Raw genomic sequence first — 81,471 nt, forward strand, 5'->3', positions numbered from 1 at the left:
CCCCCGGCCGGGCCGCGGGGGGGGGGGGGGGGGCCGCGGGCGGCCGGGCGGGGGGGGGGGCGCGGCCGGGCCCCGGGCGTCCTCAGGCGTTGTCTTCCTGGAACCGCTCGTGGGCGGCGTTCATGATGTCCACGAAGGCCTGCATGTTCTGGCCCTCGAGCTCGGAGACGTACGCGTCCCACTCGGACAGGTCACGCTGGCCGGTGATGAAGGCCAGGGTGTTCTGCGTGACGTAGTCCGCGAGGGCCGTCTGGTAGAGGCTGGCCTGCTCGCGCTCGATCTCGTCGAGCGGGGCCGGCGGGTCGAGCGGTGCCTGCTCCTTGCTCGACATGGCCTCCTGCCACTCGACCTCCTCCTCGCTGATGTGCGTGCGCACCAGGTCGGTGGTCGAGCCGTGAGCCAGCGAGAAGACGCCGTTGAAGAACCCGTAGTCGGTCTGCAGGTTGGTGGTGCCCTCGGGGTTCTGGCCCAGGAAGTCGACGTCGTCGGCCAGCACGCGGGTGCCGTCGGCATCCCGCTCGAAGGTCTCGCCCTCGACGCCCCAGCGGGCGAACTCGAGGCCCTCGTCGGAGTAGAACAGCCAGTCCAGGAACTGCAGGGTCGCGACGAAGTTCTCCTTCTCCGCGGCCCCCGAGGAGATCATGAAGCCGTTCTCGATCCGCAGGCCGCCCATGACGTCCCCCGCGGGCCCCTCGGGCGCGCGGATCTTCATGAGCTCGTAGGTGCCCTCACCGAGGGTCTCGTCCATGCTGGTCCGGTGGCCGATGAGCTCCTGGGAGTTCGTCGTGATCGCGAAGGACTGCTCGTTGATGAGCTTGGCGATGGCCTGGTCGTCGTCCTGGGTGAAGCTCTCGGGGTCGAGCAGCCCGTCCTCGACGAGCCCGGTGAAGTACTCCACCAGGTCGCGGTACTCGTCCGTCGCCCCGGCGTACACGTACTCACCGGCGTCGTGGTCGAAGACCGTGCCGTCCCCGTAGCCCCAGCCCGCGACGGTCCCGAAGGAGGCCGAGGCGAAGTTCATCAGAGCCTGCCCCTCCCACCGGTCGGACATCGCGTACTGCGTGCCCTCGTGGTCCTTGACTGCCGCGAGGGTGTCGGCGAACTCGTCCCAGGTCTGCGGCTCCTCGAGGCCCAGCTCGTCGAGGACGTCGGTCCGCATCCCGATCGTGTAGTCGTAGCGCAGCTCCTCGTACACCCCGGGCAGCAGGTAGTACTTGCCGTCCTCCTGGCGCAGGGTGTCGATCTCCTCCTCCAGGCCCCACTGCTCGACCCGGTCCTGGTAGTGCGGCATGAGCTCGACGTAGTCGCTGATCGGCAGGATCGCGCCCGAGGCGACGAACTGCGCCTCCTGCCCCGGATAGGTCACCGAGATGACGTCGGGGGCGTCACCTGCGCCGATGAGGACGCTCTTGCGCTGGTCCCAGTCCGACAGCGGCGCGGTCGTCAGGTCGAAGGTGACGTTGTTGGTCTCGGCGAGGTGCTCGAAGAAGAGCCACTGCTCGTCGAGCGGGTAGTTCGGGTGGTCGCGGTAGAGCACCTCGATCTCGATCGGCTCCGTCGCGACGAAGGTGTCGCCGACGCCGAACTCCTCCATCGCGCCCACGTCGCGGCCGTCGAGCTCCTCAGCATCGGGGCCGTCGACCGGCCCGTCGTCCTCGCTCGTGCACGCCACGAGGCCGAGGGCGAGAACTCCGGCGGTCGCACCTCCGACGAGGCGCCTGCGTGTGGTGGTCATGACTGTCCCTTCCGTCGAGCATCAGTGGTCGTAGCAGGGAGTGCAGGTCGTGGCTCCTCGATCACCCCTTCACCGACCCGAGCATCACGCCCGAGACGAAGTACTTCTGGATGAAGGGGTAGAGGCAGATGATCGGCAGGACGGTCAGCACCATCGTCACCGACTGGATGTTGGAGGCGACCTGCGTCATGCCGTCCGAGGAGCCGCCGGCCACCGAGGTGGCCGTCGTCGCCCCCGCGATGAGGTTCCGCAGGTAGACCGTGACCGGGTACAGGCGGGCGTCGTCGAGGTACAGGAACGCCTGGAACCACGAGTTCCAGAAGGACACCGCGTAGAAGAGCACCATCGTCGCGATGACGGCCTTGCTGAGCGGCAGCACGATCCGCAGCAGCGTCCGGTAGGTCCCCAGGCCGTCGATCGCGGCGGCCTCCTCGAGCTCGTCAGGCATGTTCTCGAAGAAGGCCTTCATGACGAGCAGGTTGAACACGCTGATGGCGTTCGGGATGACGATCGCCCAGATCGTGTTGGTGAACCCGATCGCGTTGATGAGGACGTAGTTGGGGATCAGGCCGCCGTTGAAGAACATCGTGAAGACCGCGACCATGATGAAGAAGTTGCGTCCCCGCAGGTTCTTCTTCGAGATCGCGTAGGCGTAGGTCGTGGTGAGGACCATCGCGATCGTGGTCGCCACCACCGTGTAGACGACCGTGTTCCGGTAGTTGATCCAGAACATGTTGTCCGCCATGACGGTCCGGTACGTCTCGACGTTGAACCCCCGCGGGACGAGGTTGACCTGCCCCGCGTTGATGAACCCCTCGCTGCTGAAGGACTGCGCGATGATGTTCGCGAAGGGGTACAGGGTGATCGCCATGACCCCGGTGAGCACCAGCACGTTGATGACGGTGAACACCTTGTAGCCGCGGCTGTCCTTGACGGTCGTGGGCGTGGGCCGCTCGAGCCGGCGGGCCAGCCTGGTCGGGTCCGGGGCGCCGGCCTGGTCCTTGAGTGCGCTGTCGGTCACCACAGGCTCGTCCCCACTAGTCGTCGCGAGATCGCGTTCGCGGACAGGATCAGCGTCAGCCCGATGAGGGACTCGAAGAGCCCGATGGCCGTCGCATAGCTGAAGTTGCTCGAGAGGATCCCCACGCGGTACAGGTACGTCGAGATGACGTCGGCCGTCGGGTACGTGAGCGGGTTGTAGAGCAGCAGGACCTTCTCGAAGCCGACGGCCATGAAGGTGCCGATGTTGAGCACGAGCAGGGTGACCATGGTCGGCCGGATGCCCGGCAGCGTGATGTGCCAGGTCTGCTTCCAGCGGTTCGCCCCGTCGATGCGGGAGGCCTCGTAGAGCTGCTGGTCGATCGTCGTCAGGGCAGCCAGGTAGAGGATGGTTCCCCAGCCGACGGTCTGCCACACCTCGGAGCTGATGTAGATGGTGCGGAACCAGTCGGCCCGCTGCATGAAGTTGACCGCGTCACCGCCCACGGCCGTGATGACCTGGTTGATCGTCCCCTGCACGGAGAAGATCTGGAACACCATGCCCGCGACGATCACGATCGACATGAAGTGCGGCAGGTAGCTGATGGTCTGCACGAGCCGCTTGAACCAGATCCGCCGGACCTCGTTGAGCAGCAGGGCCAGGATGATCGGCAGCGGGAACACGATGAGCAGCCCGAGCGCCCCGAGGATCAGTGTGTTCTGGAAGACCTCCCAGAACTTGGCGTCGTTGATGAAGAGCTCGACGTAGCGCAGCCCCACCCACTCGTCACCGAAGATGGAGCTCCCCGGCCGGAACCGCCGGAAGGCGATGACGTTCCCGGCCATCGGCATGTACCGGAAGATCAGCAGGAAGATCAGCGGCAGCACCAGCAGCGAGTACAGCTGCCAGTCGCGCCGCAGGGTCTTGCGCCAGCTGCGCTGGGGGTAGGCGCCCCGGGAGGTCCGGGCGATCGCGACGGCGGCCGCTCCGTCGGAGAGGGTGCCGGTCGCCTGCCCTCCCGCGGGGGAGGAGGCCTCGAGGTTCTGCGGGGTGCTCATGCCGACGCCCCGCCCCGGGCAAGCAGCGCGGGCTCGTCGTGGCTGGGCTCGTCGTGGGCGTGGACCTCGACCCGGGTGGAGGCCCTGACGTGCCCGACCGCCCGCTCGGCTCCGACCATCTCCAGGGTCACGACCTCCTCGACCTGCTCGCTCGACCGCGCCACGCGCAGCTCGACCACCCCGGGCTCGACCACCCGTCGGCCGCGCAGCCCGGTGAAGGAGGCGACGTCGGCCGGGACGGTGAAGCGGACCCGCGCCGCCGCCCCGGGCTCGAGCTCGACGCGGGCGAAGCCCACCAGCCGCACCACCGGCTGGACGACCTGGGCCGCGACGTCGTGCAGGTAGAGCTGGACGACCTCGGCCCCGGCACGGTCCCCCGTGTTGCGCACCGTCACCTCGACGGTGGCCTCACCGTCGACCGCCCACCGGTCTGAGCCCGCGACGCTGCCCTCGCCGTGGACCTCCGACCAGGCGAAGGAGGTGTAGCCGAGACCGTGACCGAAGGGGTAGAGCGGGGTCGGGTCCACCTTCGAGACGCCGCTGCGCCGCGCGAGCGGGGCCGCGATGTAGGTGCCGGGCTGGCCCGAGACCTCGCGCGGGAGGCTGACCGGCAGCCGCCCCGAGGGGTTGATCTGCCCGGTGAGGATCTCGGCGACCGCCTGGCCGCCCCGCTGCCCGGGGAAGAACCCCTGCACCACCGCCGCGGACCTCTCGGCCAGGTCCCCCAGGGCGTAGGGCCGTCCCGTGAGCAGGACGAGGACCACCGGGGTCCCGGCGTCGAGCACCGCGCGGACCAGGTCCTCCTGGACACCGGGCAGTCGCAGGTCGGTCGCGTCGCACCCCTCCCCCGAGGTCCCGCGTCCGAAGAGGCCCGCCTGGTCCCCCACCACGACGACAGCGACCTCGGCCGCGCGGGCCGCGGAGACGGCCTCCTCGATGCCGGACCGGTCGTCCCCGGTGATCGCGCAGCCCCGGACGTGGTCCGCGGTGGCATCGTCACCGGCGTGGAGCTCGACGAGCTGCCCGAGGACCGAGGGGATGTCGATGCCCATCGCGTGGTCCGGGTGGCGCACCCCGACATGGGCCGGGAAGGAGTAGCACCCGAGCATGCCCATCGGGTCGTCCGCGAGGGGGCCGAGGACGGCCAGGCGTGCCCCGGGCCGCAGCGGCAGGGTCCCGTCGTTCTCGACCAGGACGACGGCGCGTCGCGCGATCTCCAGGGCGACCGTCTGCCGCTCGACGTCGTCGAGCCGGGCGTCAGCGGCCCCGTCGGGCACGGGCTCCCAGCCGGCGTCCAGGAGGCCGAGCTCGCCCTTCTGGGTCAGGACCCGGCGCAGCGCGCGGTCGACGAGCTCGAGCGGGACGCGCCCCTCCTCGACCCCCGTGCGGAGGAACCCTCCGTAGGCGTGCACGCTGGGCAGCTCCACGTCGACCCCCGCCCGCAGGGCCAGGTGCGCGGCCTGCTCGAGGTCGGCGGCGACGGCGTGCAGGGTGTGGAGGAAGGCCACGCCGTAGTAGTCGGCGACCACCGTGCCCGCGAATCCCCACTCCTCGCGCAGCAGCTCGGTCAGGAGGCGCTCGTCGGCCGCCGCCGGGACCCCGTCGACGTCGGCGTAGGAGTGCATGACCGAGCGGGCCCCACCCTCACGCAGGGCCGCCTCGAAGGGCGGCAGGATCACGTCTGCCATCTCGCGCGGGCCCATCGGGACGGGGGCGAGGTTGCGGCCTGCCCGGGAGGCCGAGTAGCCGGCGAAGTGCTTGAGGGTCGCGACGACCCCTGCCCCCTCGAGGCCGCGGACGTAGGCCGCGCCGATGGTCCCCACCAGGTGGGGGTCCTCGCCGATGGTCTCCTCGGTGCGCCCCCACCGGTAGTCGCGGGTCACGTCGAGCACGGGGGCCAGGCCCTGGTGCACGCCCACGGACCGCATGGACTCCCCGATCTGACGGGCCATCTGCTCCACCAGGCCGGGGGAGAACGACGCCCCCCAGGAGAGGGGCACGGGGTAGGCCGTGGCCTGCCAGGCCGCGAAGCCGGCGAGGCACTCGTCGTGCACCTGGGCCGGGATGCCGAACCGGCTCGCGGCGACGACCTGACGCTGGGAGCGGGCGAGGGACTCCGCACCGAGCACCGGGTCGACCGGGGCGGTGCCGAAGGGGCGGGTCAGCTGGCCGAGGCCGTGGCGGATGACCTGGTCCCAGGCGGGGACCTGACCGGTCATGTCCCCCTGGTGCGGAGCGACGTCACCTCCCTCGGCGTCGGCGCCGACCCACAGCCCCACCAGCTGGGCGAGCTTCTCGTCGAGGGTCATCGCGGACACCAGGTACTCGACCCGGTCGGCGAGGGACCGCGACGGGTCCTGCCCGGGGTGCGAGGGGGGTCGAGCGGTCATCTGCGTCCTCCGCCACATCGTTGTGTCGCAACTATCGACATCTGTGTCGACAACTTCGACCGACCGTAAGCCGCTCGATGACTGCCGTCAAGCCCTCGGATTCCGCTTTCCCGCGACTTGATGGTGAGCCAGGTCACGCGCAGCAGAGGTTCGGGCAGCAGGATCTCGCCGCGGGGCCCTCCGCGCTGCTACCGTGATCGGCAGAACTTTCGACGTAGTTTCGACGAGACGGTCTGCTCGTCGCCCTGCCGTCGCCCACCGAGTGAGGACCGTGCATGCCCGCAGCCACCCGGACGACCATCGCCGGCATCGCCGCCGAGGTGGGCGTCTCCGTGCCTACTGTCTCCAAGGTCCTCAACGGCCGACCCGACGTCGCCCCGGCGACCCGTGCCCTGGTCGAGGAGAGCATCGCCCGCCACGGCTACCAGCGCCGCGAGGCCAAGGGGAAGCGCCGCTCCGCGCCGCGTCTCGTCGAGCTCGTCTTCCACGAGTACGGCGCGCCCTGGGCGGTCGAGATCATCCGCGGGGTCGAGGCCGTCGCGGGCCCGGCCCGCGTGGGCGTGGTGCTGTCCGAGCTCGGCGGTGAGCACCGCCCCCGCCAGGAGTGGCTCGACGACGTCCTCGCCCGTCGACCCCTGGGCGTCATCCTCGTGCTGTCCGACCTCGGCGCGGAGCAACGACGCCAGCTCGAGACGCGCTCGATCCCGTTCGTCGTCGTCGACACCGCCGGCGAGCCGCCCCCCGGGGTGCCGACCGTCGGCTCGGCCAACTGGAACGGCGGCCTCGTCGCCACGCGGCACCTGCTGGGGCTCGGGCACCGCCGGGTCGCGGTCATCTCCGGGCCCTCGGACGTGATGTGCAGCCGCGCGCGCATCGACGGGTACCGCAGCGCCTTCGACGAGGCCGGGGTGCCCTTCGACCCCGAGCTGGTCCGGTACGGCGACTTCTTCGTCGGCGGCGGGTACCGGCACGGACGCGAGCTGCTCACCCGCCCCGACCGCCCCACCGCGATCTTCGCAGGCAGCGACTTCCAGGCCCTCGGCGTGCTCCGCGCCGCCCGCGAGCTGGGCCTGCGCGTCCCCGAGGACCTCTCGGTCGTCGGCTACGACGACCTGCCCATGACCGAGTGGATCGGCCCCGCGCTCACCACCGTGCGCCAGCCCCTGCTCGAGATGGCCAGCACCGCGACCCGCATCGTGCTGAGCCTGGCCGAGGGCGAGCAGCCCTCCAACCTGCGGATCGACCTGGCCACCGAGCTCATCGTGCGCGAGAGCACGTCGGCTCCCCCCTCCATCTGACCGGCGCCCGGCGGCGCTCACCCCTCACGCGACGGAGCATGATGGCCCTCTTCGACCTGCCCCTCGACCAGCTCGAGCAGTACCGGCCTCCGGTCGAGGAGCCCGACGACCTCGACGCCTTCTGGGCCCGGCACCTCGACGCTGGACGGACGCGGCCCGTGCTGCTCGCGGCCGAGCGGGTGGACACTGCCCTGACCGGGGTCGAGACCTGGGACGTGACCTTCGCCGGGGACGCCGGCCATCCGATCAAGGCCTGGTTCACCCGCCCCGCCGGCACCGACGACGTCGTGCTGCCCGCAGTGGTCGAGTACCTGGGCTACGGGCGAGGGCGGGGCTTCCCGCAGGAGCGCCTCACCTGGGCGACGGCGGGGTACGCGCACCTCCTCATGGATACCCGTGGCCAGGGCGGCCAGCACGGCTCGGGCGGCTCGACCCCGGACCCCGTGGGCTCCGCGCCGAGTGCGCCGGGCTTCCTCACCCGTGACGTGCACGACCCCGAGACGTACTACTACCGACGTCTCGTCATCGACGCGGTACGGGCCGTGGATGCGGTGCGGGCCCTGCCAGGGGTCGACCGCGAGCGGGTCAGCGTGGTGGGCAACAGCCAGGGCGGCGGGCTGGCCCTGGCCGTCTCGGGCCTGGTGCCTGACCTCGCCGCCGTCGTGGCGAGCGCGCCCTTCCTGTGCCACGTGCGCCGAGCCCTGGCGATCACCGACGCCGAGCCCTACGCCGAGCTCACGCAGCACCTCGCGGTGCACCGCGAGGCCGAGGAGCAGGCCCTGCGCACCGTGGCCTACGTGGACGGCATGCACCTGGTGCGGCGGGCACGAGCAGACGTCCTCGTCGCGACGGGGCTGCGCGACACGGTCTGCCCACCGTCGACCGTCTTCGCCGCGTACAACCACTACGGAGACCTGGCTCGGGACGCCGGCGAGGCCGGGCCAGACCGTGAGATCGCCGTCTACCCCTACAACCACCACGAGGGCGGCGAGGGATTCCACCTCGACCGTCAGCTGCGGTGGCTCCGGGCGCGGGTCCTGGGCTGATCACGGCGGGCCCGGCGGGCTCGGCGACCTCTCAGCCCAGCCGTGACTCGATCCACAGCTCCTCGGGCGGGACGAGGGCCTCGAGCTCGGGCCACAGGCCCTCAGGCAGCCGGCTGGTCGCGGCCTCGACCGTGACCCCGACCCGCTCGGGGCGGCTCATCCCGACCACGGTGGTGTCGACCCGCTCGTCGCGGACCGAGAACTGCAGGGCCGCCGTCGCGAGGTCGGTCCCGTGGGCGGCGCACACCTCGCGCATCGCCTCGACCGTCCTGAGCAGAGGCTCGGGGGCGGGGCGGTAGGCGTAGGTGCTGCGCTCGCCCGGGGCCCCGGCGAGCAGCCCACCGCCGTAGACCGCCGCGTTCATGATGCCCATGCCGCGCTCGGCAGCCGCGGCCACCAGGGCACCAGCGCTCCGGTCGACGAGGGTCCAGCGGTTGTGGACCAGCAGCACGTCGAAGACGTCGAGCTCGAGGTAGCGCGTGATCTCCGCGACCCGGCCCCCCGCGAGGCCCACGGACTCGATGGTCCCCTCCTCGCGCATGGCGAGCAGGGCCTCGAGGGCGCCTCCCGTGCCGGTGACCTCGCCGAACTCGAAGTGGTCCGGGTCGTGCAGGTGCACCAGGGGCAGGCTGTCCAGGCTCAGCCGCTCGAGGCTCTCCTCGAGGGAGGCGCGCACCCGGTCCCCCGAGAAGTCGCGGTCTCGCGGGTCGACCTTGCTGATCACGAGCTGTCCCGGGCCTAGGCCGCCCGCGGCACGCAGGGCCTCACCGATGCGCCGTTCGCTCCACCCGTCGGCGTACCCGTTCGAGGTGTCGATCGTGATGATGGGGCTGTCCAGCACGGCGCGGATCGTCGCGACGTCGCGAGGGCCGCTGCCCGGGTCCTCCCCCGTCGCGGTGCCTCGGCCGACCGCGCTGGTCCCTGCGGTCACTGCCGAGACGACCAGGCCGGTCCCCCCGAGCTCGCGGTTCCACCCGGGCACGGGCTCCTGCTGCTGTGCCATGTGCGACCTCCTCGACGAAGGTCGCCAGCCTAGGCGGCGAGGGCTGCGGCTGCAGAAGAGCAGATCAGGCAGCTGCCTGCCAGAGGTGCATCGCCGCGTACGACCGCCAGGGCGCCCAGGTGGCGGCGCGGTCGGCGAGGGCCCGGTGCCCGGGCCCCCTCGGCAGGTCGCGCGGGATCGCCCCGACGGCCTGCGCCCCCGCGAGGAGGGCGACGTCGCCCAGGAGCCACGCGTCCGGGTCACCGAGCACTCGCATGGCGACGTAGGAGGCGGTCCACGGCCCGATCCCGCGACGCTCGACGAGCCTGGCCCGCAGGGCACCGGGGTCTGGGGACGCCGCAGGGTCGGACGCCGCCGCGGTCTCGGAGCCCCCCGCGCGGGCGGGACCGCCTCCGGCAGCGAGGTCCAGGCTGCCGTCCGCGAGCGCCCCGCAGGTCGCGACCAGGGACCGCACCCCCTGCCCGGGCAGCCGCAGCGGTCGGTCGGGGTCGAGGGGTTCGCCCGGGACGGGCGCCGGGACAGCCCGGACGATCTGCGCGGCGGTCGGGAAGAGCCTGTCCAGGCCCGGGATCTGCGAGGCGTGACGGGAGCCCGCCTCCGTGGTCAGGCGGGCGAGGTGCGTGGTCGCGGCGGCCACCGAGATCTGCTGACCGACCATGGCCCGGACGAGGATCTCGTGGGCGTCCACGGCCCCGGGCACCCGGATCCCCCGGGTGCGCTCGACGAGCGGGGCGAGCACCGGGTCCGCGGCGAGCGCGGTGTCGACGGTGACCGGGTCCGCGTCGAGGTCCAGCAGGTGACGTACCCGGGCCACGGCCGGGTCGAGGTCCGCGGCTGAGGTGAGCTCGAGGTCCACGTGCACCTGCCAGCTGCCCGCCGCGGGGCTCGCGACCAGGTCGATCGTCCCCGGACCGTGCGGGAGGACGAGGGTGCGCGCGTACCGCAGGCGGTCGCCGGTCAGGTCCGCGTGCTCGACGCCCGCGACGGCGCGCGCCGCGAGGAACCCGAAGACCCCGGGGGCGTCGAAGGGCTGCTGCACGGGCAGGTCGACCCCGCGGCTCACCGGGGCGCGGGTCGGGACGGTGCTGGGGCTCACCTGGCCATCATCACGGCTGCCGCCGCTCGGGTGGCAGGATCGTCGGGTGCTGCACCTCATGTTCTTCGAGCCTCGGATCGCCGGGAACACCGGATCCGCGATCCGCACCTCGGCGGCGACCGGTGCGGCCCTGCACCTGGTCGAGCCGCTGGGCTTCGACCTGTCCGAGCCCAAGCTGCGCCGGGCCGGTCTGGACTACCACGACCTCGCCCACGTCGTCGTGCACGCAGACCTCGCCGCGGCCCTCGACGCCCTGCCGACCTCGCGGGTCCTGGCCTTCACCACGGCCGCGACCACCCGCTACACCGACGTCACCTATCGGCCCGACGACGTGCTGCTCTTCGGACCAGAGCCCACCGGCTTGCCCGCCGAGGTGCTCGACCACCCCCGCGTGACGGACCAGGTGCGCATCCCGATGCTGCCCGGGCGCCGGTCCCTCAACCTCTCCAACACCGCCGCCATCGCCGTGTACGAGGCCTGGCGGCAGATGGGGTTCGACGGCGGGGCCTGACCTCGCCGGCGGGCCCTAGGAGGCAGGCGACGTCGTCACGATCTCGTCGAGCAGGCTGATCGGGCCCCAGGCCGCGTCCTCGCTGCTGGCGACCACCGCGAGGGTCACGTCCTGGGCGGGGTAGTACCGCAGGATCGCGCTCGACCCCGTGTTGATGCCGTCCTTGTAGATCGAGCGCACCGACCCCTGCGCGGTGACCTCGACCTCGAGCCCCCAGGCGTGGTGCACCTCGGTCGTGGCCCCCGGGCCCGGCTCGGGCTCGCTCACCGCATGGTGCAGCACCTGCGGGGTGAGGAACCCCGCGGTGAGCTCGGGAGGCAGGAGCTCGCCCCGGCGCACCGCGGTGAGGAAACGGACCAGGTCCGCCGCGGTGCAGTGCGCGCCGCCGTCGGGGGAGCCGATCGGGGGATAGCTGAAGATGTTCTGCCGCCAGGAGACGATCACGCTGCCCTCGGGATCCGCCTCGTCCTCGGGGTCGGCGCGCACCGGCTCCCAGCCCTCGGCGACGTCGGGCTCGGAGTCACGCCTGTCGAAGAAGCCGGAGCGATCCATCCCGGACCGGGCGAACACGTCGGTGCGGACCACGTCACGGTAGGTCCGTCCCGTGACCCGCTCGAGGGCCAGGCCGAGCAGCACGTACCCGACGTTGCAGTAGCGGCACCCCTCCCCGGGCGCGAAGTTCGGCTCCTTGTGCACGAACTGCGGCAGGAAGTCCGCCGTCTCCGTGACCGCGTAGACGGGCTTGTCGACCCACAGGGCCTCGTAGGACTCCCCGGCCTCCTCGTCGGCGTCGTCCCCGATGCCCGAGGTGTGCGTCAGCAGGTGACGCAGCGTGACCGCGGGGCTGATCGTGGTGCCCGCGAGGTCGACGTAGCTGTGGATGGACTCGTCCAGCCCCAACCGGCCCAGCCCGACCTGCTGCAGGACGGCGACCGCCGTGAACAGCTTGGTCACCGAGGCGACGTCGAACCGGGTCGAGGTGCGGACCGGAACCTCCCAGCGACGGCTCGCCCGGCCGTGGGCTGTCGAGAGCAGCACCTCGCCGCCCTGCGCGAGGTCGCCCCGCACGACGTGCACCACCCCCGAGAAGAGATCCTGGGAGGCGAGCTCCTCGAGCCGGTCGGGGACCGCGCTGAGGCCGTCGGCGAGAGGGCTGGTCATGGTGAGGCTCCTGGTCCGGGGGAGGGCTGGACGACCACCGGAGCCTAGGAGGAGCGCCCGCGGGACGTCAGCCTCAATACGTGCCGAGGCCCGGACCCCCGCGTGCGGGGCCCGGGCCTCGGGTGGTGCGGAGGGGGTCAGCCCTCGGCGAGGGCCACGCGCGTGTTCGGCACGCAGTGCGTCATGACGAGTCCGCTGACGTCGCGCGGGCCGTTCTTGCCGAGGTTGGCGAGGCGGTCGAGCTCCTCCTCGTTCAGAGTCTGGCTGGCGAGCGGCGGCAGGTCACGCACGTCGTCGGCGGTGATGCCCAGGCCCTCGCCCACGCGGGCGCCGAGCTCGTCGTCGCACAGCAGGAAGTGCCAGACCATGCGCTGCTGGACCTCGGGGATCGCCTCGCTGATGAGGGTCACGAGGTTGCCGACCAGGTCGTCCTTCTCCCACTGCTCCATGAGCTGGTAGCGCTGGCCGGCCTGGGTGTAGTCGTTGGTCCGCGGCAGACGGGCACGGGTCAGACGACCGACGAGGTCAGGGCCCTGCTCGTCCTTGGTCGGGTAGTCGGCCTCACGCAGGCCACCGGTGATCGACGGCTCGTAGTTGACGTGCGGGTTCTCCCCCGCGCCGTCCACGTGGTACGTCATCTGCCCGTCGCGCTGGTTGGTGCGCACGTCGGCGTTCTTGGCCTGGTTGACCGGCAGCTGCAGGTAGTTCGGGCCCACCCGGTAGCGCTGGGTGTCGGAGTAGCTGAACGTGCGACCCACGAGCATCTTGTCGTCGGAGAAGTCCAGCCCGTCGACCAGCACACCGGTCCCGAAGGAGAGCTGCTCGTTCTCGGCGAAGAAGTTGCTCACGTTCCGGTTGAGCACCATCTTCCCGACGGTCTTGGGCGGGAACTCGTTCTCGGGCCACACCTTGGTGTCGTCGAGCGGGTCGAAGTCCAGCTCGGGGTGCTCGTCGTCGCTCATCAGCTGCACCCGCAGCTCCCACTCGGGGTACTCGCCGCGCTCGATGGCCTCGTAGAGGTCCTTCGAGGCGTGCCCCAGGTCACCGCCCTGGATGACGGCGGCATCGGCCTCGGTCAGGCTCTCGACCCCTGCGGTGGGGATCCAGTGGTACTTCACCAGGTGGGTCACGCCCTCGGCGTTGACCCACTTGTAGGTGTTGACGCCGAAGCCCTGCTGGGTCCGGTAGTTGGCCGGGATGCCGCGCGGGGAGAACAGGTTGACCAGCATGTGCATCGACTCGGGGGTCTGGGACATGAAGTCGAAGATCCGCGCGGGCTCCTGGCGGAAGGTCACCGGGTCCGGCTTGAGGGAGTGGATGACGTCGGGGAACTTGATCGCGTCACGGATGAAGAAGACACCCAGGTTGTTGCCGACCAGGTCCCAGTTGCCGTCCTCGGTGTAGAACTTGACCGCGAAGCCGCGCGGGTCGCGCGCCGCCTCGGAGGAGTCCCGGCCGCCGATCACGGTGGAGAACCGGATCGCGAGGTCGGTGCGCTTGCCCGCCTCGGCGAAGAGCTTGGCGCGGGTGTACCTCGCGATGGGCTCGTCGCCCCACTGCCCGGTCGCCTCGAAGTAGCCGAAGGCCACCGCGCCACGGGCGTGGACCACCCGCTCGGGGATCCGCTCACGGTCGAAGTGGCTGATCTTCTCGAGGAACTGGTAGTTCTCCAGCGTCGCGGGGCCGCGGGCCCCGACGGTGCGCTGGTTCTGGTTGTCGTGGACCGGGTGGCCCTGGCGGGTGGTCAGGACGGGGCGGTCGTCGCCCTCGGGGTGGTGCGTCGCGTCGGTCATGGTGTCCTCTCGGTCGGGGTCGGACGGTGTCTGTCGGCGCGTGCTGATGGATGCTGGGTGGGGGCTGGAGGTGCTCGGTGAGTGCCGAGGGGTGCAGGGTCAGTGCAAGGGGGCGACGGCGCCGACGGGCCCGCGCCGTGGGCGGCCCGAGGTCGCGAGGTCGGCCTGGTCCTGCTGCTCGGGGCGTCCCGCGGCCGCGGCGGCGCAGCCCGCGCACAGGCCCCAGAAGATGACCTCGGCCTCGTCGACCACGAAGCCGAGGTCGTCCGAGGGCGTCAGGCAGGGCGCGGAGCCGTGCGTGCAGTCGACGTCGGCCGTGGCCCCGCAGGACCGGCACACCAGGTGGTGGTGGTTGTCCCCCACGCGGGACTCGTAGAGGGCAGGGTGCCCCGCGGGCTCGATCCGCCGGACGAGGGCGGCGCCACCCAGGGCGTCGAGGCAGTCGTAGATCGCCTGGGTCGAGACCGCACCGATCTGCCCCCGGACCTGCTCGGCGACCTCGGCGGCGGTGAGGTGGCGACCCGCGAGCCGGGCTGCCTCGAGGGCGCCGTAGACCGCGACGCGCGGGCTCGTGACGCGCAGCCCTGCGGCGCGGAGCCGGGTGGGGACGTCGTCTGCCATCGACCCATGCTGGCACGTCTTCTGGGATCGGTCGACTTCAGGAGCAGATCCAGGCTGCCTGCGCTGGTCGCGAGGAGCCGCTGGCGGGCCACCACGTCCCGCGTCAGCCAGCGCCGACCCGTTCGACCTCCGGGGCCCGGGACCGTGCCCGGTCCTGCCGGACCAGGGTCACCACGCTCACCGTGCTGACCGCGAGCACCAGGCCGCCGACGAGCACGAAGGAGCCGGTCAGGGAGAGCACCACGGCCGAGGCGCCGAAGACCGCAGGGTTGGCGAACTGGGCCGCGCGGTTCGCCGTCGAGCGCAGTCCCGAGGCCAGCCCTCGCTGGTCCTCCGGGGTGTGGTCGGCCATCAGCGCCAGGGTCAGCGGCTGGGCGAAGCCGAGGGCGAACCCGTTGACCACCGCGAGCACGCCGAGCATCGCGACGTCCCCGGGGAAGAGCACGACTGCGACCACCGAGGTCGTGCTGATCACCAGCACCAGACCGACCATGACCTGCGGTCGCAGGTGGACCATCGCGAGCGGGAAGAAGGGCCGGGAGGCGAAGCTCGCCGCCGCGGCGACGCTCAGCAGCACGCCGATCTGCCAGGTCGAGACCCCCGCGCCGGAGAACAGCAGCGGGTGGTACGCGGTCCGGATGTCGAGGACCACGAGGGCCGTGAAGCTCACGACCACCGTGACGGCCACCGTGGGGTTGCGCATCAGGGCCATGGCGTCCGGGAAGGCTCGGCGCAGCGCGGGCCGCGTCGTCGGGTCGGTGCCAGGAGCCCCGGCGGTCGCGCCAGACCCGGCGGGGGCCGCCCGCGGGACCGAGCGCACCGCGAGGGCCAGCAGGATGAGCAGGGCCGAGAGGCCCGTGTAGGCGCCGAAGGCGAGGGAGTAGCCCCCGGCCTCGGCCAGCAGGCCACCGAGGGCCGGCCCGATGGCCTGGCCCGCGGCGAGGAAGAGGGAGAAGGTCGCCAGGCGGGCGTTGCGCACCCGGGGCGGCTCGTCCTCCCCCCGGGAGAGGGTCGCGACGGTCTGCAGCGAGACCCACACCGCGAGGGTGCCCACCCCGATCAGCGCCTGGCTGACCATCACCCCGGCGAGCCCTGCGGGGACGAAGAGCACCCCACCCCCGAGGGTCATCACCGCACCACCGCCGACGAGCAGGGTGCGGACCCCCCACCGGTCGGTCATCGCCCCCAGGGGGATGGCCAGGAGGGTCGGCAGGACGGCGAAGGACGCCAGCGCCAGGCTGGCCTCCGTCGCCGTCCCGCCGTCGTCGAGCACGTAGGGGCCGATCAGGGGCCGGAGCATGGTGTGCGCCGACCAGTAGAGGACCCCCAGGACCGCCAGCAGGGCGGTCTGCGAGGTACCCCTCGTCACGCGACCTTGGACAGTGCCGACCATGTCGAGCTGATCTCCTTGCTGCTCGCCACCACGCCGAAGTACGTCTCCACGGTCTCGACCGTGGTGCGGTGGTGCTCGGCCTCGTAGCTGGCCGCGCAGTCCTCGACGAGGGTCACGTGGTAGTCGAGGAACAGCCCGTCGCGCAGGGTCGACTCGACGCACACGTTGGTCGCGACGCCGGTGAACATCAGCGACTCGATGCCCGCCACCCGCAGCACGAGGTCCAGGTCCGTCCCGGCGAAGGCCGAGTAACGGTGCTTGATGACCACGGGCTCCCCGGGCGCCGGGGCGACCTGGTAGAACTCCGCGCCCCAGCTGCCGGTGTAGCAGGTCGAGACCGCGGGCGGTGCGCCGGCCTCGGGGTCGCCCCGGCGGGCCAGCCAGGCCGGGGAGTCGGTCAGCTCGTCGTGGGTGGTCTGGATGAAGACCACCATGACGCCGGCCGCACGTGCGTCCTCGATGAGGGCCTGGAGGCGGGGCACCATCTCGACCGCGGCCGAGGTGTCCGAGCCGCGCTGGCCGCAGACCCCTTCCGGGTCGCAGAAGTCGTTCTGGACGTCGACCACCACGAGGGCGGCGCGGCCCGGGGCGAAGCGGGTGGGTGAGTAGGAGGGCATGGGCAGGTCCTTTCGTCGGGTGCTGCTGGGAGAGCTGCTGGACTGGGTGCTGCTGGGTGCGTCGTGCGGGGATGCTGCTCGCGCCAGGACCGTCAGGGAGCGCTCGAGACGAACTGGTTGTCGGCGATCTGGTCGAAGCTCTGCGGCGTCCCCGAGTCGTCGAGGATGTTCCCCGAGCGGGCCACCTCGAGGGCCGTCTCGACGGCCTCCTCGGTCAGGTGGGTGCCGCCCCACAGCTCGTCGGCATAGGCGCGGGCCAGGGTCGAGTCGATGACCTCGGGGTCCATGGTCGGGAACTCGACAGCGGTGAGCTCGGCGGCGTACTCGGGGTCGCTCTCGATGAGCTCCTGGCCCTGCTCGAGGGCCGTGACGAAGGCCTGCACCAGGTCGGGGTCGTTCTCGACGGTCTCGCGCGGCACGACGATCGAGGAGTACGCGTACGGCCCGAGGAGCTGCAGCGGGTTGAGGAAGGGCTCGCCCCACAGGCCTTCGGCCATCCCCAGGCCCAGCTGGGGCTCGGCGACGACGGCGACATCCGCCTGGCCCTGTGCGATGACCGAGGGGATCGCGCTCGAGTCCTCGACCTCGATGAGCGTGACGTCGCTCTCCGGGTCCAGCCCCTCGAGGGCCAGGATGTGCCGCAGGATCGCGTTCGGGGTACCGCCGTAGCGGCCGCCCACGATGGTCTTGCCGGTCAGGTACTCACCGATGTCCTCGCCCTCGGCGGGCTCGGTGCCCTCGGCGGCGACCACGTAGACGTTGCCGCGGTTTACGACGTTGGCGATGGTCACCAAATCGGCGCCCTTGACGTTGGCCACGGCCCCCGACTCGGGCCCGCCGATGAACCCGAAGGTCTCCCCGGCGAGGGTCGCGTTGACGTGGCCGCCGCCGGTCAGCGTCGTGACCTCGACCTCGAGGCCCTCCTCGGCGAAGAAGCCCTCGGCCTGGGCCGCATACAGGGGCAGGTAGCCGACGCCGTGCACGGGCTCGGCGACGGTGATGGTCGTCATCTCGGTCGAGGCGGCCTCGGCCGCGGGCTCGGCGGTGCCCGGATCGGCGTCGGCCGCACCACCGCACGCGGCGAGGGTGAGGGCCGAGACCGTGGCCAGGGCCAGGAGGGAGGTCTTCTTCACGGGAGGTGTCCTTCGTGGGTGGGGACGGGGGGACGGCATGCAGGGGTGCAGGCGTGCAGGGTCAGGACGACGGCGGGTGCCGTCGTCGGGAGGGGACGGGGAAGGCGCGGGCGGGCTGTCGAGCGATCGGGCTACCGGGTGTGTGTGATGTTGGAGAGCAGGCGCTTCTCGAACCAGGAGACGACGAGGTAGAGGGCCATCGACAGCGCGGCCAGGGTGAACACGCCGACCCAGATCAGGGCGATGTCGTACGTGGACCCGGCGTACTGGATCATCCGGCCGAGGCCGGCGTTGGACCCGATGTACTCCCCGACGATCGCGCCGGTCAGGGCCAGGCCGATCGCGACCCGCAGGCTCGAGGCCACCCACGGGAGTATCGAGGGGACCACCACCTTGACGAAGACCTGCCAGCGCGACGCCCCGAGGGAGTACATGAGGGTGGTCAGGTCCTTGTCGACCGCCTTGACCGCCGAGTAGGTGTTGAGGATCTGGATGACGATCACCAGGGCGGTGGCCATCGCGACCTTGGAGGTCATGCCCAGTCCCAGCACGAGCACGACGATGGGGGCGAGGGCGAGCTTGGGCATCGCCTCGAAGGCGATGACGAGGGGCTCGGCGGTCAGCGCGTAGGCCCGCGACCACCAGAAGGACAGCCCGATCGCCACACCTCCCAGCACCCCGATGATGAACCCGAGCACGGTCGAGGTGAAGGTGAACCGGGCGTTGGCCAGGATGTCCCCCGACCGGAAGGCGATCACCCCGGTCTCCCAGATGCTCGAGGGCTGGCTCCAGAAGAACGGGTCCACCAGGCCCGCGCGGACGCCGAGCTCCCACCCGACGAGGGCGATGACCACGACACCCAGGCGCAGGGCCGCGACGACCCAGCCGCGCGGCTCCTTCTCCGACCGGCGGCGTCGCATCGGTGGGGTGGTGGTCCGGCGCAGGGTCGCGAGCTCCTGGAGACTGCCCTCCGAGGTGGGCTGCCCCTCGGCGGTCGGCGGCTTGACGAGGGTAGCCATCAGGCCACCGTCCCTTCCTGGGAGCTGAGACTGCTGGTGGTGTGGGTGGTGTGGGTGGTGTGGGCCCCGTTGAGCAGCTCCCGGGCGTCAGCCTTGAGCGCGACGAACTCGGGGCTCGTGACCACCGAGGGCTTGCGGGGCCGGGAGAGCGGGACCTCGAACTCGGCGATGATCCGCCCGGGCCGGGCGGACATGACGAAGACCCGGTCGGAGAGGTAGATCGCCTCGTCGATGTCGTGGGTCACGAACAGGACGGTCTTGTGGAAGTCGTCCCACAGGTCGAGGAGCCACTCCTGCATCTGCTCGCGGGTCTGGGCGTCGAGGGCTCCGAAGGGCTCGTCGAGCAGGATGATGTCGCGGTTGAACAGGATGGTGCGGAGCAGGGCGACCCGCTGCTTCATCCCGCCCGAGAGCTGGTGGGGGTAGCGGTTCTCGAAGCCAGCGAGGCCGTACGTGGTGAGCAGGGGCCGGGCGATCGCCTGGGCGGCCTTCTTGCGGACGCCACTGATCTCGAGGCCCAGGACGACGTTCTCGACCACGGTGCGCCACGGCAGCAGCAGGTCCTTCTGCAGCATGTAGCCGACGAGCCCCTGCTGGCCCGCACGGTCCACGCCGTCGATCACGATGCGCCCGCTGCTCGGGGCGTCGAGCCCCGCGATGAGGTTGAACAGGGTGCTCTTGCCGCACCCGCTCGGCCCGATGAGGGAGATGAACTCCCCCGGTCGGACGCTGAGGTTGGCGTCGACGAGGGCGTCGACGGTGCCCCCCTCGGGGTTCGGGAAGCTGCGGTGGACCTGGTCGATCACCAGCTGCGGGGGTGCCGCCGAGGTGTCGACGTCAGGGCGAGGACTCGTCAGGGTGGATGCCACGGCCATCTCCTCGGTGGGTTCTATAATCTATAGAGCATGTCTACGGGGAGGCCGTTTCTCGCGCATGTGTCGTGTGTAAAGAGGGTGTAACGCGTCACGGGAGACCGGCCGGCGACCTGCAGGCGTCGTCGCGCCGACCCTGTCCCGTGGCACGATGACGGATCGGAGACCTGGCGCCGGGGCGCGGTCGAGGGACGAGGAGCGGCGAGTGCCGGGACACAGAGCGCAGGACGGCCGACCGGCCCGCACCACCCACGAGTGGGTGCGCACACGCCTCCGGTCGGCGATCTTCGCCGGGGACTACCCACCCGGGTCCAAGCTGGTCCAGACCGAGATCGCCGAGCAGCTCGGCATCAGCGTCACCCCGGTGCGAGAGGCGATGCGCGACCTCATCAACGAGGGCCTCGTCGACTTCGACCCGCACCGCGCCGCGACCGTGCGGCGCATCGACATCGCCGACGCGATCGAGGTCAACGAGCTGCGCCTCGTCCTCGAGCCGCTCGCCGTCCGCCAGGCCGCCGAGCACATCACCCCCGAGGAGCTCGACCACCTGCGCGACCTCGAAACGGTCATGGAGGCCACCGAGACCCACCAGGACTGGCTCGAGGCGAACCGCGAGTTCCACCTCGCCGTCATCGAGGCCGCGCGCGCGCCGCGCCTGGCGGGGATCCTCACCCACCTGCGGCAGATCAGCAGCTACTACCTCGCGGCCTTCGCCCGGGTGGGCGGCGTCGACCACGCCAAGAGCGCCCGCGAGCACCGGGACCTCATCGCCGCCCTCGCCGAGGGGGACGGGGACCGCGCCTCCGCGATCATGGCCAACCACCTGGCCCAGACCGACCAGCTCACCGCGGGCCTCAGCGCCTCGACCCCGACGGCGGGGGCCGACCAGGCGGGGTAGGCAGCGCCTGGAGCAGCACGTGCCTGGAGGCGGTGCGCGCCGCAGGCCCTGGGGACGACGAAGCGCCCGGGGCCGGTGGTCTCCCACCTGCCCCGGGCGCTCCCGGTGCTCAGCCCCACCCGGTCAGGGTGGGGGTCCTGCGCTCAGTCCTCGCTCGACCCGTCGTCGGTCGTGGTGAGCGGCGGCATGGCCGACACCGCGACGCCGACCGGCTCGCCACCCTCGCCCTCGGCGGGGGCGTCCTTGCCGATGCCCCGGAAGATGAACTCCCCGAGCAGGCCCTCGCCCTCGGCGTCGACCTGGACGGTCTGACCGGTGCGGAGCTCGCCGAAGAGGATCTTCTCCGAGAGCTGGTCCTCGATCTCGCGCTGGATGGCGCGGCGCAGCGGCCGGGCCCCCAGCACGGGGTCGTACCCCTTGTCGGCGAGCAGCTGCTTGGCCGCGGGCGTGAGCTCGATGCCCATGCCCTTGTCCTTGAGCCGCGTCTCGAGCTTGGCGATCATCAGGTCGACGATCTGGATGATCTCGGTCTGCGTGAGCTGCGGGAACACGACCGTGTCGTCGACACGGTTGAGGAACTCGGGCCGGAAGTGCTGCTTGAGCTCGTCCCCGACCTTCGCCTTCATCCGCTCGTAGGAGGTCGACAGGTCGCCACCGGCCTGGAAGCCGGTCTGGACGCCCTTGGCGATGTCCCGCGTGCCGAGGTTCGTGGTCATGATGATCACGGTGTTCTTGAAGTCGACCACCCGGCCCTGCGAGTCGGTCAGGCGACCGTCCTCGAGGATCTGCAGCAGCGAGTTGAAGATGTCCGCGTGGGCCTTCTCGACCTCGTCGAAGAGGACCACCGAGAACGGACGACGACGCACCTTCTCGGTGAGCTGCCCGCCCTCGTCGTACCCGACGTACCCGGGGGGCGAGCCGAAGAGCCGCGAGACGGTGTGCTTCTCGGAGAACTCGCTCATGTCGAGCTGGATGAGCGCGTCCTCGTCACCGAAGAGGAACTCCGCGAGGGCCTTGGCGAGCTCGGTCTTCCCGACGCCCGTGGGGCCGGCGAAGATGAACGAGCCACCGGGGCGCTTCGGGTCCTTGAGCCCGGCCCGCGTGCGGCGGATGGCCTGCGAGAGCGCCTTGATGGCGTCCTCCTGGCCGACGACGCGCTTGTGCAGCTCGTCCTCCATGTGGAGCAGCCGGCTGGACTCCTCCTCGGTGAGCTTGAACACCGGGATGCCGGTGGACATCGCCAGCACCTCGGCGATGAGCTCCTCGTCGACCTCGGCGACCGTGTCCAGGTCGCCCGACTTCCAGGCCTTCTCCTTCTCGGCACGCTGGAGGCCGAGCTGCTTCTCGGTGTCCCGCAGCCGCGCGGCCTTCTCGAAGTCCTGCTCGTCGATCGCGGACTCCTTGTCGCGACGCGCCTCGGCGATCTGCTCGTCGAGGTCACGCAGCTCGGGCGGGGCCGTCATGCGACGGATCCGCAGGCGCGCGCCGGCCTCGTCGATCAGGTCGATCGCCTTGTCCGGCAGGAACCGGTCGTTGACGTAGCGGTCGGCCAGGGTGGCCGCCGCGATGAGGGCGCTGTCCGTGATGGACACGCGGTGGTGCGCCTCGTAGCGGTCCCGCAGGCCCTTGAGGATCTCGATGGCGTGCTTGAGGTTCGGCTCGGCCACCTGGATCGGCTGGAAGCGCCGCTCGAGGGCGGCGTCCTTCTCGACGTGCTTGCGGTACTCCTCGAGGGTGGTCGCCCCGATGGTCTGCAGCTCGCCGCGCGCCAGCATCGGCTTGAGGATGCTGGCGGCGTCGATCGCGCCCTCGGCGGCCCCGGCCCCGACGAGGGTGTGGATCTCGTCGATGAACAGGATGATGTCGCCGCGGGTGCGGATCTCCTTGAGGACCTTCTTGAGGCGCTCCTCGAAGTCACCGCGGTAGCGCGAGCCGGCCACGAGGGCACCCAGGTCGAGCGTGTAGAGCTGCTTGTCCTTGAGGGTCTCGGGCACGTCGCCGCGCACGATGTCCTGCGCGAGGCCCTCGACGACGGCGGTCTTGCCGACGCCGGGCTCCCCGATGAGGACCGGGTTGTTCTTGGTGCGGCGAGACAGGACCTGCATCACGCGCTCGATCTCCTGCGCGCGGCCGATCACCGGGTCGAGCTTGCCCTCGCGGGCCGCCTGGGTGAGGTTCCGGCCGAACTGGTCGAGCACGGCCGAGCCCGAGGGCTGACCCTCGGCCGGGCCGCCCGCCGCGACGGGCTCCTTGCCCTGGTAGCCCGAGAGCAGCTGGATGACCTGCTGGCGGACCCGGTTGAGGTCGGCTCCCAGCTTGTTCAGCACCTGGGCGGCCACGCCCTCGCCCTCGCGGATGAGGCCGAGGAGGATGTGCTCGGTGCCGATGTAGTTGTGGCCGAGCTGCAGCGCCTCGCGCAGGGACAGCTCGAGCACCTTCTTGGCGCGCGGGGTGAAGGGGATGTGACCCGAGGGGGCCTGCTGGCCCTCGCCGATGATCTCCTGGACCTGCTGGCGCACGGCGTCCAGGGAGATCCCGAGCGACTCGAGCGCCTTCGCTGCGACGCCCTCACCCTCGTGGATGAGCCCGAGCAGGATGTGCTCGGTCCCGATGTAGTTGTGGTTGAGCATCCGCGCCTCTTCTTGGGCGAGGACGACCACCCGGCGGGCCCGGTCGGTGAATCTCTCGAACATCTGCGCTCCTTGCGGGCGGCGTTCACCCTGCCTGGCGCAGGGTCTGGACGTCGTTCGTCAAGGCTAACCGCGGGTACCCCCCAGCACTGCCCGTGTTCGCCGCAGGCGTGATCCGATCGTGAGGTCACGGGGAGCCACGGGGAGAGGGGAGGATGGTCCGCGTGCCCGAGACGACTGCCCTGACCTCCGCCGAGCTTCCCGCCGGCCTCGACCCCGCAGCCCTCGACATCCGCCTCGTCGCGGTCGACATGGACGGGACCCTGCTCGACGCCGACCACCAGGTGCACCCGACCCTGTGGCCCCTGCTCGACGAGCTCGACCGACGCGGAGTGGTCTTCTGCCCCGCGAGCGGCCGCCAGCACGCGACCCTCGTCGAGCAGTTCGCCGGCCGGCCGCAGGAGCTCGCGTACATCGCCGAGAACGGCGCCTACGTCTCGCGGGACGGCGCCGAGCTCAGCTCGCGGGCCCTGGACCGGCCCCTCGTCGAGGAGGTCGTCGCGACGGTGCGGGAGCTCGCGGCGTCGGGCCCGGACGTGGGGGCCGTGGTCTGCGGCAAGCGCTCGGCCTACGTCGAGCGCGCCGACCGGCCGTTCCTCGACGAGGCCGAGCGGTACTACGCGCGGCTCACCGTGGTCGAGGACCTCCTCGCGGTCGAGGACGACGTGCTCAAGGTCGCCGTCTTCGACTTCGGCGCCGCGCACCGCACCACGGCCCCCGCCCTGCAGCGCTTCACCGCGACCCACCAGGTGGTGGTCTCGGGCCAGCACTGGACCGACGTCATGGACCGGCGCACCCACAAGGGCGCTGCGCTCGCGACGCTGCAGGAGGCGCTCGGCGTGACCCCGGCCCAGACCGTCGTCTTCGGCGACTACCTCAACGACGTGCAGATGATCGAGGCCGCCGACCTCTCCTTCGCGATGGCCAACGCCCACCCCGAGGTCCGCGAGCGCGCCCGCTACGAGGCTCCCGCCAACACCGAGAACGGCGTGGTCCGCACCCTCGCGGCGCTGCTCGGGATCCCGATGGCCGAGCTCGAGGCTAGGAGCCGGCCGGCCGGGTGAGGTGCTCGACGACGGCCGCGACCACGCCGTCGTCCGCGAGGATGCGCTGGTGGCCCAGGCCCGAGGTGGCCAGGAACCTGGCGTCGGGCCACGAGCCGGCGATGCGGGCGCCGACGGCGTACGGGGTCTCCTTGTCCTGACGGTCGTGGATGACCACGGGGTCGGGGAGGCCGCCGTCGGCCCCGAGCGGGCCGAGGTCGAAGCCCTCGACCGGGCGCTCGCAGAGCTCCTCGAGGCGGGCCTGGAGCCGGCTGCGGGTGCGCTCGGTCACGCCGATGGCCTGCGCGAACCCGTAGGAGATCCGCGCGAAGTCCTCGTTGGGGGCGATCAGCGCGAGACGCCCGACGGCGAGGTGCTCGCGCGCCACGACGACCGCCGCGGTGCACCCCATCGAGTGGGCGACCATGCCCGCGGCGGGCCCGAAGGCCCGACCGACCGCGGCGAGACCCTCGACGGCGTCGAGCACGTTGCCCTGGCCCGGGCCCATGAGCCCCGGCTCAGACTCCCCGTGGCCGGGGGCGTCGAAGGCCACGACCCGGTACCCGGCCGCGACCAGAGGGGCGACGAAGGCGCCCAGCTGACCGCGCCAGCCACCCCAGCCGTGCACGAGGTAGATCACCGGGCCCTCGCCCCAGCTCTCCACGACGAGCTCGGCCCCGCGCTCGGTCCGGACGCGGTCGATCTGCCCGGGGTGGGGGCGGAAGTCCTTGCGACGGCCGGGGTTGCCGGGCGGGGTGCACCACAGGCGGACGGCCCGCTCGGCCGCGAGGTCCGGGGCGAGCCGGTCGAGGACCGCGAAGGTGGCCCGGAGGGCGTGGGCCCGCGCCCCCCGGACCTGGGGGGCCACCGGGGCGGCCAGGGCGGGGTCGACGCCGGCGCTGGGGGCGGCGGGGGCTGTGGTCTCGGTCGGAGCCGGGATCGGGGGCATGGGGATCACTCCTCGTCGTGCGGCGCGCGGCTGGGCGCGTCCTCGTCGGGCGCACGGACGGCGCCCTGGTGGTGGGGACTGCGCGCCGCGGCCAGCAGGGCGGCCACCGCGGTCCGGGCGCGCGCCTCGGCCCGCGGGTCCCGCAGCAGACGGTGCGCGTGGTAGTAGGCGAGCATCACGCCGTAGAGGTCGGCGGCGAACTGGTCGGGGGCGACGTCGACGCGGAACTGGCCGTCCGCCACCCCCCCGGCGACGATGCGCGCGATCGTCCGGACCAGCTCACGGTGCTGCTCCTCGAGGAGGTCGCGGACGGCCCCCTCCTGGTCGTCGAGCTCGACGCTGGCCTTGACGATCAGCACCCCGCCCGGGGCGAAGGTCCGCCCGCAGGCCAGCCAGCGGTCGACCAGGGCGTGCACCCGTGGCTCCCCCCGCGGGGCCTGGAGGGCTGGCCGTACGACAGCCGCGGCGAACTGCTCGGCCGCCGTCTCGAGGACCGCGAGCTGCAGCGCCTCCTTCGAGCGGACGTGCGCGTAGAGCCCGCTCTTGGACAGCCCCGCCTCGGCCGCGAGCTGCCCCACGGTCAGGCCGCCGAGGCCCACCCGGCAGGCCACCTCGACGGCCCGCTCGAGGATCGCGGCACGGGTCCGCTGCCCCTTGCTCTCCTCGCTCGCCCCCGCATCCACTCGAGCAAATTAGCACGATCGTGCTTTTCTCGTGTCAGAAGCCCAGGTCGCCAGAGGTATCCCACCGTCTGACACGAGACCAGACCACGCTCGTGTCAGACGGTGGGGGTGCCAGGGGTATCCCAGGTTCTGACACGAGAGGGGGTGGGGAGGGAGGGGGGTCAGGCCTCGAGGAGGATCGTGGTCGGGCCGTCGTTGACGAGCTCGACGGCCATGTCCGCGCCGAAGGCCCCGGTCTCCACGCGCAGGCCGCGAGCGCGCAGGTCGGCGACGACGGCGTCGACGAGGGGCTCGGCCACGGGGCCGGGGGCTGCTGCGTTCCAGGTCGGACGGCGACCCTTGCGGGTGTCGGCGTAGAGCGTGAACTGGCTGACCACGAGCACCGGGGCCCCGGCGTCGACCGCCGAGCGCTCCTCACGCAGGATGCGCAGCTCTGCCACCTTGCGCGCGATGAGCGCCACCTGGTCGGCGCCGTCCTCGTGGGTCACCCCGACGAGCACCACCAGGCCGGGCTCGTCGATCTGCCCGACCACCTCGCCGTCCACGGTGACCGAGGCGCGGCTCACGCGCTGCACGACGGCCCTCACGACGCACCCCCGCGCGCAGCTCCCGCGTCCAGCACGGCACGGACCTCACCGACGGGGACGCCGTGACCCAGGACCGGGGTGCGACCGACCTCGCGCAGCGCCGTCAGCACCTCCTGCATCCGGGCACCATCGCCGCGCGCCAGCACCGACTCGCGGGTCCTCGCCCCGTCGAGGGCACGCTCGAGGGCACCCGCCACGACGACGGCGCAGGGCCGCATCGACCCGTCGCGCACCTTGAGGGCCAGGCCGGTCCCGTCGGGCAGACCCGCCGCGTAGACGCCGTCCGCCCCGTCCTTGACGACCAGGCCCGGGACCGCACGCATGAGGCGGGTGACCTCGCGGCCGGGGCCCCCGACCAGCTCGGGGTGGCGGACCATCACCCGGGCGACCCGCGCCTCGGGGGTCTCCGGGGCGTCGAGGGGCAGCTCGTCGCCCGCGCCCGCGGCAGCGCTCGCGATCCGCCCGAAGGCCCGGGCCAGGCCCCGTGACGTCGTCGAGAGCAGCGGGGCCCCGCACCCGTCGACCGTGGTCAGCTCGACCGGGACCCCGGTGAGCTCGGTGAGGGTCGCACGGATGGCCTGCTGCAGCGGGTGCTCGGGGTCGAGGTACGTGGCGGTGTCCCACCCGAGCTGGGCGCAGGTGCGCACCATGGCCGCGTGCTTGCCCGAGCAGTTCTGCGTGACCGAGGAGGCGGTGCCGCCCTCGGCCCGCCAGAGGGCGGCTGCCTCGGGGTCCGAGGGGAGTGTCGGGGTGTTGAGCAGGGCGTCGACCCCGAGACCAGCCCCCTCGAGGACGGCCCTCACCACCGCGAGGTGCTCGGCCGAGCCGTCGTGGCTCGCACAGGCCAGCGCCAGCCCGCGGTCGTCGATCTCGAGACCGGCGCGCAGCATCGCCACGGCCTGCAGGGGCTTGACCGTGGACCGGGGCCAGATCGTCGCGTCGGGGTCACCGACGGTGAGCTCGGACGAGGCCCCCTCGGGCCGACCGGGGACGAGCACGAGGTGCCCGTGGTGCTCGGACTCGACGAGGCCCCCTCGCACCACCTCGGCGAGGAGCCCGGTCACCATCCGCCGCGCGACCCGCCCGGGCGTCCACCTCGCCCCGAGTACGGGGCGATCGCGGGCTTGACGTCGACGAGGTACACGATCGAGGCCACCGCGCTGCCCAGGGCCAAGAACCTCAGGGCCCCGATGCCCAGCGGCGGCGGGATCGCGACGAAGGCCACGGCGAGGGCGACCCCGAGCAGCACGCCCCAGAACGTCTTGGTCCGCTTGCCCCCCGAGACGAAGGCGGCCGCAGGGCGGCGGGCGAGGTCGGCGATCGCGACCACGCACAGCACGAAGACGAGGAGGTACAGCGCCAGGAAGACGAAGAGCTGCGCCGAGTAGAGGTTGGACACGCCTGAAGCCTACGAGACCGCGGGGCTCGCGGCGTCGGCGGGGCTGCCGACCGACGGGCGCGCGAGGCCGTCGACGGGCGGTCGCGCAGTCCCCTCGGCGTGGTCCGCGGGCACGCTCACGACCTCGACCCGGTCCCGCCCCTCCCGCTTGGCGCGGTAGAGCGCGGCGTCGGCGGCGCGGTACAGGACCTCGAGACGCCGAGGCCCTCGCCCCTCCCCCTGCTCGGCGTGCCCGGCCACGCCCTCGGGCGGCACCAGGCCTCGCGGTCCGCCCACCATCGGGGCTGGGGCGTCGCCCCGCCCGGGCATGACGTGCGCTCCGCCCGCACTGAGCGAGAGGGGCACCGCCGCCCCGTCCCAGACCATGGGCTCGGCCTGGACCGCGTGGCGCAGGGCCTCGGCCCGGTGGCCCAGGGCGTCACCGTCGACCTCGGGGAGGAGGACCGCGAGCTCGTCACCCCCGAGCCGCGCGACGAGGTCCTGGGGCCGTACGTGACCACGCAGCACCTGCGCGACGTGGACGAGGGCGGCGTCCCCCGCAGGGTGCCCGTACGCGTCGTTGAGGTCCTTGAAGCGGTCGAGGTCGATCACCAGCAGCCCCGTGCCCCGCCCCTGGTCCGGGGAGTCGAGGAGCTCACGGGCCGCCTGCTCGAAGGCGCGTCGGCTGGCGAGGCCCGTCAGCGAGTCCGTCGTCGCCCACCTGTTCAGCTCGGCGACGAGGACGTCGTTGCGTCGCCCTGCGCTGACGAGCACCCCGGTGAGGGCGCCGAAGGCCACCGACGCGATCACCAGCTCGGAGGCCACGGCGCTGGGCGGCAGGACCGCGAGGACGACGACGGCGTCGCACGCCGTCGCGACCGCCATGACGAACCAGGCCGCGGGGGCTCGGAGGTACCCGCCCGCGTAGACCACGGCGAAGGTCAGGCTGAACCGCGCCGCGGTGCTCGCGTCCTGCGTGCCGACGTTGAAGGCGGTCACCACCAGGGTCGCGACCACGGGCAGCGCGACGAAGGACACCCGCGGCATCCGCATCGGTCGACGACGGAACGAGACCGCCACGAGGACCAGCAGGAGGGCGACCACGACGGCCAGGGCGAAGGAGGTGACGGTGGTCCCGGGGCGGTCGATCACGACGTTGTAGCCCTCGTACGCGACGAGCACGACCGAGCCGATCGCGGTGAGGGTCGCTGCGACCCGTCCGGCGACCACCCGGTCCCGGGGTTCCAGCGCGTCGACAAGGGTCACCCTGACAGGATCGGGCCGGACAAGCCCGGACATGAGGGACAGACGGTGCCGGTCTCAGATGTCGGGCAGCAGCCCTCGCGCGACCCCCGGCTCGGTGCCCGCGACCTCGAGCAGGTCCACCACGAGGGAGCGCAGCAGGAGGACCACGCCCTGCACCTGCCAGTCATCCCGGGAGACCTCCCACGGGTCGCTGGCCCGCGCGACGGCGGCGAGCCGCTCGCGGGCCTGGGTGGGCACCGCGCCGGCCCCGCGCGCATCGCTCAGCTCGTGGCAGGCCGTCGAGAGCTCAAGGGCCAGCTCGGCCAGCCGGTCGACCTCGTGGCCGTCACGGACGAGCATCGCGCAGCGGCGCGCCAGCACCCGCGCGTTGCGCATGGCACGGTCGGCCCGCACCGCGGCGGTCTCGAGGTCGCCCAGCTCACCCCGGTGCCGGCGGTTGGCGGGAGAGACGCGAGCGTTCTGCCGCGCGTTGGCGGCCTCGGAGCGCCACTGGTCGAGCACGGGCTGCGAGGCGCGGCCCCGCACGAGCGCCTCCTCGACGTCCTCCTCGTCGCCACGGGTCAGACCGCGCCCGAGCAGGCTCACGACCTCGGTGATCTCGTGGATGCCCTCCTCGGCGAGGGACCGGATCCGGCGGCGCGGGTCCTGCGGCCAGAGTGCGGCAGCCACCAGGGCGACTCCCCCACCGACCAGCGCGTCGACCCACCGGTCCACCGGTCCGCCCGACTGCGCCGCGGGCAGCCCCACGATGACGATGGCCTGCACCCCGGCCTGGGTCGCGAGGAGAGCCCCGCGGTCGATGAACCGGGCGACGAGCCCGGCCACCGCCAGGACGACGGCGATCTGCACGGCCCCGCTGCCGATCACGTGCACCAGCAGGTCGCCCAGGAGAACCCCGACGGCGACGCCGATCGCGAGCTCGGCCACGCGGCGCAGCTGGCGATCGGCCGTGAACCCGAGGGCGACCCATGCCGAGACGGGGGCGAAGAAGGGATACGGGTGGCCGAGCACGTGGTGCGCGATGGCCCACGCCAGCCCTGCCGCGGCGCTCGCCAGGAGCACCGGGACGAACGCCCGCCGGACGCGTGCCCAGCCCTGCCGCACGCGTGCCCGGGCGACGACCCGGGCCGAGGTCACGCCCGGTCGACCCGGGTCACGGGGCCGGGCGCGGCGCGAGGCCGCGAGCCACAGGAGCCCGCGGGGCCGGACGGTCGACCGAGAGCCCTTCGCCCGCGACGACGACCTCCTGGGACGCCGCCACGTCGCCCCCGTCGCAGGCCACGACGAGCTCGGCCGTGACGTCGGCGCTGCGCTTGACCACCGCGAGGGCCACCGGTCCGAGCTCGTGGTGCCGCGCGACCGTCGTGACCGCGCCGATCACGCGGCCGGCCAGGCTCACCTCGGCGCCGTGCGCAGGCAGCAGGTGGCCCGAGCCGTCCAGGTGCAGCATCACCAGGCGTCGCGGCGGCCGGCCAAGGTTGTGCACCCGGGCGATCGTCTCCTGGCCCCGGTAGCAGCCCTTGTGCAGGTGGACCGCGGTGCGCAGCCAGTCGAGCTCGTGCGGGATGGTGCGGTGGTCGAGCTCGGTCGCGGCGCGCGGGCGCCACGCGGCGACGCGCAGGGCCTCGGAGGCCCACGTCCCGGCGAGGCGCCAGCCGGCGGCCTCGCGCTCGGCCACGGCGGCCTCGAGCTCGGCGCGGGGAACGAGCACCAGGCGCCACGGACGCTCACGGCCCGGGTGCTCGTCGTCGGGCGGGCCGTAGCGGGTGCCGCCGGCGAGGGTGCGCGGCCACGGGTCGCACCAGGTGACGGGCTCACCGTGGCCGGGCGCGGCGTCCACGGGCTCGCCGAGGGCCGCCCACTGCTCGGTCACGTCGACCACCTCGACGCGCATCATGAAGCGCATCGAGTCGAGCCAGGTGGCCAGCCCGGCCGGGTCGGCGGTGATCAGCCACGTCGTCGTGCCGTCGTCGACCACGGCGGCCGCGTGCTCGACGTGGCCGTGCGGGCTCAGCACGAGCGTCTCGGTCGAGACGTGCGGGGCGAGGGCCGTGAGCTCCTGCGAGGTGATCGAGTTCAGCCAGGTCAGACGGTCGGGACCGGTGACCGTCACGACCCCCAGGTGGGACTGGTCGACCACTGCTCCACCCGCCTCGAGGGCGCGCTGCTCGGCGGTCGGGTCGCCGTAGTGCCAGGCCACGCCGTGGTCGGGCCCGGCAGCCTCGACCGCACCGTGGCGGGCGAGCAGCGGGCTTCGGGGCCCCGCGGCGGTCACGGCTCGACCCGGGTCAGCCGCGCCGAGGCGTAGGACTGCAGCGGCTCGCCGAAGGCGGCGAGGTCCCAGGTCCACATCAGCTCGCCCTGGACGAAGCCGTACAGCCGGGTCGCAGCGCTGACCTCGGCGGCGTCGGGGGTCCGGGCGATCAGGTCGCTCGCGAGGTCGATGCGCCCGTTGCCCACGATGCCGGCGTACAGCGAGAGGTGACCGGCGGGGTCCACCAGCATGAGCTCGACCGGGTGCCTGTCCTGCGGGACGTCGGCGGGGCGTTCGGGCGGGATGCGCCAGTAGCCCTGCTCGGTGCCCCACACCCGAGGCTCGGCCTCGGCGGCGTCGTCGCCGGTGGTGGGGTCGGGCACGGCGTCGGGCGCGAGCCAGAGCGTGCTGCTCCACCGCAGGTACGGGCCGCCGTCGTGGTCGACGACGACCTCCTGCGTGACCGCGGTCTCCGGGATGTTCGGGTAGACCACGACGCCCTTGCCGCGCCACGTCCCCACGAGCCAGGCCAGCGGGTAGACCTCAGGGGCGAGCCCTTCGGGCAGGGTGAACGCCATGGGCTACCGCTGCCCCTGGAAGAGCTTGTAGACGACGTAGCCCGCGAACCACGTGATCGTGATCGCGGACGCGACGAGGAGTCCGATGAAGAAGATCTCGAGGGCCAGCATGGACCGATCCTACGACGCCTAGGCTTCTCGCATGCCTGACGCGCGCGACCAGCCCTCCCTCGTGGTCAAGACGACCTCGGGGGCCGACCGTCCCGAGGCCTGCAACCAGGCCTTCACGGTCGCAGCCGCCGCGGTCGCCGCCGGGGCCCGGGTGAGCCTGTGGCTGACCGGGGAGGCGGCGTGGCTCGCGCTGCCCGGCCGGGCGGGCGACGTCGAGCTCGCCCACGCGACCCCGCTCGCCGACCTGCTCGAGGTCGTGCTGGCCGAGGGTCAGGTCACGGTGTGCACCCAGTGCGCGGTCCGCCGGGGCATCGAGCCGACCGACCTGCTGCCCGGGGTGCGTGTGGCGGGGGCGCCGAGCTTCGTCGAGGAGACCCTGCGACCCGGGACCCAGGCGTTGGTCTACTGAGCTGCGGCGCGGGGCGGACCGATCAGCCGACGAGGACCCGGCCCACGACGTACACGAGGATCCCGCTGACCGAGACGGGCAGCACGAGGGCGGCCAGGGCTGCCGTCCTGCGCTCGAGGGACGGCACCCCGTCGAAGAGAACGTGCAGGGCGGCGACGAGCAGCCCGGTCGCGAGTCCCAGGAGGGCCCCGGCGAGGATCGAGACCGAGGGCATCACGGCGCCCACCGTCCCGCCCGCGACGACGGCAGCGCCCGTGGTCATGACGGCACCGGTCCAGCCTCCCAGGGGAACGGCCGAGACCGCGGCGCCGATCGCGAGGGCCACCGCCCCGCTCACCACCAGGGAGGTGCCCCCCGGGGTCCGCCCCGAGGCCACCCAGCCTGCGGCCGCGGTCACGATCAGCACCCCCGTCACCGTCCCCGTCACGGACTCGACGAGGCGCAGCCGCCCGTCCTGCCGAGCGAGCTCGTTGACGAAGGCCAGCAGCACCGCGAGGGCCAGGACGATCGGCAGGTCCCGCAGGTAGGGCTCGCCCCGGGTCGCCGTGATCGCGAGGACGGCCCCGGCCCCGGAGAGGGCGATCACCACCCCGGCACCGAGCGGGCTGGGCAGGCCGAGCAGCCGGGGCCAGCCGATCGCGAAGAGCAGCACCAGCAGGATCGAGACCCCCACCAGGGGGAGCTCGCCGAAGAAGGCAGCCGCAGCGACGAGGGTGGCCACGGCCGCGGTCAGCACGGCCCGCGTCGAGACGTCCATCAGCGCACCACGGGCCGCGCGAGCGGACGAGCCGGGTCCGGGTGGCGAGGGCGGCGCGCGGGATCGGCGGGCGCGGCGAGGGCGGGGCTGAGCACGGTGCAGAGTCTCGCAGATCGGCGCCTGGTCACCCTCCCGGGCCGACGGCGGTACCTTTACCCCCACGTCATCCGCAGGAGGCAACCCCCGTGGCAGACCTTTTGCTGCTCACACCCAGCGCTGGGGGCTCCGCCCAGGTGCTCCCCGCCCTCGGGCTGCTCGGCCACCGGGTCCGGGTGCTCCCGGTCGAGCCGTCGGCCCTGCTCGACGCGCCCGACTCCGACGTGCTGCTGCTCGATGCGCGGCGCGACCTCGCGGCCGCCCGCTCGACGTGCCGGCTGCTGCGCGCCACCGGGCTGAGCGTCCCGCTGGTCCTCGTGCTGACCGAGGGCGGCCTCACCGTCGTCACGGCCGAGTGGGGGGCCACGGACATGCTCCTCGAGGACGCCTCCCCGGCCGAGGTCGAGGCCCGGCTGCGGCTCGCGATGGAGCGCTCCTCCGAGGAGCACCCCGTCGTCGACGTCGAGGAGATCTCGAGCGGGGAGCTGACCATCGACGCGGGCGGGTACACGGCACGCCTGCGCGGCCGTCCCCTCGACCTCACCTACAAGGAGTTCGAGCTCCTGAAGTACCTCGCGCAGCACCCGGGCCGGGTGTTCACCCGTGCGCAGCTGCTGCAGGAGGTCTGGGGGTACGACTATTTCGGCGGCACCCGGACGGTCGACGTCCACGTGCGGCGCCTGCGCGCCAAGCTCGGCCCCGAGCACGAGCAGCTGATCGGGACGGTCCGCAACGTCGGCTACCGCTTCGACCCCCCGCGGGACCGACCCGGCGTCGAGGTGGTCGCCGAGTCGTCGCGGCCCGTCGAGCCAGTCTCTCCGACCGACCTCGACCCCCACGGCGGGACCCCGTCCGGCCCCTCGTGACGCGCCGGACGTCGGCTTCGCTTACCCTGGGGGGCGGTGCGCCGGGAAGACTGGTCGGCAGTCCGCTCCCCCCTGCCCTCTTGGAGTCCACGTGACTGGCGCACGCCTGTGCCTCTTGGCCGACGTCCCCGCCCTGCGCACCCCCGCAGCGGCCTCCCCGGTCTCCACCCCGCAGCCCACGCCCGTGGGCGGGGGTGACGCGTGATCCTCCCCGTCCTCCTCGGCGTGCTGGTCGTCGCCGTCGCCGCGACCCCGCTGCTCGACCGCGGCCTGGGCCGCAACGCCGGCTGGGTCCTCGCCGGGGTCTTCGGCACCCTGGCCGCCGTGGTCGGGGCGCAGGCCCCGGCCGTCCTCGGCCGCGGCGAGACCCTCGAGTTCTTCGTCCCGTGGATGCCGACCCTCGACGTCGGCCTGCACCTTCGACTCGACGGCACCTCCTGGCTCTTCGCGATGCTCGTCCTGGGCGTCGGCGCCCTGGTCATGGCCTACTCGACGCGGTACTTCCCGCCCGGTCGACGGACCGGCTTCTACGGGCTCATGACCGCCTTCGCGGTCGCGATGCTCGGCCTGGTGCTCGCGGACGACGTCGTGGTGATGTTCGTCTTCTGGGAGCTCACGACGATCTGCTCCTTCCTCCTCATCGGCCTCTCGGGGGAGTCGGCGAACCGGCCCGCGGTCCGCACCTTCATCCTCACCGGCCTGGGCGGCCTGGCCCTGCTCGCCGCCGTCGTGATGCTCATGGTCAACGCGGGCACGAGCCGCCTGTCGACGATCCTCGCCGAGACCGACTGGCAGGCCAGCCCCGGCTGGTCGGTCGCCGTCGCGCTGCTGGTGATCCTGGCCGCCTTCACCAAGTCGGCCCAGTTCCCGTTCCACTACTGGCTGCCCGACGCGATGGCCGCGAGCACCCCGGTGAGCACCTACCTGCACGCCGCGACCATGGTCAAGGCCGGGATCTACCTGCTCATGCGGTTCACGCCGGTGTTCGGCGACTTCCCGCTGTGGAACGTGCTGCTCATCGGCACGGGCCTCGTGACGGCCTTCATCGGGGCCCTGTTCGCCCTGCAGCGCACCGACCTCAAGGAGCTCCTGGCCTACTCGACGGTGAGCCAGCTCGGCCTGCTCGTCGCGATCATCGGCGTCGGCACCCCCTACGCCCTGGCGGCTGCCGGGGTGCACACCCTGGCCCACGCGCTGTTCAAGGCCTCGCTCTTCATGCTCATGGGCGTCGTGGACACGCGGAACGGCACGCGGGACATCCGCGAGCTGCCCGGGCTCTGGCGTGCCATGCCGGCCACGGCCACGCTGATGACCATCGGGGCGCTCTCGATGGCCGGCATACCGCCCCTGCTGGGCTTCGTCAGCAAGGAGGCGATCCTCGACGCGATGGTCGGGCTCCCTGGCGAGCCGTGGGTCGGCCTCCTGGTCGCCCTCGGGGCCGTCGCGGCCTCCACCCTGACCTTCGCCTACTCGTTCCGGATGGTCTACGGGGCCTTCGGCGGATCTCCCGGCACCGCCAAGCACGGCGAGGCCGGCCCCAGCTACCTCCTGGCCCCGGCCGTGACGGCGCTGAGCGGCCTGGTCCTGGCCTTCGCCCTTCCCGTGCTCGACCCGCTGGTCGACCGCCTCGTGCTCGACACGACGGGGACGGCGCACGAGAGCCACCTGGCCCTGTGGCACGGGTTCAACCTGCCCCTCCTGCTCTCCGCGATCGTGATCGGCCTCGGTGCGGTGCTCGCCTGGCAGCGGGTCGCCGTGGACCGGGTCCTGGACCGCCAGCTCGTCCCCGTGCAGGGCACGCAGGTCTTCGAGGCCGCCTACCGCGGCGTGATCGCCGCCGGTGTCCGGATCGGTCGCCTGACCGCCTCGAACGCCCCGGCCCCGTACCTGGCAGCCATCTTGCTGACCCTCGGCGGCACCGCCATCGCGGTGACCCTCGGTCGGCCCGTGGTCCCCGCACAGCCCGAGCCGACCACGCGACCCACCGACTGGCTGCTCGTCGCGCTGATCCTCGTCGCCGTCACCGCGGTCGTGATCACGCGGTCGCGGCTCGCCGCCGTGGCGCTGGTCGGTGTCGTGGGCTTCGCGGTCGCGCTGTGGTTCCTGCTGCTCGGTGGCTTCGACCTCGCGCTGACCCAGCTGCTGGTCGAGATCCTCACCGTGGTGGTCGCGGTGCTCGTGCTGCGCCGGCTCCCGCGCGCCTTCCACCCCACCCCACGCGCACGGCGCCTGGGAGCCGGGGTGGTCGCCGTCGTGATGGGCGTCGCGGCCGGCCTGGCGGCCTTCGCCCTGACCGGCCGTCGGGAGATGTCCCCCGCCTCGGAGTACTTCCTGCGCAACGCCGAGGAGGAGACGGGCGGGACCAACGTCGTCAACACGATCCTGGTCGACTTCCGTGCCCTGGACACCCTCGGTGAGCTCGTCGTGCTGGGGGTCACCGGCCTGATCATCATCGGGGTGCTCGAGTCCGCCCGGCTCAACCACGGCCGTCTGCCCGAGAAGGTCGCGGGCTTCGCGCAGAACGTGGTGTTCTCCGCCCGCGAGAACTCCCTGATCATGCGGACCGTGGCCCGAGGCCTCGGGCCGGTGCTCACGCTCCTGTCCCTCTACCTGCTGCTCCGCGGCCACTCGGCCCCCGGCGGCGGGTTCATCGCGGCCCTCGTCGGCGGCGCCGGGTTCGCGCTGGCCTACCTCGCCGCCCCCGCCGCGGCCCGTGCCCGGATCCGGCTGCCGTACCCGCGGCTCATCGCCGCGGGGGTCGCCATCGCGGGCGGGTCCGGGATCCTCGGCTACCTCGAGGGCTCGTTCCTGCGCCCGCTGCACGTCGACATCCCGCTGCCGGGTGACGGCTACTACCACTTCACCACCGCGCTGATCTTCGACGTCGGCGTGTACCTCGCCGTCATCGGCGTCCTGCTCACGGCCCTGAACCGGCTCGGCACCGAGGACGACATCCACGCCGAGGAGCCACTCGGCCCCGGGGTCGAGAGCACCGACGAGGACGACCCGGACTCCGAGGACGAGACCAACGACGAGATCGACGAGGGGACGGCCGCCGAGCCGGACCTCGCGTCGCCGAAGGGAGGCCGACGATGACCCTCGCCCTGAGCATCGGCATCCTCGTGGCCGGCGGTGTCTTCATGCTGCTGCAGCGCGGGATGATCCGCATCGTGCTCGGCTTCATCATGCTGAGCCACGCCGTGAACCTGATCCTCATGTCGGCGGGGGTGACCTCGCGCCGTGACGCACCGCTCATGGCCACGGCCGACCCCGCCACCGCCGCGGACCCGCTCCCGCAGGCCTTCGTGCTGACGGCCATCGTCATCGCCTTCGCGATCACGATCTACATGCTGACCCTCGCCGTGGCCCGCAGCGACGACGACACCGAGGACCCCTCATGAACGCCGCCCTGCTCCCGCTGATCGTGGCGGTGCCGCTGCTCGTGGCGGCCCTGCTCGTGGTCCTCGACGACTCCCCCGCCGTCCGTCGCTGGTTGATGATCCTGCCGAGCGTCGGCGCCCTCGCCGCGGGCGGGCTGATGATCGCCGAGACGGCCGACGGGACGGTCCTGGCCCACAACGTCAGCCTCTGGCCGAACGGCATCGCGATCCCCTTCGTCGCTGACGCGTTCACCGCGCTCGTGCTCACGACGACGGCCCTGCTCACCCTGGTCGCCTCGGCCTTCGCCATCGCCGTGGGGACCGTCCGCGCCCGGTACTTCCCCGTCCTGGTCCTCGTGCTCAGCGCCGGGGTCTACGGGGCGCTGATGACCGGAGACCTCTTCAACCTGTTCGTCTTCATCGAGGTCATGCTGCTGCCCTCCTACGGGCTCCTGGCGATGACCGGCGGCTTCACGCGGCTCACCGCCGGCCGCCTCTACGTCACGGTCAACCTGCTGACCTCGACGATCTTCCTCGCAGGGGTCGGCCTCATCTACGGGGTGGCGGGCACCGTGAACCTCGCCGAGCTCGCCGGCGCCGCGCACGAGTCTCCCCTGGTGGCCGCCGCCGCCGGGGTCTGCCTGCTGGCCCTGTCGGTCAAGGCCGCCGTCGTGCCGGTGCACGGCTGGCTGACCCGGGCCTACCCCGCGACCTCCCCCGCCGTGACGGCGCTGTTCTCGGGCCTGCACACCAAGGTCGCGATCTACGCGATCTACCGGATCTACGCGGTGGTCTTCGACGGCGACTCGCGGTACCTGTGGATCGGCCTCGTGGTCTTCAGCGCCACGATGGTCATCGGGGTCATGGGAGCCGTGGGCCAGGACACCACCCGGTCCATCCTCGTGTTCCACATGGTCAGCCAGATCGGCTACATCCTGCTGGGGGTCGCGCTCTTCACGCCGCTGGGCCTCATGGCGGGGATCTTCTACCTGATCCACCACATGATCGTGAAGGCATCCCTCTTCCTCTCGACCGGCGCGATCGAGCACGCCTACGGGCACAGCAGGCTCGACCGGCTCGGGTCGATCGCCCGGCGCGAGCCGATCCTCGCGGCGGCCTTCCTCGGCGCCGCCCTGTCCCTCGCGGGCCTGCCGCCCTTCTCGGGCTTCGTCGCCAAGCTGAGCCTGGTCACCGCCGCGGTCGACGCCCAGCAGTGGGCCGTGGTCGCGACCGCGGTGGCGGTCAGCCTCGTCACCCTCATGTCGATGCTCAAGATCTGGGGCACCGCCTTCTGGGGCCCCAAGCCCGACGACGAGGAGGAGGTCGCCGGCAGCGGCACCGGGATCGACTCCCAGGCCCCGCTCGGCAGCCCGGCCGCGACGGCCGAGGCTGACGGAGGCGCCGCTCCGGCCACGCAGACGGCGGTCGCCGCACCGGCGGCCACGGCACCCCGGCCCGAGGACGGCAGCGCGACCCGCTCCCGGGTCCGTCCCGCGGTGCTGCTGCCCTCGGTGGTCCTGACCCTCGTGACGCTGGGCATCGGCCTGGGCGCCGAGGGCCTGCTCTCCCTGAGCAGCCAGGCGGCCGCCGGCCTGCTCGACACGTCGGCCTACGTCGAGGCGGTGATCGGCCGATGATCTCGGCACTGCGCTGGGGGCTGCGGATCCTCGCGTTCCCCGTCTACTACGCCCTCGAGGTGGTCAAGGCGAACCTCGTCCTGGCCAAGGACCTGCTGACCCCGGGCAGCTCGATCAGCGCGGGGTTCATCGAGGTCCCGCTCCGTGCGCGCACGGACATCGAGATCACCACCATCGCCAACATGATCACGCTGACCCCGGGCACCGTCACCGTCGCGGTCCGCAAGGCCCCCGCGACCCTCTGGGTGCACGGCATGTACGTCGAGGACCCGGACTCCTTCCGGGAGGGCATCTACGCGATGGAGGCGCGCATGATCGGCTTCCTGCGGCGCGACCCCGAGCCAGGTCCCGTCCCGCCTCCGGTCGAGCGTCACCCGGCCCCGCCCCCGGACATCGACCCCGTGCCCGAGCACCCCGGACCCGAGGAGCGCGCATGAACGTCATCGACGTGGCCTTCGCGGTCATCGTGCTGTCGATGCTGGCCGCCACGATCCGCATCCTCAAGGGGCCCTCGGACGCCGACCGGGGTGCCGCGGCGGACATCATCTTCTTCGGCTTCGTGGCGCTGGTCGTCCTCCTGGGCCTGCGCCTGGAGACCGGGTACATCATCGACCTCGCCCTGGTCGGGACCATCGTGGGGTTCATCGCCGCGCTGTCCCTGGCCCGGCTGATCACGGGAGGCAAGAGATGACCGTGACCCTCGCCGGCATCGGCACGGCCCTGATCCTGCTCGGCGTCGCGGTCTTCGCCCTCGGTGCCTTCGGCCTGCTGCGGCTGCCTGACGTGTACTCGCGGCTGAGCGGCGTGACCATGGCGGGCGGGCTGGGCATCAGCCTCATCCTGGTGGGCGTGCTGATGCACCACCCCACCCCGCTCAACACCGCCAAGGTCGCCCTCGCGATCCTCATCCAGCTGGGCACGGCGGCGGTCGGCGGCAACGCCATGGCGCGTGCCGGCTACCTGACCCACGCCCAGCGCTCCGCGGCCACGCACCACGACGAGCTCGCCGAGGCCGAGATCGACCCCGAGGCGCCGACCCCGCGGACGAGCCCGGCAGAGTAAGGTCCGCCCGTGACCGATGCGAGCGCCGTGCTGGTGGATGGACCGTGGGAGCACCGCCTCGTCGCGGCGAACGGCTCGCGGTTCCACGTCGCGGTCGGCGCCACCACCCCCGGGGCCGACGACGACGCCCCCTGGGTGATCCTGCTGCACGGGTTCCCCCAGCACTGGTGGGCCTGGCGCCACCAGATCCCGGCCCTCGCCCGCGCGGGCTACCGGGTGGCCGCGATGGACCTGCGCGGCACGGGCGCCTCGGACAAGCCGCCGCAGGGCTACGGGCTGCCGACCCTCGCCCGGGACGTCGCCGGGGTGATCCGTTCCCTGGGTGCGCAGGACGCCGTCGTCGTCGGTCAGGGAGCAGGTGGGGCCCTCGCGTGGTCGATGCCGGCCCTGCACCCCGGGGTGACCCGGGCCGTCGCGGCCCTGAGTGCACCGCACCCGTTGCGGATGCACTCCGGGACCGTGGCCCGCGCACTGCTGACCACCTCGGCGGCCCGACGCCTGGCCTTCGCCCAGCTGCCCTGGTTCCCGGAGCGCCAGCTCACCCACCGCGACCTCACCACGCGCCTGCTCGGCGAGTGGGGAGCGCCCGGCTGGCTCTCGGCCGAGGAGGCCAGGGTCTACCGGGAGGCCGCCCAGGTGCCCTTCGCGGCGCACAGCAGCATGGAGACCCTGCGCTGGCTGGTGCGCTCGACCCCCCGCATGGACGGGCGGCGCTACCTCGCAGCCCTGCGCGCGGCCCCGGCCGTGCCGGTGCTGCAGGTGCACGGCACGGTGGACCGCTGCATCCCGGTCCGGGTCGCGCGTGGCGGCCCCGGGGCGCCCTACCGCTTCGAGACGGTCGTCGGGGCCGGGCACTACCTGGCCGAGGAGGCCCCCGAGGAGGTCACGGCCCTGCTGCTGGACTGGCTGGCCGACCTGCCCTGACCGGGTCGCCGCCCTCGTGGGCTCCTGGGACGGGCCCGCCCTTGACGAGGGCTGCGGCCTGCTCCGGGTCCTGCTCGCCGATGCCCGCCGAAGGGCACAGGACGGCCAGCGGGCAGGCCCCGCAGGCCGGCCGTCGGGAGTGGCAGGTACGCCTCCCGTGGAAGATCATCCGGTGCGAGAACATCGTCCACGCACGCCGCGGGAGCTGGGCGCACAGCTCGGCCTCGACCTTGACCGCGTCCTCCTCCGTGGTCAGCCCCAGCCGTCGGGCCACGCGGCCCACGTGGGTGTCGACCGGGAGGCCCGGCACGTCGAAGGCGTTGCCGAGGACGACGTTGGCCGTCTTGCGCCCGACCCCGGGCAGGGCCACCAGGTCGGCCATGCGCGCCGGGACCTCGCCGTCGTGATTCTCGACCAGGGCGCGGCCCAGCCCTCGGAGGGACTCCGCCTTGGCACGGAAGAACCCGGTCGGGCGGATGAGCTCCTCGAGCTCGGCCCGGTCGGCCTCGGCGTAGGCGCGGGCGTCGGGGTACCTGGCGAACAGGACGGGCGTGACGAGGTTGACCCGGACGTCCGTGGTCTGGGCCGAGAGCACCGTCGCGACGAGCAGCTCGAGGGGGGTCTCGAAGTCGAGCTCGCACCGCGCGTCGGGATAGCGCTCGCCGAGGAGCCGGTCGACGCGCCGGGTGCGGCGGGTCCGGGCGAGGGGGGTCTCCGGAGGGTGCGCACGGGCCATGCCTGCAGCGTACGAGCAGGCAGGCCCATTGGGGTGAACCTGGGACGACCTGGCTCAAGTACCCCCCGGGGGCGCCGACAACTCCCTGGAGCGGAACCGCACGGGCGGGCCCCAGGAGCGAGGAAGGCGACATGGCGATCATGCCGGTCGGTGCGGTGTCGGGTCCGTCCTCGGACCCCCTCGACCGTCGCGCGGCGCGCCGTTCGGTGCGGGCCGAGAAGGCCCAGCTCGATCGCTGGAGACGCCTGCTGCGCGCCCGCCTCGACCTCGCGGTGGCTGCCTTCGCGCCGCCCGAGCCGCTGGGCTCGATGACCTGGGACGTGCTGCCCGAGGCCGGCCACGACCTGCCCTCGACCCGGGAGCTCAGCGCGGCCGTGACGAGCGTGACGCCGCTGGACCCCGTCGAGCTCATGACGCGCCTGCGTCACCTCGACCGCCGGCTCGCCAGCTACGGAGCAGAGCTCGACACGGCCCTCGAGGCCTCCACCGAGAGGATGCTGCGGCAGCTGGCCACGCGTGAGGCGCAGCACGGCGGTCGCTGACCCCTGCGCCATGAGGCAGGATGGGGCGCAGCGCGTGAGGCGCATCACGGAGGGACGGAACGGCGTGGATGACGACGTGGTGCTCGCAGCACCGCTCTTCGCGGCGATCGACAGCGAGGCAGCGCACGCGCTGCTGGCGTCGATGAAGCAGATCCCCCTGCCGCGGGGTCGGGCCATCTTCCACGAGGGAGAGCCCGGGGACAGGCTGTACGTCATCGGCTCGGGCAAGATGAAGCTCGGGCGCCGGTCCAACGACGGCCGCGAGAACCTGCTCGCCGTGCTCGGCCCGGCCGAGATGTTCGGCGAGCTCTCCCTCTTCGACCCCGGCCCGCGCACCGCGACCGCGACCGCCGTGGCCGACGCCGTCCTGTACGAGCTCGGTCACGCCGAGCTGATCGCGTGGCTCGAGGAGCACCCCGCGGTCGCCAAGCACCTGCTCGAGGCCCTCGCGCGGCGCCTCCGCCGTACCAACGAGGCCCTCGCCGACCTGGTGTTCTCCGACGTGCCCGGCCGGGTGGCCAAGGCCCTGCTCGACCTGTCCCGCCGCTTCGGCGAGCCTGCCGAGGACGGTCTGCGGGTCGCCCACGACCTCACCCAGGAGGAGCTCGCCCAGCTGGTCGGCGCCTCGCGCGAGACGGTCAACAAGGCCCTCGCGGACTTCGCCGGGCGTGGGTGGGTGCGCCGCGAGGGGCGGGCGATCGTGCTGCTCGACATCCCCCGCCTGGAGCGCCGCGCGCGCTGAGCCTGCTGGTCACCGACCGAGCGGTCAGCGAAGGAGCGGTCAGCGAAGGAGCGGTCAGCGGGCGAGCAGGCCGCGGCCGAGCGTCATCTCAGCCGAGCTCGACGACCAGCTCGACCTCGACCGGCGAGTCCAGCGGCAGCACCGCGACGCCCACCGCGCTGCGCGCGTGCACCCCGGCCTCGCCGAAGACCTGGCCGAGCAGCTCGCTCGCGCCGTTGATGACCGTCGGCTGACCCGTGAACCCCGGGTCGCTCGCGACGAAGCCGACCACCTTGATCACGCGGCGGACCCGGTCGAGGCTGCCCGCGAGCTCGGCGATCGCGGCGAGGGCGTTGAGGGTCGCGGTGCGGGCGAGACCCGCAGCCTCCTGCGGCGCGACGAGCCCCTCCCCCTCGCCGACCTTGCCGGTCGCGGGGAGCGTGCCGTCGACGAAGGGCAGCTGGCCCGAGGTCCACACCTGGCTCCCCACCCGCACCGCCGGCACGTACGCCGCGACCGGCGCGGCGACCGGCGGGAGGGTGATGCCGAGCTCGGTGAGGCGCTGGCTGACCCCGCTCATCAGGAGCTCTCGCCCGTGGGGCGCTTGAGGTAGGCGACGAGCCCGTTGTTGTCCGGGCCAGGGATCACCTGGACGAGCTCCCAGCCGTCCGAGCCCCACTGGTCGAGGATCGCCTTGGTGGCGTGGACGATGAGCGGAACGGTTGCGTACTCCCACGTGGTGGCCATGGCGCGAGCCTATCGTCGTGAGGGCCCGGACGACGGGGCCCTCACGGCGTCGCGGCTCAGCGCGGGCGGTAGGCGTGCAGCGGGGCGAGCAGGTCCGGCTGGGCCGCGAGCTCCTCACGCCACGAGACGACGTCGGGCCGGCTGCGCAGCAGGGCACGGCGCTGGCGCTCGGTCATGCCACCCCACACCCCGAAGAGCACCTTGTGGTCGAGGGCGTCGACGAGGCACTCGAGGCGGACGGGGCACTCCTGGCAGACCCCCCGGGCCGAGCGCTGCGCAGCGCCCTCGACGAAGAGGTCGTCCGGGCACGCCTCCACGCAGGCCGCGTGCGCCGTCCAGTGCTGGTCCTCCATCGGTCCTCTCCCCCCTCGCAGGTCCACCGTAGACGGCTCGGGCACCCAGGTGTATGGGCCGTTCGGGTCCGCGGGCTCACGGGGCCGTCCCGGGGCTAGCCCGGGGTGGCCCCGGGGTGGCCCCGGGGTGGTCCCGGAGGTGCTCACAGAGCCTCCACACCTCAGGCGCCCGGGAGCCGGGGTGATGACGGTGGGCTCACGTACCCTGGAGGGCATGGTGTCTTCTGCGTCCTCCCGGTCTGGTCAGGGCCGTCAGGTCAACGTCTTCCAGGCCGTGGCGCTGCTCGGGGCGTTCGTGGTCATGGCCGTCCTCGGCGGCGTGCTGGCCGCGGGTCTCGTGATGCCGGCGGTCGCGACCACGAGCACCCTCACCGAGAACTCGGTGCGGCTCTTCGACGACCTGCCCGAGGAGCTCGAGGAGGTGCCCCTGTCGGAGAAGTCCACGGTGGTCGCCGCCGACGGCACCGTCCTGGCCGAGTTCTTCCACGAGGACCGCATCGTCGTGGGCCTCGACGAGATCTCCCAGCCGATGAAGGACGCGGTCATCGCGACCGAGGACCGCCGCTTCTACGAGCACGGCGGCATCGACCCCACGGGCATGGCCCGCGCGCTGGTGAACAACGCGATGAGCGACGACGTCGAGGGCGCCTCGACGCTGACCCAGCAGTACGTCAAGAACGCCCTCATCCAGGCCGCCCAGGTCAGCGACGACCCGGCTGAGGTCCAGGCGGCGATCGCCGCGGCCCGCGAGACGGAGGGCGCGGCCGGCTACGCCCGCAAGCTCGAGGAGGCCAAGCTGGCGATCGCCCTCGAGAAGCGCATCAGCAAGGACGAGATCCTCGAGCGCTACCTGAACATCGCGCAGTTCGGGCTCTCGGTCTACGGGGTCGAGGCCGCGGCCCAGCACTTCTTCTCGGTGCCCGCCAGCGAGCTGACCTACCTGCAGGCGGCGACCATCGCGGGGGTCACGCAGTCCCCGTCGGCCCTGGACCCCGAGCGCAACCCCGAGGCCTCGGAGGAGAAGCGCAACACCGTGCTCCGCCTGATGCGCCAGGAGGGGTACATCGACCTCGAGCAGCTCCGCGCCGGAGTAGGCACCCCCATCGGCGAGACCCTCAACATCGGTGACGTCAAGCTCGGCTGCGGCGAGGCCAACTCGGTCTCCCACGCGGGGTACTTCTGCGACTACGTCACCAAGGTGATCGCCAGCGACGCGACCTTCGGCGAGACCCGGACCGACCGCGTGAACCGGCTGCTGCGCGGCGGGCTGACCATCACGACGACCCTGGACCCCGACCTGCAGCTCATCGCGGACACCGAGGTCAAGAACGGCATCCCGGTCAACGACCCGTCGGGGGTCGCCTCGGCGATCTCGGTGGTCGAGCCGGGCACCGGGCACATCCTGGCGATGGCCCAGAACAGGGTCTACAACAGCTCCCTCGAGACCGCCCCCGGCGAGACCGCGGTCAACTACAACACCGACAGCGCCTACGGCTCCTCCAAGGGCTTCGCCCCGGGCTCGACGTTCAAGCCCTTCACGCTGGTGCAGTGGCTCAAGGACGGCCACAGCCTCAACGAGGTGATCGACGGCCGGCTCAAGCCGCTCAACGAGAACATGTTCACGGCCTGCGGCGCTCCCGGGGTCAACCGCGAGTGGAACCCGGGCAACGCCGAGGGCAGAGGCGCGTTCATGACCGTCCAGGACGCGACACGCAACTCGGTCAACAGCGGCTACTTCGAGATGGCCACCCAGCTGGACCTGTGCAACATCATGGAGACCGCCTCCTCGATGGGCGTGCACAAGCCCGACGGCGAGCCCTTCTCGCCGTACCCCGCCAACGTGATCGGCAGCGACTCGGTCGCCCCGCTCACCATGGCCGCAGCCTTCGCGACCTTCGCCTCGGGCGGCACGTACTGCGAGCCCATCGCGATCACCCAGGTGCTCGACACCAACGGCGAGGAGTTGCCGGTCCCCGAGGCCAACTGCCGCGAGGTGCTCAGCCCCGAGATCGCCGCCGGCATGAACCACGCGCTCAGCCAGGTGTGGACCGGGACCGGCCGAGCCATCGGGGCCCTCGACCGGCCCTCGGCCGGCAAGACCGGCACCACCTCGCGCAACGAGTACACCTGGTTCGTGGGCTACACCCCGCAGATGGCCGGCGCGGTGTGGGTCGGCTTCCCCGACGCGATGCGCCCGGTGCAGTTCATGACCGTCGGCGGAACCTACCGGGACTACACGTACGGCTCCTCGATCGCCGGTCCCACGTGGAAGCGGTTCATGGAGCAGGCCCACGCGGGGCTGCCTGTCGAGGGCTTCACCCCGATCAACGACCGCCTGCTCTACGGCGAGCGGATCGCGATCCCGAGCGTCTCGGGCCAGTCGGTCGACGCGGCCCGCCAGACGCTGGTGGCCCGCGGGTTCAACGCGGTCGTGAGCACCAGTCCCGTGTACTCCTCGGCACCCGCGGGGACGGTGGCCTACACCACCCCCGGCTCGGGGAGCACCTCGACCCGGGGCTCGGTCGTCACGATCGTGCCGTCCCGCGGCCCCGAGCCGCGGTCCGCCCCGGAGCCCCCGGGCGACGAGGGCGGTGGCGATCAGCCCGGTAACGGCCCGTCCGACGGGGACGACGGCTGAGGATGCCCTCCACCCCTCTGCGCCTGCTCGGCGCCGCGGCCCTCGCCGGGGCCGCGGGGTTGACCTGGTCCCTGGTCGAGGCCCGCTCCTACGTGCTCCGCGAGGTCACGGTCCCCGTCCTCGCGCCTGGATCTGCTCCGCTGCGGGTGCTGCACCTGTCCGACCTGCACCTGACCCCGTCCCAGGACGACAAGATCGCCTGGGTCCGGTCCCTCGCCGACCTCGAGCCGGACCTCGTGGTGGACACCGGGGACAACATGGCGCACGTCGACGCGCTGCCTGCCCTGCTGCACGCCCTCGACCCGCTGCTCGGCACCCCCGGGGCCTTCGTCATGGGCTCGAACGACTACTACGCGCCGATCCCCAAGAACCCGGCGCGCTACCTCGCCCCCGGTCGGTTCCCTGTCATCCCGCCCGAGCGCACCCTGCCCGCCGCCGAGCTCGCTGCGACCCTGCGCGACGCCGGGTGGAAGGACCTCACCAACCGTCGGGACGCGCTGACCGTCGGCGGGCAGACCATCGCCCTCGCGGGGGTCGACGACCCGCACCTGGACCGCGACCGCTTCCCCGCCCCGCAGGACTCCCCCGAGGCGGACCTCAGGCTCGGCGTCACCCATGCCCCGTACCGCCGGGTGCTCGACGCCATGCACGCCGAGGGCTCCGACCTCGTCCTCGCAGGCCACACCCACGGCGGCCAGCTGTGCGTCCCCGGCTACGGCGCCCTCGTCACCAACTGCGACCTCGACACCGGCCGGGTCAAGGGCCTGCACGGCTGGCCGGGCGCCCGACCCGACGCCCCGGGGGGCGCGGACTCCACCTGGCTGCACGTCTCCGCGGGCCTCGGCACCTCCCCGTACACCCCCGTGCGGTTCGCCTGCCGGCCCGAGGCGACGCTGCTGACGTTGACGGCCCGCTGACCGGTTTCACCGAGGCGCCAGGCCTGGGCTATCCTTGTCAGGCTCCACCGGGGTGTGGCGCAGCTTGGTAGCGCGCTTCGTTCGGGACGAAGAGGGCGCAGGTTCAAATCCTGTCACCCCGACCATGGGCACACGAGCCCCTGACCAGCGATCACGCTGGTCAGGGGCTCGTCTCGTTCCGTAGCATCGGTGCGTGCCCGTACCAGAGTTCATCACCCACCTGCGCCGCTCGATCGGCCACGACCTGCTGTGGATGCCGGGGGTGTCAGCCGTCGTCCTCGACGACGCGGGGCGCGTCCTCCTGGGCCGCCGCTCCGACAACGGCCGGTGGGCCGTGCCGAGCGGCATCCTCGAGCCAGGGGAGCAGCCGGCCGTCGGGCTGGCCCGCGAGGTGCTCGAGGAGACCGGCGTCGAGGTCGAGGTCATCGCCCTCACCGCGGTCGAGAGCGGTGAGCCCATCGGCTACGACAACGGCGACCGCGCCCAGTACGTCGACCTGTGCTTCTGGTGCCGTCCCGTCTCGGGCGAGGCCCACGTCGCCGACGACGAGTCCCTCGAGGTCGGGTGGTTCCCGACCGACGCCGTCCCGCCAGACCTCCTGGACACCTCGGTCGGCAGGCTCGAGCGCGCCCTCGCCTACGTCGCCGAGCACGAGGCCGGTCGCGGGCCCCAGACGTTCTTCCACCGGGACTGACCGGTCGGGCCCAGCGGCCGGACTGACCGCTGGGTCTCAGCGCCAGCGGAACATCCTCGCCGCGACCGGGATGAGCACCGCGGTCCAGCCGATCATCGCCAGCATCTGGGTGACCGGCAGCCCGTCGCCGAACCACCCCTCGCTCATCGCCTGGGCGGCAGCCCCCAGAGGCAGGTACGCCGCCACCTCGGCGAGCCCGGCGGGCATCAGCGGCCCCGGTGTCCACACCCCCGCGAGGAAGAGCATCGGGAAGTACAGGAGCATGCCGACCCCGTTGGCCGAGGAGGCCGTCGGGACGACGGCGGCGAGCACGCAGCCCAGGGCGGTCATGTGGACCGCGCCGAGCAGGAAGCCCACCAGGACCACCCCGGGCTGGCTCGGGGCTGCGACGTCGAAGGCGACCGAGGCCGCCACGAGGGCCACGGCCACCGCGACCACCAGGGCGGCGATGTTGATGCTCACCTGAGCGACCAGCAACCGTGAGGCAGGCAGCGGCGTGGTCGACAGACGGCGCAGCACCCCCTTCTCGCGATAGGTGCCGAAGACCGCAGGGAAGGTCGTGAGGGAGGTCGTCGCGATGGCCATGGCCACGGCGACCGGGGCGTAGAGGTCGATGGGACGCAGGCCAGCGAACCCGGGGATGTCGCCGATGGGCTCACGCATCCCGGGCAGCGCGAAGGCCATGAGCACGAGCAGCACCGTCGGGAAGGCCAGGGCGAAGAACACCGTCCCGGCGTCACGCAGGTAGAGCCGTCCCTCGGCGAGGGTCAGGGCACGGAGCGCGGTCATCTCAGGCCTCCTGGTAGCTGGGGGACGCGGTGCGACCGGTGAGGGTCACGAACGCGTCCTCGAGGGTCATCCGCTCAGCCGCGACATCCACCGGCTCGAGCCCGGCACGGGCGAGGGCGAGCAGCGCCGGGCCCACCATCTCCCGGCCCCCGCGCAGCACGACCTCGTCCTCAGGGGTGACGACCGTGGGCGAGGTCTCGGGGCCGGCCTGGGGCGGGGTCACGCGCAGCTCGGCGAGCTCGTCCACGGCCTGCAGGGCCTCGTCCAGGGCGCGGCGTGGGGTCGTCGTGGCCAGCCGGAGGCGCAGCACCTGACCACCCTGCACCGAGGCGATGAGCCCGGCGGGGGTGTCGGTCGCCACGACCTCGCCCTGGTCGATCAGGACCACCCGGTCGCACAACCGCTCGGCCTCGTCCATGAAGTGGGTGACCAGCACGATCGTGACGCCGTCGTCGCGCACCTGCTCGATGAGGTCCCAGGTGTCCCGCCGCGCCTGCGGGTCCAGCCCGGTGGTGAGCTCGTCGAGCACCGCGACCTCAGGGTTGCCCACCAGGGCGAGGGCGATCGACAGCCGCTGCTTCTGCCCGCCCGACAGGCCTGCGTACGGGGTGTCGAGGTGGCCGCCCAGGCCGAGCCGCGCGGCGAGCTCACGCCCGTCGGCCGGGTCGTCGTAGAAGGAGCCGTACAGGTCGAGGGCCTCCCCGGCGCGGAGCTTGGCCGGGAGCTCGCTCTCCTGGAGCTGGCAGCCGACCCGTTGCCGCAGCGCGGCGCCGTCCCGGGCCGGGTCCAGCCCGAGCACCTCGACCCGCCCGGCGTCCCGTACCCGCAGGCCGGTGAGGCACTCGACGGTGGTCGTCTTGCCGGCACCGTTGGGGCCGAGGACGCCGAGGATCTCACCTCGGCGCAGCTCGAGGGAGACGTCGGTCACGGCGGGAACCCCGCCGTAGGACTTGGCCAGGTGCTCGACCTGGGCGATGACAGGGGCAGGAGAACTGGTCATGGCGGGCTCCTCGGTCGGGAGAGGGCAGGGACGGGTAGGGACGGCGCGCGGGCGCTTCGCGGGTCGCTGGCGGCGGCCCGCTCCGTGGGTCCACCGGCGGCGGCCGCCGGGCGGACAGGGTGCGGGTGCGCTCGTCGTGGGCACGCCGCCCCTCGACGAGCGATGCGGGGCGTCAGGTCGCGAGCTTGCGCACCTGGACGCCGAGGATCAGGCGGTGGGCGGCGAGGCTCATGGCGCCCAGCACGAGCAGGACGAGCACCACCCTGGGTGCCAGGCCGAGGTCACCCAGCGCCGCCGTCGAGAGAGCCGGGGTGGCCAGCAGGATCGGCCCTGCCGTCAACGGCAGCGCGAGGGTTCCCCACCACCCGCCGGCCCGGTAGTAGACGATGCCGACCAGCACCCCGCTGAGCTGGCCCGCGAGGAAGAGCAGCCCCACGTCGAGCACCACCAGCCCGACCTGACCGGAGCTGGTGAACAGGCCCCCGGCGCCGTCGACCCCGTGGGCCCACCCGGTCCATCCGTACACGGCCCTCTCGAGCTGCAGCGCCAGGGTGAAGAGCGCGGCGTACGCGACCGCCATCACCACCGCAGCGGTGAGGGCGGCCCAGCCGAGGCTGCGTCGAGTCAGCCCGGCGCCGATGTGGATGTTGGTGTAGGTGGTGATGCCGACGATGGCGATCGAGAACGGGAACCAGGTGAGCCCTTGCCGCGCGTGCTGCACGATCGACCCGGCGGGGGTCGTGACGTTCGAGACGATGATCGTGGCGGCCGCGACCAGGACGACGAGCATGCCCAGGGCCCAGAGGAACATGAAGCCGTGGGTCTGGAGCAGCCAGCGCAGTCCCGTGCGGTAGCCCGAGCGGTGCGACGGCGTCGCGGGGCGGGGCGTGGACCGCGTCGGGGTGGGGCTGGCGGTGGACGTCGGGAGGCTCATCGTGCCGGCTCCTTCGCGGTGAGGTGGACGACCAGGCTCTGCAGGTCCACCGGGCCCACCTCGAGCCCGGCGGCATGGGCCTCGGCCCGGGCAGCGTCGTCCAGGGTGGCGTCGACGGTGGCCTGGACCGTGGGCCCGAGCTGCTCGCGTCGCAGGACGCGACGGCCTGCGACGAAGGCGTCGACCGCGGGTCCGGGACCTGTCACGCGGGCCCCTCGGGCGCCGAGGACGTCGGCGTCCTCGGCGAGGAGCACCCCGCCCCGGTCGAGGATCACGACGTGCTCGAGCAACCGCTCGATCTCCTCGATGAGGTGGCTCGAGAGCACGATGGTGCGCGGGTGCTCGACGTAGTCCTCGAGCAGCGCGTCGTAGAAGGCGTGCCGGGACGGCGCGTCCATGCCGAGGTAGACCTCGTCGAAGAGCGTCAGCTCGGCCCGGGTGGCGAGCCCGACGACGGCTCCGAAGGCCGAGCGCTTGCCGCGCGAGAGCTTGGTGGGCTTGCGCCGGGGGTCCAGCTCGAAGGTGTCCATGAGACGGTCCGCGAGGTCGCGGTCGAAGTGCGGGCGGGCCCTCTCGAGGTAGTCGAGGGTGTCCTTCATCCCGGTGTCGACCTCGACGTCACCGCTCTCTCGGACCAGGCAGGTCCCGGCCATGACGCGAGGGTTCTCCCACGGGTCCTCCCCGTCGACCAGCACCCGGCCGGCCGAGGGGCGGCGGAAGGCCGCGAGCACCGAGAGCAGGGTGGTCTTGCCCGAGCCGTTGCGGCCCAGAAGACCGTGGATCGCGCCGGGGGCGAGCGTGAGGCTGGCCCTCTCGAGGGCCACCGTCCGGCCGTACTCGACCGTGAGGTCCTGGACCTCGACGCCGAAGCTCATCGCACTCCTCCGTCCTCGAGGGCGGCGCCCTCCGGAGCGGCCGTCCGCGCGACCTGGGGGGCCGCCGTCGGGCCGGAGCCGGCGTCGAGCTGGCGCAGCCGGTCCGCCACCTCGGTGAGGGGGATCCCCAGCACGCGCGCCTCGGCGACGAGGGGCTCGAGGACGTCGGTGAAGAACCGCTCGCGCCGCCCGGCCATGAGCTGGTCGCGGGCCTCGGGGCTCACGAACATGCCGACACCGCGGCGCTTGTAGAGGACGCCCTCGTCGACGAGCTGGGCGAAGGCCTTGGCGGCCGTGGCGGGGTTGATCCGGTACGTCGTGGCGTACTGGGTGGTGGACATGACCTGCTCCTCCTCTCGGAGGCTGCCGTTGAGGATCTCGGTGCGGATCCGGTCGGCGATCTGCAGGTAGATGGGGTCGCGTCCGTCGAACACGGTCACATCCTCCCTCGCCGCCGGGTTCCGTGGTTCATTACTCCACTAATGAACCACGGAACCACCGCTCGCACAACCCCCCGCCCCTCGCAGGACAGATCGGGGTCGATCAGGGTCACCATCTGACCCCGATCGACCCCGGTACCGGCGAACGGCAGGGCGCGGAGGCGTCACGAGGGGGAACGGCGAGAGGCGCCGTCCCTCGGGGGGACGGCGCCTCTCGGTACGGGGTGACGCTGCTGCTCAGACGGCCACGGGCACGTGCAGCGGGTCGAGGGTCAGCTGCTCGCGAGCCGCTTCGTGGCGATGAGCTCGGCGATCTGGACGGCGTTGAGCGCAGCGCCCTTGCGCAGGTTGTCCCCGCTGACGAAGAGCGCGAGCCCGCGCCCCTCCGGGGCCCCCTCGTCCTGCCGGATCCGCCCGACCAGGCTGGGGTCCTTGCCCGCGGCCTGCAGCGGCGTCGGCACGTCGACGATCTCGACCCCCGGCGCGTCGGAGAGGAGCTCGTAGGCCCGCTCGACCGAGATCGGCGTGGCGAACTCGGCGTTGATCGACAGCGAGTGCCCCGTGAAGACCGGCACCCGCACGCAGGTGCCCGAGACGAGGAGATCAGGGGCGCCGAGGATCTTGCGGCTCTCGTGGCGGAGCTTCTGCTCCTCGTCGGTCTCGAAGGACCCGTCGTCCACGACCGACCCCGCCATCGCGAGGACGTTGAAGGCGATCGGGTGGTCGTAGATCACGGGCTCGGGGAAGTCGACCGCGCCGCCGTCGTGGGTGAGCGCCGCGACGTCGGCTCCCTCGAGGGCCTTGATCTGGGTCTCGAGCTCGGCGACGCCCTTGAGCCCGCCCCCCGAGACCGCCTGGTACGTCGAGACGACGAGCCGCTGCAGTCCCGCGGCGTCGTGCAGGGGCTTGAGGACGGGCATCGCGGCCATGGTCGTGCAGTTCGGGTTCGCGATGATGCCCTTGACGGCCTGGTCGATGGCCTCGGGGTTGACCTCGCTGACCACGAGCGGCACCTCGGGGTCGCGGCGCCAGGCCGAGGAGTTGTCGATCACGGTGACCCCCGCCGCGGCGAACCGCGGGGCGAGGGCCTTGGAGGTCGAGCCCCCGGCCGAGAAGAGCGCGATGTCGAGGTCGCTCACGTCAGCGGTCTCGGCGTCCTCGACGACGACCTCGCCCCCCGCCCAGGGCAGGGTGCTGCCGGCCGAGCGGGCCGAGGCGAAGTAGCGCATCTCGGCGACGGGGAAGTCGCGCTCGGCGAGCAGGCGGCGCATCACGGCACCGACCTGCCCCGTCGCGCCGACGACGCCGACCCGCAGGCCGGGGCGTCCCTGGCTCTCCGTGTGCTCTGCCCCGCTCATCGTCCCGACCCTCCGTAGACCACGGCCTCGCCGTCGGCCGAGTCCAGCCCGAAGGCCGAGTGGATCGCGCGGACGGCGTCGTCGAGCTGGTCGGCCCGGGTGACGACCGAGACGCGGATCTCCGAGGTGGAGATCATCTCGATGTTGATCCCTGCGTCCCGCAGCGCACCGAAGAGCTTGGCCGAGATGCCGGGGTGGGACTTCATGCCGGCACCGACCAGCGAGACCTTGCCGATCGCGTCGTCGTACTGGAGCTCGGCGTGGCCGAGGGTCTCCTGGGCCTCCCGCAGCGCGGCGGTGGCCTTCTTGCCGTCCTCGGCGGGCAGCGTGAAGGAGATGTCCGTGAGGCCGGTCTGGGCGGCCGACACGTTCTGGACGATCATGTCGATGTTGACCCCCGCGGCCGCGACGACCTCGAAGACCCGCGCGGCGCTGCCCGGGACGTCAGCGACGCCGATGAGAGTGATCTTGGCCTCGCTGCGGTCGTGCGCGACGCCCGCGATGATCGGCTGCTCCATCTGTCCTTCTCCTTCTCGGTCGAGCGGCTCGTCGGTGACCAGGGTCCCGGTGTGCCCGCTGAAGGACGAGCGCACGTGGATCGGCACCTGCGTACGGCGGGCGTACTCGACACAGCGCAGCATGAGCACCTTGGCGCCGCTCGCGGCCATGTCGAGCATCTCCTCGTAGGTGATGCGGTCGAGCTTGCGGGCCGTGGGGACGATCCGCGGGTCGGCGGTGAACACGCCGTCGACGTCGGTGTAGATCTCGCAGACGTCGGCGTCGAGGCCGGCGGCGAGGGCGACGGCGGTGGTGTCCGAGCCACCGCGTCCCAGGGTGGTGACGTCGTTCGTGTGCTCGGTGACGCCCTGGAACCCGGCCACGATCGCGACCGAGCCGGCGTCGAGCACCTCGCGGATGCGGGTGGCCTTGACGTCGAGGATGCGGGCTCTGCCGTGCACGTCGTCGGTGATGACGCCGGCCTGCTGGCCCGTGAAGGACTGCGCGTCGACGCCGAGGTTCGCGATGGCCATCGCGAGCAGCGACATCGAGATGCGCTCGCCCGCCGTCAGCAGGATGTCCATCTCCCGCGAGGGTGGCAGCGGCGTGATGTCGTTGGCGAGGTCGATGAGCTCGTCGGTGGTGTCCCCCATCGCGGACACGACGACGACGACGTCGTCCCCAGCGCGCCGCGCCTCGGCGATGCGCTTGGCGACACGCTTGATGCTCTGGGCATCGGCGACGGAGGAACCGCCGTACTTCTGAACGATCAGACCCACGGTGCAACGCTCCCGGTGTGGTCTCGACTCGGCGCGGGCAGGCCGCGCCCGGACCGCTGGAGCATAGTGCCGCTCAGATTCCGGACACCGAGGCTTTCAGCATCCGGATGGCTGCAAGCCCTCTCGCGGACGCGACACAGACGGGACGAGGACCGGTGAGCACGACGCCCTGGACGGTGCCGGTGCTCCCCGAGACGGGTCACCGCCCGGGCGCACGGCCCCTCGACCCGGCCCGCACCTGACCGCTGCGGACGAAGGAGCAGACCATGCAGAGCCCTCGACGCCCACGGCGCACCCGACCCGCCCTCGGGGCGCGGGCCGGCGCGACCGCCGTCCTGCTCGCCGCCCTCGCCGTGACCGGGTGCGCGAGCCCGGGGCAGCCCGGCGCCCCCGCCGAGGACGACGGGGCCGCGTCGGGCCCGGCACCTGAGGAGACTGCCGCCGCCGAGGGCACCACCGACCTGACGATCACGGTCGACCCCACGGGTGAGGGCGCGTCGAGCACGTACACCCTGACCTGCGACCCCGCCGGGGGCGACCACCCCGACCCCGAGGCTGCGTGCGCCCTCCTCGAGGAGGTCGGGGTCGAGGCGTTCGCACCGGTCCCCCGGGACGCCTCCTGCACCCAGCAGTACGGCGGCCCGCAGACCGCGACGGTCGAGGGCACGCTGGGCGGTGAGCAGATCGACGCGCGCTTCGCGTACACCGACGGGTGCGAGATCAGCCGCTGGGACGGCGTCGCCGATCTCCTCCCTGCGGACGCGGGCCTGCTCTAGGTTCGGACCATGTCGATCACGGTGCAGGGGGTCCGGCGGCACTTCGGCGCGGTGCGAGCGGTGGACGGGATCGACCTCGTCGCCCGCAGCGGCGCGGTGACCGCCCTGGTCGGCCCCAACGGCTCAGGCAAGACCACCCTCCTGCTGCTGCTGGCCGGCCTGCTGCGCCCCGACGCCGGCACGATCGACGTCGCGGGCCACGAGCCCGGGGTCGGCACCGGTGCGCGGGCCGTCACCGGCTGGATGCCCGACTCCTTCGGCACCTGGGACTCCCTCACCGCCCGGGAGGTGCTCACCACGGTCGGCGCCGCCTACCGCCTGCCGGCCGCACAGGCTGGGGAGCGCGCCGCCGAGCTCCTCGACCTGGTGCACCTGACCGACCTGGCGGACCGTCCGGCCCACGTGCTCTCCCGCGGGCAGAAGCAGCGGCTCGGCCTCGCCCGAGCCCTGGTCCACGACCCGCAGGTGCTGCTGCTCGACGAGCCCGCCTCCGGGCTGGACCCGCGCTCGCGGGTCGACCTGCGGGTGCTGGTGCGCACCCTGGCCGCGCAGGGCAGGACGGTGCTCGTCTCGAGCCACGTCCTGGTCGAGCTCGACGAGATGGCCGACGACGCCGTGTTCATCTCGGCAGGTCGCACCGTCGCGGCCGAGAGCCTGGCGACAGCCTCCGCGGCACGCCGGCCCTGGAGGCTGCGGGCCCTCTCCCGGACCGGCCTCACAGCCTGGCTCGACGAGGCCGGCATCCCGTGGCGCGCGGACGGGGACGGCGCGGACCAGGTCGCCGCCGAGCCCGCGCCAGCCGGGTTCGGCCCACCCGCGGTCGACCCCACGGAGGCGAACGGGCCGGATGCGGCGCCCGCCACCGCGGGGATGGTCGTCGTGGACCTCGAGGGTGAGGCCGCAGCAGCCGACCTGCTCCGCGCGGCGGTCGGTGCGGGGGTCGCGGTGACCTCGCTCGCACCGGCCTCGGGGGCCCTGGAGTCCGCCTACCTGGCCCTCGAGGAGGAGCGACGATGAGCGTCCGGACCGAGGAGCTCGGCGGGGCGCCGAGCAGGCCCGACCCCGTCCCGATGGTCCCCGGCACCTGGGGCCTCACCTGGCACGGGGTGCGGACCGTGGCGCGGCTCGAGCTGCGTCAGCGCATCCGCTCGACCCGCTGGGTGATCTCGCTGGTGGCCTTCGGCCTCGTGGTCGGTGCCGTCACCCTGCTCACCTGGCTCGTCTCGGACACGGAGCCGGGATTCGGGGCCGGTCGGACGATGTTCGGCTTCATCGTCTTCTTCGTCCTCTTCCTCGGGCTGCTCGTCTCGCCGACCCTGTCGGCCACCTCCATCAACGGCGACCGCGCGGCCGGCACCCTCGCGACCCTGCAGGTCACCCTGCTCAGCGCGGCCGAGATCGCCGTCGGCAAGCTCCTGGCCTCGTGGCTCGCCTCGCTGGCGTTCCTCGCCGTCTCCGCGCCCTTCCTGCTGTGGGCCCTGGCCACCGGCGGGACCCCGGCCGTGGCGGTGGTGACCACGCTGGTCCTGCTCGCCGTGATGCTCGCGGTGGTCTGCGCGATCGGCCTGGGCTTCTCGGCCCTGACCACCCGCACCGCCGGGTCCTCGGTCCTGACGTACGTGGCCGTGGCCAGCCTGTCCATCCTGACCCTCGTGGTCTTCGGCCTGACCCTCCCTCTGGTCAGCGGCGAGGAGACCCAGCAGGTGTACCGCGAGGACTGGCGCGCCGCCGAGGAGGCAGCCCTCGAGTCCGGCGGGGAGTACGTGCCGGGCCCGTGCGAGTGGTTCGAGGAGGAGGTCTACGTCGCGCACACCGAGCGGACCTGGTGGCTGCTCGCGGTAAACCCGTTCGTCATCGTCGCCGACGCGATGCCCGGGGCCCCGGAGACCGACGCCCACGGCGGGTACGTCGGCGAGGGCGATCCCATGTCGCTCATCCGCTACGGAGTCCGGCAGGCGCGGCTCGGTCCGCCCGAGACCCAGGACTGGTGCTACCAGCAGCCCGTCACCCAGGGCTCCGGACGCGCAGAGCTCGACGCCCTGAGCCCGGCCTGGCCGTGGGGCCTCGGCGCGAATTTGCTCCTCGCGGTCGGTGGGGTGGTCCTGGCGGTCCGCCGTCTCCGGATCCCGCAGGACCGACTGCCGCAGGGCACCCGCGTGGCGTGACCGCCCACGCTCGCGCAGGAGCGGACCGGCTCAGCCCGCAGGCGCAGGCCGGCTCAGGGGTGCAGGGCCTGGAACTCGGCGTCGGCCGCGACCTCGTCGTCGACGTCGAGGCGCAGGTGGGCGAGCACCGTCTGCAGCACGCGCAGGGCTGACGAGGCCCGCTCGCCCCAGTTCGACAGGTAGGAGAACTGCCACCACCACAGCGCCTCGAGCACCTCGCCCGAGTCGTGGTGCCGCAGCCCCTGGGCGAGGGCGCCGACCACGAGGACGACGTCGCTCGAGACCGAGGAGGTCACGACCTCACGGCCGAGCACCGGGTCGTCTACCTCGGCGTAGTCGTCGATGCCTTCGAAGACGTTGCCCAGGGCGGCACGCAGCGGGTCAAGGTCGACGTCGGGGCCGACGTCGGGCTCGAAGCGCTCCGAGGGCACGACGTCGACCATCGCCCCCAGGCGGGCCCCGGCGGCGAGCACGTCGGAGATCGCCAGGAGCAGCAGCGGGATGGCGGCCTCGGGGTTCGCCCCGGCGGCCACCTCGGTGACCGTGGTGGTGAAGGCCCGGGACTCGGCGGCCATGGTGTCGGCCACCTCGCGCAGGTCGGCCGGGGCCTGGGCGCGCCCTGGACCGTCGGGCTGGGCGCGGCCTGCGGGGGCGACCGGGGTGGCGTCGTCGCTGCCGGGCTGGGGGGTCGGGACCGTGGGGGTGGTGTCAGGCACTGATCTGCCTCCGTCCTTCGAAGGCCCGCCCAAGCGTGACCTCATCGGCGTACTCCAGGTCTCCGCCCACCGGCAGCCCGGAGGCGAGCCGGGTGACCCGCAGGCCCATGGGGACCAGGAGTCGGGCGAGGTAGGTCGAGGTGGCTTCACCCTCGACGTTCGGGTCCGTCGCGAGGATGACCTCGGTGACGGTGCCGTCGGCGAGACGGCTCATGAGCTCGGAGATCCGCAGGTCGTCCGGCCCGACGTTGTCGATCGGGTTGATGGCCCCGCCGAGCACGTGGTACTTCCCACGGAACTCCCGGGTCCGCTCGATCGCGACGACGTCCTTGGGCTCCTCGACCACGCAGATCACCTCGTTCGAACGACGAGGGTCCCGGCACACGCGGCAGTGCTCCTCCTGGGAGACGTTGCCGCAGACGGTGCAGAACTGGACCCGGGCCTTGACCTCGGTCAGCGCGTCGACGAGTCGACGGACGTCCACGGGGTCCGCGGCGAGCAGGTGGAAGGCGATCCGTTGCGCGCTCTTGGGACCGACGCCGGGCAACCGCCCGAGCTCGTCGATCAGGTCCTGGACCGCACCCTCGTACACCCGACCAGACTAGTTCCTCAGGACGGGTCGTCGGGGATCTCGTCGATGACGGTCCCGCCGAGCATCTGCGCGACCAGGGGGGCGCCGACGAGGCCCGAGGAGGCGAGGTCCGGGTCGTCCGGGTCGTACTCGTCCTCCGAGGCGGGCCGGGTGGGCTGGCGCACCGGGCTGGCGGCGGGCGCGGGACGGCTCCCGGGGCCCGGCGCCGTCCTGGGGGCCGGGGCCGGCTCGGGGTCCGGTTCGGGCCCGTCGGGGATGCCGTCGGTCGGGGCCGGGGTCGAGGTCTCGCGGGAAGCTGCAGAGCTCGTCGCGGGTGCCGAGTCCGCCGCTCCCGAGCTCGACCGGGACGACCCGCCGGTGGGCTCGGGGGCGGTGCGCGGCGCGGCGGGCCGGTCCGGCGCGCTCGCGGTCGCCGGGACGTCCCAGGAGGCCTCGGCCTCGCGGGTCGAGATGCGCCCCGTCCCCCCTCCCGAGGCCGCTGACGGGGACCGTCCGCCACCATCGCTCGCGGGGGCATCCCCGGGCTGGCCTGCGGGGTCGGCCGGCGGGGCGGCCGGAGCAGCGTCGGCGAGTGCGGTCTCGATCCGCAGGTCGAGGCCGAGGGTCTCGTGCAGGGCACGCTGGACGTTCTCGGGGTGCGGGCCCGTGCGGAAGGTCGTCGCCAGCTGCGGGGTGCTGAAGGCCAGGGACAGGGTCTGCTCGGCGACCCCGGCGACGTGGGCGTTCTGGCTGACCAGCACCCAGGTGGCCATGCGGAGCCCACGCAGGGTCTGCAGCACCTCGGGCCACCGGCGCCGCACCGTCTCGGCGTCGAGGCCGGGCGTCGCGGCGGGCTGGGCCGTCGGGGGTACCGGGGTGGGCTGGGCCGGGGTGGGCTGGGGTGTCGGGCTGGGCTGGGGTGTCGGGCTGGGCTGGACTGTCGGGCTGGGCTGGGCCGCTGGGACCGGGGCGCTGGGCTGGGCGGCCGCGGGCTCCGCGACCTCGGGCTCGGGCGCCGTGGAGCTCTCGCCGGGGTCGGCCGCCGACGCCACCTGCGTGGGCGACGCGGCGGAGGCTGTCGGGACGCCGTCCGGGGAGACCTCCGGGGCTGCCGACCCCCGCGGGACCGACCCGTGCGGGGCGCTCGGCTGCTCGCGGTCGGCCGTCCCCTGCTCGGCGGCGACGACGCCGGGCGCGGGGCGCACGGTCGCGACCGGGATCGGGGCAGCAGCCGGCACCTCTGGCGGGGCCGCACCGGCGGCGGGGGCCGGGGCGGGGGCGGCGGCCGGGGCGGCAGCAGGGCGCGTTCCCCCGCTCAGCTCCCGCTCGACGCGGTCGATCCTGGCACCGAGCCCGCGAGCGCCGTCGTCGGCGGCGGGGAGCAGGAGGCGGGCGACGAGGAGCTCGAGGTGCAGCCGCGGGGAGGTCGCCCCCGTCATCTCGGTGAGGGCCTCGTTGACCAGGTCGGCCGACCGGGAGAGCTCGGCCGCCCCGAGCACCGACGCCTGGGCGCGCATGCGTTCGAGCTGGTCGGCGGGCAGGTCCCTGAGCACGGCCTGCGCCGCCTCCCCGGAGGCGGCGATGACGATGAGGTCGCGCAGCCGCTCGAGCAGGTCCTCGACGAACCGCCGGGGCTCGTGGCCGGAGCTGACCACGCGGTCGACCACCCGGAAGGCGCTCGCGCCGTCCCGCGCGGCGATCGCGTCGACCGTGTCGTCGAGCAGGGCCGCGTGGGTATACCCGAGCAGGGCGACGGCCCGCTCGTAGTCGATCCCCTCGGCGGTCGCCCCGGCGACGAGCTGGTCCAGCACGGACATCGAGTCACGCACCGAACCACCACCCGCGCGGACCACGAGGGGCAGCACGCCGGCGCCGACCGGGACGCCCTCGGTGGTGCAGACCTTCTCGAGGTAGGGCAGCAGGGTGTCGGGGGCGACGAGGCGGAAGGGGTAGTGGTGGGTCCGTGACCGGATGGTCCCGATGACCTTGTCCGGCTCGGTCGTCGCGAAGACGAACTTCACGTGCTCGGGCGGCTCCTCGACGATCTTCAGCAGCGCGTTGAACCCCTGCGAGGTGACCATGTGGGCCTCGTCGAGGATGAAGATCTTGAAGCGGTCGCGGGCCGGGGCGAAGGTCGCGCGCTCGCGCAGGTCCCGTGCGTCGTCGACACCACCGTGGCTCGCGGCGTCGATCTCGACGACGTCGAGCGACCCCGCCCCGCCGCGGGCGAGCTCGACGCACGAGGGGCACGTCCCGCACGGGGTGTCCGTCGGTCCCTCGGCGCAGTTGAGGCAACGCGCCAGGATCCGGGCCGACGTCGTCTTGCCGCAGCCTCGCGGGCCGGAGAACAGGTAGGCGTGAGTCACCTTGTCGCTGCGCAGGGCCTGCATGAGCGGGTCGGTGACGTGCTCCTGCCCGATCACCTCGGTGAAGGTCTCGGGCCGGTAGCGGCGGTACAGGGCGGTGCTCACGCCAGAACCCTACGCGGGGAGGGGGACACCGCGGCACCCGCGAGCGCCTCCCGGTGCGCACGCGGGCCGCCCCGTCCACAGCCCCGGCACCGCGGGCCACGATCCCCCTCGGAACCGCCCCCCTTGAGCCTCACACGGTGTCAGGGTGTGACCTATGGGCATGACCCCGTCCGACGAGCACCTGCTGAGGATCGGCGACCTCTCCCGGCTGTCGATGATCAGCGTCCGCATGCTCCGGCACTACGACGAGCACGGCGTGCTGCGCCCCACGCGCGTCGACCCCGACTCGGGCTACCGCCTGTACTCCAGCGCCCAGCTGCGCACCGCGGCACGGGTCCGCGAGCTGCGGGACGTCGGCCTCGGGGTCGCCGAGCTGGCCCGGTGCGTCCCGCTGCTCGACGACGCCGACGCGATGCGGGAGGTGCTGGCCGAGCACCGGCTCCGCCTGGAGACCGAGGCCGGGACGGTCGCCGACCGGATCCGCGGGGTCGATCACCTCATCACCGCGTTGGAGGAACCGCTGATGTCCATCGAGATCACGCACCGCACCGTCCCTGCCCGCACCGTCGCGAGCCTGCGGGACACCATCCCCACCTACGCCGACGAAGGGCTGCTGTGGCAGCGCCTCATGGTCGGCCTGCCGGCCGCGGGGGCCGTCCCTGCCGAGGACCCCCGCTCGGTCGCCGTCTTCCACGACCCCGACCACGTCGAGGCGGGGCCCGACGTCGAGGTCCAGCTCGACGTCGTCGGACCGTTCGCCTCGGACGGGGAGGTCGCCTGCGTCGAGGTGCCCGAGCAGGAGGTCGCCGTCGGGGTGCTCCGCGGCTCGTACGACGGGATCTCCGAGGTCATGGAGGCCCTGGGCCGGTGGGTCCCCGAGAACGGCTACACCTTCGCCGGGCCGATGTTCAACGTGTACGTGGTCAGCCCCCAGGAGGACCACGACCCGAGCCGCTGGGTGACCGAGGTGTGCATGCCCGTCACGCGGGGCTAGCAGGTCGCGGGGCTAGCGGGTCGCGGGGCTAGCGGGTTGCGACGCCGCGTCGCGCGACGGTCCGCGCGCCGACGACCACCACCACGGTGGCGATCCCGACGGCCCCCGCGACCGCGGCGATCGAGAACCGCCCAGAACCATCGGATCCCGCTGCCACGACGACGGCGACGGCGGCGCCGACCATGGCGACGACCAGTGCGCTGCGACCGGCGAGCTCGACCCGACGCGTGGCATCGGGGCGGGGCAGGACCGCGGCGACGACCGCCACGAGGACGGCGGAGACCCCCGAGACCCCGGCGACGACGAGGAACGTCGGCTGCTCGGAGGGGCCCGCCGCGAGCCCGGCGGCGATGGCGACCCCGAGGAGCAGGAGCGCCACGAACCAGGCCAGGAGGGAGACGAGCAGCATCGTGGCCGGGGGCAGCGGAGACGCCACCTGGGCTGTGCGGTCCACCGTGATGCCCCCTCGTGCATGCCCGTGCGTGCTCGCGGGCAGCCTATCGGGCAAGGGCGCCCTCCGGTCGGACGCCCTCACCTGGTCCGCCGGGACCACCCCACCCGGTCCGGGCAGACCCCACCTAGTCCGCCCTGACCACCGGGTCGCGCAGGACCGATCGCAGCAGGGGCCGGGTGCTCTCGACGGCGCCGAGCACCAGGAGAACCCCGCCGGTCAGGCAGACGGCGAGCATCACCATGCCGCCCGGGCTGCTCACCCCGGTGAGCCCGAGCCACGGCGCGAACATGAGCACCGAGGTCGCCGTCGACCCGACGACCACGAACAGCAGAGGACCGAGGACCTCACGACGTCGCACCTCGTCGAGCAGCTCGGCCGGCACGCCCGCAAGGTGCTGCAGGCCGTACTCGCGACGTCGGTCGAGGACCGAGGCCGCCTGCGCCACCCCGGCCGAGACGGCGGCGAGGACGAAGGCGATGACCAGGGTCAGCAGGGCGCCGGTGCTCAGGTCGGTGAGGAGCAGCTGTTGGTCGGCGTCGTCGGTGCTGGCCGCGGCCAGGGACGGCACGATGGCGAGAGCTCCCGCGACGAACCCCGCGAGCCCGAGGCCCCCGACGACGCGCCACGCGGCCCGGGGGTCGTCGAGCAGGCGCCGGGCGGCGAGCAGCCGGGCCGGGGTCGAGGCGCGGCGCAGCTGGATCCGCGCCAGGAGCCCGAGCACCCACGGCCCCACCACGTTGAGGGTGGCGAAGGCGAGCCCGAGGCTCCCGACGAGGAACACGAACGCTGCGGCGCCGAGGGAACCGAGGGCCGTGCTGATCACGATGAAGGTGCCGATGCCCACGAGGGCGACGACCAGCCGGATCACGCTCATGCCCTTGGGCCTCTGGCGGCGTGCCACCCCGAGGGGGGAGACGACCACGCGACGCAACGACACCGCCCCGGAGACAGCAGCGAGCAAGGGCACCGCCAGCAGGACGATCAGGACGACCGTCCCGCCCACCCACAGCTCCCCCACCGCGAAGCTGCTGCCCTGGAACGGCACCAGGGCCCACAGCGGCAGCAGCAGGCCGTAGAGGAGGACCCCGAGGGCCGCGCCGACCAGGCCCTGGCCCGAGGTCTCGACCAGGGTGAGGCCCACCACCTCCCGCGGGGTGACCCCCAGCAGGCGCAGCGTCGCCAGCCGGGCGTCCCGACGGGCGAGGCCGAGCCGGGCCGCCGCTCCCCCGAGGGTCAGCAGCGGGACCCCGAGCAGGACGACCGCGGTCCACGCGAGGACCACGTAGATGTCGGACCACTCCGCCTGGAAGGCCGTCTGCGGCTGGGCCTCGCGGCCGACGAAGCCCAGCAGCCCACCCACCACCGACAGGGTCAGGGCCGTGGTGACCGCGAAGGCCGCGACTCCCAGGGCCGTGGTGAGCTGGGTGTCCTTCCCCCCGGCGCGGTGCAGGCCGGGGGCGAGGGCCAGCACGGCCCTCATCGGAGCACCCCACGGTCCACGACGGTTCCGTCGCGCATCTCGATGCTCTCGTCGCACCAGCCGGCCACGGTCGCGTCGTGGGTCACGACGACGAGGGCGGCCCCGGCTGCTCGGGTGGTCTCGGTCAGCACGCGCATCACCTCGGCACCGGTGGCCTGGTCGAGGGCCCCGGTCGGCTCGTCGGCGAAGACGACCGCGGGACCGGTGATCAGGGCACGTGCCACGGCGACGCGCTGGGCCTGCCCGCCCGAGAGCTCGCCGGGGCGGCGCTGCTCCATGCCCGCCAGTCCCAAGGAGTGCATCCACTGTGCGGCCAGCTCGGTCGCCTGCCTGCGGTTCGCACCCAGGAGCATCGAGGGCAGGGCGATGTTCTCGATCGCGGGCAGCTCGGAGAGGAGCTGGCCGAACTGGAAGACGAACCCGTAGTGCCGTCGTCGCAGCAAGGACCTCTCCCGCTCCCCGAGGGTGCCCACCTCACGCCCCCGCAGCGTCACCGTCCCGGCGTCGGGCACGAGGATCCCGGCCAGGCAGTGCAGCAGGGTGGACTTGCCCGAGCCCGAAGGGCCCATGACCGCGAGGGAGCGCCCACCGTCGAGGTCGACGTCGACCCCCGCGAGGGCCGTCGTCGTGCCGAAGCGCTTGGCCAGTCCGCGGGCGGTCATCGCCGGGCCTGCCGTGGCGGGGGGCGCCGAGACGGGCGGCGGCGTCGTCGAGCGTGGTGTCGTGGTCGGCGTGATCGGAGCGTGGTCCATGGCGTCCAACCTCCCGCGAGGGAGGGGGTGCCCGCGTCGCACGACGGGCGGGTCCTCGCGGCGGCCGGCTGCACCCGAGGGCTGGTCCGGGGTCCGTCCACGGTCGTACACGGCCCGGGGTCCGTCCACGGTCGTCCACCGGGCATGCAAGGACCCCCCGCACACCCGTCAGAGCCCGCCTGCCCTTGCTGCCTTCCGGCCCTGGGGGAGTTCAGCGAGATGACGCCGCACGAGGGGTCGACGACAAGCCTAACGCAGCCCGGCGCCCCGGATCGACCCGGGGCGCCGGGCTCGGGCTCAGCGCCGCAGCGCCTTGCGGGCCAGGGCGTTGCCGAGCACCTGCACGAGCTGCACCAGCACGATGATGATCGCGACGGTGGCCCACACGACCTCCCAGTTGAAGCGCTGGTAGCCGTGCCGGATGGCGAAGTCGCCCAGACCCCCGGCACCGATCATGCCCACCACGGCCGACATGTCGATCACCGCGATGGTCAGGAAGGTGAAGGCCAGGATCAGCGGCCCGAGGGCTTCGGGGATGAGCACCGACCACACGATCCGCCAGCGCGAGGCGCCCATGGCCCGGGCCGCCTCGACCACTCCGGGGTCCAGGGCCACGAGGTTCTGCTCGACGAGCCGCGCGAAGGCCACCGCAGCCATGATCGCCATCGGCGGGATGGCCGCCTCGATCCCGATGGTCCGCCCGACCAGGGCCATGGTCAGCGGCCCGACGGCGAAGACGAAGATGATGAACGGGATCGGTCGGATCGTGTTGATGAGCAGGTTGAGCACCGTGAAGACGATGCGGTTCTCCAGGAAGTTCCCCCGCCGCGTCACGTACACGGCCAGCCCGAGGGCCAGGCCCGCGACGCCCGCGATGAGCAGCGAGATCGAGACCATCCAGAGGGTCTCGCCGAAGGCCTTCTGCAGCAGCGGGACCAGGTAGTCCCAGTCGGTCTCGTTGTTCATCGACGCCACCTCCTCAGGTGGGTGAAGGGATTCCACGTGGGACTGTCGGCGTCGGCCAGACGGTCGGTGTCGACGGCCTGCGGCAGGGTCGGGGAGGACGGCCCCTCGTCGCCCTCGGGGGAGGCGGTCGTCGCGCGGGGCCCGACGGCGTCAGGGTCGGCGAGCGGGTGCTCGGCGGTCCCGAGGTCGAGGACCGACGTGGTGCTCGACAGGTCGGTGATGAAGCCCGCGATGGCGGCGTCCTCACCGGCGAGCTCAAGGGTCAGGGACCCGTAGGGACGCTCGGCGATCTCGACGATGCCGCCGTAGATGATGGTGCCGTCGACCGGGTGCTCGCGCAGGGCCCGGGTCAGGTCGGTCGAGGAGGCGCCGTCCTCACGCACCGCGACGGTCACGATGCGACCGGGGTGGCGGTGCCGCAGCCGCTCGAGGGCCGCGGGGCTGGGCCGGTCCCGCAGGGCGGTCCCGACGAACCGTCGCGTGGCCCGGTGCTCGGGACGGGCGAAGACCGAGTACACGTCGCCGTGCTCGACGACCTTGCCCCCCTCCATGACGGCCACGCGGTCGCAGGCGTACTTCACGACGTCCATCTCGTGGGTGATGACGACGACGGTCACGCCGAGCTCGCTGTTGACCCGGCGCAGCAGGTCCAGCACGTCCTGGGTGGTCTCCGGGTCCAGGGCCGACGTCGCCTCGTCCGCGAGCAGGATCTTGGGGTTGGTCGCCAGCGCCCGGGCGATCCCCACTCGCTGCTTCTGCCCGCCGGAGAGCTGGGAAGGGTACTGACGTGCCTTGTCGGCGAGCCCGACGAAGTCCAGCAGCTCGGCGATCCGGTCCTTGCGCTCCTCGCGGGGCCAGCCGGCGACCGCGAGCGCGTAGCCCACGTTGCCGGCCACGGTGCGCGAGGAGAGCAGGTTGAACTGCTGGAAGATCATCCCGATCCCGGCGCGGACCCGACGCAGCTCGCGCTCGGGCAGGGCGGTGACGTCCTGACCGTCGACGATCACCTCGCCGGCTGTCGCGGGCTCGAGGGCGTTGATGAGGCGCACCAGGGTCGACTTCCCGGCACCGGAGTAGCCGATGACGCCGAAGATCTCACCGGTGCGGATGTCCAGGGTCACGTCGTCGACGGCGCGGACCTCGCCGGACTTCGCAGGGAAGGTCTTGACCGCGTGGCGGAAGCTGACCATCGGTGGAGCGGTCGTGCTCACGGGGGCCTCGTTCCGAGGTTGGGGTTGGGGGTGTCGTCGGGGCAGTACGACCCCCTGCGGCGTGCTGCCCCGACGACGTGCGGTGCGCGGGGACCCGGCCGGCCGGTCGAGGCCGGCCAGGTCCCCGCGCCGAGGACTCAGCCCTGGGAGTCGGCCTGGACCTCGGCGAGGTAGCCCTGGAGCTCCTCGGCGGACTGGTCCGCGATGACTGCCGTGCCGCCCGAACCGGCCACGAGGGCGTCCTGGACCTCGGGGTCCTTGTACAGCTCGATCAGCGCGGCGAAGCGCGGGTCGTCGGCGTTGTCGGCCCGGGCCGCCCAGACGTTGATGTACGGGCGGGCGGCGTCCGAGCTGGCGTCGTCCTGGTAGAGGGCGTCGGCGGCGTCGATCCCGGCGTCCTCGAGGAAGTCGTTGTTGATGATCGACGCGGAGACCGAGTCCAGGGCCAGGGCCGTCTGCTGGGCGTCGACCGGCGTCACGGTCACGCGGGACTCGTCGGCGAGCACGTCGGCCTCGGTCGAGAAGGCCGTGCCGCCGTCGCGCAGGGCGATCAGACCGGCGTCCTGCAGCACCAGCAGGGCACGCGAGAGGTTGGTCGGGTCGTTGGGGACCGCGATCTCGCCGCCCTCGGGGATGTCGTCGACCGAGGTGAACTCGGACGAGTACAGGCCCAGCGGGTAGACGGCGGTCGCCGCGATCGGGACGAGGTCCTCCCCGGCCTCCACGTTGTACTGGGCGAGGTAGAGGATGTGCTGGAACTGGTTGAGGTCGAGCTGCTCCTGGCTGAGGGCCGGGTTGGGCTGGGAGTACTCGGTGAAGTCGATGATCTCGACCTCGAGGCCCTCGTCGGCGGCCTTCTGCTCGAAGAGCCTCCACTCGTCGGAGGAGGCCCCGACGACGCCGATGGTCACGGGCTCGTCGGCGGCGGAGGCGTCCTCGGCGCCCGTCTCGGCGTCCCCGCTCTCAGGGGAGCAGGCTGCGAGGCCCAGGGTCAGGGTCGCGGCGGCGAGGATGGCCGAGGTGCGCAGGGCGGGGCGGCGGGTGGTGCGGCTCATGATGGATTCCTTCGGTGGTGCCGGCGGTGTCCCGGCGGGGGTTCAGGGGGAGGCGTGCTCAGCGGCACGCAGCACCACGGGCTGCCGGTCGCTGCTCAGAGGGCAGGGCACGACGCCGCGGGCGCGGTGGGGCAGGCGGGGTTCCGGCAGCTGAGGTGCCGGGGGCCGACGGTCGGAGCGGTGGAGCTGGGCCCGGTGTCCGGGCGGTCAGTCGGGGCTCAGGCGGTCGCGGCGTCCCGCTGCAGCATTCGCATGCACATCATCGCGCGGGCGGAGGCCGCGTCGATGTGCAGGGCGAGCATGCTGTGGCGGGTCATGGCGCCATCGTGCCCCGGCCCGACGCGTCCACCAAGCGGGATGGACACATGTCTCGCATCATGGGACGCGAGACGCCCGTTCTCGTCTCAGCACGTGACCGGGGTCACGCCGGCGAGGCTCGCCGGGCTCGTGCGCCGGCGCCGCTCCGGGCGCTGCACGCAGCACCACCTCGACACCTCCCTCTGGCCGCCGTCCTGCATCGGTGGCCCCTCCCGGGACGAGGACCTCGTGCCCCGCATCCAGCTCTCCAACGTCTACGTGGACGACCAAGCCAAGGCCCGGGCCTCGTACACCGAGGTGCTCGGGTTCGTCCCACGCACCGACATCCCGGTGGGCGAGCTCCGGTGGCTCACCGTGGGCTGGTGCGCGAGATGCTCCCGCGCGCTGCCTGCCCCCGTGCCAGACGTGGCGGCCCGACGAAATCAGGCGGGGTGAGCGAAGCCTGTCGAGCTGAGCGTGACGGTGTAGCCGAGCAGGCCTGCCAGGAGCAGTGCCACGAGGGCCAGCCCCACCAGGGCGAACCGCGCCCGCCGCACCCACCAGGACGTGGCCACGACCACCCCCCAGAACCCGAGGACGACGGCCGAGCTCACCACGGCGGTGGTGCGGCGGTACTCCTCGGTGCAGCTCGGGTCCCCGGGATAGACGGCCGGGCACACGACGTCGAAGCCCTCGGCCCACCAGATCGCCGCGAGGGACGCGATCGCGACGAGGGTGCCGAGGAGGATCGGGACCCAGCGGTGGCGCGGGCCGGAGCGGGTGGTGCTCATCGGTCGATCACACCACGCGGCCCAGGTCGCCCTCGACCGGAGGCGAGCCGTCTGCCGTGACCCGGGAAGGCCCGCTGCGGCCCGGTTCGGCTCCCGGGCGCTCCTCCGGTACCCTCGGTGGGCCAGGAGGATTCGCCTAGTGGCCTATGGCGCACGCTTGGAAAGCGTGTTGGGTTAACGCCCTCGGGGGTTCGAATCCCCCATCCTCCGCAGCCGAAGGGCCCGCGACCTGCAGCGATGTGGGTTGCGGGCCTTCGTCGTGATCGCTCCGGGCCGCTGGCGGAGTGGTGGTGGGAGAGCGCCTCCTCGATCGTGGTGTTCGGCTCGACGCCCACCAGCTGCGCGATGCCGAGGCACTTCGGGCCGCCCGTGCGACCGACTCCACCGGGTGCACAGAGCCTCACCGCGGACGCCTGCGCGCTTGCTCGTCGCGGAGTGCGCGGGCTCAAGGTCACGCGCGCGCCGCCGATGAACCTGAGGTGAGTGACCAGCCTGCGACGAATTGGCCCAGCACCGAGGCGGCAGCGTCAGCGGGCTGGACGATCCGGTCAGAGCTGGATCCGGTGGGCTCCCAGCTCAGCTGGTACCACGCTGCCCTTGCGGCCGACGAGCTCGAACTCGCCGGCCGCATCGTGCGCGCGCCGGTAGCAGGTACCGAGCACGAGGCCTCCAGGCGCACATCCCTCGCGGAAGCGCTCGTCCTCGTGGGACGCCCTGCCGAGGCGCGCCCGCTGCTCGAGGCCGACGGTGTCAGACCTCCGCAGCCCAGCGGCCCAGTGGACTGGCCTCAGGTGGTGCTGGGTTCCACCTACGCAGCGACCGGCGATGACGGCGCGTGGGCATGGCTGACCGCGAAGCTGAGCGACGTCCTCTCTCCGGAGTGGCGACTACGGCTGACTCGAGTGGTAGCGGCCGTGGCAGATCATCGAGGGGACCTCCCCGTGGCCGACGCGGCGTGGGCGGACGTCGCAGAGCTCGGCGGTACTTCATCTCCACGCCTGGCGCAGCGCGCCGCCCTCGCGAACATCCTTCGCCGCAAGCGTGAAGGCTCGCCCGAATCGATCATCGACGTCGTCGTGGGAGCGTACGGAACCTTGCGCGGAGCTGCCGTCGACGACGCCGCGACGCGCAACGCCGTGATGCGTACTGCGGGCGCTCTGAACGAGCGTGGGGATCGCGCCGGCGCCCGGCTCCTGCTCAGGGTCGCGACAGGCATGCTGCCGCGAGATGCGGCGATGGAAACGGCCCTGCGTCGCTCGCGCCCCGAGCCGAGCCGAGCCCTGCTTGTCAGGCTCGCTGGCGTCGGCCTGGCAACCAGCGTCGCAGTTGCCTACGTTGTCGTGCGGGGAGCAGCGTCGCCGCAGACGCTCGGCGCCGAGATCCGGGGCACCACTCTGGTGCTGGCCGCGGTCCTCGGCCTGGTGACGCGACTGAGCTCGCTGCCCGGGTTCACGATGCCGGAGACGCGCGTCTGGCGGGGTCTTCGCTCGATGCGATACGACCCGGTGGAGGCCCGAGGGGGGACCTCAGGCATCTCAGGGTGGCTAGGCGTGGCCGGCGTCCTCGGGGCCGTTGCAACCATGGTGACGATCGCGGGCGTGCTGTCAGGCGCCACTTCGGACGGAGCGTGGCCGTTGTGGGCCACCACCGGCGGCTCGATGGTCCTGTGGCTGGTCCTCACCGCTGCAGGGGGCGCTGGTGGCGTGCTCGTGCTGCGCCAGGTGCGCGGCGCGGTCGGGCGACGAAGAGTGGCGAGGGCTCGAGCGGAAGCCGCCGCACGCGCCGATCAGCTCGCAACCGTGTGCGCCTGCTGGGACAGCATCAGCACATGGGGCGCCGACGCGCGACGCTACGCCGAGCGCCATCTGACCATCGCCGGACCACCGGTACCCGTGGCCGTTCCTGACAGCCGTCTCCGCATGTGCCCTGCGTCGGGTCTCCCTTGGCTCACCGGCCCACTCGGGCAGGGCGAGCGATTCGTGGCGCTCAAGGGCGCACTGCGCGACGTCGACGACTCGCCAGCCGGACGGCCCGCGACGCAAGGGTTCTACCTCTAGGACTGCACGCCCGCGACCTGCAGCGATGTGGGCGGTGGGCCCTTCGTCGTATCGAGGCGGCCGACGGATGTGCCAGGCTCGACCCGGCATCGTCTGGCTGGGTTCCGACTGGATCGAGGTTGTCATGGCTGGCACGCCAGCAGGCTGGTACGACGACGGGACCGGCACGACGCGTTGGTTCGACGGTCAGAGCTGGACTGACGCCGTCCAACCGCCGGCCGAGACCCCGAGTGGTCTGGGTGGGCAGATCGCCAGGATCGAGGCCGACGCGGTGTCCGGCGGTCAGCCACGTCCGGCTCCGCAGGGTGCGAGCTACGTCGTCCTGCAGGTGATCCTCAAGGAAAAGCTCTGGGGAACGGGTTCGGGGAACCTGACCGAGCTGGAGAAGGTGATCAACGCGCAGGCCGCTCTCGGGTACCGGTTGCACACCATCACCACGGCAGCGTCGGGCAGCAAGGGCCTCGGCGGCGGGGACCGGATCCAGGCGACGATGGTCTTCGAGAAGCTGTCGTAGCCTGCTCACCGCTCGTTCTGGCAGGTGGACGACCTGAGCTGTCAGCCCTTCGTCCTCCGCGGCCGTGAGCGGGCCAGCTCAGGCAGCGGGCGGGCTGCCGTCGTCGTCTGTGTGCAGTGCGTCGAGGCGGGGCGCCCGGCGCAGGCCGGCGGTCGCGCCGCCGACGACGGCGACGCCGCAGCACAGGGCTGCGAGGACCAGCGCCGTGGTCAGCCCGGCGGTGGCCGCGACAGCTCCCCCGGCAGCAGCCCCCAGAGGCTGACCACCCCAGGCGATCATGCGGGCGGTGGTGTTCACCCGTGACTGCAGCGGCATGGGCGTGATCGTCTGGCGGACGATGATCGCGTGCAGGATCGCCACCGTCGCCGCCAGCTGCCAGCACACCAGGAGCGCTGCCGCCAGCCACCACGTGGAGGGCAGGGAGAGGGCCAGCAGCGCCACGCAGGCCACGGCCCACGCTCCCAGGCTCAGGGTCCCGATGCGCAGGCGGCGCTGCAGTCGCGGCGTCGCCACCGTGGCGAGCAGGGCACCGGCCGGACCGGCCGCGTAGAGCAGTCCCAGGGCCGCCTCGCCCGGACCTAGGCCGTAGCGCTGGCTCGCCAGGACGATGAGCAGGCCGGTGACGGCACCGCCGGCGAGGCTCCCGGCCGTGCCGATCAGGGTGAGGACCCTGATCACGTCCTGCTGCCAGAGGTAGCGCAGCCCCTCGGCGATGTCGGCCAGCGGCCCCCGGCCCGAGCTCGACCGCGCCTCGTTCCAGCGCACCGGCAGCAGCAGCAGCAGCGACAGCACGTACGTCGCCGCGTCCACGGCGATCAGCGTCACCGGCGCGAGCACCACGAGCAGGACGCCGGCGGCAGCAGGACCCGCGAGCCCGATCACGGTGCTCACGCCGGAAAGCTTCGCCATCGCCGGGCCGATGCCGCCCCGACCCACGAGGGCCGGGACGGCACCGAAGCTGCCCGCGTCGAAGAACACGAAGCAGCTCGAGGTGGCGAGGGCCACGAGCAGCAGCTGGGTGGTGCTGAGCACCCCGAGGCGGTCAGCCACGGGGATGCTCGCCATGGCCACGGCGCTGAGGGCGGTGGTCGTCAGCATCGTGCGCCGTGCACCCCACCGGTCCACCAGGGCGCCGGCGGGCAGACCCAGCACCAGGTAGGGCAGTCCTTCGAACGCGGCCAGCAATCCCGTGATCAGCGGGTCTCCGGTCCGCTGGTACACCAGGACCGGCAAGGTGACCATGGTGAGCGCGTTGCCGACCCAGGAGACCGCGCGGCTGACGACGAAGAGCCCGAACCTGCTCACAAGGGCCACTCAGGCCGGGATCACGGGTGCAGGGCCTGGCTCAGTCGCTCCACGCCGTCGACGACCCGCAGGTTGGTCGAGTCGCTCTCCGGCATGGTCACCACGCGCCCCTCGCTCACGGCCGCGACTCCCGGCAGCAGCTCGGACAACCCAGCCACGGCGGCCTCGGTGTCGGCACCCGGGCCGGTCAGCAGGACGATCGTGCCCGGGTCCCGGCTCAGGACGTCCTCGCGGGAGATCTCGCTGTAGTACTGCCCCGGGGGCAGCTCGCCGGCGTAGAGGTTGTGCCCGCCGGCCTTCTCGGCGATGTCGGTGTAGACGCCGTCGTACGTGTAGAGGACGCCGTCGTAGTCGGCGATGAAGACCAGCGGGGTCTCGGGCTGGTCCGCGACCCGCGTCTCGACAGCATCCAGGCGCTCGCGCAGCTCGTCGGCGAGCTCCTCGGTCGCGGAGGTCTCACCGAGCAGCGTGCCGATCGCGTCCAGGTCGGTGAAGACGTCCTCGACGGTCGCCGCCGTCGCGTCGTCGCCGCAGAAGCCCGACAGCACGAGCACCTGGGTGCCCTGGGAGGCCAGCTCGTCGATGGTCGGCAGCTGGGAGCCGTCGAAGAGGTACTCACCGTCGGCCCAGATGAGGTCCGGCTGGGCGGCGGCGAGCTGCTCCCGGGTCAGGGCTGCGGCGCTCAGGACCGGGATCTCGGCGAGGGCGTCGGCGTACTCCTCCGACGGCGTCCCGTTGGCGGAGTTGTACTGCCCCACCAGGCGGTCCCCCTCGTCGACCGCGAGCAGCACCTCGGTCGAGGTGGTCCACCCCGACACGACGCGCTGGGCGGGTTCGTCGAGCGTCACGGTACGCCCGCAGTTCTGCACGCTGACCTGCCCGGCGGTCACCTCGGCACCGTCCACCTCCGAGGAGGTCGGCGTGGTCGTATCGGTCGAGGTGCAGGCGGAGAGCAGCAGCACCGCCGCGGCAGGCGTCGCCCAGCGGGCCAGCTGTCGCGTCGCGGGGCGCGTCGTCGGGCGTGAGGTCGGGCGTGAGGTCGGGTGACAGGCCGTCATGGGGACTCCAGTGCTATCGAGGGGCTGGTGGGACAGGCAGAGCGCGGGGCGAAGCTGAGCTGCGCCCTGCCGGTGAGCGGGTTGGTCCCGCAGTGCGCGTGCACCTCGAAGACCTCGCGCAGCAGGTCGGTGGTCAGCACCTCCGCAGGCGCCCCCTGAGCGACCAGCCGACCACCGGCCATCACGAGGAGGTGGTCGCAGGCTGCTGCGGCGAGGTTGAGGTCGTGCAGGACGGTGACCACCGTCACCGGGAGGTGGGTCACGAGGTCCAGCAGCTCCAGCTGACCCGCGATGTCGAGGTGGTTGGTGGGCTCGTCCAGGACGAGGAGGTCTGCCTGCTGAGCCATCGCGCGGGCGAGCAGGACGCGCTGCTTCTCGCCCCCGGACAACGCCGTGAAGAGGCGGGTTCGGAGGTGCCCCGCGCCGACCCGGTCCAAGGCGTCGGCGACCACGTCGTTGTCGTGGTGCGACGCGCGGCCCAGCGGCCCGAAGTGCGGTGTGCGTCCCACCATCACTGCCTCGTGCACCCTGGCGTCCACGGCGAGGAACCCGTCCTGCACCATCGCTGAGACGCGCTGGGCGGCCTGGCGGGCGGACAGGTCGCGATGGACGTCTCGCCCGCCGACGAGGACGCTGCCGGCGGCAGGGCGCAGAGCCCGGTACACGACCCGGCACACCGTGGACTTGCCGCTGCCGTTGGGCCCGACGATGCCGGTCACCGTCCCCGGGGCGCACGCAAAGCTGACGTCGTCGACGATGGTGCGGCGGCCGATGTCGACGCTGAGGCCTCGCACCTCCAGGGAGGTCACAGCGGCCGCCCCTGACGGCGGAGCAGGACCAGGAAGAACGGCACCCCCACGAGCGCGGTCACCACGGTCAGCGGCAGCTCGACAGGTTGCGCCGCGGTGCGGCCGACCAGGTCGGCCAGGATCAGGAACACACCTCCGGTCAGGGCAGCCAAGGGCAGGAGCGCCCGATGGTCGGTGCCGATGACCAGGCGGACCGCGTGCGGGGCGATCAGGCCGACGAACCCGATGCCGCCCGCCACGGCGATCACCGCCGCGGTCAGCAGAGCCGCCACCACCAGGAGCTGCAGGCGCAGGGCGCCGACGCGCAGCCCCAACGACGCCGCGACCTCGTCCCCGAGGACCAGGGCGTTGAGAGCCCGGGCCTTCAGCAGGAGCCACGCCGTACTGGCGATGACGATCAGGGCGGGGAGAGCGAGCGAGCTCCACTGGGCACCGGACAGCGTCCCGAGCAGCCAGAAGAGCACCGCCTGCAGCTGCGCACCGCCCTGGCGCAGCTGCAGGTAGCTGGTGACGGCCTGGAAGAGGTAGCCGAGCGCGACACCTGCCAGCAGCAGGCGCACCGGGTCCACGCGCCCGTCGCGCTGCCCCAGGAGCAGCACGAGCACCAGGGTGACCAGCGCGCCGGCGAAGGCGGCTGCCGAGACCCCGAGGCCTCCCACGGCGCCCAGCGTGAAGACCGCGACCGCCGCTGCGGAGGCGCCGGCGGAGACACCCAGCACGTACGGGTCCGCCAGCGGGTTGCCGACGACAGCCTGCAGCACGGTCCCGGCCACGGCGAGTCCCGCACCGGCGATGAGGGCCAGCAGCACTCGTGGCACCCGCACCGACCAGACGATCTGGTCGTGGATCGGGTGCGGTGCGGGCCCCCCCGACCGCAGGCCGCCGACATGGCTCCACACGACCGCCAGCACCTGGCTCGGAGCGATCCGGACAGCCCCCGCGCTGGTCGCGAGCACGGCTGAGAGGAGGACCAGCGCGAGCAGCACCAGGCCGAGCACCCGTGCCCGAGACCGAGGCGTGGGCACGACAGCCCCCGACTCCGTGGCGACGGCGTCGATCACCTCCTGCCTCCAGACTATTGAGAACGATTATCGCTGCGCACAGTAGGCCCGCCGTGAGCCGCGGTCAAGAAGTGATCCCCCCCCCCGGGGGGGCGATAGCTACACCCACTGACCACGTCCTCGCCGGCGGTCCTCGTGTACTCGTCGCCCCCGCCCCCTCAGGTTCCGCGCCGGCGGGCACCTCGTCCCGAGCCCGGCGAGCGGTACACCTGGTTCCCGGCCCCCGAACGCGCTGGCCGCGCTGACGGTGACGGTGACGGTGACGGTGACGGTGACGGTGACGGTGACGGTGACGGTGACGGTGACGGTGACGGTGACGGTGACGGTGACGCATCATGGGCGGATGAGGTCGAGACGCTCCGCACCAGGCTCTCGCGCGCACGAGCCGGCCGGGTGACGGACCGCGACTCGCGGCGGGACTCGGCCTCTACTCCACCGCGATCCCCTGTCGTCACCCCGGACGGACGGTACCTGGTCGTCCGGGGGCGGTTGTGGCGCCGGTCGGACCCGTCGCTCGACCCGCACGAACGCGAGCGCCTGACCAGCGAGCTCATGGCGGCCCGTCGCGCCAAGGGAGCAGCGATGCGAGCCGACGACGCCGAGGCACGCGAAGCGGCCCGGGCTCGGGTCGATGCTGCCAAGCACGCCCTCGGCGAGCGGGGCCCCGTCTGGTGGGAGGACGACGCCCCCGACCTGACTCGTCGCATGGCACGGACGACGCTCTATGCCGAGTGGTGGGCCTCCCTCACCGAGGGCGAACGGAGCTGACGGGCAGTGAGGTGTACCGCGGTTGCGCGTGACGCCGGGCACGCGGACGGCACGTAGGCTCGTCCTCGTGGCGACGTTCTCCTCGGTATCCCGACAGCACGTCCTCCAGGCCCTCGCCGAGTACGACGCCCGTGGCGGCGAGGAGTTCCTCGAGGCGTACGGCTTCTCACCCTCGCCGGACTACCCCCTGGTGCACGAGGGCCGGAGCTACGACTCGCGGGCGGTCCTCGGGGTCGCGCACCGTTTCGCGACCGGCCGCCTCGCTCCACCGGACGAGTTCACCGGTGGCATGGACGCGGCGGTGACGATCCTGCGCAAGCGTGGCTTCGAGGTCACCGAGCCGGCCACGGCTCGGCGCCCAGCGCCGCAGCGAGTCCCCCGCGCTCCCCGGACGCCGCGCTCGCCGGCACGGTCGACGGCCGCCGCGCCTCCCGCGCCCAAGGTCTGCCCGACCTGCTCGATGACGCTCCCCGGCACCGGCATCTGCGACTACTGCGCCTGACGCCACCGGGCTGCTCTCCTCGGAGAACGCCTACGAGCTAGTCGCCGCGTACGGTAGACGAACTAGTCCGTCTACCGCTGGAGTCCTCATGGCCGCGCCCCAGAACCCCGCGACGACGCCGACCACCTCAGGTCGCGCGACGCCCGTCGCTCCCGCGCCGAGCTCGGTCCCGCGCACCGTGGGGCGGTTCGCGCTGGCAGCGGCCCTCGCCACGGCAGGGATCGGGCACCTGACCGTGAGCCGGGAAGAGTTCCAGGCCCAGGTGCCGCCGTGGGTGCCGCTCGACCCGGACGTCGTCGTCCTTGCCTCCGGGGTGGTCGAGATCGCCCTCGCGGCCGCCCTCGCCCTTGCTCCGCGCAAGCATCGCTGGCTGGTCGGGTGGGTGGTGGCCGCCTTCTTCGTGGCGATCTTCCCGGGCAACATCTCCCAGTACGTGACGGGAACCGACGGCTTCGGGCTCGACACCGATCAGGCCCGCGCGCTCCGGCTGCCCTTCCAGCCCGTCCTGGTGCTCTGGGCCCTCTGGTCGACAGGCGCCTGGCGCACCTGGCGCGCCCGACGAGCTGCCGCAGGTGGCGGTTCGCGATGATCGTGACCGACCTCGGGTCCCTGACCTCCCCGCGGGTGGTGGGCCGCCCGACCCGCGACGGAGGGCAGGCCGAGGCGGCCCGTCGCATCCTCGACGTCGCCGCCCCGATGTTCTACGGGCAGGGGGTGCGAGCCATCAGCGCGGACGCGGTGATCGAGGCAGCCCGGGTCACGAAGGCGACCTTCTACCGGCACTACCCGACCAAGGACGACCTCGTCGTCGCCTACCTCCACGACGTCTCCGACGCCGAGCGACGTGCCCTGCAGCACTGGCGGTCCCAGCACCCCCGTGACCCGGCCAGGGTCCTCGAGAGATACGCCCGCACGGTGGGGACGCAGGCCTGCGGTCCGGAGTTCCGCGGCTGCCCTTTCCTCAACGCGATCGCCGCGCACCCCGACCCCACCCATCCTGTGCGCATCGCCGCCGAGGAGCACCGGGCGTGGTTGCGCTCGTACGCGACAGACCTGCTCACCGAGATGGGCGTCCGTGACGCTGGACTGGTCTCCGTCCAGCTCGTCATGCTCCGCGACGGCGCGATGGCCACGGGGGACGACGTCCAGCCGGGTCGCGTCACCCAGGCGCTGCTCCGCGCCGGTGCTGCGGTGGTGCGAGGGGCGTGAGGCTGCCTGGTTGGTAGCGTGACCTGCGCGTCAGCGAGGGCGGAGGGGGCAGCGTGAGTCGTGAGGGCAGCACGCCCGCCGTTCCCCGATCACGGCGTGGCTGATCGTCCCGGCCGCTGGAGCATCGCCAGGGCCGCGGTCCTCGTCACCGGCCTGACGGCCTTCTCGACAATCCTCGGCTTCGGTCGCGACGTGGTGATCGCTGCCGTGTTCGGCGCGGGCCCCTCCCTCGATGCCTACCTCGTCGCCCAAGGGCTGATGAACCTCGTGCTTGCCCTGGTCGCCGGCGCCATGGCTCGGTCGGTGATCCCTGTGACCGCCAGGGAGGCAGCCATCGAGGACGCCGCGGGGGGCCGGTGCCGGGGGCATCGCGGGTTCGACGTCGCGCTCACGGTGACCATGGCCGTCCTGGGGATCGGCGCCGTGCTCATGGGGATCCTGGCTGCGCCGGTGACGTCACTGCTCGCCCCGGGGTTCGGCCCTGAGCAGGCCGAGCTCACCGCCTCCTTGACCAGGGTCGTGCTGGTCGCGACGGTTCTCATCGCTGGCACCAACATGCTCGCGGCCCTCGCCCAGGCCCACGGGCGGTTCACGTGGTCGGCCCTCGAGGGCGTGCCGTTCAACCTGGTGATGATCACCGCCGCGGGGCTGTTCGGTCCGCGCCACGGGGTGCTGGCCCTGGCGGTGGGCTTCGTCCTCGGGTCAGGAGCGCGCCTGCTGCTGCAGCTCCCGCCCCTGCGCCACCTCGGACGTGTCCGGCCGAGCATGGCGCTGCGCGACCCGGCCTTCCAGGAGGTCGCACGGCTCGTGCCGGCGATGCTCGTGGGCACGGCCGTGGTGAACATCAACACGCTGGTCGACCGCGCGGTCGCCTCGACCCTCGCCGAGGGCAGCATCACGGCGATCTCCTACGGGTGGCGCCTGGTCCACCTCCCCGAGGCCCTGATCATCACCGCACTGCTGGTGCCCCTGTACCCGGCGCTGGGTGCGGCCGCCACGAACAAGCCCGAGCTGCGCAGGCTCGTCGGGAGGGGGATGTCGGTCACCGTCACCGTCCTCACGCCCCTCTCCGTGGCGCTGGCCGTCGCCGCCCACCCCGCGGTGACCGTCGCCTTCGGGCACGGGGCGTTCGATGCCCCTGCCGTCGCCTCGACGGCCGGCGTGGTCGTGTGGTTCGCCCCCGGTCTCCTCGCTCTGGGGATCCGGCAGGTCGTGGTGCGCGCCTCCTACGCGATCGGGGACCGACGCTCCCCGGTCGTGGTCTCACTGGTCGCTGTCGCCGTGAACGTCGTGGGGGACGTGGTTCTCGCACCCGTGATGGGGGCGCCTGGGATAGCGCTGGCAACCTCGGTCTCGCTGATCGTCGCTGGCCTCGTGAATGCCTGGCTTCTCCACCGCCACCATGCCGCGATGCCGCCGGTCGGAGCGCTGATGGCGCGCGCCGCTGTGCTTGCGGTTCTGACCTGGCTCGTCGGGACGGCGTCACGCGACGCACTCCCCAGCGCCCCGGCCCTCGTTGTCGGGGCAGTCGTCGGACTCGTGGTGTGCGGAGCGTACGTCGTCGGACTCTGGCTGCTCAGGGCCCCTGAGCGCACGTTGCCGTGGGAGATGCTCCGGGCCGCCCGCCGACGCCCGTGACACCACGGCCAGGGACGCCAGCACCCGAGCACGCTCCGTGCGAGCTCAGCCGTCCGCGACAGAACCGGCGCACGGAAGCACGTCAACGCAGGTAGCGTCACGGGCCATGGAGGAGCGGTCAACGGACGGGCGGGACGGCGCAACGAGCCCCTGGCCCGGAACCGTCGTCCTCATGTGCGGGTCGACTGGGGCGATCACGCAGGTGGTTGCCCTCGCCTCGGAAGGAGGTGCAGTCGACCGCTGGTTCCTGCTCGTGACGTTCCTGGTGGTGGCTGCGAGTGGACTCGGGATGACTATCACCGCCCGACGGGGGCGTCGCCCCTCGGCGTGAGCCCGAGCACCTGGGATTGCGCCTTCGACGGTCCAGGACGTCGACCTCGCGCACGGTGAACGCAGAAAGGGCCACCCCATCGGGGTGGCCCTTTCTGAAAAGGTGTTCGGCGGCGACCTACTCTCCCACACAGTCTCCCGTGCAGTACCATCGGCGCAGAAGGGCTTAGCTTCCGGGTTCGGAATGGAGCCGGGCGTTTCCCCTTC

The 81,471-nt window shown here is 72.7% G+C and carries 81 protein-coding genes, 2 tRNA genes, 1 rRNA gene and 1 other RNA gene; 33 read left to right on the forward strand and 52 right to left on the reverse strand.

Annotated features, from left to right (window positions below; genetic code table 11):
• Positions 1-82 precede the first annotated feature (82 nt).
• The 4 genes from J4G33_RS16130 to J4G33_RS16145 all read right to left on the reverse strand — a co-directional run bounded on the left by J4G33_RS16130 (position 83) and on the right by J4G33_RS16145 (position 6,162).
• Positions 83-1,735 (reverse strand): ABC transporter substrate-binding protein, encoded by a 1,653-nt coding sequence (locus J4G33_RS16130; protein ID WP_208057030.1) that lies wholly within the window; start codon positions 1,733-1,735, stop codon positions 83-85.
• A 61-nt stretch (positions 1,736-1,796) separates the two neighbouring features.
• The gene (locus tag J4G33_RS16135; RefSeq protein ID WP_243759276.1) at positions 1,797-2,705 is read right to left on the reverse strand and encodes a carbohydrate ABC transporter permease; all 909 of its coding nucleotides are present in this window, start codon (positions 2,703-2,705) and stop codon (positions 1,797-1,799) included.
• A 47-nt stretch (positions 2,706-2,752) separates the two neighbouring features.
• Entirely contained in the window at positions 2,753-3,772 is a 1,020-nt protein-coding gene (locus tag J4G33_RS16140; protein ID WP_208057031.1) for an ABC transporter permease, read from the reverse strand.
• On the reverse strand, positions 3,769-6,162 hold the full coding sequence (locus J4G33_RS16145) for a beta-xylosidase/alpha-l-arabinosidase (protein WP_208057032.1): 2,394 nt from the start codon (positions 6,160-6,162) through the stop codon (positions 3,769-3,771). Before J4G33_RS16145 ends, J4G33_RS16140 begins: the two co-directional genes overlap by 4 nt.
• A gap of 275 nt (positions 6,163-6,437) precedes the next feature.
• Here J4G33_RS16145 and J4G33_RS16150 point away from each other — a divergent pair, with 275 nt between their 5' ends.
• Together J4G33_RS16150 and J4G33_RS16155 are read left to right on the forward strand one after the other, a co-directional pair.
• Positions 6,438-7,460 carry a LacI family DNA-binding transcriptional regulator gene (locus J4G33_RS16150; protein WP_208057033.1) on the forward strand — a complete coding sequence of 341 codons (1,023 nt, stop codon included), beginning with the start codon at positions 6,438-6,440 and terminating at the stop codon, positions 7,458-7,460.
• Between the two features lie 41 nt (positions 7,461-7,501).
• Positions 7,502-8,506: an acetylxylan esterase gene (locus tag J4G33_RS16155; RefSeq protein ID WP_208057034.1), complete on the forward strand. Its 1,005-nt coding sequence runs from the start codon at positions 7,502-7,504 to the stop codon at positions 8,504-8,506.
• A gap of 31 nt (positions 8,507-8,537) precedes the next feature.
• Here J4G33_RS16155 and J4G33_RS16160 read toward each other — a convergent pair whose 3' ends face one another.
• Together J4G33_RS16160 and J4G33_RS16165 are read right to left on the reverse strand one after the other, a co-directional pair.
• Positions 8,538-9,509 carry an aldo/keto reductase gene (locus tag J4G33_RS16160; protein ID WP_208057035.1) on the reverse strand — a complete coding sequence of 324 codons (972 nt, stop codon included), beginning with the start codon at positions 9,507-9,509 and terminating at the stop codon, positions 8,538-8,540.
• A 64-nt stretch (positions 9,510-9,573) separates the two neighbouring features.
• On the reverse strand, positions 9,574-10,605 hold the full coding sequence (locus J4G33_RS16165) for a DNA-3-methyladenine glycosylase family protein (protein ID WP_307793969.1): 1,032 nt from the start codon (positions 10,603-10,605) through the stop codon (positions 9,574-9,576).
• 46 nt (positions 10,606-10,651) lie between these two features.
• Between J4G33_RS16165 and J4G33_RS16170 the strand changes: the two genes are divergently transcribed.
• Positions 10,652-11,116, forward strand: a complete 465-nt coding sequence (locus J4G33_RS16170; protein WP_307793970.1) for a tRNA (cytidine(34)-2'-O)-methyltransferase — start codon at positions 10,652-10,654, stop codon at positions 11,114-11,116.
• 15 nt (positions 11,117-11,131) lie between these two features.
• Here J4G33_RS16170 and J4G33_RS16175 read toward each other — a convergent pair whose 3' ends face one another.
• From J4G33_RS16175 to J4G33_RS16210, 8 genes are all read right to left on the reverse strand, one after another.
• Positions 11,132-12,277 carry a serine hydrolase domain-containing protein gene (locus tag J4G33_RS16175; RefSeq protein ID WP_208057037.1) on the reverse strand — a complete coding sequence of 382 codons (1,146 nt, stop codon included), beginning with the start codon at positions 12,275-12,277 and terminating at the stop codon, positions 11,132-11,134.
• A 137-nt stretch (positions 12,278-12,414) separates the two neighbouring features.
• Positions 12,415-14,070, reverse strand: coding sequence for a catalase (locus J4G33_RS16180; protein WP_208057038.1), 1,656 nt, complete (start codon positions 14,068-14,070; stop codon positions 12,415-12,417).
• Positions 14,071-14,169: 99 nt separating this feature from the next.
• A complete protein-coding gene (locus J4G33_RS16185) occupies positions 14,170-14,691 on the reverse strand; it encodes a Fur family transcriptional regulator (RefSeq protein WP_208057039.1) in 522 nt (173 codons plus the stop codon).
• 103 nt (positions 14,692-14,794) lie between these two features.
• Positions 14,795-16,060, reverse strand: a complete 1,266-nt coding sequence (locus J4G33_RS16190) for an MFS transporter (RefSeq protein WP_208057040.1) — start codon at positions 16,058-16,060, stop codon at positions 14,795-14,797.
• Complete coding sequence (locus J4G33_RS16195) at positions 16,057-16,701, reverse strand: cysteine hydrolase family protein (RefSeq protein ID WP_208057041.1); 645 nt, start codon at positions 16,699-16,701, stop codon at positions 16,057-16,059. The genes J4G33_RS16190 and J4G33_RS16195 overlap by 4 nt, the downstream gene beginning before the upstream one ends.
• 92 nt (positions 16,702-16,793) lie before the next feature.
• Positions 16,794-17,834 carry an ABC transporter substrate-binding protein gene (locus tag J4G33_RS16200; protein WP_208057042.1) on the reverse strand — a complete coding sequence of 347 codons (1,041 nt, stop codon included), beginning with the start codon at positions 17,832-17,834 and terminating at the stop codon, positions 16,794-16,796.
• Positions 17,835-17,965: 131 nt separating this feature from the next.
• Positions 17,966-18,853 carry an ABC transporter permease gene (locus J4G33_RS16205; protein ID WP_208057043.1) on the reverse strand — a complete coding sequence of 296 codons (888 nt, stop codon included), beginning with the start codon at positions 18,851-18,853 and terminating at the stop codon, positions 17,966-17,968.
• A complete protein-coding gene (locus J4G33_RS16210; RefSeq protein ID WP_208057044.1) occupies positions 18,853-19,722 on the reverse strand; it encodes an ABC transporter ATP-binding protein in 870 nt (289 codons plus the stop codon). The genes J4G33_RS16205 and J4G33_RS16210 overlap by 1 nt, the downstream gene beginning before the upstream one ends.
• A gap of 208 nt (positions 19,723-19,930) precedes the next feature.
• Here J4G33_RS16210 and J4G33_RS16215 point away from each other — a divergent pair, with 208 nt between their 5' ends.
• Entirely contained in the window at positions 19,931-20,623 is a 693-nt protein-coding gene (locus J4G33_RS16215; protein WP_208057045.1) for a GntR family transcriptional regulator, read from the forward strand.
• Positions 20,624-20,766: 143 nt separating this feature from the next.
• Here the strand turns inward: J4G33_RS16215 and J4G33_RS16220 are convergent, their stop codons facing one another.
• Positions 20,767-23,316: an ATP-dependent Clp protease ATP-binding subunit gene (locus J4G33_RS16220; RefSeq protein ID WP_208057046.1), complete on the reverse strand. Its 2,550-nt coding sequence runs from the start codon at positions 23,314-23,316 to the stop codon at positions 20,767-20,769.
• 161 nt (positions 23,317-23,477) lie between these two features.
• Here J4G33_RS16220 and J4G33_RS16225 point away from each other — a divergent pair, with 161 nt between their 5' ends.
• Positions 23,478-24,377 (forward strand): Cof-type HAD-IIB family hydrolase, encoded by a 900-nt coding sequence (locus J4G33_RS16225; protein ID WP_372435073.1) that lies wholly within the window; start codon positions 23,478-23,480, stop codon positions 24,375-24,377.
• On the opposite strand, the gene J4G33_RS16230 is transcribed toward J4G33_RS16225, so the two are convergent.
• The 9 genes from J4G33_RS16230 to J4G33_RS16270 form a co-directional block, all read right to left on the reverse strand.
• The gene (locus J4G33_RS16230; protein WP_208057048.1) at positions 24,355-25,305 is read right to left on the reverse strand and encodes an alpha/beta fold hydrolase; all 951 of its coding nucleotides are present in this window, start codon (positions 25,303-25,305) and stop codon (positions 24,355-24,357) included. The genes J4G33_RS16225 and J4G33_RS16230 overlap by 23 nt on opposite strands.
• Positions 25,306-25,310: 5 nt before the next feature.
• The gene (locus tag J4G33_RS16235; protein WP_208057049.1) at positions 25,311-25,988 is read right to left on the reverse strand and encodes a TetR/AcrR family transcriptional regulator; all 678 of its coding nucleotides are present in this window, start codon (positions 25,986-25,988) and stop codon (positions 25,311-25,313) included.
• 161 nt (positions 25,989-26,149) lie between these two features.
• Complete coding sequence (gene dtd, locus J4G33_RS16240) at positions 26,150-26,575, reverse strand: D-aminoacyl-tRNA deacylase (protein WP_208057050.1); 426 nt, start codon at positions 26,573-26,575, stop codon at positions 26,150-26,152.
• Positions 26,572-27,642: an asparaginase gene (locus J4G33_RS16245; RefSeq protein WP_208057051.1), complete on the reverse strand. Its 1,071-nt coding sequence runs from the start codon at positions 27,640-27,642 to the stop codon at positions 26,572-26,574. Before J4G33_RS16245 ends, dtd begins: the two co-directional genes overlap by 4 nt.
• Positions 27,636-27,974: a DUF2516 family protein gene (locus tag J4G33_RS16250; protein ID WP_208057052.1), complete on the reverse strand. Its 339-nt coding sequence runs from the start codon at positions 27,972-27,974 to the stop codon at positions 27,636-27,638. Before J4G33_RS16250 ends, J4G33_RS16245 begins: the two co-directional genes overlap by 7 nt.
• Before the next feature lie 9 nt (positions 27,975-27,983).
• Entirely contained in the window at positions 27,984-29,219 is a 1,236-nt protein-coding gene (locus tag J4G33_RS16255) for a GGDEF domain-containing protein (RefSeq protein ID WP_307793971.1), read from the reverse strand.
• A 54-nt stretch (positions 29,220-29,273) separates the two neighbouring features.
• Entirely contained in the window at positions 29,274-30,356 is a 1,083-nt protein-coding gene (locus tag J4G33_RS16260) for an FUSC family protein (protein ID WP_208057054.1), read from the reverse strand.
• A gap of 16 nt (positions 30,357-30,372) precedes the next feature.
• Positions 30,373-31,494 (reverse strand): CAF17-like 4Fe-4S cluster assembly/insertion protein YgfZ, encoded by a 1,122-nt coding sequence (gene ygfZ / locus J4G33_RS16265; RefSeq protein WP_208057055.1) that lies wholly within the window; start codon positions 31,492-31,494, stop codon positions 30,373-30,375.
• Positions 31,491-32,051, reverse strand: a complete 561-nt coding sequence (locus tag J4G33_RS16270) for a heme-binding beta-barrel domain-containing protein (RefSeq protein WP_208057056.1) — start codon at positions 32,049-32,051, stop codon at positions 31,491-31,493. Before J4G33_RS16270 ends, ygfZ begins: the two co-directional genes overlap by 4 nt.
• Before the next feature lie 142 nt (positions 32,052-32,193).
• Between J4G33_RS16270 and J4G33_RS16275 the strand changes: the two genes are divergently transcribed.
• Positions 32,194-32,571 (forward strand): DsrE family protein, encoded by a 378-nt coding sequence (locus J4G33_RS16275; protein ID WP_208057057.1) that lies wholly within the window; start codon positions 32,194-32,196, stop codon positions 32,569-32,571.
• Positions 32,572-32,593: 22 nt separating this feature from the next.
• Here the strand turns inward: J4G33_RS16275 and J4G33_RS16280 are convergent, their stop codons facing one another.
• On the reverse strand, positions 32,594-33,328 hold the full coding sequence (locus J4G33_RS16280; RefSeq protein WP_208057058.1) for a hypothetical protein: 735 nt from the start codon (positions 33,326-33,328) through the stop codon (positions 32,594-32,596).
• 185 nt (positions 33,329-33,513) lie between these two features.
• On the opposite strand from J4G33_RS16280, the gene J4G33_RS16285 reads away from it, so the two are divergent.
• The 8 genes from J4G33_RS16285 (at position 33,514) to J4G33_RS16320 (ending at position 41,293) form a co-directional block, all read left to right on the forward strand.
• The gene (locus J4G33_RS16285) at positions 33,514-34,290 is read left to right on the forward strand and encodes a winged helix-turn-helix transcriptional regulator (RefSeq protein ID WP_208057059.1); all 777 of its coding nucleotides are present in this window, start codon (positions 33,514-33,516) and stop codon (positions 34,288-34,290) included.
• A gap of 201 nt (positions 34,291-34,491) precedes the next feature.
• Entirely contained in the window at positions 34,492-37,386 is a 2,895-nt protein-coding gene (locus J4G33_RS16290; protein ID WP_208057060.1) for a DUF4040 family protein, read from the forward strand.
• Positions 37,383-37,691: a sodium:proton antiporter gene (locus tag J4G33_RS16295; RefSeq protein WP_208057061.1), complete on the forward strand. Its 309-nt coding sequence runs from the start codon at positions 37,383-37,385 to the stop codon at positions 37,689-37,691. The genes J4G33_RS16290 and J4G33_RS16295 overlap by 4 nt, the downstream gene beginning before the upstream one ends.
• Positions 37,688-39,307 (forward strand): monovalent cation/H+ antiporter subunit D family protein, encoded by a 1,620-nt coding sequence (locus J4G33_RS16300; RefSeq protein ID WP_208057062.1) that lies wholly within the window; start codon positions 37,688-37,690, stop codon positions 39,305-39,307. Before J4G33_RS16295 ends, J4G33_RS16300 begins: the two co-directional genes overlap by 4 nt.
• Entirely contained in the window at positions 39,304-39,744 is a 441-nt protein-coding gene (locus tag J4G33_RS16305) for a Na+/H+ antiporter subunit E (protein WP_208057063.1), read from the forward strand. The genes J4G33_RS16300 and J4G33_RS16305 overlap by 4 nt, the downstream gene beginning before the upstream one ends.
• Positions 39,741-39,998: an MrpF/PhaF family protein gene (locus J4G33_RS16310; protein ID WP_208057064.1), complete on the forward strand. Its 258-nt coding sequence runs from the start codon at positions 39,741-39,743 to the stop codon at positions 39,996-39,998. Before J4G33_RS16305 ends, J4G33_RS16310 begins: the two co-directional genes overlap by 4 nt.
• Complete coding sequence (locus tag J4G33_RS16315; RefSeq protein WP_208057065.1) at positions 39,995-40,369, forward strand: cation:proton antiporter; 375 nt, start codon at positions 39,995-39,997, stop codon at positions 40,367-40,369. Before J4G33_RS16310 ends, J4G33_RS16315 begins: the two co-directional genes overlap by 4 nt.
• A gap of 9 nt (positions 40,370-40,378) precedes the next feature.
• Positions 40,379-41,293 carry an alpha/beta fold hydrolase gene (locus J4G33_RS16320; protein WP_208057066.1) on the forward strand — a complete coding sequence of 305 codons (915 nt, stop codon included), beginning with the start codon at positions 40,379-40,381 and terminating at the stop codon, positions 41,291-41,293.
• On the opposite strand, the gene nth is transcribed toward J4G33_RS16320, so the two are convergent.
• Positions 41,253-42,029: an endonuclease III gene (nth, locus tag J4G33_RS16325; protein ID WP_208057067.1), complete on the reverse strand. Its 777-nt coding sequence runs from the start codon at positions 42,027-42,029 to the stop codon at positions 41,253-41,255. The genes J4G33_RS16320 and nth overlap by 41 nt on opposite strands.
• A gap of 131 nt (positions 42,030-42,160) precedes the next feature.
• Between nth and J4G33_RS16330 the strand changes: the two genes are divergently transcribed.
• Together J4G33_RS16330 and J4G33_RS16335 are read left to right on the forward strand one after the other, a co-directional pair.
• Positions 42,161-42,571 (forward strand): hypothetical protein, encoded by a 411-nt coding sequence (locus J4G33_RS16330; RefSeq protein WP_208057068.1) that lies wholly within the window; start codon positions 42,161-42,163, stop codon positions 42,569-42,571.
• Positions 42,572-42,635: 64 nt separating this feature from the next.
• Positions 42,636-43,313, forward strand: a complete 678-nt coding sequence (locus J4G33_RS16335; protein ID WP_307793974.1) for a Crp/Fnr family transcriptional regulator — start codon at positions 42,636-42,638, stop codon at positions 43,311-43,313.
• 88 nt (positions 43,314-43,401) lie between these two features.
• Here J4G33_RS16335 and J4G33_RS16340 read toward each other — a convergent pair whose 3' ends face one another.
• The 3 genes from J4G33_RS16340 to J4G33_RS16350 are packed head-to-tail and all read right to left on the reverse strand — an operon-like array spanning position 43,402 to position 44,392.
• Positions 43,402-43,872: a RidA family protein gene (locus J4G33_RS16340; RefSeq protein ID WP_208057070.1), complete on the reverse strand. Its 471-nt coding sequence runs from the start codon at positions 43,870-43,872 to the stop codon at positions 43,402-43,404.
• The gene (gene sp36, locus J4G33_RS16345) at positions 43,872-44,039 is read right to left on the reverse strand and encodes a Sp36 family protein (RefSeq protein WP_208057071.1); all 168 of its coding nucleotides are present in this window, start codon (positions 44,037-44,039) and stop codon (positions 43,872-43,874) included. The genes J4G33_RS16340 and sp36 overlap by 1 nt, the downstream gene beginning before the upstream one ends.
• 56 nt (positions 44,040-44,095) lie before the next feature.
• Complete coding sequence (locus J4G33_RS16350) at positions 44,096-44,392, reverse strand: WhiB family transcriptional regulator (RefSeq protein WP_208057072.1); 297 nt, start codon at positions 44,390-44,392, stop codon at positions 44,096-44,098.
• Between the two features lie 214 nt (positions 44,393-44,606).
• Here J4G33_RS16350 and J4G33_RS16355 point away from each other — a divergent pair, with 214 nt between their 5' ends.
• The 4 genes from J4G33_RS16355 to J4G33_RS16370 all read left to right on the forward strand — a co-directional run bounded on the left by J4G33_RS16355 (position 44,607) and on the right by J4G33_RS16370 (position 48,641).
• Positions 44,607-47,030 (forward strand): transglycosylase domain-containing protein, encoded by a 2,424-nt coding sequence (locus J4G33_RS16355; RefSeq protein ID WP_208057073.1) that lies wholly within the window; start codon positions 44,607-44,609, stop codon positions 47,028-47,030.
• Between the two features lie 2 nt (positions 47,031-47,032).
• Entirely contained in the window at positions 47,033-47,947 is a 915-nt protein-coding gene (locus J4G33_RS16360; RefSeq protein WP_208057074.1) for a metallophosphoesterase, read from the forward strand.
• Positions 47,948-47,995: 48 nt separating this feature from the next.
• A tRNA-Pro gene (locus J4G33_RS16365) sits at positions 47,996-48,072 on the forward strand.
• A gap of 68 nt (positions 48,073-48,140) precedes the next feature.
• The gene (locus J4G33_RS16370; RefSeq protein WP_208057075.1) at positions 48,141-48,641 is read left to right on the forward strand and encodes an NUDIX hydrolase; all 501 of its coding nucleotides are present in this window, start codon (positions 48,141-48,143) and stop codon (positions 48,639-48,641) included.
• A 36-nt stretch (positions 48,642-48,677) separates the two neighbouring features.
• Here the strand turns inward: J4G33_RS16370 and J4G33_RS16375 are convergent, their stop codons facing one another.
• From J4G33_RS16375 to J4G33_RS16405, 7 genes are all read right to left on the reverse strand, one after another.
• Positions 48,678-49,430 carry an ABC transporter permease gene (locus J4G33_RS16375; RefSeq protein ID WP_208057076.1) on the reverse strand — a complete coding sequence of 251 codons (753 nt, stop codon included), beginning with the start codon at positions 49,428-49,430 and terminating at the stop codon, positions 48,678-48,680.
• Between the two features lies 1 nt (position 49,431).
• Positions 49,432-50,430, reverse strand: coding sequence for an ABC transporter ATP-binding protein (locus J4G33_RS16380; RefSeq protein WP_208057077.1), 999 nt, complete (start codon positions 50,428-50,430; stop codon positions 49,432-49,434).
• A 172-nt stretch (positions 50,431-50,602) separates the two neighbouring features.
• A complete protein-coding gene (locus J4G33_RS16385; protein ID WP_208057078.1) occupies positions 50,603-51,364 on the reverse strand; it encodes a hypothetical protein in 762 nt (253 codons plus the stop codon).
• Complete coding sequence (locus J4G33_RS16390; protein ID WP_208057079.1) at positions 51,361-52,239, reverse strand: ATP-binding cassette domain-containing protein; 879 nt, start codon at positions 52,237-52,239, stop codon at positions 51,361-51,363. Before J4G33_RS16390 ends, J4G33_RS16385 begins: the two co-directional genes overlap by 4 nt.
• Complete coding sequence (locus tag J4G33_RS16395; protein WP_208057080.1) at positions 52,236-52,673, reverse strand: GntR family transcriptional regulator; 438 nt, start codon at positions 52,671-52,673, stop codon at positions 52,236-52,238. Before J4G33_RS16395 ends, J4G33_RS16390 begins: the two co-directional genes overlap by 4 nt.
• 278 nt (positions 52,674-52,951) lie before the next feature.
• Positions 52,952-54,037 carry an aspartate-semialdehyde dehydrogenase gene (locus J4G33_RS16400; protein WP_208057081.1) on the reverse strand — a complete coding sequence of 362 codons (1,086 nt, stop codon included), beginning with the start codon at positions 54,035-54,037 and terminating at the stop codon, positions 52,952-52,954.
• A complete protein-coding gene (locus tag J4G33_RS16405; protein WP_208057082.1) occupies positions 54,034-55,314 on the reverse strand; it encodes an aspartate kinase in 1,281 nt (426 codons plus the stop codon). The genes J4G33_RS16400 and J4G33_RS16405 overlap by 4 nt, the downstream gene beginning before the upstream one ends.
• A 266-nt stretch (positions 55,315-55,580) precedes the next feature.
• Between J4G33_RS16405 and J4G33_RS16410 the strand changes: the two genes are divergently transcribed.
• From J4G33_RS16410 to J4G33_RS16420, 3 genes are read left to right on the forward strand one after another with little or no spacing between them, the layout of a single operon-like run.
• Positions 55,581-56,090 carry an SSI family serine proteinase inhibitor gene (locus tag J4G33_RS16410; protein WP_208057083.1) on the forward strand — a complete coding sequence of 170 codons (510 nt, stop codon included), beginning with the start codon at positions 55,581-55,583 and terminating at the stop codon, positions 56,088-56,090.
• 9 nt (positions 56,091-56,099) lie between these two features.
• On the forward strand, positions 56,100-57,107 hold the full coding sequence (locus J4G33_RS16415; RefSeq protein ID WP_208057084.1) for an ABC transporter ATP-binding protein: 1,008 nt from the start codon (positions 56,100-56,102) through the stop codon (positions 57,105-57,107).
• Positions 57,104-58,255, forward strand: coding sequence for an ABC transporter permease (locus J4G33_RS16420; protein ID WP_243759274.1), 1,152 nt, complete (start codon positions 57,104-57,106; stop codon positions 58,253-58,255). The genes J4G33_RS16415 and J4G33_RS16420 overlap by 4 nt, the downstream gene beginning before the upstream one ends.
• 53 nt (positions 58,256-58,308) lie before the next feature.
• On the opposite strand, the gene J4G33_RS16425 is transcribed toward J4G33_RS16420, so the two are convergent.
• Genes J4G33_RS16425 through J4G33_RS16435 form a run of 3 tightly spaced genes read right to left on the reverse strand, consistent with a single transcriptional unit; the run spans position 58,309 to position 62,013 of the window.
• Positions 58,309-58,971: a DUF5063 domain-containing protein gene (locus tag J4G33_RS16425; RefSeq protein WP_372435074.1), complete on the reverse strand. Its 663-nt coding sequence runs from the start codon at positions 58,969-58,971 to the stop codon at positions 58,309-58,311.
• Positions 58,964-59,563 (reverse strand): recombination mediator RecR, encoded by a 600-nt coding sequence (gene recR, locus J4G33_RS16430; RefSeq protein WP_208057086.1) that lies wholly within the window; start codon positions 59,561-59,563, stop codon positions 58,964-58,966. The genes J4G33_RS16425 and recR overlap by 8 nt, the downstream gene beginning before the upstream one ends.
• A gap of 17 nt (positions 59,564-59,580) precedes the next feature.
• Positions 59,581-62,013 carry a DNA polymerase III subunit gamma and tau gene (locus J4G33_RS16435; RefSeq protein ID WP_208057087.1) on the reverse strand — a complete coding sequence of 811 codons (2,433 nt, stop codon included), beginning with the start codon at positions 62,011-62,013 and terminating at the stop codon, positions 59,581-59,583.
• Positions 62,014-62,167: 154 nt separating this feature from the next.
• Between J4G33_RS16435 and J4G33_RS16440 the strand changes: the two genes are divergently transcribed.
• Positions 62,168-63,007, forward strand: coding sequence for a MerR family transcriptional regulator (locus J4G33_RS16440; protein WP_208057088.1), 840 nt, complete (start codon positions 62,168-62,170; stop codon positions 63,005-63,007).
• A gap of 28 nt (positions 63,008-63,035) precedes the next feature.
• Here the strand turns inward: J4G33_RS16440 and J4G33_RS16445 are convergent, their stop codons facing one another.
• The 7 genes from J4G33_RS16445 to J4G33_RS16475 all read right to left on the reverse strand — a co-directional run bounded on the left by J4G33_RS16445 (position 63,036) and on the right by J4G33_RS16475 (position 68,925).
• On the reverse strand, positions 63,036-63,461 hold the full coding sequence (locus J4G33_RS16445) for a hypothetical protein (RefSeq protein ID WP_208057089.1): 426 nt from the start codon (positions 63,459-63,461) through the stop codon (positions 63,036-63,038).
• 124 nt (positions 63,462-63,585) lie between these two features.
• Complete coding sequence (locus J4G33_RS16450; protein WP_208057090.1) at positions 63,586-64,941, reverse strand: ABC transporter permease family protein; 1,356 nt, start codon at positions 64,939-64,941, stop codon at positions 63,586-63,588.
• Positions 64,938-65,693, reverse strand: coding sequence for an ABC transporter ATP-binding protein (locus J4G33_RS16455; RefSeq protein ID WP_208057091.1), 756 nt, complete (start codon positions 65,691-65,693; stop codon positions 64,938-64,940). The genes J4G33_RS16450 and J4G33_RS16455 overlap by 4 nt, the downstream gene beginning before the upstream one ends.
• A gap of 145 nt (positions 65,694-65,838) precedes the next feature.
• An RNA gene (ffs, locus tag J4G33_RS16460) (signal recognition particle sRNA small type) lies at positions 65,839-65,935 on the reverse strand.
• 55 nt (positions 65,936-65,990) lie between these two features.
• Entirely contained in the window at positions 65,991-66,659 is a 669-nt protein-coding gene (locus tag J4G33_RS16465; RefSeq protein ID WP_208057092.1) for a methionine ABC transporter permease, read from the reverse strand.
• Positions 66,656-67,849, reverse strand: coding sequence for a methionine ABC transporter ATP-binding protein (locus tag J4G33_RS16470; protein ID WP_208057108.1), 1,194 nt, complete (start codon positions 67,847-67,849; stop codon positions 66,656-66,658). Before J4G33_RS16470 ends, J4G33_RS16465 begins: the two co-directional genes overlap by 4 nt.
• A gap of 158 nt (positions 67,850-68,007) precedes the next feature.
• Entirely contained in the window at positions 68,008-68,925 is a 918-nt protein-coding gene (locus J4G33_RS16475) for a MetQ/NlpA family ABC transporter substrate-binding protein (RefSeq protein WP_208057093.1), read from the reverse strand.
• A gap of 411 nt (positions 68,926-69,336) precedes the next feature.
• On the opposite strand from J4G33_RS16475, the gene J4G33_RS16480 reads away from it, so the two are divergent.
• Positions 69,337-69,678, forward strand: coding sequence for a VOC family protein (locus J4G33_RS16480; RefSeq protein WP_208057094.1), 342 nt, complete (start codon positions 69,337-69,339; stop codon positions 69,676-69,678).
• On the opposite strand, the gene J4G33_RS16485 is transcribed toward J4G33_RS16480, so the two are convergent.
• Entirely contained in the window at positions 69,666-70,013 is a 348-nt protein-coding gene (locus J4G33_RS16485; protein ID WP_208057095.1) for a hypothetical protein, read from the reverse strand. The two genes, J4G33_RS16480 and J4G33_RS16485, sit on opposite strands and share 13 nt — an antisense overlap.
• A 125-nt stretch (positions 70,014-70,138) precedes the next feature.
• On the opposite strand from J4G33_RS16485, the gene J4G33_RS16490 reads away from it, so the two are divergent.
• The 3 genes from J4G33_RS16490 (at position 70,139) to J4G33_RS16500 (ending at position 72,584) form a co-directional block, all read left to right on the forward strand.
• Positions 70,139-70,223: transfer RNA gene (locus J4G33_RS16490), tRNA-Ser, on the forward strand.
• Between the two features lie 269 nt (positions 70,224-70,492).
• Positions 70,493-72,070 carry a hypothetical protein gene (locus J4G33_RS16495; RefSeq protein ID WP_208057096.1) on the forward strand — a complete coding sequence of 526 codons (1,578 nt, stop codon included), beginning with the start codon at positions 70,493-70,495 and terminating at the stop codon, positions 72,068-72,070.
• 124 nt (positions 72,071-72,194) lie between these two features.
• Positions 72,195-72,584: a DUF2510 domain-containing protein gene (locus J4G33_RS16500; RefSeq protein WP_208057097.1), complete on the forward strand. Its 390-nt coding sequence runs from the start codon at positions 72,195-72,197 to the stop codon at positions 72,582-72,584.
• Positions 72,585-72,662: 78 nt separating this feature from the next.
• Here J4G33_RS16500 and J4G33_RS16505 read toward each other — a convergent pair whose 3' ends face one another.
• From J4G33_RS16505 to J4G33_RS16520, 4 genes are read right to left on the reverse strand one after another with little or no spacing between them, the layout of a single operon-like run.
• Entirely contained in the window at positions 72,663-73,889 is a 1,227-nt protein-coding gene (locus J4G33_RS16505) for an MFS transporter (RefSeq protein WP_208057098.1), read from the reverse strand.
• A gap of 20 nt (positions 73,890-73,909) precedes the next feature.
• Entirely contained in the window at positions 73,910-74,947 is a 1,038-nt protein-coding gene (locus tag J4G33_RS16510; RefSeq protein ID WP_208057099.1) for an ABC transporter substrate-binding protein, read from the reverse strand.
• Complete coding sequence (locus J4G33_RS16515) at positions 74,944-75,756, reverse strand: ABC transporter ATP-binding protein (protein WP_307793972.1); 813 nt, start codon at positions 75,754-75,756, stop codon at positions 74,944-74,946. Before J4G33_RS16515 ends, J4G33_RS16510 begins: the two co-directional genes overlap by 4 nt.
• Positions 75,753-76,817, reverse strand: coding sequence for a FecCD family ABC transporter permease (locus J4G33_RS16520; protein ID WP_307793973.1), 1,065 nt, complete (start codon positions 76,815-76,817; stop codon positions 75,753-75,755). The genes J4G33_RS16515 and J4G33_RS16520 overlap by 4 nt, the downstream gene beginning before the upstream one ends.
• 393 nt (positions 76,818-77,210) lie before the next feature.
• On the opposite strand from J4G33_RS16520, the gene J4G33_RS16525 reads away from it, so the two are divergent.
• From J4G33_RS16525 to murJ, 5 genes are all read left to right on the forward strand, one after another.
• Complete coding sequence (locus J4G33_RS16525) at positions 77,211-77,585, forward strand: hypothetical protein (protein WP_208057100.1); 375 nt, start codon at positions 77,211-77,213, stop codon at positions 77,583-77,585.
• Between the two features lie 67 nt (positions 77,586-77,652).
• Positions 77,653-78,087, forward strand: coding sequence for a ScoMcrA-related endonuclease (locus J4G33_RS16530; protein ID WP_208057101.1), 435 nt, complete (start codon positions 77,653-77,655; stop codon positions 78,085-78,087).
• An 88-nt stretch (positions 78,088-78,175) separates the two neighbouring features.
• Entirely contained in the window at positions 78,176-78,676 is a 501-nt protein-coding gene (locus J4G33_RS16535; protein WP_208057102.1) for a DoxX family protein, read from the forward strand.
• The gene (locus tag J4G33_RS16540) at positions 78,673-79,296 is read left to right on the forward strand and encodes a TetR/AcrR family transcriptional regulator (protein WP_208057103.1); all 624 of its coding nucleotides are present in this window, start codon (positions 78,673-78,675) and stop codon (positions 79,294-79,296) included. Before J4G33_RS16535 ends, J4G33_RS16540 begins: the two co-directional genes overlap by 4 nt.
• A 96-nt stretch (positions 79,297-79,392) precedes the next feature.
• On the forward strand, positions 79,393-80,934 hold the full coding sequence (gene murJ / locus J4G33_RS16545; RefSeq protein WP_208057104.1) for a murein biosynthesis integral membrane protein MurJ: 1,542 nt from the start codon (positions 79,393-79,395) through the stop codon (positions 80,932-80,934).
• Between the two features lie 435 nt (positions 80,935-81,369).
• Here the strand turns inward: murJ and rrf are convergent.
• A 5S ribosomal RNA gene (gene rrf / locus J4G33_RS16550) occupies positions 81,370-81,471 on the reverse strand; the annotation flags it as partial.

This window comes from Actinotalea soli (assembly GCF_017565425.1).
GTDB classification, from domain to species: domain Bacteria; phylum Actinomycetota; class Actinomycetes; order Actinomycetales; family Cellulomonadaceae; genus Actinotalea; species Actinotalea soli.

What these genes read in the sequence shown, in the direction of transcription:
- J4G33_RS16130 (WP_208057030.1), bottom strand. Translation starts at nt 1,735, where the DNA reads ATGACCACCACACGCAGGCGCCTCGTCGGAGGTGCGACCGCCGGAGTT.
- J4G33_RS16140 (WP_208057031.1), bottom strand. Translation starts at nt 3,772, where the DNA reads ATGAGCACCCCGCAGAACCTCGAGGCCTCCTCCCCCGCGGGAGGGCAG.
- J4G33_RS16145 (WP_208057032.1), bottom strand. Translation starts at nt 6,162, where the DNA reads ATGACCGCTCGACCCCCCTCGCACCCCGGGCAGGACCCGTCGCGGTCC.
- J4G33_RS16150 (WP_208057033.1), top strand. Translation starts at nt 6,438, where the DNA reads ATGCCCGCAGCCACCCGGACGACCATCGCCGGCATCGCCGCCGAGGTG.
- J4G33_RS16155 (WP_208057034.1), top strand. Translation starts at nt 7,502, where the DNA reads ATGGCCCTCTTCGACCTGCCCCTCGACCAGCTCGAGCAGTACCGGCCT.
- J4G33_RS16160 (WP_208057035.1), bottom strand. Translation starts at nt 9,509, where the DNA reads ATGGCACAGCAGCAGGAGCCCGTGCCCGGGTGGAACCGCGAGCTCGGG.
- J4G33_RS16175 (WP_208057037.1), bottom strand. Translation starts at nt 12,277, where the DNA reads ATGACCAGCCCTCTCGCCGACGGCCTCAGCGCGGTCCCCGACCGGCTC.
- J4G33_RS16180 (WP_208057038.1), bottom strand. Translation starts at nt 14,070, where the DNA reads ATGACCGACGCGACGCACCACCCCGAGGGCGACGACCGCCCCGTCCTG.
- J4G33_RS16185 (WP_208057039.1), bottom strand. Translation starts at nt 14,691, where the DNA reads ATGGCAGACGACGTCCCCACCCGGCTCCGCGCCGCAGGGCTGCGCGTC.
- J4G33_RS16195 (WP_208057041.1), bottom strand. Translation starts at nt 16,701, where the DNA reads ATGCCCTCCTACTCACCCACCCGCTTCGCCCCGGGCCGCGCCGCCCTC.
- J4G33_RS16205 (WP_208057043.1), bottom strand. Translation starts at nt 18,853, where the DNA reads ATGGCTACCCTCGTCAAGCCGCCGACCGCCGAGGGGCAGCCCACCTCG.
- J4G33_RS16220 (WP_208057046.1), bottom strand. Translation starts at nt 23,316, where the DNA reads ATGTTCGAGAGATTCACCGACCGGGCCCGCCGGGTGGTCGTCCTCGCC.
- J4G33_RS16230 (WP_208057048.1), bottom strand. Translation starts at nt 25,305, where the DNA reads ATGCCCCCGATCCCGGCTCCGACCGAGACCACAGCCCCCGCCGCCCCC.
- J4G33_RS16245 (WP_208057051.1), bottom strand. Translation starts at nt 27,642, where the DNA reads ATGGTGACCGGGCTCCTCGCCGAGGTGGTGCGAGGGGGCCTCGTCGAG.
- J4G33_RS16270 (WP_208057056.1), bottom strand. Translation starts at nt 32,051, where the DNA reads ATGGCGTTCACCCTGCCCGAAGGGCTCGCCCCTGAGGTCTACCCGCTG.
- J4G33_RS16275 (WP_208057057.1), top strand. Translation starts at nt 32,194, where the DNA reads ATGCCTGACGCGCGCGACCAGCCCTCCCTCGTGGTCAAGACGACCTCG.
- J4G33_RS16280 (WP_208057058.1), bottom strand. Translation starts at nt 33,328, where the DNA reads ATGGACGTCTCGACGCGGGCCGTGCTGACCGCGGCCGTGGCCACCCTC.
- J4G33_RS16295 (WP_208057061.1), top strand. Translation starts at nt 37,383, where the DNA reads ATGACCCTCGCCCTGAGCATCGGCATCCTCGTGGCCGGCGGTGTCTTC.
- J4G33_RS16300 (WP_208057062.1), top strand. Translation starts at nt 37,688, where the DNA reads ATGAACGCCGCCCTGCTCCCGCTGATCGTGGCGGTGCCGCTGCTCGTG.
- J4G33_RS16305 (WP_208057063.1), top strand. Translation starts at nt 39,304, where the DNA reads ATGATCTCGGCACTGCGCTGGGGGCTGCGGATCCTCGCGTTCCCCGTC.
- J4G33_RS16310 (WP_208057064.1), top strand. Translation starts at nt 39,741, where the DNA reads ATGAACGTCATCGACGTGGCCTTCGCGGTCATCGTGCTGTCGATGCTG.
- J4G33_RS16315 (WP_208057065.1), top strand. Translation starts at nt 39,995, where the DNA reads ATGACCGTGACCCTCGCCGGCATCGGCACGGCCCTGATCCTGCTCGGC.
- nth (WP_208057067.1), bottom strand. Translation starts at nt 42,029, where the DNA reads ATGGCCCGTGCGCACCCTCCGGAGACCCCCCTCGCCCGGACCCGCCGC.
- J4G33_RS16330 (WP_208057068.1), top strand. Translation starts at nt 42,161, where the DNA reads ATGGCGATCATGCCGGTCGGTGCGGTGTCGGGTCCGTCCTCGGACCCC.
- J4G33_RS16340 (WP_208057070.1), bottom strand. Translation starts at nt 43,872, where the DNA reads ATGAGCGGGGTCAGCCAGCGCCTCACCGAGCTCGGCATCACCCTCCCG.
- sp36 (WP_208057071.1), bottom strand. Translation starts at nt 44,039, where the DNA reads ATGGCCACCACGTGGGAGTACGCAACCGTTCCGCTCATCGTCCACGCC.
- J4G33_RS16350 (WP_208057072.1), bottom strand. Translation starts at nt 44,392, where the DNA reads ATGGAGGACCAGCACTGGACGGCGCACGCGGCCTGCGTGGAGGCGTGC.
- J4G33_RS16355 (WP_208057073.1), top strand. Translation starts at nt 44,607, where the DNA reads ATGGTGTCTTCTGCGTCCTCCCGGTCTGGTCAGGGCCGTCAGGTCAAC.
- J4G33_RS16360 (WP_208057074.1), top strand. Translation starts at nt 47,033, where the DNA reads ATGCCCTCCACCCCTCTGCGCCTGCTCGGCGCCGCGGCCCTCGCCGGG.
- J4G33_RS16375 (WP_208057076.1), bottom strand. Translation starts at nt 49,430, where the DNA reads ATGACCGCGCTCCGTGCCCTGACCCTCGCCGAGGGACGGCTCTACCTG.
- J4G33_RS16380 (WP_208057077.1), bottom strand. Translation starts at nt 50,430, where the DNA reads ATGACCAGTTCTCCTGCCCCTGTCATCGCCCAGGTCGAGCACCTGGCC.
- J4G33_RS16385 (WP_208057078.1), bottom strand. Translation starts at nt 51,364, where the DNA reads ATGAGCCTCCCGACGTCCACCGCCAGCCCCACCCCGACGCGGTCCACG.
- J4G33_RS16390 (WP_208057079.1), bottom strand. Translation starts at nt 52,239, where the DNA reads ATGAGCTTCGGCGTCGAGGTCCAGGACCTCACGGTCGAGTACGGCCGG.
- J4G33_RS16400 (WP_208057081.1), bottom strand. Translation starts at nt 54,037, where the DNA reads ATGAGCGGGGCAGAGCACACGGAGAGCCAGGGACGCCCCGGCCTGCGG.
- J4G33_RS16410 (WP_208057083.1), top strand. Translation starts at nt 55,581, where the DNA reads ATGCAGAGCCCTCGACGCCCACGGCGCACCCGACCCGCCCTCGGGGCG.
- J4G33_RS16415 (WP_208057084.1), top strand. Translation starts at nt 56,100, where the DNA reads ATGTCGATCACGGTGCAGGGGGTCCGGCGGCACTTCGGCGCGGTGCGA.
- J4G33_RS16420 (WP_243759274.1), top strand. Translation starts at nt 57,104, where the DNA reads ATGAGCGTCCGGACCGAGGAGCTCGGCGGGGCGCCGAGCAGGCCCGAC.
- J4G33_RS16440 (WP_208057088.1), top strand. Translation starts at nt 62,168, where the DNA reads ATGGGCATGACCCCGTCCGACGAGCACCTGCTGAGGATCGGCGACCTC.
- J4G33_RS16450 (WP_208057090.1), bottom strand. Translation starts at nt 64,941, where the DNA reads ATGAGGGCCGTGCTGGCCCTCGCCCCCGGCCTGCACCGCGCCGGGGGG.
- J4G33_RS16455 (WP_208057091.1), bottom strand. Translation starts at nt 65,693, where the DNA reads ATGGACCACGCTCCGATCACGCCGACCACGACACCACGCTCGACGACG.
- J4G33_RS16465 (WP_208057092.1), bottom strand. Translation starts at nt 66,659, where the DNA reads ATGAACAACGAGACCGACTGGGACTACCTGGTCCCGCTGCTGCAGAAG.
- J4G33_RS16470 (WP_208057108.1), bottom strand. Translation starts at nt 67,849, where the DNA reads ATGGTCAGCTTCCGCCACGCGGTCAAGACCTTCCCTGCGAAGTCCGGC.
- J4G33_RS16475 (WP_208057093.1), bottom strand. Translation starts at nt 68,925, where the DNA reads ATGAGCCGCACCACCCGCCGCCCCGCCCTGCGCACCTCGGCCATCCTC.
- J4G33_RS16485 (WP_208057095.1), bottom strand. Translation starts at nt 70,013, where the DNA reads ATGAGCACCACCCGCTCCGGCCCGCGCCACCGCTGGGTCCCGATCCTC.
- J4G33_RS16500 (WP_208057097.1), top strand. Translation starts at nt 72,195, where the DNA reads ATGGCTGGCACGCCAGCAGGCTGGTACGACGACGGGACCGGCACGACG.
- J4G33_RS16510 (WP_208057099.1), bottom strand. Translation starts at nt 74,947, where the DNA reads ATGACGGCCTGTCACCCGACCTCACGCCCGACCTCACGCCCGACGACG.
- J4G33_RS16535 (WP_208057102.1), top strand. Translation starts at nt 78,176, where the DNA reads ATGGCCGCGCCCCAGAACCCCGCGACGACGCCGACCACCTCAGGTCGC.
- J4G33_RS16540 (WP_208057103.1), top strand. Translation starts at nt 78,673, where the DNA reads ATGATCGTGACCGACCTCGGGTCCCTGACCTCCCCGCGGGTGGTGGGC.